Raw genomic sequence first — 105,586 nt, 5'->3', positions numbered from 1 at the left:
AGTTTTTATTAAAAGCCTCAAGATTTATTTCTTGAGGCTTTTTTTGTGGTTATACGTCGCGCTTTAGCTGAACGCTGTAAGCTTTACGCATCTCCAGACTATGTTTTATAAAAAAAGAAGCTTGCTTTCATCCAACAAGAGGCTTCTAATTAGTCAACAAGAAGCTTCTTCTTGATAAAAAGGAAGCTTCCTTTTTACAACTAACTCAGAACTTACAACTCATAACTCGATAACACTCCTTTGTAGATTTTTATTGTCAGTCTTAAATCTTATGTCTTATAACTTATTACTCAAAACTCAGAACTTAAAACCCGCGTTAGGGATAGCAGTGGAAATCCTTTTGTAGAAATTGTATTTCCTGTAATCACTTCTAATCTTCTTTTACAAAAGATTGCAACGGATAGCCCGACCGAGCGATTTGCATTAGCTGTGTTTGTATTATTTTGCTTATTCTATGAATAATATAAATGGAAGGCAAAGAGCGAGGGAACGCCCAAATTTATTATCTTTACTCAAAACCTATATATTATGGAAGAAAATCAGTATGATAATCAATTGTTACCAAAGGAAAGTTGGTTTAAACGTAATTGGAAATGGGTTGTGCCTGTTGGCTGTTTGTCGTTTGTGATTTTATTTTTTGGATTGTTAATTGGTGGTGCTTTTTGGGGTTTTAGTAAGATAACTTCGGATAGTGATGTAACGAAACATGCAATTAATATTATTAATCAAAATGTTGAAGTTCAGCAGAAATTGGGTACGGATGTTAAAACGAACGGAGTTTTTACTGGAAATATTTCTATTACAAATGATATTGGTGAAGCTAACATTTCTGTACCTATAAAAGGAACAAAAGGTTCTGGAACTGCAATTATTGTAGGAGAGAAAGAATTTGATAAATGGAATTATGAAAAGATTGCGGTTCAGGTTGATGAAACTGGAGAAGTGATCGAAATAAATAAAGTAAAAGAATAAGCTAACGAATGAGTTAGCTTTTTTTATTTAGCTATTATTGATAAAGATTTAATTGTTTATTCAAAATAATAATTTTACTTTTGATTAACATTTGGTGCGAACTTAACCGTTCGGTAACAGGGAATCAGGTGAAAATCCTGAACAGACCCGCTGCTGTAAGCTCCATATTTTTTAGATACATTATATCCACTGTTTTTAATGGGAAGGATTTCTAAAAAAGGAGTAAGTCAGAAGACCTACCAAAATGATAAATGTTGAATGCTTTCGGGGACTAAAGCGTGAAGTTCAAATTTTGGATAGGTTCGTCCTTTCAATACTTCTTCATATACTCTCGTTAGCAACAATTGATTATTGCTAAATGAGAAATCTAAAAACTATAATTATTTGTTGCAGCTTGATTTTGCTTTCATGTCGCATAGCCTCTGCGCAAATTATTCATGATAGTATTTTAGAGCTTCAGCAAGTTAATATTTTAAAAAATAATGTAAAAGCCGTTGTTCCTGTTCAGGAATTGAAAGGAGCGGAACTAGAGGCTTTAAATAGCCATTCTGTGGCAGATGCTGTTCGTTTTTTTGCAGGAGTGCAAATTAAAGATTACGGTGGAGTTGGAGGTTTAAAAACTATTGATGTTCGTGGGATGGGATCTCAACATGTTGCAGTTTTTTATGATGGAATTCAACTTGGAAATGCGCAGAATGGAATTGTCGATTTAGGAAAATTTTCTTTAGACGATATGGAAATGATTTCTTTATATAATGGTCAAAAAAGTAATATTTTTCAATCAGCGAAAGATTATGCTTCTGCTTCTGCTATTTATCTTCAAACCAAAAAACCTGTTTTTATTGGTGATAAAAAAACGAATGCTACACTTCGTTATAAGTTAGGCTCGATTCAATTAATCAATCCTTCTATTCGTATTGAACAGAAAATTACGGATAGATTATCAGCTGTTTTGAGTGCAGAATATGTTAAAACGAATGGTATATATAAATTCCGTTATCAACGCAAAAATTTGGATGGAACTACTGCATACGATACACTTTTGAAACGTAGAGATGGACAAGTTGATGCAAAACGTTTGGAATTAGGATTGATCGGAAAAGGAAATCAATCGAATTGGAATGTAAAAGGATATTTGTATGATTCGGATCGTGGAATTCCTGCTGCAATTGTGCGTGGTCGATTTGATGGACGTGGACAAACTTTGGTTGATAGAAATTATTTTGTTCAAGGTAAATATGAGAAACGATTCAGAAATTTTCAATCGAAGATAAACGCAAAGTTTGCTTACGATTTCACCCATTATACAGATACAGTTTCGACAGTAAAAATAGAAAATAAGTACACACAACGCGAGTTTTATGTGTCTTGGGCGAATCTTTATTCGATTACAGATAATTGGGATGTGAATGTTGCAACAGATTATCAGTTTAATAATATGGGAGCAGATTTAAAGAATTTTTCTTTTCCTACTCGTCATACAAATCTTGTTGCGTTCGCGTCTACTTATCGTCTTGGACGTTTGAGTTTACAAGGAAGTTTATTTGGAACTTTTGTAAAAGAATCAGTAGAAATGAACACAAGTGCGCCTGATAAAAATATATGGACGCCAACGATTATCGCCAATTATCAACCATTCAAATCTCACGATTTTAATATCAGAGCGTTTTATAAACGTATTTTTAGAATGCCAACGTTCAACGATTTGTACTACACAGACATTGGTTATGCGAATCTTCGACCAGAATATTCTACACAATATAATGTTGGTTTTACTTATTCTAAATCATCTCAAAATTTCTTCAAAAATATTACGATTCAAGCCGATGCTTTTTACAATGAAGTAACTGATAAAATTGTGGCTGCGCCTTCTGGAAGTTTGTTTCGTTTCACTATGCTCAATTTGGATGAAGTCAGAATAAAAGGGTTGGATGTTAAAATTCGATCAACATTTCAATTAGGAGAAATAGAGGTTTCGCCAATGCTTAACTACGGTTTTTTGCAAGCGTTAGATTATTCGAATCCTAAAAAAAGTTACTACAAAAATCAAATTCCATATACACCAAAACATAGTGGCTCTTTTGTTTTAGCGGCTTCTTATAAAACATGGAATTTTAATTACAGTTTTATTTATGTGGGAGAACGTTACAATGTTCATCAAGATAATATTAAAATAAATCGTCTTAATCCTTGGTTTACAAATGATTTAGGGATACATAAAGAGTTTAGGTTGAATCAAAGTCTATTCAAAGTTTCTTTTGAATTAAATAATATTTTGAATCAACAATATGATGTGGTTTTAAATTATCCAATGCCAGGAAGACAATTCAAGCTAATATTAAGCGCAAACTTATGAGAAATTTCAAACAATTATTCGTCTGTTTTTTAACAGCAATTACTTTTTATGCTTGTCAGCAAGATACTTATTTGATCGAGAAAGAGGAAGAAGGTGTAACCGATCCCGAAAAAACAGATGTCGTTGGTTTTTATTTACTAAACGAAGGAAAAATGGGAAGTAATATGGCTACGGTAGATTATATGGATTTTACAACAGGAACCTATAATAGAAATATATATGCAACCGTAAATCCTACTATGGTAAAGGAATTGGGAGATGTTGGGAATGATATCAAAATTTATGGAAATAAGTTATATGCGGTTATCAACGTATCAAATTTTATCGAAGTAATGGATGTAAGAACAGCCAAACATCTGGGAACAATTCCTTTAGAAAATGGTCGTTACATCACGTTTGCAAATGGGAAAGCGTATGCATCTTCGTATGCTGGTCCTGTTACAATCGATCCGAAAGCGCCTTTGGGAAAAGTGGTCGAAATAGATACGATTAATTTATCGGTTACGCGACAAGTGACCGTAGGTTATCAGCCAGAAGAATTAGAAGTTGTTGGGAATAATTTGTATGTAGCAAACTCAGGAGGATATCGAGTTCCTGAATATGATAAAACGATTTCTGTGATTGATTTATCAACGTTTAAAGAAACTAAAAAAATTGATGTTGAAGTAAACCTTCATCGTTTAAAAAAAGATGCAGATGGCGATTTATATGTGACTTCTCGTGGTGATTATTACAACGTTCCATCAAATTTATATGTGTTGGATAGTAAAACGCATCAAATCAAAAAGAAATTTGATATTCCTGTTTCTAACTTTACAATTGTTGATAACAAACTCTATTATTATTCAAACGAATTTAGTTACACAACTTTCGAATACACAAAAACTTATGGTGTAATTGATACCAAAACAGAACAAGTTATCAACAAAACATTGGTCAATGATCCTGTTATTAATGAAATCGAAACGCCTTACGGAATTGCTGTAAATCCTCAAACCAAAGATCTTTTTCTAACCGATGTCGGAAATTATGTTTCGATGGGTTACATCTATTGTTTTGATAAAAATGGTGCTTTTAAATGGAAAACTGCTGCTGGAAATATTCCTGCTCACTTTGCTTTTGTCTATAAATAAAATTTACATATGAAATATTCTAAAATCTTACTAACCGCACTAAGTTTTGCTTTAATACAAAGCTGTAGTGATGATGAAAACATTATCGAAACTAATCCTGATAATGCTACTTTACAAGTATCTTATGATGCAGCACGTTTAAAAATTGTTTCAATTGAACCAACTGTTTCTGGTTTCGAAAATGCAACATATACATGGAAACTTGGCAATGAAATTATTGGTAATGAGAAAACCTTAGGTTTTGTTTCTGATAAAGTTGGTGCTTACGATTTAACATTAGAAATTACTTCAGGAGTAACTTCTAAAACGATAAAAACAAAGGTTAATGTTACACAAGAATTATCTACTTACAGTAAATATATTTCTCAAGTCTTTGATTATTTGCCAGCAGTTGGACAATTCACAAATGCTTTACCATCTTATGTAACAGGAGAAACTCAAGCTGATATGACAGCCAAAGCTGCTAAGGCTTTAGTAGGAGAAAAATCTACAATGATTACACTTGGAGGTTACGGAGGATATGTGGTATTTGGTTTTGACCATACGATTATGAACCAACCAAACAAACGCGATTTTAAAGTTTTAGGAAATGGTTTTGCTGGATCTTCTGAACCTGGAATTGTGATGGTTGCATATGATAAAAATAAAAACGGAAAACCAGATGACGACGAATGGTACGAAATTGCAGGAAGTGAGTACACGAATCCAAATACAATAAAAAATTATAGTATTTCTTATCAAAAACCAACCGAAGAAGATAAAATACCTAATCCTGAATATGTAAAATGGACAGATAATCAAGGAAATTCAGGTTATAAAACTAAAAATTCTTATCATAAACAATCATATTATCCATTGTGGTTTGGTTCGGATCAGTTAAAATTCTCAGGTACACTTTTGGCAAGCAATTATACAGAGAAAAATGGTATTTGGACTGGTAAACAATTGGCTTATGGTTATGTAGACAATGCACCAAATAACAGCGAAGATTCAAATATTGATATTGATTGGGCTGTTGATAAAAATGGAAATCCTGTTAAATTATTAGGAATCGATTTTATCAAAGTTTACACAGCAACAAATCAAGAAGCGGGTTGGTTAGGCGAAATCTCAACAGAAGTTGCAGGTGCTTATGATTTGCATTTATAATATAACANNTCTTGTAATAATGATGACGACACCTGTTAAATTATTAGGAATCGATTTTATCAAAGTTTACACAGCAACAAATCAAGAAGCAGGTTGGTTAGGTGAAATCTCAACAGAAGTTGCAGGAGCTTACGATTTGCATTTATAATATAACAAAACTAAATAAAATGAATTTTAATTTTACAAAGAAATTATTCTTTAATTTCTTATTTGCTACATCATCAATCTTTTTATTGACTTCTTGTAATAATGATGACGACAATACTGAATTAGTAGATCAACAAAAATATGAAACTTTAGATTTATCAAAGTTTGATTTAACAAAAGGAACTGCTACAGCCGGAGGAAAAATTTGGGAAGGTACTTATACAGAAGACGCTGAATTAACTTCAGGTATTTTCAAGTTTAAACATACAGCTTGGCCAGAGTATTTAACATGGATGGGATTCACGGTTTCTAATAGTAATGACAATTCTGATCAAATAGATAAAGAAGGCGGTTGGTTAGATAATCAATGGGGTACAATGGCAAAAGGTGGTGCAGATGGACAAGGAACACCATTTTTAGTCTCTTTCGCTGATCACAAACCATCTGAGAAAGTTTTGAAATATGGAGAAGAAGTTAAGATTGACAGATTTTCGAGTGTAGTAGAAATTACTGATACAGCTAATAAATACAAAGCAAAAAATGTAAAGTTAGCTATTAGTCCGTGGCCATATTATGGGATTTTGAATGGTGATGCATATGCAAGAAAGTTTGTAAAAGGAGATTATTTCGCGATTCATATTTATGGTGTTTCAGCAAATAAACAATTGACTACAGAAAAACCTGTAACTCATTATTTTGTTGATTTTAGAAATGGAATAAATAATATTTCAACAAATTGGCAAGATGTGGATCTTTCTGCTTTAGGAGAAGTTAAATATTTAATGTTCTTTTTAGAAACTACAGATGTAGGAAATTGGGGAGCAAACACAGCATTATACTTTACAATGGATAAATTAAAAGTAGAAAAAATACAATAATCTAACATTCTAAATATTTTTATCCGAGGCTGTCATTTTTGGATGATGGTTTCGGATTTCTAAAAAAACAATACATGAAGAAATTTTTACTTTCGATTTTTACAATAGCTGCAATTCAAACAAGTTTTGCACAAACAAAAGAATATACAAACGGCGTTTTTATTGTGAATGAAGACTGGTTTGGTAAAGCAAATGGGGCAATTAATTTTATCAATGCAAATGATTCGGTTGATTATAATGTTTATAAAACAGTTAATCCTGGAGAAAAATTAGGTGTAACTTCTCAATATGGAACGATATACGGTGATAATTTTTTCATTGTTTCGAAACAAGAAAATCGTTTAGTTGTAGCTGACTCGAATACATTACAGAAAAAAGCCAGCTTCGAAACAATTGGTGGTGATGGAAGAAGTTTTGTAGGGGTTGATGCTAAAACAGGATATGTAGGAACTTCAAGTGGACTTTATTTGTTTGATATCGAAAATATGAAACTTGGTTCGATAATCGATGGAACTTCTAAAGTTGGTCAAGTAGGAAATATGATTCGTACATCTAAATTTGTTTTTGCTGTTTCAAGTACTGGAGGAATTTTAGTTATCGACCCAAAAACACATCAAATAAAACAAACGATTGCTGGAAGTTTTATTTCTGTAGTTCAATCTAAAGATGGAAATGTGTGGGGGGCTTTATCTAAAAAATTAGTCAAAATAAATCCTACTACTTTAGAAACTTCAGAAATTGCTATTCCTACGAAAACAGTTCCAGCTCCTTTTGCTTGGAATGCTGGTACTTTTTGTTCTTCAACACAAGATAATACTATTTATTTTTTATCAGGAATCAATGTTGTGAAATACGATGTAACAAATAATAAATTTGAAGAAAGTTTTATATAGATTCCTGGTCAAGATACAACACCAAAGGAAACATATTATGGAGCAGGTTTAAGAATTGATCCGTTGACAAACGAACTAGTATTAACTACTATTGGTTCAGGTTGGGGAACTAATTCTCAAATTAATTTTGTGCATAGATTTTTTGATAATGGAACTCTTAAAGAGTCGGTGAAATTAAGTGAGTATTATTGGTTTCCTTCAATGCCTGTTTTTCCAGATAATGCGGCACCAATTATCAATGATTTAGAGACAACTTATCAAATTAACACAGCAACAACAATTGATTTGAAAGATAAAGTTTCGGATGTTGATAATTTATCAGCAGCGATTGTAAAAGATTTAGAAATCATTGAAAATGATGATGTAGCTGAAATTTCGATTAATGATAAGGAAGAATTAGTGATTAATCCACTAAAAAATGGAACAGCTAAAATTAAACTTTCTTTCAATTCGAATGGAAAAGTTGTTTCACAAAACATCACAATTTCATCAGCCGTTTTAGGTACAAATGATTTAGCTAAATCTGTTGTAAATGTTTATCCAAATCCTGTTAATAATGTATTGTTTATTGAAACAAATGAAGCTTCAAAAGCCGAAATTTTCGCTATTACAGGAACTAAAATGACAGAGAAAACACTTCAAAAAGGGAAAAATCAATTAGATGTTTCCTCTTTACCAAAAGGTGTTTACATCATAAAAGTTAACAATTCTACTTTCAAGGTAATCAAAAAGTAGTGTGTTATTTATTTGTGGAAAAAAGGTTGAGCATTGCTCAACCTTTTGTTTTTTTTTTTAAATATTGATTCCGTACGTATTTTTTATTTCAGCCATCACAAAAGAGCTGTGCGTACTCCCGATGCTTTCTAAAGCGCCCAATTTATTGAAAACAAAATCTTGATATTGCTTCATATCCAAAACTTGTACTTTTAAGATAAAATCATATTCGCCCGAAATATTATAACATTCCACCACTTCATCAATCAACAAAATATCTTCCACAAGTTTATTCCCAATCGTGCGATCATGTTGTTTTAGCTTAATGCTGCAAAAAACCATAAAGCCTTTGTTCAGCTTTTCTGCATCCAAAACCGCTCTATAATTTTTGATATAACCTTGTTGTTCCAACCTTTTTATACGTTCAAAAACGGGTGAAGGAGATAAATTAACTAAAGCAGCAATTGCTTTTACTGTCAATTTCGAATCTTTTTGTAGAATTCTTAATAATTCTAAATCGGTTTGATCTAATGTTTCCATCCAAATAATATTCTTTTCAACACGATATTTTATCGTTGTTTAAGTGTTTTGTTTTGTAAAAATATTAATAATAAGTTGTATAATCTTATTTTTTCAAGTTTTACAATCGTTTATTTTGTCTTGTTACATTTGTAAAGAAATAAACAACAAATTATTGGGGAATCGTGTGAGAATCACGAGCTGTCGCGCAACTGTAAGTAATGCAAATTACAAGTCAGATTACCAATAGAAACAAAAGATGATACTTTCGCGATTTGAAGTCAGTCTGTCACAATAGGTTTACTATTTATCAACTCGCGTTTGTGTTTTTGAACATTAAAAAACAATCAAAATGCAAACACAAATTTTAGGTTATCCAAGAATTGGCGCTAACCGTGAACTAAAAAAAGCCTGCGAAAACTATTGGGCAGGTAAAATTGAACTACAAGCTTTATTGCAAACAAGCCGTACAATTACCAAACAAAATTGGGCATTGCAACAAGCTGCCGGAATTGATTTAATTCCGTGTAATGACTTTTCTTTTTATGATCAAGTTTTAGATTCTACGTTATCAGTTGGTGCAATTCCAGCGCGTTTCAATACGGTTGCGTTAAATAAAAAGAACACAGAATTAGACTTGTATTTTGCGATGGCAAGAGGTTATCAAAAAGATAATTTAGATATTACAGCGATGGAAATGACAAAATGGTTTGATACCAACTATCATTATATCGTTCCGGAATTTGTAAAAAATCAAGAATTTAAATATTTCTCAAACTCAATTGTAAACGAATTTATCGCTGCAAAAAAAGAAGGTTTTAATCCAAAAACTGTTTTAATTGGACCGATTACGTATTTATTATTAGGAAAAGAAAAAGAAGAGGGATTTGATCGAATTGATTTAATTCAGAATTTATTGCCAGTTTACTTTGAAATTATTCATGATTTAATCAATCATGGAGCAAATACAATTCAGTTCGACGAACCTTTTTTAGCTTTAGATTTAGACGAAAAATCGAAAACAGCTTATCAAGAAGTTTACAAAAAAATAAGAAAAGAATTTCCTCAACTTACAATTCAGGTCGCAACTTATTTTGATGGATTGAAAGATAATACAGCTTTAGCAATCAATTTACCAATTGATATTTTGCATCTTGATTTGGTTCGTGACGAAAATCAAATCGATGAAATATTGAATCTAATTCCTTCTCAATTAAAACTTTCTTTAGGTTTAGTTGATGGTCGAAATATTTGGAAAAATGATTTTCAAAAATCGCTTTCAACCATAGAAAAAGTTGTGAACAAAATTGGAGAAAAACGTGTTATTATTTCAACATCTTGTTCATTATTACATTCGCCTTGTGATTTAGATTTAGAAACAAACGAAAAAAATCTTCCGACAACAATCAAAGATTGGTTTGCATTTGCGAAGCAAAAATTAGAAGAAGTTGCTTTCTTAAAAAATTATTTTTCAAACCCGAATGACGAAAAATTGATTCAACAATATGAAGCGAATCAATTCTCTATTAATAATAGAAAAAATTCTCAATTAATTCATCAAACTCAAGTTAAAGAACGAGTAAATGCAATAAAAGATGAAGATTATAATCGTACAAATAGTTTTGGACAACGAAAAATTGTGCAACAAAATGTATTGAATCTTCCGCCTTTCCCAACGACAACAATCGGATCTTTTCCACAAACACAAGAGGTGAGAAGTTGGCGTGCGAAGTATAAAAAAGGGGAATTATCTGCCGAAGAATATGATACTTTATTGAAACAAGAAACCAAGCGTACAATAGAATGGCAAGAAGAAATTGGCATTGATGTTTTGGTACATGGTGAATATGAGCGAAACGATATGGTGGAATATTTTGGTGAAAAATTAGCCGGATTTGTTTTCTCTAAAAATGGTTGGGTTCAGAGTTATGGAACGCGTTGTGTAAAACCGCCGATTATTTTTGGTGATGTTTATCGCCCTGTTCCAATGACGGTTTATTGGTCGAAATATGCACAATCTATCACAGAACAAAAAGTAAAAGGAATGTTGACAGGACCGGTTACGATTTTGCAATGGTCTTTTGTTCGCGATGATCAACCAAGATCTACGACGTGTAAACAAATTGCATTGGCGATTCGCGATGAAGTTTCGGATTTAGAAAAAGCTGGAATTAAAATTATTCAGATTGATGAACCTGCAATTCGAGAAGGTTTACCATTGAGAAAAGATGAATGGCAAAATTATTTGAAATGGGCGGTTGATTCGTTCAAATTAGCTTCAAGTAATGTTGATGATTCTACTCAAATTCATACGCATATGTGTTATTCAGAATTCAATGATATTATTCAAAATATTGCTGATTTAGATGCGGATGTTATTACAATTGAATGTTCACGTAGCCAAATGGAATTATTAAATGCTTTTTCAGATTTTAATTATCCAAATGATATCGGCCCTGGAGTTTATGATATTCACTCGCCTCGCGTTCCGTCGAAAGAGGAAATGGTTGATTTGATAGAGAAAGCGACAAAAGTTATTTCGGCAGATCAATTATGGGTGAATCCTGATTGTGGACTAAAAACGCGTCATTGGGAAGAAACCGAAAAAGCTTTGATTGAAATGGTTGCGGCGACAAAAGAATTAAGAAAAATATATACGCCAAAAGCGATTTAAGCTTAACATCCTACTTTTATGACTTAAGTAGTGTACTGTTATTTATTTGTGAAGAAAGGTTGAGTAACGCTCAACCTTTTGTGTTTTAATAATAATTTATCGTTCGTTTTACAACATATTTCAATTCTCCATTAGTTGAAATAGAAGCTTTTATCCAATTATTTTTCGAATCATATTCATACGAAACTTGATAAGAAGTTAAAACTATTTGTCCATTTCGGAAGGATTGTTTTTTAAAGTTGACAATTTCATTTTTCGAATCGAAATCAGCTTGATAGGCTAACGTTTTATTGGCATCAAATGATTGTAATTTAGAAATATTTCCATTCTCAAAAAACATTATTTTGCTCGAATTTCCAGCAATTTCTTCCTGAAAAATAGGCGTTTCTTTATCATAAATATAATACGATTTTCGTCCTTTTTTTCCATCAAAAGAAGTCATTTCATCCAAAACCAATAAACCATTTTTGTTATACGTCAAATTATTTTCACTAATTGTAGAACCTTCCACTTTTGTCGTGATTTTATTTAATTTATTCGAATAATTAAAAATCGTTTCATAATTAGATTTTGACGATTTCCCTTCGATTTTTTCTGTCAAGTTTATCAACTGATTTTTATTGTCATAAACGAAGTTTTTGTCCGAAGCAACTCGTTTTGGATCTTCACCATTGTTAATAACTGTATTCGTTTGTTTATCAATTAAATTTGAGTTATTGTAGTCGTAATTAACATAGTTATAAACAGCTAATTTTCCTTGATAATCCAAATAATTTGTTCGTTTTGTTAACAAACCTTTTGAATTAAATTCTAACGAAATTTGATTGTAAAATTCATTTTCTAAAAAAGGTAAAGTTGTGGTGTTTCCTTTTGCATTTGTTGCGTTTGAAGTCACTTTTTCAACCTTTCCTTTTAGATTAAAGTCAGCTAAAGTTGTTTTAACTTCATAATCATTCGTTGAAATTTTTTGTGCAAAATTAACTTGTGAGACAGCCAAACAAATTGTCGTTAAAATTATTTTTTTCATGTTTTGTTTAAAATTGATAACCGATTTTAAAGTTAAGATTTAAATTGAAATCTGTAGAAGAACCTTCTTTTTTATAATGATTTTCTAAACCGCTCATAAAATAATCAAAAATTCGAGTATCAACACTTTCTAAATTTGTAATATTCGAATATTTTACATTTCTATTTTTTACACCTAAACCAACTTTTGGCATTAGTATAAGACCTTTGTGCAACTGTATAAAAACATTATAATTAAGATTTATTCCATATTTTTCTCGCTTGTAATCGGCAGTATCATAAGAATATAAATAAGAAAAATTTTGATCATCTTTTCGATAAAATTCTCCATTTTCAAGATGATCAGTGTGATGAATATAGAAAAATTCAGAAGAAATAAGATGTTTTACTCGTTTGTTTTCGCTTAGATTGATAAAAAATTCTGGTCGAATCTCAAAAAGTTGATAATCTTCGTTGATTTTATATTTTGGTTTGTGACTAAGAGGAATGCTATGATAACTTCCGTAGCCGATTTCAGAGCCAATCCAATAACGTTCGTTGAGTTTATAAATGTATCCAAACGTCCATCTTGGAGGTGATAATGCTGCTGAAAGAACGCTAAAAGTGATGACATTTTTGCGCTCATCGCTTGATTTTTCTTGTGCTGAAATGAATTGTCCAAAACCAATAACGAACAAAAAAAGTAAAAAATTCTTTTTCATATAAATAGTATTTAAAAGAAAGAGAATCAATTGCTTAAAAGGTTGCGTGAACCAAGATTATTTTGAAGTTAATTATTTCTTCAATTCATACCAAAAGCAATCCAAATCCCACATGTCAAGATGAAAAGTTTCAGTGACTTCAAATCCCATTTTTTCTAACACATTTCGAGAAGCTTTATTATCAACATGCGTTATTGCGTTTAGTTTAATATGTGACATATTTTTTCTGTAAAAGTCCATGCAAGCTTCGGCAGCTTCAGTTGCATAACCTTTTCCCCAAGTTTCTTTTCTGTAACGATATCCGATATCAATAAAATCGAATTTATTATTCATCGATTCGCTTTCTATAATATATTTAAAACCAGTCCAACCAATCATTTTACCTGTTTCTTTTTCAACAACAGCAAGACGACCATGTCCAAGTTCTTCATATTGTTTTTGGATATCTTCAATAATTTCTTTTGTTTCTTCAATGGTTTGAATAGGTTCTGCTTTTAGAAATTCATGAACTTCTGGTTGTGAATCCATTTCAAAAAAATCTTGTAAATCATCAATCGTAATAGGTCTGATGATTAACCGTTCTGTTTCGAGTTTGGTAAATATTTCATTGAGTTATAGTTTTGATTAAAGATAGTATAAAATATAAAATCCTCGCAATTGCGAGGATTTTATCTATATTCTCAATACTAAAATCTAGTATCTAAAATCTTTTTTTATCCAACGATATTAATGATTTTTCCAGGAACAATAATAATGTTTTTCGGAGTACGATCACCCAATTGTTTGATTGTACGTTCGTCGTTCATTACAATTTCTTGAATTTCTTCTTTCGATAACGACAAAGGTAATTCTAACAAAAATTTCATTTTACCATTGAATGAAACTGGATATTCTTTAGCATCTGCAATCAACCATTTTTCTTCGAAAACAGGGAAATCTGCATGTGCAATTGACGTTTCATGTCCTAATTTTGACCACAATTCTTCTGCAATATGCGGTGCATAAGGAGAAATAATAATAGCCAAAGGCTCTAAAATTGCACGTTTAGTTGTTTTTAATTTTCCTAATTCGTTTGCAGCAATCATAAAAGTAGAAACCGATGTATTAAAAGAGAAATTGTTTACATCTTCGTCCACTTTTTTGATGGTTTGATGCAACACTTTCATTTCTTCTTTTGTTGGTTCATCTTCCGAAACAAAAAATGTTTCTTCTGTTCCTGAATGATATAATCTCCAGAATTTTTTCAAGAATGAATAAACTCCAGATAAACCTTGTGTATTCCATGGTTTAGACTGTTCAACAGGACCTAAAAACATTTCGTATAAACGTAAAGAATCTGCTCCATATTGATTACAAATATCATCAGGATTTAAGACATTGTAGTAAGATTTTGACATCTTTTCAACCTCACGTCCTGTGATGTATTTCCCATCTTCTAAGATAAATTCTGCATTAGCAAAATCTTCTCTCCAAGTTTTGAATTTTTCTGTATCTAATTCGTCGCCTCCATCTTTTAACAACTTAACATCAATACGGATTGGTGTTGTTTCATGTTGATCTTTCAAAGATTTAGAAACAAAAGTATTTGTTCCATTAATTCTATATGCATAAGCGGTCATTCCCAAAATCATTCCTTGGTTGATAAGTTTTTTTGCATACTCATCCGTTGGAACTAAACCTTTATCGAATAAGAATTTTTGCCAAAAACGAGAATATAATAAGTGACCAGTAGCATGCTCAGATCCACCCATGTATAAATCTACATTTTGCCAATAATCAACAGCCTCTTTAGATACAAAATCGTTGTCGTTTTTTGCATCCATATAACGTAACCAATACCAAGAAGAACCTGCCCAACCTGGCATTGTATTTAGTTCTATTGGGAAAATAGTTTCGTTATTGATTAAAGTATTATCTACAACTTGATTAGTTGTTGTATCAAAAGCCCATTTTGTTGCACGCCCTAATGGTGGCTCACCTTCAGATGTTGGTAAATATTCGTCCACTTCAGGTAAAATAATTGGTAAAGCTTCTGTAGGAATTGTGTAAGGCATCCCGTCCTTGAAGTAAACAGGAACCGGTTCTCCCCAATATCTTTGACGAGAGAAAACAGCTTCGCGTAAACGGAAGTTTGTTTTTCCTTGTCCAAAACTTTTTTCTTCTAAAGCTTCAATCGCTTTTGCAACCGCTTGTTTATAATCTAATCCGTTTAAGAAATCAGAATCTTGTAATTCGAATCCACCTTTTTCTGTAAAAGCAGCTTCAGAAATATCTTGATTTTTGAAAATATTAATAATTGGTAAATTGAAATGATTTGCAAAAGCAAAATCACGTTCATCACCAGCAGGAACAGCCATTACAGCTCCAGTTCCATAAGAAGCCAATACGTAATCACCAATCCAAATCGGAATTTGTTTTCCTGTAAATGGATGAATGGCGTAAGCCCCGGTAAATTCTCCTGTAATATTTTTAGCATCCGCTAAACGATCACGTTCAGAACGTTTTGAAGTATAATCGACATAAGCATCAACTTTTGCTTTGTTTTCTGCTGTTGTAATTTGAGAAACTAAAGGATGCTCTGGCGCTAATGTTACATAAGAAACACCAAAAACAGTATCAGGACGAGTAGTGAAAACTTCAATTTTTTCATCGTTTCCTACAACATCAAAAAAGATTGATGCACCTTGAGATTTACCAATCCAATTTTTTTGAGATTCTTTGATCGGATCTGGCCAATCTAATTTATCTAAACCAGTTAACAAACGATCAGCGTAAGCCGTGATACGCATCATCCATTGTGTCATTTTTTTGCGCACAACAGGGAATCCTCCACGTTCAGATAATCCGTTAATTACTTCGTCATTCGCTAAAACAGTTCCTAAATCTGGACACCAGTTTACTTCTGCTTCTGCTAAGAAAGTTAAACGATATTTTAATAAAATTGTTTGTTGTTCTTTTTCAGAATAGGCATTCCATTGATCTGCGGTAAAGATTTCGATATCATCATCTGCCACAGCATTTACACTTGCATTACCCTCAGTTTTGAATGTTTCAACTAATTTTGAAATGGATTCAGCTTTATCGGTTGAATTATCATAATATGAATCAAATAATTGATTGAAAATCCATTGTGTCCATTTATAATATTCAGGTTCTGAAGTTCTGATTTCACGATCCCAATCGTATCCCAAACCAATTTTTTTCATTTGGTTCTCGTAACCAGCAATCACATTTCCTTGTTTATCAACACCACCTTCGATATTCGTTGTTGTTGTAATCGCAGGATGTTGACCAGTTTGAATCGCATATTGTTCCGCAGGCAAACCAAAAGAATCGTAACCCATTGGGTGTAAAACGTTGAAACCCTTTAATTTTTTGTATCGAGAATAAATATCAGACGCAATGTATCCAAGTGGATGACCTACGTGTAATCCTGCTCCAGAAGGGTAAGGAAACATGTCTAATACGTAAAATTTAGGTTTTTCTGATTGATTTTCAGCTTTGAACGTCTTGTCTTCAATCCAAAATTTTTGCCATTTTGGTTCGATTTCATTCGGATTATATTGCATTATTGGAAGTTATATTAAAATTAAATTTATGCAAATTTACATTTTTTATGTATCTTTTAGAATAGAATGGCGATATTTGTACATTAACAATCAACAACTAAACCTAATCCATGAAAAAAGAATTGATATTATATTGGTATCCTTATTTTTTTTTACTGTCCTTATTTTTTCTGTTCGTCATATTGTAAATACGACACGTATTTTTGTGGGGTACGAAGATGGTTTTAATCCTATTAATATCAAATGGAATTTTGATAAAAAGGATTCAACACTTCGTGTCAAAGATCCTATTTATGTCAGAAGTGATTATTATTTGATTGATTATAAAGACAAAGCATTCTTAAAAAAAGATACAGTTCTTTATGCTGAACTTTTTGAGGATTCATTGGCTGTAAAAGGAAATGTATTGAATTTGAAACCTCCTTATTTTTTGTGGAAAGAGGCAAAAAACGACACGTTGAAAGTTTTTAAACACAACATTACCTTGAAGTTTACGAAGCGAGAATAGTATTAAGCTTTCTGTAAATAGAACGAAAAAGTAGAGCCTTTTCCTATTTTACTTGTCACATAAATTTTCTGTTTATGAGCTTCTAAAATATGTTTTACAATTGCCAAACCTAATCCAGATCCACCATTGTTACGATTTCGAGATTTATCAATTCGATAAAAACGTTCGAAAATTCGGTCAATGTCTTCTTGTTTTATCCCAACGCCTTGATCTTTTATTGAGATTTGAATTTTATCATCATATTCTTCAAAATCGATGTCAATTTCTGTATTTGGATTAGAATAATTGATGGCGTTTACGATCAAATTGATTAAAACCTGTTGAATTTTCTGAATATCACCTACAACTTTTATTGGTTGATGAATAGGATAATTTAGAGAAATTTTGATGTTATTTTTTTCAGCTTTAATTTCTAATAAATCAATAACGTCTTGTACAAGCGCCGTCAAGTTGAAAACTGAAAATTCGATATTGATTCGTCCACGTTCAAGCTCTGCAATCATGTCCAAATCTTTGACCAAATAAATCAATCGATCAACCGATTTATTGATTCGGTTTAAGTATTTATCGCGAATAGATTCATCTTCAACTCCGCCTTCTATGAGCGTTAACAAATAACCTTGAACCGAAAAAAGAGGCGTTTTTAATTCATGTGAAATATTTCCAAGAAAATCTCTTCTGTAATTTTCTCTCTCATTCAAAACATCAATTTCTTTGGATTGATCTTCTGTAATTGTAGAAATTTTTTGAGAAAGTTCTTCAAAATCCATTGTGCTGGATTGAAATTGTGGAATATTTTTCGAGATTTCAGTAAAATCTTTTCTTCGTTGATTTTTTAAAGAAAACCAATAAAATATTGATAATCCAATCAATAAAAGAAGCATTAAACTAATGAAAAATAGTTTTTCTTGGAGAATAAAATCAATATTTCCAAACCATAAAAAAGAGAACAAAACAAATCCTAAAGCCAAGAATAATGTACTGAGAAAGGCAAATAGAAAGATGTTTTGAACTTTGAAAGTTGAAGCCATTACGAGCTTTTAGTCATTTATTTTGTATCCAATTCCTTTGATTGTAGAGAAACGATCGTTCCCAAATTTTTCGCGTAATTTGCGCATATGTACGTCAATTGTACGTCCGCCAACTACAACTTCATTTCCCCAAACTTTCTCCAAAATTTCTTCACGTTTGAAAACACGTTCTGGATTTGAAGCTAATAAAGCAATCAATTCAAATTCTTTTCGAGGTAACAAAAAGTCTTGTCCTTGGTAATTTACTTTATAGGTTTCGCGGTTAATCTCGAAATTATTCAATTTGATGAATTCGTCTTTTGCCGCTTCGTTAGGTTGTTTTAATTTCAATAAAGCATTTAGTTTACTAATTAAAACTTTTGGTTTGATAGGCTTTAAAATATAATCATTTGCACCAGCATCATAGCCAGCTAATTGAGAAAAATCTTCGGCACGAGCAGAAAGAAAAACGACCAAAGTATCTTGAAAAGAATCTAATTTTCTCAACTCTGCACACATTTCCATTCCGTCCATTTGTGGCATCATTACATCTAATAGAATCAAATCTGGGCGAAAAATTTTGGCGTGTTTCAAACCTTCTAATCCGTTTTGAGCTGTTTCTACTTCAAAACCTTCTTTTTTTAAGTTGTAACCAATGAATTCTAAGATATCTGGTTCGTCGTCAACTAATAAAATTTTAATGTTCTTCATAATTGTTTGTAATAACTAAATAAAATTAGTCGATGTAAAATTAAGCTTAAATTTTAGGAGAAATTAGGTAAAAACATTTCTTAACATTCATTTAAAGTTACGATAATTTCATAACAATTACCTAACAAAACCTTTACAATTTCTAAAAATGTTTTTCATTGGATTGCAGCAACTTTGCCATCAAACAAACACGAATTATACAATCGCAATGAAACGCAATTTAACTTTACTTTTATTATTAGGTTCGGCAGCACTTTTTGCACAGACTAATATTAAATTAGAAGGAACTTTATTTGATCAAAAAACAAACCAACCACTTTCTGAAAAAACTTTTGTGGTTGAAGGATTAAATATTCAAGCAAAAACAGACGATAAAGGTCACTACGAAATTTCTGTTCCAGATGATACGTATCAACTGGATATTAAAGTAGACGGTTATCAATCTGTTTCTCAAAATTTATCAGATTCGAATACATTAAATATGTATTTGAAACCAGAAGATTTAAAAGATACAAAGATTGATTTATCTACAGCTGTTGTAACAGGTAGAAAAGATAAATCTGGAGAAGCTTCTTTACTTAATATTCAGAAAAAATCTGTAAAAATGGTAGAGAATATTGGTGCAGCAGAATTGGATCGTAAAGGTGTAAGTGATGCGGCTTCGGCAGTTGCGAAAATGGCTGGTGTTACAAAACAAGAAGGTACAGGAGATGTTTTTGTACGTGGATTAGGAGACCGTTATAATTATACTTCATTGAATGGTTTACCAGTTCCGTCAGAAAATCCTAGTAACAAGAATATTAAATTGGATTTATTTCCAACAGACGTTATTGATTATATTTCGTTGAGCAAAACATTCAATGTAAGAATGATGGCTGATTTTGGTGGAGCAAATATTGATATTTCATCAAAATTATATGAAGGAAATGGTTTATTAGAAATCGGAACAGGATTAAATTTGAATTCTAACGCGATTACCAATAAAAACTTCAATTTGCAAGATGGACCAAATTGGTTTGGTTTTCAAAAAACGAAAATTCCAGCAAATGCAACAACAGGATATCATTTTACAAATAGTTTCAATCCGCAATCTAAATCTGCTGTAGCGGGAGGTTTCAATATAAAAGGAGGAAAAAGTTACAAGTTTGAAAACGGAGCAAAATTCGGATTCTTTGCAACAGCTGCTTTTGATAACTCAGCTCAAAGTATCGAGAAAGGTTTAGCGGCCTCTGTAAATGCAGAAGGAGCATATTTTAATAACTTTAAAAACTATACTAAAGATAGCTATAATACGAATACTACAGGAATGGTGAATTTGTATTATGATTTTAATCCAAATAATCGATTAAGAGCAAATAGTATTTTTATTAACAATACTTCTCAAAGTTTACAAGAGTATAGAGGTTTTGTTATTGATTTAGTAAATGATGATAATCATGAAGGATTTATACGTAGAGGAACTTACGAAAAAAATCAAGTTTTTGTGAATCAATTATTAGGAGATCATAGATTGGATGATAAATCTGAGTTTCATTGGGGGATTTCTTACAATACTGTGAAACAAGATATGCCAGATCGTTTGCAAAATACGATGCGTTTGGATAAACAAACAGGTCAATATTTTTTAGCAACTCAAGATGCTTCGTTAAGTAACCGTTATTACCAAAATCTTAATGAGAACGAAATTTCGGCAAATTTAGAATATAACCGTGTTTTTGGAGGAGATTTGAAAGATTATAAAGCTAAAGTCTCTGTTGGTTACCAAGGTAGACATAAAGAAAGAGATTTTGAAGCAAATCAATTTAATATGAAGTTTACAAGAAGTGGTATTCAAGCTGATCCAAATAATTTAGACGCAGTATTTAATCAATCAAATTTTGGAGAAGATAAATTGTTTACCATTACTACATTTGATATGGATGGAAATGGAAACTATCGTGCTCAAACTTATAATGGACAAAAAGATATTCAAGTTGGTTTTGTTGAAGTAGAATACAATTTTACAGATCGATTAACAGCTGTTTTAGGGGTTCGTGCAGAATATCTTAAACAAAGTATTGATTGGTACACAGCTTTATCTAAAGGAGAACGCTCATTTGATCAATTCGAATTATTACCAAGTTTGATGTTACGTTATAAATTAACAGATAATCAAAACTTACGCTTCGCTACATCTAAAACATATACACTTCCTCAATTCAAAGAAACTGCTATGTTTGTTTATGAAGATGTAACAGAAACTTTCCGTGGAAATCCAATGTTGTACCCTTCGACAAATTATAATGCAGACATTAAATGGGAATGGTTCCCGAAAAGTGGAGAAGTAATCTCTTTTGGTGGTTTCGGAAAATATATTCAAGATCCAATCAATACAACAACAATTGCTTCATCATCTAATGATATTTCTTATGCAAATACAGGTGATTGGGGATATGCAATTGGTGCAGAACTAGAGGTTAGAAAAGCAATCTTGGATAACAAAACATCGAATCCAGAGCAGTTAACAATTGGTTTTAACGGAGCTTACATGTATTCTAATCAAGAGTTAGATAATGAGAAAGTGTATAACGAAACTTTGTTCAATGGACAACGAATCAATACCAACTTTACGAATAAAGAAGATGCATTTACAGGAGCTTCTAAATTTATTACGAATGCAGATTTATCTTATTCTAAGAAATGGACAAGTGGAGGAAGTGTAATGGCAACTGTGGCTTACAACTATTTCTCTGATCGTATTTATGCGCTTGGAACTGAAACAAGAGGAAATCAAGTAGATAAAGGATTTGGCACATTAGATTTCATTTTACGTTCAAAATTGAATAAAAATATTGGAATCAATTTCTCTGCTAAAAACTTATTAAACCCTACAATAGACCGTGTACAAGAGAATTTGAATGGAGATGTAAAAACATTAAGTTATAAAAAAGGAATGAACTTCGGTTTATCTGTTAACTATCAATTTTAAAAACAAAATAAAACAAACAAAATAAAACATTTAATTATGAAAAAATCAATTTTAAAACTATTTTTAGTAGGTGCATTTTCTACATTAGCATTAACAAGCTGTAGTAATAACGACGATAATGGAGTAGAAGAAACAAATCCTTCTGGCTTTGTTGCGAATCCTGCTGATTTTAAAGGTCAGTTGAAAAGTGGAGATAAAATTACATTAGATGCATCTAAAACATATTATCTAACAGGAGCTTTACAAGTAAATGAAGGAGCAACACTTACAATTCCTGCTGGAACTAAAATTATTGCCAATGGAGGTACTTCATCATACATAGCTGTAGCACAAGGAGGACAAATATTCTCTAACGGAACTTCCTCTAAACCTGTTGTATTTACATCAGAAAAAGGAACTCCAGGATCTTGGGGAGGGATTGTTTTATGTGGTAAAGCACCAATCAACAAAGCAAAATCAGCAACAGCAGAAGTTTCTGAGTTAACATATGGTGGTGATGTAGCAACAGATAATTCTGGTACAATCACATATACTCGTATCGAGTATGCAGGTGCAATTTTTAATAACAAAAAAGAATTTAATGGACTTTCTTTATTTGGTGTTGGTAACGGAACTAAAATAGAATATGTTCAATTATATGCTGGTTCTGATGACGGAATTGAGTTCTTTGGAGGAACTGTTAATACAAAATATATCGTATCAAATGAAAACGAAGATGATCAATTTGACTGGACAGAAGGTTGGGTTGGTACAAACGAATATTGGTACGGAAAAGAAGGTCGTAACAAAGGAAATAGAGGTATAGAGGCTGATAATAATGATAGTAACAATAATTTAACACCATTCTCAAATCCAATTATTAAGAATGTAACTTTAATTGGTTTAGGTAAAGATTATGTAGGAGAAGGTGAAAATCAAGCGATTAAATTACGTCAAGGAACAAAAGGACAATTAGAAAATTTTGTTTTAGCAAACTGGGCAAAAGGTATCGATATTGAGCATGATGTTACTTTAGGTTGGACTTCAAAAGATTTATTAGTTAAAAATGTTCAATTTATTAATGTTAATACAGAATCAAGTGGAAAAACTTCTGCAGGTGCTGCTGTGGATGTAACCAAATTCTATTCAAAAGCTAACAATACTGGAGCTGGAAATGGTGTAGACACACCAACTTGGGCAAAAGGATGGACAGTAGGTCTATAATTAAATCCATATAAAGAAAAAACTTTTCTTATAAAAAAGTTCTTCGTGTTTGTAAATCGCTTTTTTGGGCTCTCCAAAGAAGCGATTTTCTTCTATTATAACTATTTTATTTTAAGTCATTAAAAATAGTTATTTAGAAAAATTCCACGTAAGATAAAGTATTTGTACATTTGTACCATTAAGAATTGAAACAATGGCATTAACAGAAGAACAATTAGATTCGATTGGAGAAAAATTGGTTGAAAAATTCAAGACCGTTTTTGATCCAGAGATTCCAGTAGATATATACGAGTTAGGATTAGTTTATGATGCGCAAGTAAATGCAGATGGTGAAGTAAAAGTTACCATGACTCTTACATCTCCAAACTGTCCAGTTGCAGAAAGTTTACCATTAGAGGTAGAACAACGCGTAGAAGAGATAGAATATGTAACGAAATGTTACGTAGAGATTACGTTCGATCCACCTTGGGATAGAGATATGATGAGCGAAGAAGCAAAATTCGAATTAGGAATGTTATAACTTAACATTCCTAATTTTTTTTGTATCTTAATCCAACAAATTCAAAACACTAAAACTTATGGGATATTTAGGCGTGATCGTTTTTCTTGGAATTATTTTCCTTTTTTTATTCGTCTTTACAGTAAAACAACAAACGGCGGTTGTAATCGAGCGTTTCGGAAAATTTAATAGCATTCGTAATCCAGGATTACAATTCAAAATTCCGATTGTGGATAGAGTTGCAGGAAAAATGTCATTAAAAATTCAGCAATTAGACGTTGTTGTCGAAACTAAAACAAAAGATGATGTATTTGTTCGATTGAAAGTTTCTGTTCAATATCAAGTCATCAAAACTCAAGTTTATGATGCATTTTACAAATTAGATAATCCTTATACACAAATAACTTCTTTCGTTTTTGACGTTGTTCGAGCTGAAGTTCCAAAACTTCGTTTAGATGATGTTTTCGAGAAGAAAGATGATATTGCGGTTGCTGTAAAAAGTGAATTGCAAGAAGCAATGAATTCATATGGTTACGAAATTGTCAAAACATTGGTAACCGATATCGATCCAGATGAGCAAGTAAAGCATGCGATGAATCGTATTAATGCTGCCGAACGAGAAAAATTAGCTGCACAATATGAAGGTGATGCAGCTCGTATTTTGATTGTTGAGAAAGCAAGAGCCGAAGCAGAGTCAAAACGTTTGCAAGGACAAGGTATTGCAGATCAGCGTCGCGAAATTGCAAAAGGTTTATTGGAATCTGTAGATGTTTTGAATGGAGCAGGAATTACGTCGCAAGAAGCTTCTGCGTTAATTGTGGTGACGCAACATTATGATACCTTGCAAGCAATTGGAGAAAAATCTGGAAGCAAATTAGTTTTGTTACCAAATTCACCAACTGCCGCCTCGGAAATGCTGAATACAATGGTTACTTCCTTTACAGCTGCACATGAACTGAATGAGCATCAAATAACAAAAGAAGATAATCCAACTCAACGAAAAAATAAACCAAATACAGGAGATTCGTTTACTTTTCCAGAACATCCTTAGAAGATCATTATATCAAGTATTTTCTTAATATTATATGAAAGTCAAATCCACTAAAAAAAGAAACTTAAATAAGTGTTATTTTTTGTTTTTGGTAACCGTTTTAATGACTTTTTCGTTATATGGACAATCTAATAAAACAATTAATCAGGATTCTATCAATCAATCAAAATTATATGATGAGTTTAGAATTGATTTTGATAAATATGAAAAACAATATGGTCATTATATTCAGACAGATAATGTGAAAATGCATTATTTAGAGTGGGGAAATCCTAAAAATCCTACTCTTATTTGGATTCATGGAACTTATAGTAATAGTTATGAACTTTATGAAATTATTGATAATCTTGTCAAAATGAATTTGCATGTCATTGCAATAGATTATTATGGACATGGTTTTACTGAGATTCCTAAAAAAGATGTAAGTATCTATCATGTTGTTGATGATATAAAATTCTTGATGGATAAAAAGAGTATTAAACAAGCTATTATTGGTGGTTGGTCGAGAGGAGGTACAATAAGTTCTGCATTTTATGATGCATATCCAAAATCTGTACAAGCATTGATTTTAGAAGATGGTGGCTCAGTTGCTTGGGATTTTAATGAAAAAGTGGCTAATATTGTCAAGAGTATTGAAGAGGCAAATCAGTATTATGCAAATAAAAAATCATTGATTTTCGATTCAGAATTTGACGCTTATTGGTACATTTATAATAATTGGGGAGTAAGAGGAAAACAAGATGAAAAACTTAAAAAAGAAATTTTCATTTTGTATGCAAGAATTAAAAAGAATAATCAAAACAAATTTGAAATAAATCCAGGTGCTGAAGAGCTTACAGGAGAAAATTCTGCTGAAGAAAACATTTCAATTATTTATACTCCTTTTACTTCAAAAACAGCTTTTGGAGCTTCAACACATCAATTAAATCCTAAAATTATTTACAGAAATTTAGATAAACCTATGTTAATTTTTGATCCGATAAATGATCAAGATTGGTTTGATTTTAAAGCTGAAAATGAAAAACTAACCAATGAACATAAAGCTTATATTACGCACAAAGTTTATGAAAAAACATGGCATGGAGTAAAAGATGAAAGACCGAAAGACGTTTTAAATGATATAAAGTCTTTTTTACAATCTAATAAAATAATTAAGAAAAACTAAATATCGTAATGGCAATTAACGATTTAAATCATCAATATGTTATTGCAACTGAATTTAAACTAAAATAAAAATAAAAGCCACTTCGATGAAGTGGCTTTCTAATATCTCAATACTTATATCTAAAATCTAAGTCTATCCAACTTGAACGCCGTTTGGCGTTTCTTCTTCAGGATTTACAAATGTTAATTTTCCGTCTACTTTATCAGCGAATAATAACATTCCGTTCGATTCGATTCCACGAATTTTACGAGGCGCTAAATTTGCTAAAACCATTGCTTGTTTACCAATGATTTCTTCTAATGTAAAATGTTCTGCAATACCAGAAACAATTGTACGAACATCCATTCCTGTATCAACTTTTAGTTCGAATAATTTGTCTGCTTTTTCAACTTTTTTCGCTTCTAAAATAGTTCCGATACGGATATCCATTTTTTGGAAATCATCAAAAGAAATCAATTCTTTTTGAGGTTCTGCATTTGGATTTGTCATATTATTTTTGACTTTACTTTCGTTTAATTTATTGATTTGTGCTTCGATTGCTTCGTCCTCAATTTTTGCAAAAATTAATTCAGACTGTCCCAATTGATGTCCAGCTTTTACAAATTCGTCAGTTGATTCTAAATCGTCCCAACTCATTTTTTCTACATTCATCATAGCCAAAATTTTCTCAGAAGCGAATGGAATAAATGGTTCTCCCAATTGTCCTAATGCAGCAGCAATTTGCGTTGCAGTGTACATAATTCCTTTCACAGCTTCAGGATCATCACCTTTTTTCCAAGGTTCTTGCGCTTGTAAAAATTGATTTCCAAGACGAGCCAAATTCATATATTCTGTCAATGCAGCACGGAATTCATATTTCTCTAAATGATCACCAATGCGTTTTGCAAAATATTTGATTTCAGTTAATTCTTCAAATTCAATTGTTTTTGCAGGAACAATTCCTTCGTAATATTTGTGAGAAAGAACCATTACGCGGTTGATAAAGTTTCCTAAAATTCCAACTAATTCAGAATTATTTTTAGTTTGGAAATCTTTCCACGTAAAGTTATTGTCTTTATTTTCAGGCATATTCGCCGTTAACACATAACGTAATGTATCTTGTTGATTTGGAAAATCTTCTAAATATTCGTGTGCCCAAACTGCCCAATTACGAGAAGTTGATATTTTATCATCTTCTAAATTCAAGAATTCGTTTGCAGGAACATTGTCTGGCATAATGTAATCGCCATGCGCTTTCATCATAGTTGGGAAAATGATACAGTGGAAAACGATATTGTCCTTTCCGATGAAATGAACCAATTTTGTTTCTTCATTTTGCCAATAATCTTTCCAATTTTTACCGTTTTTCTCTGCCCATTCTTGCGTGAAAGAAATGTAACCAATCGGTGCATCGAACCAAACATACATTACTTTTCCTTCAGCACCTTCTACTGGAACAGGAATTCCCCAGTTCAAATCGCGTGTCATTGCACGAGGTTTCAAACCATCGTCTAACCAAGATTTTACTTGACCATAAACACTCGATTTCCAATCATTTTTGTGACCTTCTAAAATCCATTTTGATAAGAAATCTTGGTACTGATCTAATGGCAAATACCAGTTTTTAGTTTCTTTTCTGATTGGTGTATTTCCAGATAAAGCAGAACGAGGGTTAATCAATTCTTCTGGACTTAATGTTGATCCACATTTTTCACATTGATCTCCATAAGCATCTGTGTTTCCACATTTCGGACATTCACCACGAATGTATCGATCTGCTAAAAATTCGTGCGCATCTTCGTCATAAATTTGTTCCGTAACATCTTCTGTAAACTTGTTGTTGTTATATAACGTTTTGAAGAAATCTTGTGCAACTTCTCTGTGTTTATCTGATGTTGTACGAGAATAAATATCGAATGTCACACCAAAATTTGTCAATGTATTTTTGATATTTTCGTGGTAACGATCAACAATGTCTTGAGGTGTAACGCCTTCTTTTTTGGCACGAATTGTAATTGGAATACCATGTTCATCAGAACCTCCAATAAATGCTACATCTTTTCCTTTTCTTCGTAAAAAACGTGCATAAATATCAGAAGGAACGTAAACACCTGCCATGTGACCAATATGCAATGGTCCGTTAGCATAAGGTAAAGCCGCTGTAATTGTATATCTTTTTGGTTGACTCATTTGCTTAAAAACTATAAACGACAAAGATACGATTTGTTGTTTGTTTTGTTAAAACCTTTTTCTAATTTTATAAGGTTAATTAATTTATGATGGAATGAATATTAGAAAAGAGGAGAAGAGAGATTATGAACAAGTTTTTAAATTGATTGAAAAGGCATTTGAAAATGAAGAATATAGTGATCATCGTGAACAATTTTTAGTAGAGCGATTACGAGATTCTGATGGTTTTGTACCTGAATTGTCTTTGGTATTTGAAATGAATGAGATGATTGTTGGTTATATTTTATTGACAAAAATTAAAATTAATCATTCGGATTCTTCTTACGATTCTTTAGCACTTGCTCCTGTAGCGGTTTTACCTAATTATCAAGGAAATGGAATTGGTGGTCATTTAATAGCATTTGCTCATAATAAAGCGAAAGAATTAGGTTTTGAATCTGTTATTTTATTAGGTCATCCAACTTATTATCCTAAATTTGGTTACAGAAAAGCATCTGATTTTGATATTCAGTTACCTTTTGATGTTCCAGATGAGAACTGCATGGCAATTGAGTTGATTGAAGAAGCTCTAAAAAATGTGAATGGAATGGTAGAATATCCGAAAGAATTCTATCAATAAAAAATATTTCCTATGGAAGAAAACGCTGTTGTAACGCCAGATGAGGTGGTAACTGATACAATTACGAACTTATTTACGTATGTTAATTATTTTTTAGTTGCAGCGCTTGTTGTGTTGTTAACCTATATGACGATTCGAGACTATAAGAAAAAACAACGCGAAAAGAAATTGGCACAAGAGCGTGAAGCGTACAACAATCAGTTTGATAACGAAGACGAAAAAGAGGAATTATAACTAATAAAAATAGCCACTCAATTTTGAGTGGCTATTTTGTTTATATCAATTTAATTATTGACCTTCTTCATCAGGAATTTCATAGTTTTCGCCTACGCTTTCACTACCACTTCCTTCGATAATTGGACCTGGATCATACATTTCATCATATTGATGGAATCCGTATGTATTCGAACAATCCCAATGTTTTTCAATGTCTTTAGGTTTGTCAAATTTATCTCCAACTGTTACCCCAAATTTACCTCCTTCTTTGTAAACGCCTTGCATATAATAAGCCCAAATTGGCATAGCTGTATTGGCTCCTTGCCCTGTGGCTGTACTCGCAAAGTGAGCAAATCGGTCTTCTGCACCAACCCAAACTCCAGTAACTAAATTTGGTGTTAATCCCATAAACCAACCATCAGAGTTTTCGTTTGTTGTACCTGTTTTACCAGCAATTTCGGCAGTCATTCCGTAGCGATTTCTTAATCTCGCACCAGAACCTCTGTCTATAACACCTTTCATCAAATCAATCATAGTGTACGCTACGTTTTCATTAACAACTTCTCGTGTTTGAGGTGTATAATCTTTGATAACTTTTCCTTGTTTATCTTCTATTCTTAAGATTAATTGGGGTTTAATGTAAATACCACCATTAGCAAAAGCACTCATCGCACCAACCATTTCATATAAAGATAAGTCAGCAGAACCTAATGCAATTGTAGGATCTTTTACGATAGGAGATTCAACTCCAAGGTCCCGAGCCATTTGAATTACAGGTTCTTCACCTGTTTGCATAATCAAACGGGCAGCGACAATATTTGTTGAATAAGCTAATGCAGTTCTTAAATCTTGAGATCCACCATATTTACCGTTAGCATTTCGAGGAGACCATTTTCCTGGTATTCTCTCATTAGAAACGGTATGACAAGGTGTTAATCCTAATTGGTTAATAGCTGTTGCATAAACAAACGGTTTGAACGTAGAACCTACTTGACGACGTGCTTGTTTTACGTGGTCAAATTTGAAATAATTCCAATCGATTCCTCCAACCCAAGCTTTGATTGTTCCATCTTTTGGATCCATTGACATCAAACCAGCTTGTAAAATATGTTTGTGATATTCGATTGAATCCATCAATGTTTTCCCTTTTTTGTACTGAATTCCGTTCCATGTAAAGAACTGAACAGAGTCGCGAGGTGTATTGAAAACAGTTTCAATTTCAGCTTCAGATTTTCCTTCGGCTTTCATCTTTTTGTATAAATCTGTACGAGCCATTGCTTGCTTAAAGATTTGTGTTCTTTTTGCAGCAGAAATATTATAAAATGGTGCTAAACTACGTCCACGTTGCTCTCCAAAGAATTGATCTTGTAAAACTTTTAATTGTTTTTTAACCGCTTCTTCAGCTAAATTTTGCATTCTTGAGTCTAACGTTACATAGATTTTTAAACCATCTTTTTCAAGGTTATAAGATTTTCCTGTTTCTTTCTCATAATCAACCATCCATTGTTGAATTTCCTTTCTCAAAGCAGATTTGAAATATGCTGAATGTGATTCATCATGTTTCATAATATCTTGTTTATCTGTAACCAAAGGCGCATTTTGCGCGGCTTCTCCTTCAGCTTGAGAAATTTTGTTGTATTTCATCATTTGCTTTAAGACAAGATTTCTTTGCTTTTTAGAAACTTCAGGATATTTTACAGGATTATACGCAACAGGATTTTGAAACATCGAAACCAATGTTGCAGCTTCATCTAAATTTAATTCTTTCGTTGTTTTGTTGAAATAAACTTTAGAAGCAGATTCAATTCCTTTTGCATTATAAATAAAGTCGAACTTATTGAAATACATTGCAATAATTTCTTCTTTTGTGTACAATTTTTCTAACTGAACAGAAGTTACCCATTCTTTTAATTTCTGTAAAACACGTTTTACTTTATTAGAAGAAGGATCTTTTGTGTACAATTGTTTTGCTAACTGCTGTGTAATTGTAGAACCACCTCCAGATTCTCCTCCAGAAGTAATTGCACGAGCTGCTGCTTTTATGTCTACACCTGAGTGATCAAAGAAACGAACGTCCTCTTTTGCTAACAATGCGTCAACTAAATGTGGAGGTAAATCTTTGTAATCGACTGGTGTTCTGCGTTCTGCTTCGAAACGATCTAACAAAACACCATCAGAAGAAATAATTTCTGATGAAACATAAATATCAGGATTTTCTAAATCGCGTACATTGGGAATTTCACCTAACCATCCGTTAGATGTAGCCCAAAAGATTCCGAAAATTCCTAATACGGCACAAAAAAACAGTACCCAAATGGTAACGATTATTTTTTTGGCTAATGAAAAGCTATTGAACTTCTTTTTTGCTTTAGAAGTTGTGCTTGTTTTAGAATTTTTATTGTTTTCCATTCTGTATTATTCAGCTTTATCAACAATCAAACTAATGTCTTCGATTCCTTTCAAATTTTTTGTTCGCATACCTTGCCAAACTTTTAGTTGATAGCGACCAGAGTCTTTTATTGGTAAATTTTCGCGATAAACCAACATCATTTCTTTTGTTGTCATTCCTTTACCAATCCAGCTTCCATCGGGATTTGCAATATAATACTGTAAAGTATCAATCATTTCATTTCCTTTAGGATCGATGAATTTCGTGAACAAATATAAGTTACTATATTCATACGACGTATTATTTCTTAACACAAATCCAATGTTAACAGCCGAAGGTTTAGGATCTTTTACATCAAACGTAAAGGTTTGAGGTTGATTATTCTTCCATTCGTCTTTCACATCTTTTGTGTCTTGATAATAATGTTTAGCCTCGCAACTAAACAATAAAAAGACTAAAATAAAAAGCAAACTACTGTTGCGTATCATCTGGTTTTGGCCCACGATTAAATCTTTTTTTATTTCGATTCTTCGATTTATTTGGATTCGGTTGAGAATTATTTGCTTGATTCTCGTCCTTAGTTTTCGGTTTTTGCTCAGCATTTTGATTATTTTGCTGAGGTTGTTTTTTTGGTTGTTGAGTTGACTGATTAGCCTGATTTGTTTGATTATTTTGTTGGCTATTATTGCTCGGATTATTCGGTTTTCGCTTTTGTTGATTGCGATTGCGATTATTTCCTTGCGGCTTTTGCTGATCAGTATTTGGTTGAGCTTGTTGCTCTTTCGCTTGAGTTGGCTGTTGCTTCTCTTTTGGCTGATTTTGTTGTTGCTGATTCTGATTAGGATTCGAATTTTTGTTCGGTCTATTTTGATTATTCTTTTTAGACTGATTTGGATTCTTTCCTTGTTTATTTTCAGGACGATTTGCTTTATCTTTCGTCTCGTTAGGCTGTTTTTGTTTTGCCTTCTGAGGTTTCAGATTATTAGCATTCGCCGCAACTTTTTCGTTTCCAGAATTTTGATTATTCTTAATTCTTTTACGTTTTTTGTTCTGTTTTTCTTTACGTTCAAAACGTTCTAAAGAATCTTCACCAATTACATCTGTAAAATCTGGTTTCGATTCTTCTACATTTTTAGCTAAATCCTCTAAAGGTTCAGTTTTTTGACCTTTTGCAGTGATTGCTAAAAACTCTTGAATATCGTCTACCGAAAATTTGTACCAAACAATTCCGCCTTTGTCATAAGCAAACCACATTTCTTTCTTGAAAACGTCGATTTTAACACAATGTGCCCAACCTTTTTCAGTCTCGAAACGGCTTTCCATTGATGGAAAACTATTTAATGCATCTAAATATGAATCCAATTCAAAATTTAAACAACATTTTAATTTACCACATTGTCCAGCTAACTTTTGCGAGTTAATTGACAATTGTTGATAACGTGCTGCAGCAGTGCTCACAGAGCGGAAATCTGTTAACCAAGTAGAACAACATAATTCGCGTCCACAAGATCCAATTCCACCAACTTTTGCTGCTTCTTGACGATATCCGATTTGTTTCATTTCAATTCTTACGCCAAATTTCCCAGCGTATTCTTTGATTAGTTGTCTGAAATCTACACGTCCTTCTGCTGTATAATAAAATGTAACTTTCGCTCCATCTCCTTGGTACTCAACATCACAAATTTTCATTTCCAAATTAAGGTTTTTCGCCATAATTCGAGAATCAACCATTGTTTGTTTTTCTCTATCACGAAACTCTACCCAAGTTTCTATATCTTTTTGGTTCGCTTTGCGATAAACCTTCTTGACATCTTCCGCAGTCCACGAAAGATTCTTTTTTTTCATCTGGATTCTAACAAGCTCACCCGTAAGTGTAACAACCCCAATATCATGACCAGGTGTTCCTTCAACAGCGATTACATCGCCAATATTTAGAGATATGTTGTTTTCGTTTTTATAATAAAACTTTCGATCGTTTTTGAAACGAACTTCCACAAAATTGAACTTTTCTTGTCCATTTGGAAGTTGCATATTCGATAACCAATCAAAAACTGATAATTTTCCACAACCATCAGTGCCACAAGCACCATTATTGTTACATCCTTTCGGAAGGCCATTAGAAGTTCCACAAGATCCACATCCCATGCTTCTATAATTTTTTTAAATGACAACACAAAGGTATGAAAATATTTTTCTGAATTTGTGAAATCATTTCGGTTATGAAATTGATTTTAAATTGAATCAAAAACTTCTGAAAATGAATAGGTTTGATCTAATCTAACCCCTTTTTCTGTTAATTTTAACGTAGCTAATTCGTTGACATGGTCATGTTCAAAAAACAAAATATATTCATTTTCGACTGCTTTTTGTAAAAACGTTCCTTTTTCTTCAACTGTTATTAAAGGTCGTGTATCAAACCCAATTACATAAATTAATGGAATATGCCCTACAGTTGGGATTAAATCTGCGATATAAACTATTTTTTTGCTTTTATATGTAATGATTGGTAACATTTGCTTTTCGGTATGTCCATCCACAAATAAAATATCAAAACCAAGTGGAGAATTTTCTAAAATTGATCCATTTTGAGGCAAATCAATCAAATTAAGTTGTCCACTTTCTTGTAGAGGTAAAATATTTTCTTTCAGGAAAGACGCTTTTTCACGTGGATTTGGATTTACTGCCCAATCCCAATGATTCGCATTCGACCAAAATTTTGCGTTTTTGAATGAAGCTTCTAAATAATCTTTCTCTTTGTTGTATTGAATTGCGCCACCACAATGATCAAAATGCAAATGCGTCAAGAAAATATCTGTAATATCATCGCGATGAAAACCATGTTTGGCTAAAGAGTTATCTAAAGTAGCATCGCCCCATAAATAATAAAAACCAAAGAATTTTGCATCTTGTTTAGTTCCGATTCCTGTATCAATCAATATTAATCGTTTACCATCTTCGATTAATAGACATCTCATCGCAAGGTCGATTAAATTTCTATCATCAGCAGGATTGGTTTTATTCCAAATCGATTTTGGTACAATTCCGAACATGGCACCGCCATCTAATTTAAAATTTCCTGTTTCTATTGTATATAATTTCATTTTTATGTGGTTTTATTTTGTTGAATTTTCGTTTTACGAAGATAAAAAATAGAATATTATTTAAAATAAATATCTATTATAGAATTGAACGACTTAAATTTGCAAAAATTTTGATACAATGGCAAAAGAAGTTCGTGTAAGATTTGCGCCAAGTCCAACAGGTGCGTTACACATCGGAGGAGTCCGTACTGCGTTATACAATTATCTTTTCGCAAAACATAATAACGGAAAATTCTTATTAAGAATAGAGGATACAGACCAAACACGTTATGTGGAAGGTGCTGAACAATATATTATCGATTCGTTGAAATGGTTAGGCTTAACTCCTGATGAAGGTGTTGGTTTTGGTGGAGATTTAGGTTCTTACCGTCAATCAGAGCGTAAAGAAATCTACAAACAATATGTAGACGAATTATTAGCTTCTGGAAATGCATATTATGCGTTTGATACAGCAGAAGAATTAGATGCTGCGCGTGTAAAAGCAGAAGAAAATAAAGAAACATTTATTTATAACTGGTCGACAAGAGGAAAGTTAAAAAACTCTTTATCGTTGACGGAAGATGAAACAAAAGCTTTAATTGGGAATGGAACTCCTTATGTAATTCGTTTCAAAATTGATGATTCTCGTACAGTTTTATTGGATGATATGATTCGTGGAAAAATAACGATTGATGCATCAACTTTAGATGATAAAGTTTTGTTTAAATCTGATGGAATGCCAACGTATCACTTAGCAAATATTGTGGACGATCATTTGATGGGAATTTCTCACGTAATTCGTGGAGAAGAATGGTTACCATCAATGGCTTTGCACGAATTATTGTATGATGCATTTGGTTGGGAAGCACCTCGTTTCGCACATTTACCATTAATCTTAAAACCAGAAGGAAAAGGAAAATTAAGTAAACGTGATGGAGACAAACACGGATTTCCAGTTTTCCCAATGGAATGGAAAACAGAAGAAGGAATTGCAAAAGGATACAAACAAGAAGGTTATTTCCCAGATGCAGTATTGAATATGTTAGCTTTATTGGGATGGAATTCTGGAACTGATCAAGAGATTTTTACAATGGAAGAATTGATTCAATTATTTTCATTAGAAAAAGTTTCAAAATCGGGTGCACGTTTTTCTCCGGAAAAAGCAACTTGGTTCAATCATCAATATTTACAACAAAAATCTGTTGAAGAATTATTACCATCTTTCGAAGAAGTTTTAAAAGAAAATGGAATCGAAGCGAATCCAGCTTTAGATGCAAAAGTGGTTGAATTGTTAAAAGAAAGAGCAAACTTTGTAAAAGATATTTACGAACAAGGTCAATTCTTTTATATAGCTCCTTCTACTTACGATGAAAAAGCAGCTAAAAAAGCTTGGAAAGATGATTCTAAAGAGATTTTAGGAAAATTTGTTGAAGTTTTAAATTCATCAGAATTTACTTCAGAAGTTTTACACGATGCAATGGCAGAATTTGTTACAACGCAAGAAATTGGATTTGGAAAAATCGGAATGCCTTTACGTCTTAGTTTAGTTGGTGCTTTACAAGGACCAGATGTTCCTGTAATTATGGCAACTTTAGGAAAAGAGGAAACGATTGCACGTATCAACAAAGCGATTGAAGTTTTAGGATAAAATTATTTCTATCATAAATAAAAAAGCCATTTGCAATGCAAATGGCTTTTCTGTTATAAATTGATTTTGACTTCGTCTAATTGATTAAGTTCTTCTTGAGAGAATATTCGATAATTGACTTTAAATGTTTTGCCAAGCGGAACTTCTAACGAAAAACCTCCTGCGCCAATCGCATCAATAACATCTAATTCGAAATGAGCATGTTTCCAATATTCGAACAAATCTTTGTCAATCCAAAATTCAACTCCATCAATTTCTCCAATGCAAACATCTTTGTATCGAAGATAAAATTCTCCTTTTCTGAAACATTGCGGTTGCGTTCCTTCACAGCAACCTCCTGCTTGATAAAGCATTAAATCGCCATGTTTTGCTTTTAATTCATTCAATAAATTAATCGCTTTTTCTGTTGCATCAACACGTTTCATTTTTTGAGATTTTTAATTAATTATTGATTTAGAAGAAACCTAATTTCTTTTTGCTGTAAGAAACTAACATGTTTTTAGTTTGACGATAATGATCTAACATCATTTTGTGGTTTTCACGTCCGATACCAGATTGTTTATAACCTCCGAAAGGCGCTCCAGCAGGATAACTATGATATTGATTAACCCAAACACGACCAGCCTGAATAGCACGTGGAACTTGGTACAATTGATGTGCATCACGCGTCCAAACACCAGCTCCTAAGCCATAAATAGTGTCATTAGCAAGCTCAATAGCTTCTGCTTCATCTTTGAAAGTTGTCACAGCTAACACAGGTCCAAAAATCTCTTCTTGGAAGATACGCATCTTGTTATTTCCTTTAAATAAAGTTGGTTTGATGTAATAACCTGTTTCGCATTCACCTTGTAAATGATTAGCGTCACCACCAGTTAAAACTTCTGCACCTTCTTCTTTTCCTAATTTAATATAACTTAAAATTTTGTCATACTGAATTTGAGAAGCTTGCGCACCAATCATTGTTTCAGGATCAAGAGGATTTCCTGCTTTAATCATATTTACACGTTCTACAACTCGCGCAATAAACTTATCATAAATAGATTCTTGAATCAATAATCGCGAAGGACACGTACAAATTTCACCTTGATTTAAAGCAAATAATACAGCTCCTTCAATCGCTTTGTCTAAGAAATCATCATCATGATCCATTACAGATTCGAAGAATACGTTTGGCGATTTTCCACCTAATTCTAACGTAACTGGAATAATATTTTCTGTTGCATATTGCATCACGAAACGTCCTGTAGCTGTAGATCCTGTAAACGCAGCTTTCGATACTTTAGGATTTGTCACCAATGCGCGACCTAATTCTCCACCAAAACCATTTACAATGTTAACAACTCCTGGAGGTAATAAATCTCCAATTAATTCGAATAAATATAAAATCGAGATAGGAGTAGATTCAGCAGGTTTTAAAACCACACAGTTTCCAGCAGCCAAAGCTGGAGCTAATTTCCAAACCGCCATCAAAATTGGGAAGTTCCAAGGAATAATTTGCGCAACAACACCAATTGGCTCGTGGATAATAATTGAAACTGTATCTTTATCTAATTCGTTGATAGAACCTTCCTCAGCACGAATTACCGAAGCAAAATATCTGAAATGATCGATTGCTAAAGGAATATCAGCATTCAATGTTTCACGAACTGGTTTTCCGTTATCGTAGGTTTCTACAGCCGCAACATTTTGTAGATTTTCTTCGATTCTATCTGCAATTTTATTCAAAATAATGCTTCGTTGTGTTGGCGAAGTTTGACTCCAACTTTTGAAAGCTTCGTGAGCAGCATCTACCGCTTTTGCTAAATCTTCTTCTGAAGAATGCGCAGCTTTTGTAAAAACTTTTCCAGTAAGTGGTGTTACAACATCAAAGTATTTTCCGTTTGTAGGTGGCGTAAATTGACCATTGATGTAATTGTCATAATGATCTTTGAATGTAGGTACATTAACTAAGTTTCCCATTTTATTAAAATTTTTGTGAATTGAATTTTCTCTAATTTATTCAAATTTGTTCAATAATTATGTTTAGAAAAAGTTAATTCTATTTGGTATAAAATTTGTATATTTGGCATCCGTCAATTATTTATTGACAATTTACTTTATGGGGCTGACTGGTTTTGACAGCAGGGCCAATGGGTAAGTAAGCATGCAGTGATAGGTTGTGTACTCACTTTAATCAGGCACTTCAACTTTTTAACTGGCAACGAAGAGTACGCTTTAGCTGCATAATTCTGAATTTTAGTAAGAATACGCCACGTCTATACTAGGTATAGAAGCTGAATGTCCCTCAAAAGCCTTGACTTACGGCGTTTGATACAGGGACACGGGAAAGTAAGAATAGAAACCTTAGTGCATCGGATAGGTTTTGAGATTTTAGATGATAAGCGGATGACAGAGTGTTTATTCTCAGGATTTCGTCGAAAATTAATAATAAACTAAGCATGTAGAAAGCTTATTTGTTGCTTGTTTGGACGCGGGTTCGAATCCCGCCAGCTCCACTAAGACGAATTTTAGAAGTTTTTAAAAATCACAAAAACCCGCTTAAATAGGCGGGTTTTGTTGTTTTTAGACCTCAACTAAAACCAAATAAAACTAACTAAGATTAAAATTTTGGTACACTAAATGGTATACCGTTTTTTTTATCCTTACATTTGCTGTAACCGATATATTAAAAGATGATTAGATTAAATTTTGTTTTAAAAGAAACTAAAGCAGAAAAAGAAACTTTAATTGTTTGTGCCATTAGAATGGATAATAAACGATTTAATTTATCAACAAAGCAAAAAGTAAATCCAAAATACTGGGATAATAACAAACAGCGTGTTAGGTCAACAATAAACGTTTCAAATTATAATGAGATAAACAAAGAATTATCTACAATAAAAGATGCTTTAAATTCGATTTATAATAATTTTATAAATCAATACGACCGTACTCCATTAAAAGACGAATTAAAAAATCATTTTGATTTAGAGTATTTCCAACAAAACCCACAATTTAAAAAGGTTGTTCAAAAAACTATCTTAGATTATTTTGATGATTATATTGAAACTATATCAACATCAGTTGAAAAAAGTACGGTTCAAAAATATATTCAAGCTAAAAACAACTTTCAAGAATTTCAGAAATTAAAAAGACGTGTTTATAATACTGAAATGATTGATTTAAAATTTAGAAATGATTATGTAAACTTTTTAATTAATGTAAAAAATTATGCTCCTACGACTGTATATAGAAAAATGAAGTTTTTAAGAACTGTATTATACTTCATCAAAGAACAAGGAATAACGGTAAATCCTTTTTTAGATAACAGTAAATTTTTAACTAAAGATGTTGAGGTTGATAATATTGCATTGACTGAAAAAGAACTTGCAGAAATAGAAAGTTTGGATTTATCAAATAATAAAAGATTAGAGCAGGTCAGGGATTTATTTTTAATTGCTTGTTATACTGGTCAACGCTTTTCAGATTTGAATAAGATTGATAAAAATAATATCATAGATAACAATTATATTTCAATACGTCAACAAAAAACCAAAGAAGCAATAACCCTTCCTTTGCTTAATTCAGTTAGAAAAGTATTAATAAAATACGATTATAGGCTTCCTAAAATTTCAAATGTAAAGTTTAACGAATATATAAAAGAAGTTGCCGAAAAATGCGACACATTACACAAGGCTTTTAGTTCAGAAAAAACAACACCACGATATAAAATGGTTAGTAGTCATACTGCAAGAAGAACTTTTGTAACACTTAATTATAGTAAAGGGATTGATTTAGATACGTTGAAGATTGGAACAGGACATAAACAAACAAAAACCCTCCATACTTACATATTTATGAATGACACACAAAAAGCGGATTTATTGCGTGATAAGTTAGAGCCTAAAAAAGAACCTCAGCCAAAAGCAAAAGTTATAAATATCAACAAAGCAAGCAACCAATAACCGATACAATAAATGAGCGATTTTAAACCAATAATTATAAAAGATATTCCGTTAAATGACTTTCTTGAAATTTATATTAATAAATGCTTCTATAATAAGTTTCATATAATTGAAAAGAAATTGTTTAGTATTAATTATGATATTAAAAAGTTCTTCAATGAATTATTTAGTCTTTCTTCAACTATGGTTCATAATTATAAAATGAAATATGAATTATTTGAATTTCTTGAAAAGTATTTTAATGAACTAAGTGAAGATAGTATTTCAGAAATCTACTATAAACTTTTATTAATATCTACTTTAAATGATTTTCGAGAAATATTTTATAATACAAATGTTTATAATGATTTAGTTATTAATATTATTGAGATTGAAGATTTATCAAATAAATATCAATCTATATCGTCTGATATGAGATTTTTTTTAAATAAAGAATTTGAAAAAATCAATCAAAATGAAATTAAAAAATATTTTATTGAAGTTGTTTGTTCAATGAAAATACCAGAAAATATTTTAAGACAAATAGTGCTTGATGATGACGAAAGTTATAATACAATAGAAGTAATAAATTCAATAAGTAGAGAAATTAATATATACGGGATTGAATCAATAATTAACTGCTTATATGTTGAAGAAAATCAAGGTCTAGAAGAAAATCAAGATTCAGTTAAAATAATAAAACTTATTAATGATATTATCAATGTAAAGACAGAAGTGTCAAATGTAAAGAACACTATTAATAATCAATCTAAGTTAATTGATGAAACTTTAAATGATTATTCAGATATAAAAGCAAAAGAAAAAATAATTGCATTAAAAGAACTCGGAATTTTAGACTATTTAAAAAAGGAATTTATTATATGTCAAACATCAACAAATAAACTTTCAGAAGTTTTAAGTTTATTGACTGGAGAAAAAGCAAGTACTATACAATCTTATATCAATCCTATGATTAATAAGGGTACAAGTCAAAAAAATAACCCTTATTCTAATCCAAAATTATTAGAAAAAACACAAAATAAACTAAATATTATAGGGTTAAATATTCCTAAAAAAGTTTATTAAATACCATTTAGGTAAACCTAAAATTTACCTAACTTCTATTTGTACCATAATTAAAAATTACAATTATGGTACAAGAAACTATTTTAATTTCATTAGCGTATGACCAATTAGAAACACTAATTGATAATTGCGTTTCTAAAGCAATAAGAAATCATTCTACACAACTTCAAAAAGTAGAAGAAAAGCAACCCGAATACCTTACAAGGAGACAAACAGCAAGTAAACTGCATTTGTCTTTGGGAACATTAGACCAATACGTGAAAAGCGGTTTAATCACTTCATACAAAATAGGTCATAGAGTTTTATTTAAGTCAAATGAAATAAACGATTCATTATTTCAATCAATCCAAAATCAAAAATTCAAAACTAAGTAATCGATTTATTTATCAAAAAAAAGGAGCTTGTAATAATACAAACCCCTTTAACCGATATAAAAAATCAAATGAATGATTTAATATGTTTCAAATATAATGATTATGGTTGACTTATTAAAACTAAGAACCTCGAATCATCAAATCATCAATAGTTTATTATTACACCCCGATTTTATAGAATGCAAGCCAATTAACAACTATTATACATCTCTTAGACAAATAGATGGATTTAAAATAGGTTTACATTTTAGAAAAGCAATTGAAAAAGGCTTTGAGATTGGGTACGGTTATGTAGATGTCTTAGTAAGTCCACATTATCACAAAAATAATTATCAACATAACGGAGATGATTTTACCCCTTTGGAGTGCATTAAATCGATTAATGAAATATTAAACTATTTAGAAATTGAAGAAGATGATAAAAAAGATTTGCAAGTCGTAAATATTGAGTTTGGTCTGAATATTATTCCTAACTCAGATGCTCGATTGATATTTGATGGTTTACTGCTCTACAAGCGTTCAAAATTTAATATTAAATACGATGATATTGAAACGTTTAAAATATCCGAAGCAACTAAATACAAAGAGATTAAGGTATACTTAAAAGGTTTACAGTTCTTGGAATATCCAGCTTACAATATTAATATAAATACTTTGAGATTTGAAGTTAGAAGCAAAAAAAGAGAATTTATAAAAAAATTAGGAATTTACACCGTTTGCGATTTGATGGAAATTAAGACATACAAGAATCTATTTAAAGAAATTCTAACCGAATGGGACTTAGTGTTGCTAGTTAACCAGCAATATGATAAAACTCAAATTAAAGAAAAAGATTTAGCTTTTTTGGACGATTGTAACAGTTTTGAATATTGGATTGATTTAATAGCTTCAAAGCATAGAAATACATTCCTAAAAACTAAAATTAAATACTATAAAATCTTAACAGCAAAAAACAACTTGCACACAGAAATTAAGGCTAAAATAATCGACAAAATCGACATTTTTTTTAGTATGCAAATTGTCCACAGAGAACCCGCATAAAAAGGGAATTTTAAAAAATGTTCCATTGATAAAGGGACAATATGCACCCAAAACCATTAAAAAAAAGAAAAAAAGTAGTGTTAAAAATGAGAAGATAGAAGATAATAAAATGTACCCGAAAATATGTTTTGATGACAGAATAAAAAGCAATTAATCAGGAATCAATTTTAAATAAAATTATAATGAACAATAATCAATCAGAAGAAAGATTTGAATTGATAAAAATCAATCAATCAGAAAACGGGAATAAAACAGTATTAGCAAGTGAGCTTTACAATCTTCTACAACCAAAGACACAATTTAACCACTGGATAAAAAGAATGTTCAAATATGGATTTGTTGAAAATGTAGATTATTCAATAATTACAAATGATGATATTTTGCTGGTCAAAAATGACCAGCAAAAAAGTACGGAATCTTTGCACGTCAAAAAAGACGAGCAAACAAAAGTTAAAAAAAGCTCAAGAGGTGGGCATAACATGAAAGATTATCTTCTAACAATTGAAAGTGCTAAATCTATTGCAATGGTTCAGCGTTCCGAAATAGGTAAACGTATTCGTAATTATTTTATTGAAGTAGAAAAGCATTATCAAGAAATTGCAACGCCTAAGCAAATAGCAGAATTAAATAACCGCCTTGAATCAGTAGAAAAAAAGCAAATTGATTTTATCAATGATTGGTCAGTAGATAGATTTTTAAGAGCGATTGGAGTATTTAAAAAACATACGATAATTGAAAGGCAACAGCTTGGTAAATTATGCACAAAGGAGTATAAAAAAATAACTGGTAAACCGCCGAAGAAAGTTCAGCATCCATCTTATGTAAATGGTCAAAATGTTTACCCTTACGAATTGATTAGTAAAATGTATTCATTAAAATTTTAAACTAATTAAAACTATTTACATGAACCATAGAAAAATGAAACAACAATTGAAAGATTTAAAACTCAAAAACCAAGAAAGAATAAAAAGGAGTTTAGAGTATTCTTCAAAAATACAAGAAAGAATGAGCAAGGTTTTACAAAAAGAGGAAACAAAATTAATACAATGACAAAGCAAGAAATCAAACAACATATTTTAGAATTAAACGAAACAGATAAACTGGACCTATACAATTCAATCGCGTGTCGTTTTGGTTCGACTGATGATATGATTCTAATTCACGATTCAAAGTTTTATGAAACCCAGTTTTTAAATTCGTCAGATGCCGAACAATCAAAAGTAGGCAACACGATTAACGAGTCGGATAAATACGTCAAGATGATTGAATACAAAAAACTTGAAACATCAAACGACATTCTGGAGTTAATGGAGATTGAAATCTTAATCAATTTAATTTTTGATAATCTCGATGAGGTTGTCGAAATGGGTTTAATCGAAAATAAGACGATTTAACGAACTTTAATTATAAAACTATACAAACATACCACATGATAGAAGAAAGTTTAAAAAGTGTCGATACGCGAAGGTTAAAAAGACAATTTGAAGGTAAAGGAGAAGTAAAAGGATTTCGATTTACTCAAATTGCAAGAAATGACTTTGCGGTAATATATGAGAAAGTTTATAAAAACTATATTCAAACAACTTATGAAGTATTTGAGATTAAAGTTAACACACGATTTAACTCAGAATCTTATCCAACGTCAAAGGCGTTCGGTATTTGGGCGTGGGACATTGATACACTTGAAAAAGCAGTATTTAAGTTCCACGAGATAACAAAGAAAGTAAAAGAAAGAACAAGGAAACACCCGAGCAATACGCACGCAAGGGAAAAGTAAAACAATACGCCCGCAGGCGTGTAGGCGTTATATAGGTCGATAAAAAAAATTGATACTTTTTTTGCTAATCAAAAATAATCAGGAAAAAAAACAACTAAGGGAATTAAAAGAATTTAATTTGAAGCATTATATTTGTCGTTCCTAAAATAAAAACAATGATATTACAAAAAATCACTTCAAGATATTGCGGTATGATGGCAAGTTCCGAAAGGATTGCAAAGGTTGTTTTTAACCTTAGGACATCTAACCCGCTTTTTTTAATCCTTAAATAAAAACAATTATGAACACATCATTAATCAAATTACAATCAAACGACATAATCGAAACGTCAAATCAATTAGATGAGGCTTCTTATTTCAATCCAGAAAACAAAGAAAGATTAATTAAGGCATTAGCGAATAATCGAAAATTTGAATTTCTAATGTACAATCTTTGGAAAACAAGAGGAATTATATTTAACATTATGCAGGATAACTACGACAAAAAGACTGGAAAATATATAAATAATGTTGAAAGTAATTTCGGGAATCAATTCCATGCAATCAACAATTTAATCGGTATTTTATTAGAGGGTACTGATTGGAATCAAAGCTTATTTGTAGACAATGAACCAACCGAGAAATTTTAATAGAATTATTAAGATTTATTTAAAAGGCATTCGATTGAGTGCCTTTTTTTTTATTCAGAATTTCTTAAGTCCATAAAAAGGAATAATTTTTTCAGTCCATAAAAAGAAAGATTTTTCTACAGTCATTACACGTGTGCGTGAAGCAATTTTTATGCTTCAATATAATTCAGTTTTTGAGTGAAGAAATATTGAAAATTCACAAAATGGTACACTAAATGGTATACTTTTTAATGGTAATTAATTTAATGAATTGATAATCAATAATAACATAAAGTCCCGCCAGCTCCACAAATCTCCTTTAAAAAGTTTTAAAGGAGGTTTTTTTATTAAGAAAACTAAGGTTCCCAAATAATACGTGTCATCACATCAAGGTTGGTTCCTGTATGTTTGGTGATAGAAACTCCAGTAACCAAACCAATCATTAAATTGTGTTGAATAGCCAATCTAATTTGAGGTCTTAAAGTATAATGAAATCCATCGCGGTCAATATCCATATTATTTTCAAGTCCAATAAAGTTTTTCGAATTTGGTAAAACATACATCATACTTGCATTTATAGTTGCTCCAACATCTACTTTTTGCTCTTTATAATGATGTTCAAAAATAGGACCTGTATAGATTAACGTGTTGAAATTTTTAAAATTCTTTGCTCCAATAAAAACAGGATTCATTTTCATACCCGTAAATACAGAACCTTGATGTCCTAATTCTTTAAAATTATTAAACTCAAATTCATGAACATAAGCTACAGCCAAAGACATTTTTTGTTTTTCATTTACTAAAAAAGTATATTGAGTTGCTAATTTTAAACCTTCAATTTTATTGTTCGGAACATAAATAGAGCCATCGTTATTATCGCTTTTGTGATTAAAAGAAAAAGGTACTTCAACCTCCAATCCCAAACGATCTGCAACAGCCCATTCATACTCAATAAAACCATTATATTCATTATATCCTTTTTTTGAGGTCACTCCAAATCCTACATTTATCTCAGCTTCTCCTTTTCGTGCGCCCAAATCACGCATCAAATCTGTATAGAGAGGTTCTGCATGTTCAACTTTAGGTTTTAATGTTTTTTGTTGAGGTTGAATGGTGATAATTGAATCATTTTTCGTCTGAGCTATCGTAGTAATTGTTAAGAAAGTGCTTGTAATTATTGTTAAGAAAAATTTCATTTGTTTATTATTTTGAGACAAAGGACAAAGAAGATTTAGGAAGAAATTAGGAATTGAAGTTTTACCCCTTTAAAAATCTAACCTATTAAATTTTGAAGTTTTTTGATACTTATCATTTTAAGAATAATAAAAACTATCTTATCTTAGTCGATGAATTAACACCACATTTAAGACAATCAAACAATTATGAGTTCCTACGAATATTATAACTTTCCGATACAGTTGATAAACGGTTTTTTAGATGATTCTAAAAAAGTTTTGATTGATATTTCACATTATTGTATTTATAGAGTTTTTATAGATAATTTCGAGAAATATTCGGGTTCTTTTACAGGTTATCAGAAGGCTTGTGATGATTTTGGAATCGAATTTAAAAATGTTGCAGCAGCTTATCAAAATGGTAAAGATTTGTATGAAGCAACAATAGATAAAAGTCCGATGGTTGGAATGACTTCTGAAATGTATTGGGATTATATGACCAATGAAAAATCTGAATTTGAAAAGGTTTTACTGCTTGGGGATCTTGCTTTTAAAAGCATTTTAGGTGCAAAATCATATATAAAATTGGATAATAAATATTGGTTTAGCCGAATGAATGGTTCTGTAAAATCAATTGCGAAAGAAGAAATTTCTCCAAAACTTCAACGTTATTTGAACGAATATCAAACCAAAAAGATTAAGAATCAATTAATTGCTGGTTGGGGATTAGCTTCATATTCAAGATATAATCGCGGATTTTATGTGAGTTATAAAATGACATTAGATGATTTGGCTTATCATGCAGAAAAGATTAGAAAATCTACACAAGATAAAAAGATCAAAAATGATGTAAAATCAGCTCACGAAAAAGCATTAGAGAGATTGGAGAAGGAAGGTCAATAGTGTATATATTTTATAGAACAAAAAACCTGAAGATTAACTTCAGGTTTTTATTTTATTTACGTTTAAAAAGGTTTTTAAAAAATCCACCTTTATTATGGTTTTCTCCATAACCATAGCCATAACCATAGCCATAACCTTTTGTAAAGTCAACATCATTAATAACCATAGCCATATTCTTAAGTCTATTTTCTCTATATAAATCTCTTGGAATTGCTAGCATACGTTTATCTAAGTAGTTGGCACGAACTACGTACATTGTAATATCTGCATCGTCTGAAATTAATAGTGTATCAGTTACTAAACTTACAGGAGCTGTATCAACTATTACATAATCATAATGTTCCTTTCCATATTTAATAATATCATCAAATCGTCCATTCATTAATAATTCGGATGGATTAGGTGCTATTTGACCTGAATAAATAACATCGAATTTATAATGTGCAGGTTTTTTTATGATAATATCATCAATATTAACATCATTAGAAATTAAATATTCAGTTACACCATATTTATGTATATATTGATCAGAAATACCTAAATAATCTAATACTTTTGGACTTCGAATATCAGCTCCGATTAACAATACTGATTTTCCAGACATTGTTAAAATCTGAGTTAAGTTAGTTGATATAAATGATTTTCCTTCTCCACTAGTTGTAGATGTAATATAAATACATTGAGGATCTGTTGAGTTCTTTAATAAGAAATTTACATTTGTTCTTAAGATTCGGAAAGCTTCAGCAGCACTTGAGTTATCATTATTTTCTAATATAGAAATATTACTTTTCGGTACTTGTCCTGCGATAGGTGCTCCTACGGCATTTTCTACATCTTCTTTTGAATTAACTGTATTATTTAATAATTTGTATATATAAATTATTATAAAAGGTATTATAAGACCTACAATAAGCGCTCCTAAAAATATAATACTTTTTTTAGGGGAAACAGGTTCTTTTATACCATAAGCATAATCAATTACTTTAATATTTTCTGGTGTTGCAGCAGCTTTTATTTCATTTTCTTCTCTTTTCTGAAGTAAGAATAAATATAAAGCCTCTACAATTTGTTGTTGGCGAGATATATCTCTAAAACCACGCTCTTGACTAGGTACTTTTTTAATTTTTCCAGCAATTTGATTTTGCTTTCCTTGTATTGTATTTAAAATAGTTTGTGTGTTATTTCTATATAATTTTAAACTATTCTTCAGGTTTCTTTTTACATCATTTATTTGCTCTTGTAATTTAATAACATTTGGATGTTCATTTGTTACAGATTTTAACATATCTTCTTTAGCTAGGACTAGTTCGTTGTATGAAGATATTTCTGATGAAATAGATTTATCTTCTAAACCAATATTTGAAGGAAGTAAATCTGTACGAGACGTATTAAGAGCTCCATTCATATATTCAACTAATTGTAGTTGTGTAGAAGCATCTAATAATTTCTTTTCATTATCAGCAGCACTCTCTAAAAAAATATTTGCTTCAGAGGTAACATCTGTAATATTATTACTTTGTTTATATTGTTCTAATTGTTTGTCAACACCATCTAAATCGCCACTAACAATAGCTAACCTTGAATCAATAAACTTAGATGTAGCTTCAGTTAATTTATGGTTATCGCCTACAATATCTTTGTTGTAATTAATAATTAAATCATTAATTACTTTTTTAGAAATCTCAGGAACAGGACCTACTAATGAGAAGTTAATAATTTTAGAACTTTTTTCACTGTTAGGATCTATAGCAAGTTTCTTTTGGTAATTATCTACAGTCTTATCAATAGAATTTAAAACAATCAGATATTCATTATCAATTGATTTAGCTAAGTTTTTATTAGGACTGATAACAAAACTTCCAATCTTATCATTTATTTTTTGTCCAAAAGAATATTCCTTTTCTGTAGAAGTTGTTTTGTTTGTTAAAATAAATTTTGTTGTAGATTTTATTTGAACAATAAATTTAGCTTCTAAATCTTCATTGGTTTTATCAGCTTCGTTTAGAAAAATAATTTTAATAGGAGATTTCTCTTGAGTTAATTCAACTTCAGCTACACGACCTTTACTAAAATATTGAATATTTAAATTATTTTCTTCTACAACCTTAGTAATTAGTCGTTTTGATTTTAAAACATCAATTTGATCACCAACTTCAGCATTTGTTGAAGATCCCCCTCCAAGCATAGCTTGATCCATTAAACCAGCTAATTCACCTGTTGCAGATTCTTTCTCATTTAATAATATTTTAGCTGAAACTTGATATTGTTTCTGAGTATATTTAACATATAAAAAGGCTAAGGTTAAAGAAATAATAACTCCAAATACAAACCATTTCCAGTAATAAAGATATTGTTCTAAAATTTGTCTGATATTAATCGTTTCTTCAGACTCATCGAAGTATTGGTCTTCTAGGTTATTTTTATTTGTACTCATTTTTATTTAGAAATAACAGCAATTACAGATATTATAACACCAGCAACAGATATCCATAATGAATAGTTTGGTGTAAATTTAGATGATGAAATTTTAGCATTATTTGGTTCTACATAAATAACATCATTTTGGGCTAAATAATAAACAGGAGAGTTTAGTATTTCTTTGGATGTTAAATCGACGTTATATGTTTGTTTTTGTCCATTTTGTTCACGAATAACCATAATATTATTTCTAACACCATTAATAGTTAAATCACCAGCCATACCTAAAGCATCAAGTATACTTACTCTTTCGCTTGGAATTGTAAAATTACCAGGTTTAGCAACTTCTCCTAAAACGCTAATTCTAAAATTTGTAAAATTAATATTTACCCCAGGATTAACGATATATTTTGAGATTTTTGCTTTTAATTCATTTTCAGCTTCTGTTCTAGTTAATCCACCTACTTTCACATTACCAATTAACGGATAGTTGATATAACCATTTTCATCAACAGTATAAACCTTCGCATAAGGATTATTTTGCACCCCAGAATTTACTTGATAAACACTTTGTTGATTAAAAGGTTCTGTAGCTTTTATATCAGCAGCACTTACACTGATTGCTAGCATATCAGAAGATTGAATTTTAGGAATATATTCTTCGTATTTCGTAGTAGATTGTTGATCTCCTTGAAAGTAGACTAATTCTTTTTTTGATGCACAAGAAGAAATAGTGAGTATAACTATTACAATTAAAAGATTAAAAATTTTATTTTTCATAAATTAAGTTATCAAGTTTTTCAAATTCTGAGTTTTGAGATTTAAATTCTGGTACAATCTCTTTTATTTTAGCCACTAAATGCATGACTTGCTCATGTTTTTCTATGGTTGAAGACATTAAGCATAGTTCTTCAATTAGTTTTTTATTGTCTTGACATTTGTTTGTATTAACTTTTGCTATCATTATTTTTTCATGATGGGTCTTTACTGTATTTTCATCATTAGCCAATAACTCTTCATAGATTTTTTCACCTGGACGCAAACCTACAATTTTTATATCAATTTCTTCAGGATATTTAAAGCCACTTAATCTAATCATCCTTTTAGCAAGATCAATAATTTTCATTGATTCGCCCATGTCGAATACAAAAATCTCACCACCTTTTCCCATAATAGCCGCTTCTAATACTAATTGGCAGGCCTCTGGAATAGTCATGAAAAAACGTGTAATATCGGGATGTGTTACTGTCAAAGGACCTCCGTTTTCTAATTGACGTTTGAATAAAGGTATTACAGAACCATTAGATCCTAAGACATTGCCAAATCGAGTAACAATATAATTTGTTTTAGATTTTTCATTTGTACAATTTACATAAATTTCTGCCACACGTTTGGTTGCTCCCATCACGTTAGTCGGATTAACCGCTTTATCTGTTGAAACCATAACAAATTTTTCGGCACCAAATTCATTCGCTAAATCAGCAATAATTTTTGTTCCATAAATATTTGTATTAATTGCTTCATATGGAAATCTTTCCATTAAAGGAACATGTTTATATGCAGCTGCATGAAAAATAATTTGCGGATGATATTTATCAAAAAGGCTTAACATTCGTTTTCGATCTCTTACACTCGAAACGATATAATCTATTCTATTTTGTTTTTCTTCAGAAATTTCATTTTTTAAAGACTGTTGAACATCATATAGAGCCGATTCTGCCTGATCAATCAAAATTAGTTGAGCAAAATCCATCATAGCAAGTTGCCTTGAAATTTCACTTCCTATAGAACCTGCAGCACCAGTAACAAGTATTACCTTACCTTGTACATTTTCATTAATAATAGGGTTTTTCAACTTAATTGATTCACGACCTAATAAATCTTCAATTTTTAATTGTTTGATTTGAGCAGGCTTGTATGTACCATCAATCCAATTAGAAATAGGTGGAATTATTTTTATGTTTACATTCAAATCTTCTAATGATTTGGATAGATTTAATAATTGATTCGTTTTAATATTTTGAATAGAAATAATAATTTCTGAAATATCATTTCGTTCAATGAATTTATTATCAATATCATTTATAGAATAAATTTTAACACCATCTATAAATGTTCCAATTTTAGAAGGTTTATCATCAATAAAACCTACAACTTTATAATTAAACTGAGTATCATTTTGTAAAATATCTCGAGTAATTAATCCTGAATCTCCTGCACCGTAAATTAATATTTTTTGTTGTTCCTTATTTTTTGAGAAAAAATAATTATAAATCCATTTATAATATAATCTGGCAATAACCATTATTACTGTTGAAATAAATAAATGGACAAAGATAACAGAGTAAGACATTCTGAAAACATATGAAACAGGAGTGTTCTCCGAAAGATTAGATTCAATGAATTGTCTATAGATAAAAGAGATGAAGAAAAGAATCAGAAAAGCCGTAGTATTAGATACAAATACATTTTCAGCATCTTTTAACCCCGTTTTTTTTACAATTCCCTTATATGTTTTGAAGTATAGGAAACATAGAGTATATGCTGCTACAACAAATGGTAATTTAAATAATAATTTTTCTAAACTAAAAGAATTTAGAAAACTATTAAGTATAAAATTGGTTATTACATAGCTAAAGAAAACAATAAGTATGTCTAGCACTAATACTACCCATCTAGGAGCATTAAAGTGTTGGTTAAAAGGATTCAATATTTTAGTAATTTAAGTGGTGGTAAAGATAATAAAAAAATCAGGAATAGAGACTCCAAAAAATGGAAAAATCTATCCCTGATTAATATCTTAAATTAAGAGAGAATTATTTTACTCTGAAAACAACTCTTCTTGCTAATTGATGAGATGAAACTTGAGAGTTTTTGAACTCTTTATCTTCCCCTTCACCAACAGTAGTTAATTGAGAAGCATTAGCTCCTTGACTAACTAAAATAGCTTTAACATTTTCTGCTCTTCTACGAGATAAGTCTTTATTGAAAGCATCTCCTCCTACTGGATCAGCAAAACCTAAAATGTCAATTTGAGCATTTGGTTTAGCTTTTAAGTACTCAGATACAAATTTGATACCTCCAACAGATTGTTGGTATGGTTTGTCAGAGTTGTAATCGAAGTATACGTTGATAATACCTGAATTAATCATTTGCTCTAAGAAATCAGCATCGTTAATGACAGTTGTGTTTCCTCCTGCATTTTGTTTGATATATTCTTCAATATTATCTGGAATTCCGTTTCCGTTGTGGTCGATAGTAACACCTTTTGTGTCAACTACTGCACCTGGAGCTGAATCTGGTTCTTGATCTAAGTAATCAGCAACACCATCACCATCAGTATCTTTTAACATTTGTTCGATGTTAGAAATACGATCTTCTAAGTCAGAACGAGTTGGTTCGTAAACCCAGTCAGCATGTTTTTCGTTTTTACCTAAGTAAAATGTTAAACCTAAAGTAGCATTCCAAATTTCACCTCCAAATCCTGAACCTGATGTGTTAGCTGTGCCATCAAATGTTACATTTTGACGAATATTTCTTACGTAAGATACATCTCCTGTTAAAACAACACGATCAGTTAATCTTAATTGTGGTGTTAAACCAACCATAACATTTACCATGTTATCATTGTCGTCGAAAACTTTACCATCAGCACCTTTTGTCGCATCATTATTCATCCAAGAGTAACCTGCACCACCATGAGCTAATAATCCAATTCTATTTGTCCATGTTTCAAAATTCATGATTCGTCCTAAGTTCGCAACCCCTTGTAAATCTACACGGTAATAATTAGAACGGAAACGAGCTACATCTTCGCCTTCTTTGATACGATCATATCCACCATCTAATTTTAAACCAAATTTTGGATTGAACATATAACGTACACCAAAATCAGCATGGAAAAAACTTGGTGTTTCTGAATAATAACCTGGAGCGAATGCTTTTCTTGCTTTTACCGCACCTCCATTGGCCTCGATAGACCATTTGTTGTAATCGTTGTTAATTGTTTCAGTAGTTTCTTGCGCGTGAGCAAAAATTCCTAATCCAATTACACTTAATAGGTATGAAATCTTTTTCATGAGGATATATTTAATTGCAAATTTATATAAATACTTAAAAACGAATCAATCAAAAACTGTTAAAAAACACTATAACTAACGAAAGTCATGATTATGTCTTTATGATTATTTTAACTTGTTTAAAAAATATTCAATAATTGTGCCGAAATTAATTTTTGATTTTCTTATATCATTTTTAAATCATTTAAATTATTTTTGCATAAATATTTCCCAAAACAAACAATGGAACAATCAGCATTTCTTTTTTCGACCAGAGGATCATTAGAATTAGCACAAAAAATTGCCGATCAATATGGTCAAGAACTTGGTAAATCTAAAATTGTAGAATTTAGCGACGGAGAATTTGTACCCGCTTTTGAACAGCCAATTCGCGGAGCTCGCGTTTTCTTAATTGGTTCTACAATGCAACCAACAGACAATTTAATGGAATTACTTTTAATGTGTGATGCAGCAAAACGCGCATCTGCTAAAAGTATTACAGTTGTTATTCCTTATTTTGGTTTTGCTCGTCAAGATCGTAAGGATGCTCCACGTGTGCCAATTGGAGCAAAATTAGTTGCAAAAATGTTAATGACAGCTGGAGCAACTCGTGTAATGACTATGGATTTACACGCTGATCAAATTCAAGGATTTTTTGAAGTTCCTGTTGATCATTTATTTGCTTCAACAATTTTTGTTGAATACATTAAAGGTTTAGGCTTAGATAATATTTGTATTGCTTCTCCAGACATGGGAGGTGCTAAACGTGCAAATACATATGCTAAATACCTTAATGCAGATATCGTAATTTGTCACAAAGAACGTAAAGTTGCAAACCAAGTTGATAGCATGATGTTAATCGGTGAGGTTGAAGGTAAAAATGTTATTTTAGTGGATGACATGATTGATACAGCGGGTACACTTGCAAAGGCGGCTGAATTGATTATGGAAAAAGGAGCAAAATCTGTTCGTGCGATTGCAACGCATGGAGTTTTATCTGGACCAGCTTATGAGCGTCTTGATAACTCTCTATTAACGGAAATTGCTATAACTGATAGTATTCCATTAAAAAATACTTCCGTATCTAAAATAAAAGTATTATCTTGCGCTCCGCTTTTTGCTGATGTTATGCATCTAGTACATAGCAACAAATCTATTAGTCAACGTTTTGTTATCTAGTGGTTTAACTAAATATTAAATTATTTTTATTATATACATATTATTATGAAGTCAATTACAATTCAAGGTGTAAAAAGAGAAGACTTAGGTAAAGTGGCTACACGTAACCTACGTAATGCTGAACAAGTACCTTGTGTGGTTTACGGTTCTGGAGAGCCTATCCACTTTTCAGCTGATGAAAAAGCATTCAAATCATTAGTTTACACTCCAGATGCTCATACAGCAACTATCGAGTTAGCTGATGGAGCTAAAATTCAAGCAATTTTACAAGACATCCAATTTCACCCAGTAACGGATAAAATCTTACACGTAGATTTTTACCAATTAAACGAGGACAAACCAGTAACTATGGAAGTTCCAGTTCGTTTAGTAGGACGTGCTCGTGGTTTAGTAGCTGGTGGGGTTTTACGTTTCAATATGCGTAAATTAAAAGTTCGTGCTATTCCAGCAAACTTACCAGACGAAATCGAAATCGATATCACTCCAATGAGAATTGGTCACAAAATGTATGTAGAAACATTGAAAAATGATAACTACACATTCGCTCATCCAGATAACGCAGTAGTAGTAGCTATTCGTACTTCTCGTAACGCAGTTAAGGATGCTGATCAAGACGAAGACGAAGATTAAGAAATTTTCTTTTCAGATAATATTAAACCACTCATTTTTGAGTGGTTTTTTTATTTTTAAAAATTTAATAAGATAAATTTGTCCGATTTAAAATTAGTTGTATATTTGCTTCATAATTTATAATGAATAAAAGAAATTAATGTTTTCTAAAGCGTGCGAATATGGAATTAAGGCTTGTGTGTTTATTGCACAAGAATCTGTAGAAGGAAAGAGAGTCAATTTAAAACAAATTGCAAATTCTATTAATTCTCCAGAAGCTTACACAGCCAAAATTCTTCAACAATTAGTTAAAGCAAATGTGATTTCATCTGTCAAAGGAAAAATGGGAGGTTTCCAAATGGATGCAGCGCATTTAGAAGATATCAAATTAGTGAATATCATCAAAGCGATTGACGGAGATGGTCTTTATCATAGTTGCATTTTAGGTTTAGTAGAATGCGATACTAACAAACCTTGTGCTTTACATAGCCGTGTTTTTGCAATTCGTAATGATTTGCGAGGTATGCTAGAAAAGACATCGATGTTTAATTTGATTGATGATCTAGAGAAAGGAATTGCTTTTCTTAAGCATTAAAAAAATTTGATTAAAAATAAGATAAAAATATCCGATTATCCGAATTGAAAAATTATAACAATGAACCTATTAATAGAACTTCCTCAAACAACTGCTTCTCAGATGAGTTATACTGTAACAGTAAATCTAAATGAAGCGTGCGAAAGGCATCATAAAACATTATTTTTTTGTTGGAATATTCGTGCTGGAATAGATAAAGGAGTCGATATTCAACGAATTGTTGATTATGTAAATTGGTATGGGGAAAAAGTATTATTCAAAAAATTTGAGATAGAAGAAAATTACTTGTTTTCGCTTTTAGATGAAGATCATTACTTGGTAAAAAGAGCATTGAAAGAACATAGACGTTTGAGACGCTTGTTCAAAATAGATGCAAAAAATCCGATGAAAAGTTTGATTTATATCGAAGAAGAATTGGATTTGCACATCAGATTTGAGGAGAAACAAATGTTTCCTGAATTTGAGAAAAATGCAACACAAAAAAAGTTAAAAGTAATTAAAGAACAATTTAATTCACTTTTAACTAACACAGATTGGAAAGATCAATTTTGGTTATAGGATCTTTCATAACCATAAATTTTTACTTATAATTTTTTAGATGATTTTTGAAAAAGAAAAGCTCGATTTTGCAGGTCGAGCTTTTTGCTTTTTTATGTGTTAAGGAAATTATTTCTTAATCTTAATTTCAAATATTTTATCCCAGTTTTTACCTGTTAATAACATATTTCCGTTGTCTTTGAAAGCGATTCCGTTCAATTCTTGTGCTTGCGGATTTCCTTGTTTTCCTTTCAATTCAGCGAAGTTAAACTCTACTTTTACAGCGCCAGTTTGCGGATCAATTACCACAATATTACTGTTATCTGCATGTCCAGATTTTAGGTAAACATTTGCATAAATTAAACCATCGTGGTATTCAATTTCATTCAAATAACTATATGGTTGTTGACTGTCAAAAGCTTGAACAGTTCTTAGATAATTAAAGTTTTCATCAAAGAAATGAATACGTTGAGAACCTTCTGTTATGGCCAATTCTTTTCCAATTGTTGTAATTCCCCAACCTTCGATAATTTGAGCTGGCATATCAAATTTTTCAACTTGATTAAAGTTTAAATCATATTTATAAATCACACGATCTTGCCATGTTAATTGATAAATAAAACCATTCAGTTCTGTAATTCCTTCTCCAAAAACATCGTCTTTGATTTGATATAATTTTGTAGGTTCAGTTGCCCCCAATTTATATTCAATCAAACGTGTTTTTCCTCCGCGAAGTCCAGTTCCTTCGAAAATATTTCCGTTTTTGAAATAAAAACCTTGCGTAAAATAATCTGGATTATGTGGATAAGTTCCTACAATTTCATAATTCCATTGCGCAGCCGGCTCATTTGCATAAACCACAAACGTAAAATCGCGCGAATTTGTTTCTTCTTCTCCTTTGAAGAATTTCAAATTAACCGTATGATTTCCTAATCCAATTGTTTTTCCGTCAATCGTAAAATCAGCAGGAACTTCTTGTCCATCTACCGAAACAATAACTTTCGTAATTCCATCTAAATTAGTTAAAGGAATATCGATTTTGTCGCCAATTTTGTATTTGTTTTGTTCAATTTTCGAAACAATTTCAGTGATTGCAGTATTGTTTTTTCCAGTCGAATCTTTACAAGAAAATAACACTGAAGAGAAAACTGTTGCACAAACTGATGCTGCGATTAAATATTTTTTCATTTGATGTGTTTTATGTTTTACGAATTAGGTTGCTAATTCTACTACAAATATATTTTATTTTGTTCGATTCGGATTATTTTTTACAAAGGCATCCCAACTCGAATAAGAATTTGACGTCCCAGTTGTTTTACCCGAATTTAGATAATGACAAACCGCAACGGCAAGACCATCTGTGGCATCCAAACGTTTCGGAATTTCTTTCAAACCAAGTAAATGTTGTAACATGCCCGCAACTTGTTCTTTTGATGCATTTCCGTTTCCAGTAATCGCCATCTTAATTTTTTTTGGCGCATATTCTACCACAGGCATATCGCGATGCAGGCAAGCGGCAATACAAACGCCTTGTGCACGTCCAAGTTTTAACATAGACTGAACATTAACGCCAAAAAACTGCGCTTCAATGGCTAATTCATCAGGATGATATTGATCGATAATGGCTAAAGTTTTTTCGAAAATCTTTTTCAATTTCGTTTGCTGGTTCGGAAGTTTATGCAACAACAATTCGTCTAAAGTAATCAACTTTATTTTGTTATTTTTGACTTCAATCAAACCAAAACCCATCACCATTGTTCCAGGATCAATCCCTAAAATAATCTTTTCCATCGTTGCGAAGGTATTAAGATATTCTGAAAATTAAGCCGAATTTCGACTCGCATTAATATTTCCGAATAACGAACGCATCACAATTTGCTCATAGATTGATTTGAACTCACTTTCATGATGAATTTTGTTCAACGCAAATTGTTGAATCGTTAATAATGGTAACACAATTTTTTCGCGCATTTGTACCGAAGATTTGTTCAATGTTTCGTCTTGCATCAATTCTGTGTAACCCGAAATTTCTAAACATAATGCTTTTGATAATTCAAATTCATCGTGCAAAATATTCCAAAATTCACCATATTCAGGATCATTTTTCATATAAGATGTTAATGGAAAATAAGTTTTTTCCATCGACATCATACTATTCTGGATCAATGTTTTGAAGAAGCTCGAATTCTTGAATAAATCTTTTACATCCTCTAAATGACCTTGTTTTTTCAATTCATTTATAGCTGTTCCAACACCAAAATATCCCGGAACATTTTGTTTTAATTGACTCCAAGAACCCACAAATGGAATAGCACGCAAATCATCGAACTCTAATTTTTTATCACCACCTCGTTTACTCGGACGGCTTCCGATATTCGTTTTTCCATAATAGTTAAGCGTACTCATATTTTCTAAATAAGGTAAAAATGAAGGATGCGCTTTCAAATCTTCGTATTTCTGATAACTAATTGTGGCTAATTTATCAATCAAAATTCGCTCATCTGGCGAAATCTGACTTGTGCTTGTCGAGAAAACATCCGAAATAATACCAGCTGTGTACAATTGTTCAAAATTATATTTTGCCTGCGGCATTGTTCCATAATTCGACGTAATTGTTTGTCCTTGAATTGTAATTTGAATTTCGTGATTCGCAATTGTTTTCCCTTGAGAAGCGTAAAATTCGTGCGTTTTTCCACCACCACGCGCAGGAGGTCCACCACGACCGTCAAAGAAAATAACTTCGATTTGATTTTTATCCGAAACATTCGAAAGGATTTCTTTGGTACGATAAATTTCCCAATTCGCTTTGATGTAACCACCATCTTTTGTTCCGTCCGAAAAACCTAACATAATCGATTGACGTTGTTTTCTACGTTCTAAATGTTGCGCATAAATAGGTAAATTATACAATTTATTCATCGTATTTTCAGCACCATCTAAACCTCTAATCGTCTCGAAAAGTGGCATGATATCAAACTTAATTTCATCGTCTTGATAACCACAAAATTTGAATAAAGCATAAACATTTAAAACATCGAAAATGGTTTCAGAATTTGAAATAATGTATCGGTTAACACCTAATTCACCATTTCGTTGCTGAATTTTTTTTAATTGATAAACATTTTTGATTGTATCAATCACAATATCATCTTCAAAATCTTCTGGTTTAGCTGTAAAAGACGGATTTATTAACAATTCGATTTGTTCTGCTTCGCTTAAATCTTTCAGATTAATTCCAGTATATTTTTCAACAATTCGGTTAATCACTTTTTGATGAACACGCGAATCTTGACGAATATCCAAAGAAGCAAAATGCAATCCGAAAATATCAACACGTGTGATAAAATCATCTAAAATATCTAAGAAAACACCATTGTGTTGTTCAATTAAAATTGTACGAATCGTTTGTAAGCGCGTTTTGATTTCATCAATTGTAATTGTTCCATTTTCATTGAACATATTTTCGTAAATCAAATTACTCAACGCTTTTAAAGGTTCTGTAACATGCTTGAATGTTAATCTACGTTGAACAATTTTAAGATGATTGTAATAATTTTTTAAGATACTTGTACGCAATAAACTTGCAACTTTCCATGTAATTTCTGCTGTTACAAACGGATTTCCATCGCGATCGCCTCCAGGCCAAAAACCTAATTGAATAACAGGAGATTTTAGAGGTTCACTTTCTGTAAAAAACAATTGGTTGATTTCGTTGTATAATCGTCCAATTGTTTGATAATATACATTTCTCAAATAATAAATAATAGAAACAGCTTCATCGTAAGGAGTTGGTTTTTCTTCGTTGATAAAAGGTGTTTTTCCTAATTGTTGCAACAATAAATCAATTTTACTTACCGAATCTTGTTGAATTGCGTCGCGTAAATCTTGAATAATTTGTTGAACATTTGTTGGATAAAACTGCGTTGGATGGGCTGTAAAAACAACTCTTGTTACAAAATCTTCGATTCTGGTTTTTACTTGCTCCATTTTACCTTGCGCTTGTGCAATATGATAAATGCTTTCCAAACTTCCTTTTTCATTTTCGGAATGTAATGACGGAAATGCAGCATCTTCGATACTATCAAACAAAACAACTTGTCGCTCGATGTATTGTATCATTCGAAACATCAAATCGATTTGCTCTTGTTCGGTTTTTAAATCAGTGTATTTCTCAAAAAAATTGTTGATGATTTCATTTGGTGATTTACCTTCGGGTAAACCTTTTTGACTTTCATCATACAAAAACGGAATCAATGATCCGATGTTTTGCATTTTTTCGTAGGGAAGACTCATAAAGAGACTGTTGTAAATTTGAAACTTATTTTCCACAATTTGGTGGAATTTAAGTTCAGATAAATTCGTACTTCGCATTAATAGGTATTTTTTCTCTTAATAGTAAATTTACTTGTTTCGAGGTAATTATCCTATTTATTTTAAACCAAAAAAAGAGAATCATATTGATTCTCTTTTTTATTATGATCGATTATTTAATTCAATTAATGGTTCAATAAAGTCTCTTGTATTTGATAAACGAGGAACTTTATTTTGTCCACCTAATTTACCTCTTGAAGCCATCCATTCGATGAATAATTTTGTGCGTGCTTTGTGTACAATCGGTCGATTAAGTGTCATATTATTGTAACGTTTTGCTTCGTAATCGGAATTAACTTCTTGCAAACCTTTATCTAAACAATCAATAAATTGCTCAAAATTTTCAGGCTCTTTATCAAACTCTATCATCCATTCGTGAGCGCCTTTTTCTTTTCCTTGCATAAAAATTGGACCAGCACTATATTCAGAAACAATTGAATTTGTTTGCATACAAGCACGTTTCAAAGCTTCTTCTGCATTTTCTATCATCAATTCTTCGCCAAATGCATTGATATAATGTTTTGTTCGTCCAGAAACAACAATTCTGTGTGGATTAGTTGAGGTAAATCGAACCGTATCACCAATAATATAACGCCATAAACCACCATTTGTTGTAATTACCATGGCGTAATTTTTACCAACTTCAACTTCTTTAATCGTTAAAAATCGTTGAGCTTCTGAACCAAATTCTTCCATTGGAATAAATTCGTAAAAAATTCCGTTGTCTAATAATAACAACAACTCTTTACTATTTAATTGATCCTGAATTCCAAAAAAACCTTCGGAAGCATTATATAATTCGAAATAATTTAATTTTTTCTGAGTAATTAAATTATAATTTTCTGCATAAGGTTTGAAGCTGATTCCACCATGAAAAAACACTTCGAGATTTGGCCACAATTCGTCCAAATAATTCTTTCCAGTTTCGGCTAATAATTTATTCAAAACGACTAACATCCACGAAGGAACACCAGTTAAAGAACTAACATCTTCATTTTTTGTTGCATTAATAATAGCATTCATCTTTACATTCCAATCAGACATTAGAGAAATCTCACGATTTGGAATGTTTTTCATTTCTGCATAAAAAGGTAAATTATCAATCAGAATAGCTGATAAATCACCAAAACGCGTATCATATTTTTGATAAAGTTCACTACTTCCACCAATTCTTAAGTTTTTGTGCATAAAAATATCCGTTTCGGGATAAGCGTTTAAATACAATGCAAACATTGTTTTTCCTGCTGCGTAATGGCAATCTTCTAAGGATTCATTACTAATCGGAATAAATTTACTTTTGGCATTTGTTGTTCCAGAAGATTTCGCAAACCATTTTATTTTTCCATGCCAAGTAACATCTTTTTCACCTTTTCTTGCTAATTCAATATAAGGTTGAAAATCCTCGTAATGCACTGCAGGGACTTGCTCTTGAAATTTATGTGTCGTTTTGATTTCGTCAAAATGAAATTCTTTTCCGTAAATAGTCGATTTGGCTTTTTTGATATTCTCAAATAACACACGTTGTTGCGTACCAACTGGATTTTTGATACTTTCCTCGATGATATTCATTCGGCTACGCATCATAATTTCCATAATCTTATTGACTATTCCCATCCGCTAAAAGTTTTGTAGATTTACACAAAATTAATTAAACTTTTTTAGCAAGATGCAGTTTGAAGGACAAATTCGTAAAATGACAACTGAAAATGGAACGCCAATCAATTATTATTGGAATTTCAAGAATGATTTTATTGTTATGAATCAATTGTTAGGAAAAAAAATCAAGATTAACTTTGATCATTACGAATGTTTAAACTGTCACGAGGACAAAGAGATTTATCAGATGGGATATTGTAAAAATTGTTTTTTTACAGTTCCAGAAGCTAATCCAAGTATTATCAATCCAGAACTTTCTACAGCACATTTGGGAATTGCGCAACGTGATTTAGAGTTTGAAACGAAATTCGAATTGCAACCGCATATTGTGTATTTGGCAAATTCTTCGGGAATAAAAGTTGGTGTAACACGTTTAACTCAAGTGCCGACTCGTTGGATCGATCAAGGAGCATCAGAAGCTATTATTATTGCACGAACGGATAATCGTTACGAAGCTGGAATGATAGAGGTTTCGTTGAAAAATGTTATTGCAGATAAAACAAATTGGCAAAGAATGTTGAAAAATGATGTGCCAGAAATTAATTTGTTTGAAAAGTATCACGAAATCAGAAATGAAGTGAATCCAGATTTTCAACAATTTTTGGTTGATGAGCCAGAAGTTTGGAAGTTAGACTATCCAGTTTTATCTTATCCAGAAAAAGTAAAATCATTAAACTTGAAAAAAACGCCAGAAATAGAAGGTGTTTTGAAAGGAATAAAAGGTCAATACTTGATTTTTGAAGACAATACCGTTTTCAATGTTCGAGGTCACGAAGGTTTTTATGTGAATTTTAAAGTGTAAAATTTATTTTACAATAAAATATATTCAAAAGTCGATTTTGTAACAGAATCGACTTTTTTTGTTTCTATCTATTTGATTTCAATAAAAATACTTGTTTTTTATCTTATTTATTTTTACATTAGTTATAATCAATTAACACAAAAAATAGGAATTATGAAAGCAAGTGCATTACTTATGGTTGGTGGTATTTTGGCTTTAACAGCATGTAATAAAAAATCAGATTTGCCAGATTATAAGGTGAAAGAAGCAGTTTTAGATGTTTACAAATACAGAGCAGATAAGCCAGATTCACTTTTTTCGAAAGTAGAAGGCGTAAATGTGGATGATTTGAATGCGGTGGTTAAACAATATGGGCCAGTTGATGTCTACAACTTTGAGAAAATGACGCCTCTTGAAGATGGTGACAAAACAGTTTACGAAGCAGTTTATAAAGTATCTTTTAAAGGAGCAGAAGGTACAGAAACTTTTAAAGTACGAAAAATTGATAAACTAGACGGAATTGTTGTTGGCTATGCAAGTGATGTAAAACCTGTTGCTGAACCAAATGATTCATTGGCTGTAAAAAAGGATTCGGTGAAATAAATATAAAAAAAGAATAAATACGTAATGATTTATTGAAAAAGTTTGTATATTCGTTATCAATAATGAAACAAAACGGATTAGATACAATCATTTCAATTACGACGACTTCTAGTGTTCACACTTAGAGGAGTTTTGTTATGTATTTAATTCTAAAAAAATAATGCAAAAGCATCTTCTCAAAAGGAAGATGCTTTTTTTATGATCAAAATTTAAATTATGAAAGTTTTAAAATTCGGAGGAACATCAGTCGGATCGGTAGAAGGTATTCGCGCGGTCGTAGAAATTGTTAAACAGGAAAAGCAACAAAATAACTCGATTATTTTGGTTGTGTCTGCTATTTCTGGTTTGACCAATTTATTAACCAAAATGTCTGAAGAAGCTTCATCAGGAAATTTTGATGAAAATGATTTAAAACTTTTTCAAGACAAACATTTCGAAATTGTAAAAGCTTTAATCGATGTGCCGAATCAAAATCCGATTTTAACAAAATTAAAATTGTTGATGAATGAGTTGGAAGCATTATTAGAAGGGGTGGAAATTCTGAAAGAATTAAGCCCTCAAACAAAAGATTTGATTTTGAGTTTCGGCGAAAGATGTAGTGCTTTATTAATAGCAAAAGTAATGCAAGAGCATGTTGGAAATTCATTGGCGATTAATGCATCAGATTATATTTTGACTGATCATAATTTTGGTCAAGCGAATGTTATCGAGGAAAAATCGTTTCAGAATATTCAACAATTAGCAAAAGATTATTCGGATAAATTATTAGTTGTAACAGGGTTTATTGCTGCTAATGAAGAAGGACGAGTGACAACTTTGGGAAGAGGAGGTTCTGATTACACTGCGGCTTTGATTGGTGCGGCTTTACATGCAGAACAAATTGAAATTTGGACAGATGTAAATGGAATGATGACGGCGGATCCTCGTTTTGTGAACAAAGCTTTTTCGTTAGAAAATTTATCGTATACAGAAGCGATGGAATTGTCGTATTTCGGTGCGAAAGTGATTTATCCGCCAACAATGGCTCCAGCTTTTAAACTTCGAATTCCGATTTTAATTAAAAACACATTTCAACCGGATTTTGAGGGAACAAAAATTCAGTTCGATTCGCAACCAACAGATTATCCAATTAAAGGAATTTCGTCGATCAAAGATATTGCATTAGTCAATATAAAAGGAAGCGGCTTGGTTGGCAAATTGGGCTTTAGTGGAAAACTTTTTTCACTTTTAGCGCAACATCATATCAACATTGTGTTGATTACGCAATCTTCGTCAGAGCATAGTATCACGCTTGCCATTCATCATAATGAAGTCGAAAAAGCAAAGCAATTAATTGAAGAAGAGTTTTGTTTGGAAATTGCAGTAAAATGGTTGGAACCAATTGAAATTGAAGAAAATCTCGGAATTATTGCAATTGTTGGAGAAAACATGAAGAAAATGGTTGGTGTTTCGGGCAAGTTATTTTATGCATTAGGACGAAATGGAATCAATGTCAGAGCGATTGCGCAAGGTTCTTCGGAGTATAATATTTCGGTTGTGATTAACGAAAATGATTTGTCAAAAGCTTTAAATGCGGTACATGATGCGTTTTTTAATCATTTGAAAAAAACAATTCATGTTTTCAATGTTGGAGTAGGAAATATTGGGTCGACATTTTTAAATCAATTAGAAAAACAGAAAGATTTTTTAGCAAAAAATAATGATATCGAAATAAAATTGGTTGGATTATCAAATTCAAAAAAAATGATGTTTGATGAAAACGGAATTAATTTATCGAATTGGAAAAATGAATTAGAAAATTCTTCTTCACCAGCTGATTTGAATGAATTTATCCAAAAAATGAAACAGTATAATTTACCAAATTGTGTTTTTGTTGATAATACTGCGAGTTCTGATTTGCCAAATTATTACAAACAAATTTTCGAAAGCAGTATTTCGGTTGTAACATGTAATAAAATTGCGAATTCGTCTTCTTATCAAGAATATAAGAACTTGAAAGAAACGGCTCGAAAATATGGGATTGATTTCCTTTACGAAACAAATGTTGGAGCAGGTTTGCCAATTATTAGTGTGTTGAAAGATTTGCGAATGAGTGGAGATCAAATCTTAAAAATTGAAGCGATTTTATCAGGGACAATTTCGTATATCTTTAATCATTTTAAAGGTGAAAATACATTTGCCGAAGTTGTAAAAAAAGCGCAAGAATTAGGTTATACAGAGCCAGATCCTCGAGACGATTTGAGTGGAATAGATTTTATGCGAAAAATGTTGATTCTTGCTCGTGACAATGGTTACGAAATTGAAGCGGGAGATGTAAAAATCGATTCTATTTTGCCTAAATCTTGTTTAGAAGCTGCAACTGTAGAAGATTTTTATCAAGAATTAGTCAACGAAAATGATTATTTCGAAAAGATAAAACATCAAGCAGATGAGGAGCAGAAAGTGATTCGTTACATCGGGATTTTAGAAGATGGAAAAATATCAATTTCGTTAGAATTGGTGGATAATCAACATCCGTTTTATGCCTTGTCTGGAAGCGATAATATTATTTCTTTTACAACAGCGCGTTACAAGGAACGTCCTTTGGTTGTGAAAGGACCTGGAGCTGGTGCAGAAGTTACAGCAGCTGGCGTTTTTGCAGATTTAGTTAATATAAGTTCAATACGATAAAAGATGAATCAAATAATCGAAAATAAATATAAGCTTGATCAAGCGAAGTTTTTAGATAAAGTACATGTTTTTGCTCCTGCAACAGTTGCCAATATGATCTGTGGATATGATATTTTGGGCTTTGCGGTGGATTATCCAGGTGATGAGGTAATCATGAAAAAGACAGAAAAGTTAGGAATCGAAATTCTGACAATTACAGGTGACGAGGGTAAATTGCCTTTGGATGCGATGAAAAATACAGTTTCTCATTCGGCATGGAAATTATTTTGTGATTTAGGTCTACAAGATTCTTTTGGATTATCGATAGAATTACACAAAAAAATGCCAATTGGAAGTGGTTTAGGTTCAAGCGCGGCGAGTACAGTTGCTGGACTTTTTGCATTGAATGAATTATTAGGAAAACCACTTTCTAAAAAAGATCTTTTACCTTATTGTATGGAAGGCGAGCGTTTGGCTTGTGGCGCTGCTCATGCGGATAATGTTGCGCCATCGTTGTTTGGTGGAATTACGTTGATTCCTTCTTATGAGCCGATTTTGGTGCGTTCTTTACCTGTTCCTGAAAATTTATATGTCACACTGATTTACTCAAAAGTAGAAGTGCCAACAAAGGATGCGCGCAAATTAATTAAAGATAAAGTGCAATTGAGTAAAGCAATAAAGCAATGGGGAAATATTGCAAGTTTGGTTGCAGCGCTTTATGAGAATGATTACGAAGAGATTGGTCGTTCGATGCAAGATGATATTGTCGAGCCCAATCGTTCTTTATTGATTCCATATTTTAATGAAATGAAAAGTATTTCGCTCGAAAATAATGCATTAACATTCGGGATTTCTGGTTCTGGACCAACAGTTATGGCGTTATCTAAAAGTAAATTGGATGCAGAAAATATCGAACAAAAATTAAATAATTTTTTGACGATAAAAGAAATTGAACATTTATCATTTGTCTCTAAAATTAATCAACAAGGACCTTACATAAAACACTAAAAATGAAATTATATAGTACAAATAATCATAATAACAGAGTCGATTTTAAACAAGCGGTTTTCCAATCTTTGCCAGAAGATAAAGGATTGTATATGCCTTTGTCGTTGGAAAAATTAGATGAAAATTGGTTGAATTCTATTGAAAATTATTCATTTCAAGAGATTGCGAAAAAGGTGACAAATCACTTATTAAAAGATGATTTTTCTGAAGAAACGATTAATAATTTAATTGATGATGTAATTAATTTTCCTGCGCCTTTGGTGTTTTTAGAAGATGATTTAGCTATTTTGGAATTATTTCACGGACCTTCTTTTGCTTTTAAAGATTTTGGAGCAAGATTTATGAGTCGCGTGATGGCACATTATTCAAAAAAAGATAATCAATTGTTAGATGTTTTGGTCGCAACTTCTGGCGATACAGGAGGCGCTGTAGCACTTGGCTTTCTGGGAGTAGAAGGAACGAGAGTAACGATTTTGTATCCAAAAGGAAAAGTGTCGCTGATACAAGAATTGCAATTAACGGCGAATGGAAAAAATATTCGTGCCATAGAAATCGACGGAACTTTTGATGATTGTCAAGCATTGGTCAAGCGAGCTTTTTTAGACAAAGATTTAATGAAAAATCTAAACTTAACCTCAGCAAATTCAATTAATATTGCTCGCTTAATTCCGCAATCTTTCTATTATTTCGAGGCATTTGCCCAAGCAAAAAGAAAAGGTTTTGAGAAAGTTTCTTTTGTTGTTCCGAGTGGAAATTTTGGGAATATTACGGCAGGTATTTTAGCTTCAAAATTAGGATTGGAAGTGGAACAATTTGTTGCGGCTACGAATGCGAATGATACAGTTCCTTCATTTTTAAAAACCGAAAATTATCAACCAAAACCTTCTGTACAAACGTTATCGAATGCAATGGATGTTGGAAATCCGAGTAATTGGGTTCGCGTGATGGAATTTTTTGAGCAAGATGTGGAGCAATTAAAATCAAAAATGGTTTCAAAAGCTTATTCTGATGTAGAAACAATAAATGCAATCGTAGAAATTAATCAAGAATACAATTATATTGCTTGTCCTCATACGTCAATTGCCTGGTTGGCGGCGAAGGAATACCAAGCGAAAAAGCAAGATGAAAAAGAGTTAGTGGTGTTTTTATCGACAGCGCATCCGTGTAAATTTCCTGAAGTTTTTCCGAAAGAAATACAAGATAAAATTGTCTATCCAAAAGAAGTAGAAGAATTGAAATCGAAACAATCGAATAAAGTTGAAATGAGCAATAATTTTGATGAGTTGAAAAATTGGTTGTTGAATAATTAATAAATTAAAAAGCAAAGTTTCTAACTAAATAGAAGCTTTGCTTTTTTTGAATAGTATATTAATGATGGAAAAATTATCCAATCATTAACGAAAAAAGTGTGTTGTCTGTGTTAAGATATTGATATTCGAAATGATGATTTTCTAACCTAAAAATTAAACCATCTAAATCCTCTTTTTTGTCTAGTTCAATGCCAACTACTGCTGGACCTGTTTCTTTGTTATTTTTTTGTGTGTATTGAAAATAGGTAATGTCATCATTTTCACGCAAAACTTCGTTCACTAATTCTTTTAAAGCACCGGCACGTTGAGGAAAATTGATAATGAAATAATGTTTCAAACCTTCATATTGCAAACTTCTTTCTTTTATTTCTTCCATTCGCGTAATGTCGTTGTTGCTTCCGCTAAGCACACAAACCACATTTTTTCCTTTGATTTCTTCCTTGAAAAAATCTAAAGCCGAAACACTCAAAGCGCCTGCTGGTTCTACAACAATTGCGTCTTCATTGTACAAACGCAAAATGCTCGAACAAACCTTTCCTTCTGGAACAGCACAAGTTGTTTCTAAACCTTCTGCACAGATTTTGTATGTTTTTTCACCTGCTTTTTTTACAGCTGCGCCATCTACAAAAGGGTCAATCTTCGCTAATGCAACAGATTGTTTTTGTTTGATAGCTTCTGCCATACTTGCTGCGCCACTCGGTTCTACACCAATAATTTTGGTGTTTGGACTAAGTGTTTTCATTACAGAAATAACGCCAGATGCTAAACCTCCACCACCAATTGGCACGAAAATATAATCGATTGGTTGATTGCATTGATTCAAAATTTCTAATGCAACCGTTCCTTGTCCTGCAATTACTTTTTCATCATCAAAAGGATGAATAAATGTAATATTTCCTTCTTGCGATAATTGATGCGCAAAAGCCGATGCATCATCAAATGTATCACCATGTAAAATGATTTCGATTTGATCTTTACCAAACCATTTTACTTGTTTTATTTTTTGTTGAGGTGTCGTTGTAGGCATCACAATTTTACCTTTGATGTTTAATTGTTGACACGAATACGCCACACCTTGTGCGTGATTTCCTGCACTTGCGCAGATCACACCATTATTTTTTTCTTGTTCTGATAACTGAACGATTTTATTATAAGCACCACGTAATTTGTACGAACGGACGACTTGTAAATCTTCTCGTTTTAGATAGACATTCGCATCAAATTGACGACTTAAATTTTCATTGAAATCGAAAGGAGTGTTTTTGGCAACTCCTTTCAAATTCATTTGTGCTAAGTTTACTTCGTCAAGCGAAACGCCTAAGGTCTCAGTTTTTTCATTTCTAAGTCCATTTGCCATAATTCACTGTTTGTTAGTTCTGTTAACTTTTTTTTGTAATCTTGATGTTTGACTACACCGTTTTTATCGTTTTCATAGCAGTCATTGCTTTACGAAGTTTTTTTCCTACAGTTTCGACAGGATGATTACGTAAAACATCATTTATATGTACCAATGTCGCATTGTCAACAGCATTGTCTTTTCCTTCGTTGTAATTTTTACCGACAACGTCTACGTTTACTTTTGCCATGAAATCTTTTAACAAAGGTTTACAAGCTTGATCGAAAAGATAACAACCGTATTCTGCTGTATCAGAAATCACTCGATTCATTTCGAATAATTTTTTACGCGCAATTGTATTCGCAATCAATGGTGTTTCATGTAAGGATTCGTAATAAGCAGATTCAGGTTTAATACCGGCTTCTACCATTGTTTCGAAAGCTAATTCAACTCCAGCACGAACAAAAGCAACCATTAATGTATAGTTGTCAAAATATTCTTGTTCTGTAATATTTGCATCGCCAGCTGGTGTTTTTTCAAAAGCAGTTTCACCAGTTTCAGCTCTCCATTTTAATAAGTTTTTGTCATCATTCGCCCAATCTTCCATCATTGTTTTACTAAATTCACCCGAAATAATATCGTCTTGATGTTTTTGGAACAATGGACGCATAATTTCTTTTAATTCTTCTGATAATTCAAAAGCTTTTACTTTAGCAGGATTGCTTAATCTATCCATCATACCACTAACTCCACCATGTTTTAAGGCTTCTGTAATTACTTCAACTCCATATTGAACTAATTTTGAAGCGTAACCAGCATCAATTCCGTTTTCAACCATTTTATCGAAAGAAAGAATAGAACCTGTTTGTAAAAGACCACATAAAATGGTTTGTTCTCCCATTAAATCTGATTTTACTTCTGCAACAAATGACGATTTTAAAACGCCTGCTCTGTGACCACCAGTTCCTGCACAATATGCTTTTGCTTGATCAAAACCTTTTCCTTCTGGATCATTTTCTGGGTGAACGGCAATTAATGTTGGAACTCCGAATCCTCTTAAATATTCTGCACGAACTTCCGAACCTGGACATTTTGGAGCAACCATTATCACCGTGATATCTTTACGAATTTGCATACCTTCTTCTACGATATTGAATCCATGAGAATATAAAAGTGTAGCACCTTGTTTAATAAGTGGTTGAACAGTATTGATAACTTGCGTATGTTGTTTATCTGGTGTTAAATTCGCTACTACATCAGCATTTGGGATTAATTCCTCGAAAGTTCCTACTGTAAAATTATGACTTGTTGCATTTTTCCAAGAATCTCTTTGTTGTTCAATCGCTTCTTTGCGTAACGCGTATGAAACATCTAAACCGCTGTCTCGTAGATTTAATCCTTGGTTTAAACCTTGCGCACCACAGCCTACAATCACAATTTTTTTGTCTTTTAATGCGTCTGTACCTTTTGCGAATTCTGAGTTATTTAGAAATTCTGCTTGTCCTAGTTGATATAATTGACCTCTTAATGATAGTGAATTAAAGTAATTAGTCATTTTTGATTTTTTAATAAAATTATTTGTTGAATTATTCGTCTTTACATTGTGAAAACTGAGGTTCCTTCGTTTAGGAATTCATTTTCGATTACTTCTTTTGATGGCTCGTCTTTTTCGAATTGTAATAATTTTTCATGGAAACCAGCACTTGCTTTTATAATGGCTATTCTAGCTCCACGAACAAATTCTATTAAGCCATATTTAGTCAGCTCTTGTGTTAGATTATCAATTTCCTCACGATGACCAGCTGTTTCAAAAACTGTATAATCATTGCGAATCACAACTGTATTCGCGCCATATTGACGTAATAAACGTTCAACGTATGCCTTTTCAGCAATAATGTTAGTGGGTACTTTGTATAAAGCTTGTTCTTGCCAGATTAATTCATCATTATTATTGAAATAAGCTTTAAGAACATCGATTTGTTTTTCAATTTGCATGCAAAGTTTTCGAACGACTTCTTCAGATTCTTCAATTACAATTGTAAATCGGTGTACATTTTCTATTTCTGATGGAGAAGTGCTTAAACTTTCAATATTAATTTTTCGTCGAGTAAAAATTCCTGCAACTCTTCCCAAAATTCCTATGGAATTTTCTGTATATAGCGTAATTGTATATTCTTGTTTTGAGTCCATAATAATTTATTTTAATCTAATTTCAGAAACACTTGTACCTTGTTCTACCATAGGAAATACATTGTTTTCTTTTCCTACCATAACTTCTAAAAGATAAGAGCCATCATGCTCTAACATCTCTTTTAAAGCATTTTTCAAGTCGTTTCTTGCTTCTATTTTTTGACCTTCTATTTGGTAGGCTTTTGCAAGTGCTACAAAATCTGGACTTGTAATATCTACGAAAGAATAGCGTTTGTCGTTGAATAATTCTTGCCATTGACGCACCATTCCAAGGAAGCTATTGTTTAGGATTAATATTTTTACTTTAGCTCCAAATTGCATAATCGTTCCCATTTCTTGTAACGTCATTTGGAAACCACCATCTCCACAAACCATGACAATGTCTTTTTCTGGTGCTCCATACCATGCTCCAATTGCTGCAGGTAAACCAAATCCCATTGTTCCTAATCCTCCTGATGTAACCAAAAGCTTAGAATCTTTGAATTTCGCGTAACGACAAGCCGACATCTGATGTTGTCCTACGTCTGTCACAATAACGGCTTCTCCTTTAGTTAATTCATTTAAGGTATTGATAACCTCAGCCATAGATATCACATCAGTTGTTGGATGGAATTCTTTATTAATAACTTCTGTACGTTCTTCTTTTTCGAGATCTCTAAATTCTTTTAACCATTGAGAATGATCATTAGGATGAATCAAATTTGTTAATAACAGAAGTGTTTTTTTACAATCTCCCCAAACAGGGACAGCAACTTTTACATTTTTACCAATCTCTGCTGGGTCAATATCAAGATGAATCACTTTGGCTTGTTTTGCATATTTGTCTAAGCGTCCAGTTACGCGATCATCAAACCTCATTCCTATGGCAATTAATACATCGCAATCATTTGTTTTAACATTAGGTGCATAATTACCATGCATACCTAATAAACCTACATATTGTGGATGATCAGTATCTAAAGAACTTAATCCCATCAAAGTTGTTGCTACAGGAATTCCAGATTTTTCTAAGAAATCGTTTAATTCTTGTTCAGCTTTTCCAAGTAATATTCCTTGACCAATAATCGCAAATGGTTTTTTTGCTTGATTAATAAGTTTAGCAGCAGCTTTTATATATTCAGTTCTTATCTCTGGTTCTGGTCTATAACTGCGAACATGCGTGCATTTCTCATACTTTTTCTTTTCGATAAGTTGTATTTGAGCATTTTTTGTAATGTCAATTAAGACAGGTCCTGGTCTTCCAGAGCGAGCAATATGAAATGCTTTTGCTAGAACATCATTTATTTCTTCTGCATCAGTAATTTGATAATTCCATTTCGTGATAGGATTAGTAATATTGATAACGTCAGTTTCTTGAAAAGCATCCGTTCCTAAAAGAGAAGCGAAAACTTGCCCTGTGATACATACAATAGGATTGCTATCAATCATGGCATCTGCAATTCCAGTGACTAAATTCGTTGCGCCTGGACCACTCGTGGCAAAAGCTACACCTACTTTTCCTGAAGTTCTTGCATAACCTTGCGCAGCGTGAATGCCTCCTTGTTCATGACGAACTAAAATGTGTTCTAATTTATCTTTGTAATCATACAAAGCATCATATATAGGCATAATTGCGCCACCAGGATAGCCAAAGACTGTTGTAACTCCTTCGGACAATAAAGCGTTAATAATCGCTTGTGAACCTGAAATTTGAGTTGGTTTATTGGTCAGTAAGACATCCTTCTGAAGCGTTTCCGACTTGCTTTGCGTATTTGTATAAGACTCCATTTTTTACTTTTAATGCGGGTTGTTTCCAGTTATTTTTTCGATTTTCTAATGTTTTTTCATCAATCAAAAGGTTTAATTCATTTTTGTTGATGTCAATTTCGATGAGATCATTATTCTCGACTAATGCGATTGGACCTCCTTCAAAAGCTTCTGGTGTTATGTGACCGACGACAAATCCGTGCGTTCCGCCACTAAATCGTCCGTCTGTAATCAAAGCGACTTTATCTCCTAATCCAGCTCCAATAATGGCAGATGTTGGTTTCAACATTTCTGGCATTCCAGGACCACCTTTCGGACCTTCGTTTCGGATGACGATAACGCTTCCAGCTTTGATTTGTAAATCTTCGATTGCTTTTAAAACTTCAACTTCGCTATTAAAAACTTGTGCTTTTCCTTTAAAATATAAACCTTCTTTTCCAGATATTTTAGATACCGATCCGCCAGGAGCAAGGTTTCCGTAAAGCATTTGTAAGTGTCCAGTTTCTTTTATGGGATTAGATAATGGACGAATAATATTTTGTTTAGAGAAATCTAAATCAGGAACCGATGCTAAATTTTCGGCTAATGTTTTTCCAGTAACCGTTAAACAACTTCCATCGATTAAATCTTCTTGTAACATATACTTTAAAACAGCAGGAACTCCACCAACTTTACTCAAATGTTCCATCAAGTATTTTCCACTAGGTTTTAAGTCTGCTATTACTGATGTTTTATCGTTAATTGCTTGTATATCGTCTAATGATAATTTGATATTCATAGTCGCTGCAATTGCTAATAAGTGCAAAACAGCATTTGTGCTTCCGCCTAAAACAACAATTGTTTTGATTGCATTTTCTAAAGAATTCTTCGTGATGATATCACTTGGTTTAATATCTTTTTCTAATAAAATTCTTAGATAATGTGCCGCAGTTGTACATTCGTTTTTCTTTTCTTGACTAAGAGCAGGGTAAGACGAAGAATAAGGTAAACTCATTCCCATTGCTTCAATCGCCGCTGCCATTGTGTTTGCTGTATACATTCCGCCACAAGCACCTGGACCAGGACAAGCATTCTGAATGATTCCACAAAAATCTTTGTCATCAAGATTTCCGTTTAATTTTTTTCCTAATGCTTCGAAAGCAGAAACAATGTTTAATTCCTCTTCTTTGTAATGTCCCGGAGCAATTGTTCCACCATAAATCATGATCGAAGGACGGTTTAAACGTCCCATTGCCATAATCGATCCTGGCATGTTTTTATCACAACCAGGAATAGTAATTACGCCATCGTAAAAGTGTCCTGCACAAACAGTTTCGATAGAATCTGCAATGATTTCTCTACTTACTAAAGAGTAGCGCATTCCTGAAGTTCCGTTGGTAATTCCATCGCTAATTCCGATAGTGTTGAACTTCAATCCGATTAGGTTTTCGGCTTTCATTCCATCTTGTACCAACTGTGCAAATTGATTTAGGTGCATATTGCAAGTATTTCCATCGTACCCCATGCTTGCAATTCCGATTAATGGTTTTTTAAGGTCTTCGTTTGTTAAGCCAATCCCATGTAACATCGCTTGTGACGCGGGTAAAGTGTCATCTTGCGTAACGGTTCGACTATGTTTGTTTAGTGCTTTGTTGTTGTTTTTCATCACTATTTATTTGACATTGTTTGTATTAAAAACATAAAAAAAAGCCACCCTGAATAAAGGTGGCTCATAAAAAATCGTTCAAAAAATTTGTCATAAAACCACCTTTCCTAATCGTAAGACCAAGACTAAAATAATAATGATAATAATGACGAAATTGTTTTGCATAATATTGTTTAATTAATTTTTCTCCATAAAAAAAGCCACCTCGTTAAGAAGTGGCTTTAATTGTTATTTTGTACGTACACAACTAATTACCACTCCCTGGGATAAGAATGACTAAAATAATCAAGTTGATAATGTTGTGAACTAATTTCATTTTCTTTTTTTGATAAGCCAAAGCTAGGATTAATTTTTTTAACTTAGCTCAACTTTTTTTATAAATTTTCCGAAAAATTTTCATTAATTGAAAATTCGCATTTTAACATTGCTTTTTTTAAAGATTGTTTAAAAATAAGTTTATAAAATTTTATATTTGCAAAACTTTGGAACAGAAAACTATTCACAACGTTTTTAGCTTATACGATTCTTCAGATTTCGTACAGAAGCTTATTGTCAATTTTAAAAATAATCCACAGCATAAAGTCAATATCAAAGGTTTTTTAGGTTCAGGATTGAGCATTATAACTGGTCATTTATATGATCGTGTTGCGCGTCCTACGATTCTAATTTTTGATGATAAAGAAGAAGCGGCTTATGTGTTAAATGATTTGGAAACTTTGTTTGATAAAGAACAAATTCTATTTTTTCCGTCTTCTTATAAGCGTCCTTACGAAATTGAGGAAGTAAATAATGCAAATGTTGTTATTAGAACAGAGGTTTTAAATGTATTATCGCATTCGAAACGCCCAAAAATTGTGGTGACATATGCGGAAGCCTTGTCTGAAAAAGTAGTGACAAAAAAAGCGCTTTCTACGAATACACTTAAAGTGAAGGTTGGAAATGATTTAGGAATTGATTTCTTAACGGAGGTTTTATCTTCTTATAATTTTCATCGTGTTGATTTTGTTTCTGAACCGGGAGAATTCTCGATTCGTGGTGGAATTATAGATGTTTTTTCGTTTTCGAATGAGCATCCTTATCGAATTTCGTTGTTTGGTGATGAGGTGGAAACCATCAGAACGTTTGATATCGAGAATCAATTGTCCATTGCAACGACAAAAGAAATTACGATTATTCCAAATCTTGAGAGTAAATCGATTAACGAAAAACGAGAAAGTTTCTTAGAATATATTTCGAAAGATAGTTTAGTTATCGCGAAAAATATTTCTGTTTTAGCGAAACAAATCACCAAGAATTTTGAACAAGCGGAAGTTGCTTTTTCAGAATTGAAAGGAGAAATTAAACAAGCAGAACCGAATCATTTATTTTTGAATGAGAATGCATTTCTTCAACAAATTTCATCTTATGGAGTTATTGAATGTTCCATGAAATCTTATTTTGAAACAGTTGAAGAAATAGAATCACCATTCAAACCTCAACCAAGTTTTAATAAGCAATTCGAGTTATTAATTGATGATTTGAATGAGCATAAAGCCGAAGGTTTCAAAAATGCACTGATTTGTTCCAATGAAAATCAAATCAAACGTTTCGAAGAAATTTTTGATGATATCGGAAAAGAAGTTTCATATATTCCCGTTTTGGGATCTATTTATCAAGGTTTTATTGACGAAGAAATCAAATTAACGTGTTATACAGATCACCAGATTTTTGGTCGATATCATAAATTCAATCTTCGAAATTCATTTTCCAAAAAAGAAGCGATTACGCTAAAGGAAATCAATTCGTTGCAAGTTGGAGATTTTGTGACGCATATAGATTATGGGATCGGAAAATTTGCAGGTTTGGTACGATTGAATAATAATGGCGTAACGCAAGAATCAATCAAATTGATTTATCAAAATAATGATATTCTGTATGTTAATATTCATTCGTTGCATAAAATTGCAAAGTTTAGAGGAAAAGATGGCGCTGAGCCAAAAATTTCAAAACTTGGATCTCCAGCTTGGAAAAATTTAAAGAATAAAACCAAAGCTAAAGTAAAAGAAATTGCTTTCGATTTGATTAAATTATATGCGAAACGCCGTGCCAGAAAAGGTTTTGCGTATTCGCCTGATACGTATTTGCAAAATGAGTTGGAAGCATCTTTTATTTATGAAGATACGCCCGATCAGTACAAAGCGACGCAAGATGTAAAAACGGATATGGAATCTGAACGCCCAATGGATCGTTTGGTTTGTGGAGATGTTGGTTTCGGGAAAACAGAGGTTGCGATTCGTGCGGCGATGAAAGCAGCTGTTGATGGAAAACAAGTTGCTGTTTTAGTGCCAACAACGATTTTAGCTTTTCAACATTTCAAGACATTTTCAGAGCGTTTACGAGATTTGCCTGTGAAAGTTGCTTATCTCAATCGATTTGTAACAGGAGCAAAGAAAAAAGCTGTTTTAGATGGTTTAAAATCTGGTCAAGTTGATATTGTGATAGGAACGCATCAATTGGTTAATCCAAAAATTGAATACAAAGATTTGGGATTATTAATTGTGGATGAGGAACACAAATTTGGTGTTGGTGTAAAAGATAAATTGAAAACACTTCGCGAAAATATTGATACATTAACCTTGACTGCGACGCCAATTCCGCGTACACTTCAATTCTCGTTGATGGCTGCGCGTGATTTATCGGTTATCAAAACTCCTCCACCAAATAGACAACCTGTCGATACGCAATTGGTTGGTTTTAATGAAGAGATTTTCCGTGATGCGATTATGTATGAAATGCAACGTGGTGGACAAGTTTATATCATTCACAATCGTGTGCAATCGTTAAAAGATATTGCTGGAATGGTACAACGATTAGTTCCTGATGCGAGTGTGGCGATTGGTCATGGACAAATGGATGGGAAAGAATTAGAAGCCGTTTTACTCGATTTTATTGATGGTCGATATGATGTTTTTGTGTCAACAACTATTATCGAATCTGGTTTAGATGTTCCGAATGCGAATACGATTTTAATTAATGATGCGCAGAATTTCGGTTTGGCAGATTTGCATCAAATGCGTGGACGTGTTGGTCGTAGTAACCGCAAAGCGTTTTGTTATTTGGTTGCGCCACCACTTTCGGTTTTAACGGACGAAGCGCGTAAACGTTTGCAAGCAATTGAGCAGTTTTCTGATTTAGGATCAGGATTCAATATTGCGATGAAAGATTTAGAAATTCGTGGAGCTGGAAATCTTTTAGGTGCTGAACAAACAGGATTTATGATGGATATTGGATTCGAAACGTATCAAAAAATCTTGAATGAAGCGATAGAAGAATTGAAAGAAACGGATTTCAAAGATTTGTTCGAAGATCAAAAATCGGAAGAAGTAAAATCGTATGTGTCGGATGTGCAAATTGATTCGGATTTACAAATTATGTTCCCAGACGAATACATTGAAAGTTCGGAAGAGCGTTTATTGCTGTACAAAGAATTAGCTGATGTCGAAACTGAAACATATTTACAAACGTTTAAAAATAATTTGATTGACCGCTTTGGAAAATTACCAATTGAAGCCGAAAATTTATTGGAATCAATTCAACTGAAATGGATCAGTAAAAAATTAGGTTTCGAACGTTTGGTGATGAAAAATGGTGTTTTATTGGCTTATTTTATTAATAAACCACAAAGCGAATTTTATCAGTCAGATGAATTTAGATTAATTTTAAATTACGTTCAAAATAACCCTAAAAACATCAGTTTTAAGGAAAAATCACCCAAAAAAGGAGAAGAGTACCCAACATTGTTAGTACGATTTGAACATATTAAAACTGTGAATGAAGCACTACAAGGTCTACAAAATTTATTAATTCATTAACTTTTTTAAGTTTTAATTAGTAATCTAATAAAATACATAGGGAGAATTGACCAAGTTGTTAGTTCTCCTTTTTTTATTCAATTATCAAACTTCCGATATAAATAAATAATATATAATTTATCATATAAAGAACTACAACTTACTGAAAACTAATTCACATAAATAATATGATATTTTATTATTATTTTTATCGATAAAATATTAGTTGGAAAAATAGTAAAGTAGTTATGGAAACAGCATCAAGTTATATTCCTATTCTCATTCTTTTTGTGATTGCTTTTGCGTTTGTAGCGGGTACTATCGTTGCGACGCATTTTCTTGGGCCATCGAGAAAGACAGACGAAAAATTAGAGAATTTCGAGTCTGGGATTGAGAAAGTTGGAAATGCAAGACAGCCATTTGCAATTAAATACTTCTTAGTAGCCATTTTATTCGTGTTATTCGACGTAGAGGTAATCTTCTTTTACCCATATGCAGCGAATTTTAAAGAGTTAGGTTGGGAAGGTTTTGCAGCAGTTGTAACATTCGTTGGATTATTCTTTGTGATGTACTTGTATGTACGCAAAAAAGGAGCTCTTAATTGGGAAAAATAGAGCGATTAAAATTCTAAAATAATAGTATAATGATTCATAATAAAAGACCAGTAACACACAATACCAATGTGAAGATTGTAGAGTCTCCAGGAGGTTTTGAAGGTGAAGGTTTTATGGCGATGCAACTATCAAAAGTAGTTGGATTAGCGCGTAAAAACTCTATTTGGCCTTTACCATTTGCGACAAGTTGTTGCGGAATCGAGTTTATGGCGACTATGGGTTCGACATACGATTTGGCACGTTTTGGATCTGAGCGTTTGGCTTTTACGCCTCGTCAGTGCGATTTGTTGATGGTAATGGGTACAATTTCTAAAAAAATGGCACCAGTTCTGAAGCAAGTTTACATCCAAATGGCAGAACCTCGTTGGGTGATTGCTGTTGGCGCTTGTGCAAGTTCGGGAGGAATTTTTGATACATATTCGGTCTTACAAGGAATTGATGAAGTAATTCCAGTAGACGTATATGTGCCAGGTTGTCCGCCTCGTCCAGAAGCAATTATCGATGGTGTAATGCGTATTCAGGAGTTGGTAGAGAGCGAAAGTGTTCGTCGCAGAAGTAGCGAAGAATATCAACAACTTTTAGCAAGTTATGGAATTAAATAAGTTGAAATAATGGACAATTCATTTATAAAAGACCGTTTGGTTCAGAAGTTTCAAGAAAATATATACGGATACGAAGAGCATTTCGGTGTATTGACTTTATACGCTAACAAAGATTTCAATCTAAAGATTTTACAATATTTATATGATGATGAGCAATTATCTTTCAAATTTTTGAAGGATTTAACTGCTATTCATTATCCTAATAATGTTGGAGAAGAATTGGTTGTAACCTATTTAGTTTATAATCTATATGAAGGAGTTGAGGTTCGATTAAAATTTGCTTTACCAATCGAAAAACCTTCGATTTTTACCGCAACTAAATTATTCGAAACAGCTAACTGGTTAGAGCGCGAGGCGTATGATTTCTATGGAGTTGATTTTGTAGGACATCCAAATTTAATTCGTGTCATGAATGTTCCAGAAATGGATTATCATCCGTTACGCAAAGAGTTCCCATTAGAGGATCAAACACGTAAAGACAAAGACGACGATATGTTTGGTCGTGGTGGAGATTTTAATTACGGAGGTTTTAATGTAAAAGCAAATTAACCATGGGAAAAGAGAAAACTAAAAAATTAAAGCATCTTGATCTTCCAGATGGTTCGTTAGAAAAAAGCACAATTACCTTAAACTTAGGACCTACGCATCCTGCAACACATGGGGTATTTCAAAATATTTTAGAGATTGATGGTGAAATCATCAAATCTGCGGTTCCTACAGTTGGGTATATTCACCGTGCTTTTGAGAAAATTGCTGAACGCAAACCTTTGTACCAAATTACACCTTTAACAGACCGATTGAACTATTGTTCGGCGCCGTTAAATAACTTAGGTTGGCACATGACAGTTGAGAAATTCGTTGGAATTGAAGTTCCAAAACGTGTTTCTTATTTGCGTGTTATCATTATGGAATTGGCTCGTATGGCAGATCATATTGTATGTAACTCGATTATGGGTGTTGATACAGGAGCATTTACAGGATTCCTTTATATGATGAAATACCGCGAGTTGATTTATGAGATTTACGAAGAAATTTGTGGTTCTCGTTTAACAACAAATATTGGTCGTATCGGTGGTTTCGAACGTGATTTTTCTGAAGTTGCTTGGACAAAAATCCATCGTTTCGTGAGAGAGTTTCCAGATGTCTTAACAGAGTTTGAAAACTTATTTTTACGTAACCGTATTTTTATGGATCGTACGCAAGGAGTAGGAGGAATTTCGGCTGAACGTGCATTAAATTATGGTTTCACAGGACCAAATTTACGTGCGGCTGGTGTAGATTATGATGTTCGTGTAGCGAAACCATATTCTCGTTACGAAGAATTCGAATTCGATATTCCAGTTGGTACAACGGGAGATTGTTACGATAGATTCTTAGTTCGTGGTCAAGAAATGTGGCAAAGTTTAAGTATCATTAAACAAGCAATTGCAAAAATTGATGCATTAGAAGGAGAAGAAGCAACGCAATATCATGCTGATGCTCCAGACTTTTATTTACCACTAAAGAAAGATGTTTACACAAAAATGGAAGCGTTAATCTATCACTTCAAAATTATTATGGGAGAGGTAGATATGCCAAAAGGAGAAATTTATAATTCAATCGAAGCTGCAAATGGTGAGTTGGGTTATTATTTCGTTTCTGATGGTGGACGTTCGCCATACCGTTTACATTTCCGTAGACCTTGTTTCATTTATTATCAAGCTTATCCAGAATTGATTGAAGGATCAATGATTTCAGATGCCATTATCACAATGAGTAGTTTGAATTTGATTGCTGGAGAATTAGATGCTTAATAAAAATTATTAAAAATGGCAATTCAATTTTCAGAAGAAACACAACAAAAAGTAGATAAAATCATTGCACGTTATCCATCGGATAAAAAACAAAGTGCATTGATTCCTTTACTTCATGTCGCACAAGCTGAGTTTGGTGGTTGGTTAGACACTCCTCATTTAGATTATGTTGCAGAAGTATTAGAAATTTTACCAGTAGAAGTTTACGAAGTAGCTTCATTTTATTCGATGTTTAACTTAAATCCTGTAGGGAAATTTGTGTTAGAAGTTTGTCAAACAGGACCTTGTATGTTAAGAGGTTCAGACAAAATTATTGAACACATCAAAACAAAATTAAATATTGAAGCTGGTGGAACTTCGGCAGATGGTTTATTTACATTAAAACCAGCCGAATGTTTAGGAGCATGTGGTTACGCGCCAATGCTACAGTTAGGAAAAACGTATCGTGAGAATTTAACGATCGAGAAAGTAGACGAATTAATCGAGGAATTGAAAAAATTAGCATAATGGGACAAAAATTACTGTTAAAAAATATTGATGTTCCAGGAATTCGTCAGTATCAAGCTTACCGCGAAAACGGTGGTTATGCAAATGCTGAAAAAGCATTTAAAATGACAACTGATGAAATCTTAGAAGAAGTAAAAACTTCTGGTTTAAGAGGTCGTGGTGGTGCAGGTTTCCCAACTGGAATGAAATGGAGCTTTTTGGCAAAGCCAGAAGGTGTTCCAAGACACTTAGTGGTAAATGCAGACGAATCTGAACCAGGAACGTTCAAAGACCGTTTCTTGATGGAATATATTCCTCATTTATTAATTGAAGGAGTTCTGATTTCATCATTCTGTTTAGGTTCTAATACATCATTTATTTATATCCGTGGAGAATATGCGTGGGTTGCAGAAATTTTAGAAGAAGCAATCGACGAAGCAAAAGCTGCTGGTTGGTTAGGTAAAAACATTCAAGGAACAGGTTTCGATTGCGAAATTTATGTTCAACGTGGAGGTGGAGCTTATATCTGTGGTGAGGAAACGGCATTGTTAGAATCGTTAGAGGGTAAACGTGGAAATCCACGTCTTAAACCACCTTTCCCAGCTGTTAAAGGTTTATGGGGAAGACCAACGGTTGTAAATAATGTAGAAACAATTGCTGCAATTGTTCCAATTATTGAAATTGGAGGAGAAGCGTATTCTAAAATTGGAGTTGGACGTTCTACAGGAACAAAATTAATTTCAGCTTGTGGTAATATTAATAAACCAGGCGTTTATGAAATTGATATGACAATTACGGTTGAAGAATTTATTTATTCAGACGAATATTGTGGAGGTATTCCAAACGGAAAACGTCTTAAAGCATGTATTCCTGGAGGAAGTTCTGTGCCAATTGTTCCAGCAAACTTATTGTTAAAAACTGCCGAAGGTAAACCTCGTTACATGAATTACGAAAGTTTATCAGAAGGAGGTTTCCAAACAGGAACAATGATGGGTTCTGGAGGATTTATTGTTTTAGATGAAGATCAAGATGTTGTTTACCATACGTATACATTAGCTCGTTTTTATCGTCACGAATCATGTGGACAATGTTCACCTTGTCGCGAAGGAACAGGTTGGATGGAAAAAATCTTGAAACGAATCGATGAAGGAAAAGGAAAAATGTCTGACATCGAATTGTTATGGGATGTTCAACGTAAAATCGAAGGAAATACAATTTGTCCATTAGGAGATGCAGCGGCTTGGCCAGTAGCAGCGGCAATTCGTCACTTCCGTGATGAGTTTGAATGGCATATTAATAATCCGGAAGAATGTTTGACGCGTAATTTTGGTTTAGCACATTATGCTGATCCAATCGAAATTAAAGAAACCGCAAATTAATACGAAGATGGCAGAAGAAACACCATTATTTAAAGTTACTATCGATAACGAAACGATTGAAGTACCTGCGGGAACAACGATCCTTCAAGCCGCTCGTATGATTGGTAAAGAAGTAGCACCTCCAGCGATGTGTTACTACGGTAAATTAGAAAATACAGGAGGAAACTGTAGAACATGTTTGGTAGAAGTATCAAAAGGTAGTGAAGCAGATCCTCGCCCAATGCCAAAATTGGTTCCGTCTTGTCGTACAACAGTTATGGATGGAATGGTTGTAGGCAATAAAACGTCTGAGCGTACAGTTGAGGCACGTAAAGGTATTGTTGAATTATTATTAATCAACCATCCTTTAGATTGTCCAGTATGTGATCAGGCAGGAGAATGTAAATTACAAGATTTAAGTTACGAACACGGAGCAGAAGCGACGCGTTACGAATTTGATCGTCGTACATTCCCTAAAGAAGATTTAGGTCCAAATATTCAGTTGAACATGAACCGATGCATTTTGTGTTATCGTTGTGTAAAAACTGCGGATCAAATCACAGGTTGTCGTGAGCATGGCGTAATGAATCGTGGAGATCACGCTGAAATTTCAACGCATATCAACAAAAGTTTAGATAACGAATTCATCGGAAATATTATTGATGTTTGTCCAGTAGGAGCATTAACAGATAAAACGTTCCGCTTCAAAAATCGTGTTTGGTTCTTGAAACCAGTTGATGCGCATCGCGATTGTCCGACTTGTTCTGGTAAAGCACAAGTGTGGTTCCGTGGGAATGAAGTTTTCCGTGTAACAGCTCGCAAAGATGAATTTAACGAAGTAAAAGATTGGATTTGTAACACATGTCGTTTCGATAAAAAAGATATCAACGATTGGACGTTAGAAAAACCATCAGAAATTTCTAAAGATTCTGTTGTTCGTCAAGGTCATTACTTTGAGAATAAAGTGGAGCCAAAAGAAACACTTCCGAAAGTAATCAAACGCGATCCAAAGATTTTATTAGATATTCACTCGGTTTCAGAAGTAAATGAACCAAATCGTGATTTATCTAAAATTGATGGACCAGCAACAAGTAAAGATTTTAAAGATTAATCATTCGTAAATAAAATTAACAAAAATGACAGAAGAATTTATTGCTGATGCATTAGAAAAGTTAGCTTTAGTAGGCGTAATGATTGGTTTTGCATTAGTTGTTGCCATGTACTCTACTTGGGCTGAGCGTAAAGTTGCAGCATTCTTACAAGATCGTATCGGACCAAACCGTGCAGGTATTTTTGGTTTATTACAACCACTTGCCGATGGTTTAAAATTATTCTCAAAAGAGGAAATTACACCAAAAGATTCGAATAAATTTTTATTCATCTTAGGTCCATCTTTGGCAATGATTGTAGCTTGTATGACAGGTGCAGTTATTCCATGGTCGACAGCTTTCGAGATTGGAGATCGTGTAGTTGTTCCTCAAATTGCAGATGTTAACATCGGGTTTTTATACATTTTAGGTGTGTTAAGTTTAGGTGTTTATGGAATTATGATTGGTGCTTGGGCATCGAACAACAAATACTCTTTAATGGGAGGTTTGCGTGCAGCTTCGCAGATTATTTCGTACGAATTACCAATGGGAATTGTGTTAATCACAATTTTGATGATGACAGGTTCTCTAAAATTGAGTGATATTGTACATTATCAACAAGAACATGCATGGTTTATCTTATTACAACCATTAGGATTTATCATTTTCTTGGTGTGTTCGTTTGCAGAAACTAACCGTACTCCGTTCGATTTACCAGAAGCAGAAAATGAATTAATTGGAGGTTATCACTCAGAATATTCTTCGATGAAGATGGGATTCTTCTTATTTGCAGAATACATCAACATGTTTATCAGTTCTGTGGTAATTTCTACCATCTATTTTGGTGGATACGATATCCCATTTGTAGACGATGCAACATTAGTAAACTCTATCGGAGTGAATGGAACGGCAATTCTTAATTTCCTTTCATTATTCGGTAAAGCTTGTTTCTTCATCTTCTTCTATATGTGGGTGCGTTGGACAATTCCTCGTTTCAGATATGACCAATTAATGGATTTAGGTTGGAAAAAATTATTGCCTTTAGCATTAATCAATATGTTAATTACAGGCTTAGTGATTTTATTATTAAACAAGTAGAATCATCAAAATCATTAAAAGTATGAAACCAATTACAAATAGAGTAAAACAAGTAGAACGTAAACCCCTTACTTTTTGGGAAAGTATCTATTTGATTTCTATCGCAAAAGGGTTGATGATTACATTGAAGCACTTCTTTTCGAAGAAAGCAACAATTAGTTATCCAGAAAAACAAAGACCGTTTAGTCCTGTATTTAGAGGATTACACGTTTTGAATAGAGACGAAGAAGATCGCGAAAATTGTACGGCTTGTGGACTTTGTGCTTTGGCTTGTCCAGCAGAAGCGATTACAATGGAAGCGGCAGAAAGACTTCCTGGTGAAGAAAACCTTTACCGTGAAGAAAAGTATGCAGCGAAATATGAAATTAACATGTTACGTTGTATTTTCTGTGGATTCTGTGAAGAAGCTTGTCCAAAAGATGCTGTTTATTTATCGCAAACAGTTCCACCAGCAAGTTTCAAACGTCAAAACTTTATCTATTCGAAAGAAGATTTATTAATCCCGAAAAAAGCTACAAATTAATGGAATTACCTATCATTTTATTCTATGTTTTGTCGAGCTTAACGGTGTTAAGTGCGCTACTAATGGTGTTCAGTAAAAATCCTGTACATTCCATTTTATATTTAATCGTAACATTCTTCTGCATCAGCGGACATTATGTATTGCTAAACGCACAGTTTTTGGCAATTGTAAATGTCATTGTCTATGCCGGAGCAATTATGGTATTGTTCTTATTCGTGGTGATGTTGATGAACTTGAATAGTGAAAAGAAATCATTTGGTCGACCAGCAAAAATAGTAGCAGCGAGTTTAATCTCTTTGTTATTTGTTGCCTTGACAATTGGTATTTTCTCACAAAATCAAGCTTCTGCAAACACAGCTGTAGAAATGGGAACAGGTGATTTAGGATTGATTCACAACTTAGGATCATTGTTATATTCAGAATATGTTTTACCATTCGAGTTGAGCAGTATTTTGTTTATTTCTGCAATGATTGGAGCGGTGATGTTATCGAAAAAGGACGAAGAATTATTGGATTAAATATAAAAAGTAAAAGATGTTACCAATCAGTTATTATATTACTTTATCATTAATCCTATTCGGAATAGGAATGGCAGGTGTTATGCTACGTCGTAACGCAATTGTCATTTTTATGTGTATAGAATTGATGTTAAATTCTGTGAATTTGTTGTTAGTAGCGTTCTCAAAAATGCACTATCACGCAAATTCAGTATTAGAAAAAGGAACAGATGCACAACTTTTAGTATTCTTTATTATGGTTGTAGCCGCAGCTGAGGTTGCTGTAGGATTATCAGTAATAATTTTATTGTTCCGAAAAGTATACTCGGTAGATATTAATGTGTTAAATCGTTTAAAAGGTTAAGAATGGAGCAGTATATATGGTTAATTCCTTTGATTCCATTCATAGGATTTTTGATTAACGGTTTAGGACGAAATGTACTTTCAAAAAGCTTAGTTACTTTCATCGGAAGTGGAGCAGTTTTGGCAAGTTTCATTTTATCAATCATGGTTTTTATGTCAGTTCCATCAGGAGCAGATGCACAACCATTAATTTTTAAGGCATTTGATATTATCAATATTCCAACTTTACAAGTTCCGTTTGCATTTCAAATTGATGCATTAACGAGTTTGTTTTTGTTAATTATTACAGGAGTTGGATTTTTAATTCACGTGTACAGCTCGGCTTACATGAGCGAAGACAAAGGATTTGCAAAATTCTTTTCTTACCTAAATTTATTCATCTTCTTCATGTTGATTCTTGTAATGGGAAACAACTTTGTGATGATGTTTATTGGATGGGAAGGGGTTGGACTTTGTTCATTCTTATTAATTGGTTTTTGGTTTACAAATCCAGAATATATCAAAGCAGCAAAGAAAGCTTTCATCATGAACCGTATCGGAGATGTTGGATTCTTATTGGCGATGTTTTGGATTTTCAAAGAATTTGGAACGTTAGAATATGTAAAAGTATTCAGCCAATTAGCAATTGATCCATCTGCATTTACAGGTTTTGTATTGACAGGAATTACATTATTGTTATTTTTAGCAGCAACAGGTAAATCGGCTCAATTACCATTATTCACATGGTTACCAGACGCGATGGCAGGACCAACGCCAGTTTCAGCACTTATTCACGCTGCAACAATGGTAACAGCAGGTATCTTTATGATTACACGTTGTAACGAATTATTTTCGGCAGCACCAATCACATTACAAGTTATTCAGTACGTAGGAATTGCAACAGCTTTTGTTACTGCAACGATTGCAATGCGTCAAAACGATATCAAAAAAGTATTGGCTTATTCTACAGTTTCTCAATTAGGATTAATGTTCGCAGCAATTGGATCTGGAGCGTATATCGCAGCAGTTTTCCACGTAATGACGCATGCATTTTTCAAAGCATTATTATTCTTAGGGGCAGGTTCTGTAATTCACGGAATGCACCACGAGCAAGATATGCGCAAAATGGGAGGTTTGAGCAAATACATGAAAATTACACATATCACTTTCTTGATTGGATGTTTGGCAATCGCTGGTATTCCAGGTTTATCAGGTTTCTTCTCGAAAGACGAAATGTTATTAGGAATGTTTGTTTCTAATCCAGTTGTTTACGGAATCGGATTTATCGTTTCTGTGATGACAGCATTCTATATGTTCCGTTTATATGCAATGACTTTCTTAGGAGATTTAAGAGATAAAGAAGCTCATCCGCATGAAAGTCCAGCTGCAATGACAATTCCATTAATCATCTTAGCAGTTCTTTCTGTTTTTGCAGGTTATATCGGAATTCCAGCGTTGTTTATGCAAGACGGACATAAACTTCAAACTTTCTTAAGTGGAGTTGTATCAATCGGAGAAGCTCATCATGTTTCTCATGCAACAGAATGGATGATGATGGGAGCTTTATTACTTTGTGTACTTGGTGCAATTTATTATGCAATCAAGAAATACACAAACCATGTAGATGGTGAAGCAACAGGAATTGCAAAATTCTTTGAAGACAAATGGTACATCGACGAGTTATATGACAATGCAATTGTAAAACCATTGTTCGAGTTGGGTGATGTCTTGAAAAAATATGTAGAAAAAGCAGGAATTGCAGCTTTTGTTTTAGGAGTTGGAACTGTTTCTGGTCGCGCATCAAAAAATGTACGTCAGCTACAAAACGGAAATGTAGGATTCTATATTATGCTAATGGTTGTAGGAATCGTGGCAGGTATCGCAATCTTTTTTATGGGGTATTTAATTTCAAAATAGGTTAGTAATGCTTTTATCTTTATTTATCATTTTACCATTAATAGTAGGAGTTTTTATGCTATTAATGCAAGGTCAAAAACCACAAAGATGGTTAGGAGCATTCTTTGGTGGAGCGTTGTTGGCGTTGTACTTGTTTATCACTTGCAAAGGTGGAAACAACGAGTTAACGTTTCAAACACAATGGTTCAATTTCAACAGCGTTAAAACTTATTTCGCGTTAAATGCTCAAGGTTTGGGAGGATTAATGATTCTATTAACTAACCTTACTTACTTAGCTCTTTTTGTTTATTTATCAACAACAAAACAAAAATATAGCAATACATTCTATGGATTATTGTTAATCACTTTAGCAGGATTAAACGGAGTTTTCTTAGCAGAAGATTTAATTTTATTCTATTTCTTCTGGGAAGTTGTCTTAATTCCGGTTTATTTCTTAATCGGATTATTTGGAATTGGAAAAGACAAAATTCGCGCAAATATGACATTCTTCTTATACACGATTTTAGGATCGATGTTTATGTTAGGAGGAATTATTTACATCGGATTTTTCTTACAACCAGCATCATTTTTATTAACAGATGTTGTACAAGTTACAGGACCGCATTATTCAACAAACACAGCGTTGGCATTGTTATTCTTAATCGCTTTTGTGATTAAAATTCCAATCTTTCCATTTCATACATGGCAACCAACAATCTATAAAACATCACCAACTCCATTAACAGTTGTACTTTCAGCTTTGATGGCGAAAATGGGATTATTTGCAGTGGTTACTTGGTATTTGGGAATGTTTCCAACGATTTCAGAATTGTTCAAATACATTACTTATTTAGCAATTTTCGGATTAGTTTATGCCTCGTTAATAGCTTTGAGTGCAAAAAATGTGAAGAAAATTATTGCATATAGCTCGATTGCTCACTTAGCTTTAATTTTTGTGTCATTATTTTCTGAATTAGCAAATGGTGTAGCAGGAGCTTATTTCCAAATGTTTTCACATGGTTTAGTTGTTTTAGGATTATGGTTATGTGTAGATATTATGGAAAGAAAATATGATTTGACAGACATCAAATCGATTGGTGGTTTAGCAAAAGTTGATCCAACATTATCTATCTTATTCATGATATTCGGTTTAGCAAACGTAGCATTACCATTGACAAGCTCATTCATCGGAGAGTTTATGATGCTTTCTGCATTATTTACACACAATCCAGTTTTATGTGTAGTAGCTTGTTTAGGTGTTATTTTATCTGCCGTTTATACGTTGAGATTATCAAGCGCATTATTGTTTGGAGAAGTGAAAAACATCAAACAAAAAGATGCTCAAAAAGGAGGTTTTGGACCAATTGCAGTTATTTCTGTAATCGCAATCATCGTGATTATTTTAGGAGTTTATCCAACACCAATTTTTAATTTATTAGCACATTAATCATTTTTGAATAAATAGATATGAATACGATTATTTTATCAGCACTTTCAGGTATTATTTTGATGTTTAGTGGATTCTACATCAAAAATAATCGTGCCTTAAATATACTTTCTGTTGTTCTGTTTTTCGGAATGATTGTAGGAGGAATTTTCGAATTGAAAGGTTGCTCAATGTTCGCAGGAAAATTCGATAATATGATTGGACAATCGCTTTACGGCGTTTCGTTCTTTATCGCATTGGCAGGATTGGCAATTTTTTACTTATTGTTGAACAAAGATTTGTTTGGAAAAGTAGGAAAACACGTGGCAGAATATTATGCCTTAATTTTCTTCTCTTTTACAGGAATCGCAGTTTTAGCACAATTCCACAACTTAGTAATTATGTTCTTAGGAATCGAATTAATGTCAATTCCAATGTACATTATTGCAGGAACAAACAAAGAAAGTCTTAGAAGTACAGAAGCTTCTGTAAAATATTTCTTGATGGGAGCTTTCTCAACAGGAATTTTGATGTTAGGTGTAACATTTTTGTACGGCGCAACAGGAACTTTTATGGTTGATCAATTGGTAAACTATAACAAAGATTTCGAAACAATTTATTACGCAGGATGGTGTTTAATCATCTTCGCATTTTGTTTCAAAGTTTCTGCAGCACCGTTCCACGCATGGACACCAGACGTTTACGACGGAACACCAACTGTGTTTACATCGTTTATGTCGACAATCATCAAAGGAGGATCATTTTTAGGATTTATTTTAGTCCTAAAATCATTCCCAACAAATGTAGAATATGCCGAATATTACCGTTTATTATTCGCGTCAATTATCATTTTGACGTTATTTATCGGAAACTTCGGAGCAGTTTCTCAAAAATCTGTCAAACGTTTGATGGCTTATTCATCAATCGCGCAAGCAGGTTTCATGTTATTTGTTTTGTTCAATATCAATTCAGCTTCTAAAGAGGCTTTGATGTTCTATACGATTGCTTATTCAGTTGCGAACTTCATTATTTTCTATGCGATTGATCAATTCAAAAATCCAAAATTTGAGAGTTTCATTGGTTTAGGAAAAGCAAATCCAGTTTTAGCAGCAGCGATGACAATTTCATTAATTTCATTAGCAGGTATTCCATTAACAGGAGGTTTCTTTGCGAAATTTATGGCGTTGAGTATTGGAGGAACAAACGATAAAAACCTATTTTTGATTGTAATTGCATTGGTTATGGCAGTTTTGAGTATGTATTATTACTTCAAAATCATCAACTACATGTATTTCAAAAAAGGGAAAAACAAATTAAAAACACAAGACGGGTTAACAAATTTCCTTTTAATTATCGGAATGGTAATCTTAATTGTGATGGGAATTTTTCCAGGAATATTATCGTCATTTTTACAAACGCCAATGTGGTAATTGGAGAATGATTATTATATAGTTTTTTATTATTTATTATTTAAAAGCTCGTGTCAAGTACTTGACACGAGCTTTTTTTTATATGGGATTATTTTGCAAAGAGTGTAAACCCTAACTTATCAACAACACATTATTGATAAATAAAGTTAAAACCCATAAAATCATTTCGATAATCAATTTATCTTTAGAGTAAATCTTACGATTCTTCAGATGAAAAGTCAAGCGTTTAACTCAGTCAATTAGTTTCAACAATTAGCAGAAGAAATCAATAAAATGCAACAAGCATTTGCAGAAGGAAACATTAGTTCTTTAGATTTGTACCTAATGGAAGAGGAGGATGTATTGCAATACCTAAAAATTTGCAAAAGTACATTATACAATTACAGAAAGAAAAACCTTTTAAAAGCCTACAATTATTTTGGTCGAAACGTCTACTTAAGACACGAAGTTTACCAAGCAATAATCAATCAATTACTCAAATAAATCAAGAGGCTTTTAAGCCTCTTTTTATTTATAATAAATTTAATAATACTCAATAAGATCATCATTAAAGATAACAATTAACAACCAATTCTTTTTTTGAATCCTTTTTTAGACAAAAAAAGAGACAGAAGATTTAACCAAAAAGAAAAACTTCCCCGTTTGAAAGAGGTCAGGAGAGTGTAAATCAAATGTAAAACAAAACCACTACAACCACACAAACACCGAACAAACACCGAAGCGCTGCGGTACTTATCAACAGAACAACCACAGCACAACCACAGAAATATACAGACGAATACAAATAAGTACATTTCATTCCAAAGCATTGCAAATCATTCCAAATGTTTCCATTTGTATGCAATAATTGAATTAATACGGATATCCATTACGAACTTCACCATAGAAATTAAAAATCAAGTAAAACATTTAAAACCAAAAAGTATGGGTAAAGTTATTGACAGTATCATTTCAGGTACATCCGGTCGTACAGGTCGAATAGTAGTCGCAAATGTCAACGGTTACGAAATATCACGCATTCGTCCTAAAAAATTATCAAAAGCACCAACTCCAAAACAAGCATTAATCAAAGAACGTTTCAACAAATCAGTCTTATTTCTTGCGAGTTACAAAGAATATGCAAAAGCATTTTTCGGAACAAAAGTAGGATTACGTTCCACATACAATTCTGCAATGAGCAATGTCATGAATGCATTAGTCTGTGATATGGATAATTTACAAATACTACCTAATTATCATCAAATTCAATTTTCAAAAGGAAAAGGAATAGATCTACAACCCTTAGCCATCAGTTCTCCAACTCCGTTAACAATTCAGATCGATTGGGAAAACAACTCCATGGGCTCTAATGGCGAAACAGATTACATGGTGGCATTACTTGCAGAAGACAACGACCTTAATGTAGGAACCCAGTTTTTTCAAACCAATGCAATCCGTGTAGACTTAACATATCAACTAAGTTTATTACCAAGATATCAAGGTAAAGAATTACATATATGGATTGCCTTTGTCAATCCAGAAAACCTATTTGCATCTAATTCTGTTTACGTAGGAAAAATCATAGTAAACTAACATTGACTATGATTCAGAAAAGAGAGAAAAAACCGTTTATATCATAACAAATCACATAAGTTGATGTCCAAGATACAAACGGTTTTTCTTTTTTTATCAAAAGAAAAAACTTCACCAAAGACACAAAAAAAAATCCCTCTCGAGAGGGCATAGAAGAGTGTAAACCCTAACTTATCAAGCTAAATTCATTTCAGCTTCACATTATTTTCTAATCAAATTCCAAATCAAAAAATTGGCATTAAATCGATGACGTTAAGAAAATGATTGAAGAGCAGCGTTAAAAAGATTTTAGCTCGTAGAGTTTTTAAAATCTTTAGCGAAGCGAAAACCATTTTTAGTCCAATCGATTTACAGCCAAGTCTTTTTTGGTTACTTTTTTTGACTGTTCCCCGAAGGGCATATGAATACCAATTAATTAAAATAGATATTCAATGAATAAAAAAAGTAACAGAAGGTTGTTAACTAAATAAAAACAACCAACCCCCAACCTTCACCTTAATCTCAATCTTTTTTGTATTTTTGAAGTTAAAGTTTAATGATTAGTTAGAAATGAGAAAATTCACTTTACTAATCTGCTTATGTTTGGTTCAATTAGCTTTTGCACAACGTAAAGGATATTGGCAACAAAAGGTAGATTATAAAATAGATGTTGATATGAAAGAAAAATCATATCAATACGATGGAAAAATGCAATTGAAATACACCAACAATTCAGGTCAAAGCCTGAATAAAGTTTATTTTCATTTATATTTTAATGCTTTTCAACCAGGAAGTATGATGGATAATCGTTTACAAAACATTTCAGATCCTGATAAAAGAATGGCAACAAATATCGGAACAAAAGAAAATCCTAAATATGTTAGCCGTATTTCTGAATTAAAACCAGATCAAATTGGTTATCAAAAAGTAACATCTCTTAAACAAGATGGTAAAGCCGTTTCATATAAAGTAGACGGAACAATCTTAGAAGTTACATTAGCAAAACCAATTGCAGAAGGACAAACTTCTACTTTCGATATGGTTTGGAATGCACAAGTTCCCGAACAAATTCGTCGTTCTGGACGTAATTCGAAAGATGGTGTAGAATTTTCTATGGCACAATGGTATCCTAAAATGGCAGAATTCGATCCAGAAGGATGGCATTTAGATGAATACATTGGTCGCGAATTTTTTGCGCCTTTTGGTAATTTTGATGTCACAATTAACATCGATAAAGATTATGTAATCGGAGCTTCAGGAGAATTACAAGACCCTAATAGTGTAAAAGGTTATGTAAAAAATCCAACAATCAAAACAAAGAATGGAAAAGTAGCTTGGAATTTCAAAGCTGAAAATATTCACGATTTTGTTTGGGCTGCAGACAAAGAATTTATTGTAGAACATGCAAAATCAAAGCATGGTGTTGAGGTATATTTAGTTTACCAAGACAATGATAAATCTTCTGCATGGAAACAAGCAATGCCTTACGCATTAGGTTTCTTCGATTATAATTCTGAACACTTTGGCGAATATCCTTGGAAAACATATTCAATCATTCAAGGTGGTGACGGTGGTATGGAATATGGTACTGCAACTTTAATTGCTGGAGGAAGTAATTTAAATAGCTTAATCGGAACTATTTTCCACGAAGCAGCTCACTCTTGGTACCAACAATTATTTGGTATCAATGAAACATACAACGAATGGTTCGACGAAGGTTTTACATCATATGTAGAGCAAATGGCGCACCTTAATGTTGTAGATAAATTAAAAGTAATGCCTTCTAATCCAAATCCAGATGCCTACAAAGGATATATTAATTTAGCACTTTCTGGTAAAGAAGAACCTGCAAGTTTATTAGCAGACTATTATAATACAAACTATGCATACTCTTTAGAAGCATATTACAAAGGTCAAGTTTTAGCAATTCAATTAGGATATATTATTGGAAATGATAATTTAAACAAAACATTCCTAGAATTCTATAAACAATGGAAATTCAAACATCCATCAGGGAATGATTTCAAACGTGTAGCAGAAGAAGTTTCTGGAATTAATCTTAAATGGTACTTCAATTTATTCTTGAACACAACACGCAAAATTGATTACGCTGTAGAAGCTGTAAACGGAAACACAATCACAATTGCAAACAAATCAGATTTTGCAATGCCTATCGATTTGTTGGTAGAATATACAGATGGCTCAAAAGAATTATTCTACATTCCTTTACGTGAAATGCGTGGAGAAAAACCAGCAGAAAACTTAGTAGAATACCAAGGTGCAAAAAGAATTATTTTAGAAGATTGGTTCTGGACAAAACCTACCTATGATGTTAAAGTTTCGAAAGAAGTTAAACAAGTTACCATCGATCCAACAAAACGTTTGGCAGATGTAAACGATAAAAATAACGTATTTACAAAATAATGTTATTAGCAGTAAATATTGGAAATACTAATCTTCGTTTCGCAGTTTTCAAAAGTGAAACGGAGATTATTACATGGACAATCAATTCAAAACCTTACCGTACCGAATACGAGTTTTTTGCAAAATTCTCGAACATGTACGAGCCTTTCGGAATTTCGAAAAATGATATTACAGATATTGTGATAGGTTCGGTTGTACCACCACTTACAGCAAGCGTTAAGATTGCATTACAAAAGATTCACAAGTTCAAACCAATGGTTGTAGATCGTAATACGCCATCAGCAATCAAGCATAAGTCAAACCAAATGGGAACAGATTTATATGCGAATGCCGTAGCTGCACATTATCAAAATTATCAAGGCAAAAAAATTGTCATTGATTTTGGAACTGCACTAACTTTCTTAGGCATAGACGAATCAGCAAATGTCGGTGGAGTAGTAATTGCTCCCGGAATTATTACTGCCTTAAATTCTTTAGTAGGAGAAACAGCTCAATTACCAACAGTCGAACTAAAAGCACCAAAAACTGTTTTAGGATCAGATACAGAATCTTGCATGCAATCAGGAATGGTTTATGGGTTTTTAAGTATGGTCGAAGGAATGATCGATCGTATCAATGCCGAAGAAGGAGAACAATCTTATGTAATTTCAACAGGAGGAGTTGGCGGTGTTTACAAATCATTGACAGATAAAATTGATATCGATGATCGTCTACACACAATAAAAGGTCTTAAAATATTATACGAATTGAATAAAGATTCATTTCAGAAATAAATCTATTTTTAGATAAAAACAATTAAAAAGCTCGCTCATTGCGAGCTTTTTTCATTTTATATCAAATCATTTCAAAAAAATGTCTAATTTTCTGTAACCTTTTTACAAACCTTGAGTCTATTAAGTAAGAAAGCAATTAACACACGTGAAATTATTTGTACTAAATCGAAAAAGTAAAGAAGAAATTTTAGTCGATCGACTAAAAAAGAACGATGCTTTGGCGCAAAAAGAACTCTACGAACAAAACTCCAAAAAGATGCTGAGCGTTTGTAGAAGTTACATCGAAGACATGCATTATGCAGAAGATTGTATGATTAACGGTTTTTGTAAAGTCTTTAATCATATCGAGAAATTTCAAAATAAAGGAAGTTTCGAAGGTTGGATGCGTCGAATTATGGTCAACGAATGTTTAACTTTTTTACGTGCAAATAAAACATTGATTTATGTTGATGATGTAAGAGTTTCTAATTATGATGAAGCAGATGAAGAAGTAGAAGAAACATGGTTAAATTTTAATGTGCAAGACGTGTTAGATCAACTTTCAGAACCTTATAGACTGGTGTTTAATCTTCATATTCTCGAAGATTATTCGCATCAAGAAATTGCAGAAATGCTCAATATTTCGGTATCGACCAGCAAAACGCAATTGTTTCGAGCAAAGGCAAAACTGAAAGAAATTGTTCTAAGTAAAAAGAAAATGACAAATGAAAAACAACGATAAAATATCAAACTATATAAAAAACGATTTAGAAAATCGTGAGCTAAAACCTTCGCACGATGCGTGGGACAGAATTCAGGCTCGTATGGATGTCGCTCCATCACCACAAAAATCAAACTACAAATGGTGGTTATCTGCTGCGGTTGTGGCGTTATTTACAGTTACTACGTCTGTTTATTTATTTACGAATCAATCTAAAAATGATGAACCAAAAGAATTGGTAAATCATCAGGAACAAAATAATCCGCAACAAATTCAATCAGATTCTAATACAGTTCATTCTTCAGAATCGATTTTAGCGAATAATGAAAAGATTGATTCTTCTAAAAAAGAAGTTGAAATTCAGCCTCAAGAAGAGAAGAAACCAATTCAACATGGTAAAGTTCAAGTGGCGATAAACGAAGAATCTCAACAAGTTGAAATGGCTTTTCCAACGAAGAAAGAAGCTATTGCAGAGAAGAAAGAAGAGTTAAAATCAGAAGCTCAACCAAAGAAAAATATTGCAGCTAACACAACATTAGATTCTGTAAAAGTGAACAAAAAGAAGAAGAATTTTGTAGATCCAAATATGTTGTTGTATTCGATCGAAAATAAAGAAAATCTAAAGGAGTCAAACCAATCGCGCGTGGTTTCTATCGGCTTCAAATAAAACATTAATATCCATAAATTAGCAAGATTATGATAAAAAAACTTATCGTAGCAGGATTATTATGCTTATCAGCTACATCACTATATGCTCAAAAATTTACATTTGATTTGAATGATAAAAATGACGAAAAAATCAGTCCAATTGTAAAAGATCGCATTAGCGAATTTACGTTAGTGATTCGTCAAATTGTGCAGGAAGAAAAATCTGCAATGGAAAAGAAAATTGCGGCAGTTGACAAAGAATTAGCAGAAGGAAAACTGAATGCTTCTGAGGCTACAGCGAAGAAAGAAGCGATTGCAAATGTGTATTCGGGAACGATAAATGATCGTATTCAGGAAGTGAATTTTAACTTAGATGATATCATCAAACAACAAGTTGCATTTTCGATTATGAATGGCGAAGATCCAATTACGCCAAAAACGAAACAAGATGTGACGAAACGTTACCGAATTGCGAATCAAATTAACGGTTATGCTTCTTTTGGATACATGGCGTTTACAGGAAAAAAAGACGAAGAATTGAACAAACACGAGAAGTTTTCGAGCAATTTAACAGTAGGTTTAATGTATGAAAGACAATTATCCTTAACGAGTCCAGTTAACTTTTTAGCAGGAGCATTATTCTCTTGGAGAACTTACAGAATTGACGATGATATGCGTTTTAATCGTGATGAAAATGGAGATGTTGGTTTAATAAAACATGACAAATCGTTAGACAAATCGAAGTTGCGCTCGGCTTATTTTATGGTTCCAGTTGGATTTAAATACAATTTTTCGAAAGTCAAAAATATTACCGAAGATTTTGCATATCGTCCGCAAGGAAAACACTATATCGCAGCATATATGTATGGAGGAACGTTGTTATCATCGAATAATATTTACAAAGGAGATGGTGTTCGCAGCAAAAATCGTGGAAATTATAATGTGAATAATTTTATCTACGGAGCCGAAGTAACAATTGGTTTAGGATTGATTGATGTCTTTGTGAGAAAGGATTTTAATAATTATTTTAAAGATAATACATTCGATAATCGTAAAATGATTCAGTTTGGCATAAATCTTGGATTATAACAATTATCTCAATCATAGTTTTAGTATTGAAATTTTATAACATAACATTTTTTTTAATATAATGAACCTCAGATTTATCTGAGGTTTTTTATTTGTAGAAAAATTTTCTAAACCTGTTCAAAAAAATTGTAAATTAGTACAAATCCAATGAGAGATGGTAAAATCTAAACTTAGTTGGCAAACACTTCTTCTCGTCATCATTTTTCTATTATTAATGATGGTTAACTTCACGTTTGTCAAAGCTTTTTGGTTTGGAGGAAATTTTTGGATAGACGAACCTTTTTTACGCATTGGCGTTTTCATGATTTCTTTACTTGCATCGATGTCTATTTTATACGATTTAACGTTTAATTTGACCTTATTTACGTTAAAAGAAGAAACGTTCGAAATCAGAACAATTTTCAAAAAAGATGAAATTCCATATCGAGCAATTTATTATTTGTACGAAGAAGAAGACATTTTTCGCTTGAATCGCAATCAAATTCTAACTATTCAAACCAAAAAATCAAAGTTCAGATTACGAAGTTTTTTTGATTCAAATTATGATCAAGTAAAAACTAAACTAACCGAAAAAGCAGAACAATACGTTAATTTATTAGCTTAATGATATTAAAAAAACGTCGCTCATAGACGACGTTTTAATTATTACTATTATTTTTTAAGTAAATCAAAATGTTTTGAATCAGCACTAAAATTGCAAGCGACGTAAAAAACATAAAGCCAACATAAATGGCAACTTGTTTGTCTTGACCAATTTTTATGAAGATAAAATAAGCCAAAAGCGTTCCCATGATTTGCATCAAAACGGCGCGCCAAGCAATTTTTTTTACAACAGTAGCATCTTTGGTTCTAAATCCAGCAATTCCTTGATAAATTGTCGGAAATATCAACATAATAAATGCGATTATTTTTAGAGGTGTTTCCATTTATACTTTTATTTCTTTCTGCATTTGTTCTACAACTTCGTAAGTCGCAGGACAAATCAATGTGTTTTTTATCGTTAAATGATTTATTTGATAAAACTTTTTGCGATCTGTATGTGGATATTCACGGCAAGCTTTCGGGCGATCTTCGTAAACCAAACAATAATTTTCACTATCCAAAAACGGACAAGGAACTTGCTGCAAAACGTAGTCGTTATCTTCATCAATTCGTAAATATTTATCAATAAATTGACTTGGTTTGATTCGAAAAACATGCGCTAAACGCTCAATATCTTTTTGTGTAAAAAGTGGACCAGTTGTTTTGCAACAATTCGCGCAAGAAAGACAATCAATACGATTGAAAACATCTTCGTGAATTTCTTCCATTTTCTGATCCAAGTTTTTAGGCGGTTTCTTCTTCAACTTCTCCAAAAACTTTTTGTGTTCGCGTTGTTTTTCTTTTGCTTTCGCAAAATATTCTTCTAAGAAATGATCTCCCATTTTTCTATCTCTCCTTCTTTTACTTCAAAAATCTCCGCGCAATCAACCATTTTAAGGTTTTCAAATTGTTTGAATCGCTCAGGATCTCTTTGTTCTAACTTCTTTAATAAATGGTTGAATTCATATTGCATTTGACCTGTTGTAACCTCAATTTTAAACTTTGTAAAATCAAAATCAATTTTATTTCGGTCAAAATTATATCCTCGTCTTGTGGCTTCGTCCCAAACTTCTGCTAAATATTGATTAATCGCTTCAAGCGGTTTTTCAATTGCCTTGAAACGAGTTAATTGCGGATGATTTTTATAACCTTTTGTATTGCCTTCCAAAACATTTTTTGCCAAAAGCGTTTCGCGCCAAAGTGCTACAATTCCTTTTGCATCGAGATATTTCGGATGAACAGACCAAATTCGCATGAATAAAATATTTAATCTAATTTAGATAACACTTTATAAACTCCATGATGCTCAATATCTCTAACTTTTGCAACGTAAGAAATATTATCATTTTCGAAATTCGTTAATTCTAAAATCATTTTTTCTCCTATTGGAAAAGGAAAATTTTTATCTGTAACTTCAATAATTTCTAAAGTAATAACACACGGATTTACTTTATTGTAATCAATCTTAGATTTAATATATTCAGATTTATTTTCTGATGTAAATTCTGTGTGATATTTCTTATCAAATACTATTTTAGAATATTGATTATCTGAAATTTTATCAATTACAATTATATTCTTAAAATTATCACAAGTTTTTGCTATTTGTGCTTGACAATAATTTATCATTACAAATACTATTATGAATAAGTTTGATTTTAAAAAGTTCATTTTTATTTCTCTTTTTTGATCTCTTCTACATTTTTTACACCACGTAATCTGCAAAACTCTTCGATAACATTGTGATGAGAAACCGTTTTATCTTTAAAATAATTGACAAAATATTTCTTTTCTTCTTCAGTTGCTTCTAACTGATTCAAGATATTCATTAAGTGCATTTTCATGTGACCTTTCTGAATTCCAGTTGTAACCAAAGAACGTAATGCACCAAAGTTTTGCGCTAAACCAGCAACAGCAACAAATCCCATCAATTCTTTAGCATTCGGTTTCCCAAGAATTCCCATTGCTAATTTTACTAACGGATGCAAAGCTGTCAATCCACCAATTGTACCAAGCGCAGTTGGTAAATCAATCCAAAAACGGAAAATTCCATCTTTCACTTCGCAATGCGTTAATGAAGAATACTGTCCATCTTTCGCCGCATATGTATGCGCACAAGCTTCTACAGCACGGAAATCGTTACCTGTTGCAATCACAACTGCATCAATTCCGTTCATAATTCCTTTGTTGTGTGTTGTTGCACGATATGGTTCTATTTCTGCAATGCGAACAGCGCGCGAAAACTTTTCTACAAACTCTTCTGACGTTACATTTCCTTCTGCTAATTGCTCAACAGGACAAGAAACCTCTGCACGAACAATACAATCTGGTGTATAATTCGATAAAATACACATCACGATTTGAACAGAATCTTTTTCATCATCTGTAAAAGTAGAATCAGCTTCTATCTCGTTGCGTAATGTTTTGGCAAATTGCTCTAAACAAGAATTGATAAAGTTTGCACCCATCGAATCCATTGTTTCGAAAGACGCTTTTATTTGATAATAGTTTTCTAAATCAGCAGTTTTATCAATTAATTCCAAAGCTAAAATACCACCACCACGCGCACGCATGTTTTTTGTGATATCATTTGTCGTTTCGATTAATTGATTTTTAATCGTTGTTTCAAATGCATTTTGCAACTTTTCTTTGTCACCTTCGTACATAAAATGAACGTGACCCAATTTTGTTGTGGATAAAATTGTTGTTTTGAAACCACCACGTGTTTGCCAAAATTTCGCCGCTTTAGAAGCCGCAGCAACAACAGACGACTCTTCAACAGCCATTGGAATGGCATATAATTCGTCGTTGATTAAAAAGTTTGGTGCTAAACCAAACGGCATATAGAAATTAGAAACTGTATTTTCTGAAAACTCGTCGTGCAGTTTTTGTAAATCTGCATCATCATTCCAATATTGTTTCATGATTTGAATTGCTTTTTCATCGCCATTCAAATATTCATTGACAACCCATTCAATTTTTCCTTCTTTCGATAATTTCGAAAAACCTTCTACTGCTTGATGCTTCATATTGGATATTTTTTTTATAAGACAAAAGTACAAACGTTTTGAATGTTATAAGATATTTCTTCTGTTTTTTGATTAATTTTTAACGATTTAGTAGAGTAGAGGATTTGGTTAAACACAATAAATATAGAATTAGTTATTGTACTATAACTTTTTGAAGAAAATATCCACTTCAAAATTGATATTCTAAAATATAAAAAACACCTTTTACTTAACATAAAAGGTGTTATAGATATTTCAACTCTAATGTAAAAAACTTCATTTTTAAATATTTCTTAAATTAAGTATTTAAAATTTTTTGTTTTTTAAAAAAAATATTAATTTAGAAATATTAACAACAATATTTAAACTAAAAAAAATGGAAAAATCTTATTAGCAAGTGCTTTTGCACTTATCGGAACTTTTGCTATGGCAAACGAAACAGAAACAAAAATTACAAATGAAGTTAAAGAATTATCATCAGTTATAAATTATAATACTTCTGAAGATGTTAATAATTGTGAAATAACAATTCGTGATGGTAATGGTAAATTACTTGCTTATACAATAGTTTATGCTACTTCAGAGTTAAATTGTAATTATCAAGCTGATAAGTATTTAGAGCAATATATTGCAGATCATTCATAATTGAATTAACTAATATCAACTACATTAATATAGCCTGATTATAATTAATCAGGCTATTATAAAATAAATAATAAATGAAATTAAAGCCACTATTATTAATAGTTTTATTTTGTATTGCTAATTCTATTTATGCGCAAATCTATAAGCTTGATTATCAGTTCAATAATCATGTTTCAATATTGAATAGAACAAATACATATAACACAACATTAGTATATGACGTTCCTAATAAGGTAAGTTTATATACGGTAATAAAACTAAAAGAAAAAGCAAAGAGTGAAAAAAACAGCACTTCATTAGTTATAGATGAAAAGGTGATTGATAATGAATTAATTTATAGTAATTTCAAAAAATTAGAAATGGTCATTCAAGAACAGATTGATATTGAAATGATGAATTTTACAGAAAAAATACCAACTATCAAATGGGAATTATCAAATGAAACAAAAGTAGAAAATGATTATAATCTTAAAAAAGCGACTGCTACTTTCAGAGGGCGAAACTATACAGCTTGGTACACATTAGATATTCCTGTAAATGTTGGACCATGGAAATTGCATGGACTTCCTGGCGCAATAGTAAGTGTTAATGAAGACAGCGGGAGATATTCTTGGCAATTAAAGGACGTGAAAAAGATAGAAGTAAGTACAATAAAAAATCCTTTAGAAAATAAAACGTATGCTGTAAAAAGCATCAAAGAATATCCACAATTAAAATTTGAAACGCCAGAAAGAGTTAAAGAAAAATTAAGAAAAATAGACAGTAATTTTATATTCCCAAAAGGAGAAAGAATAGATATAGAATTATTATTTGAATGGGAAAATAATTTATGATTCAATTAACTATCCAAAGCCACAGAAATTAGAAAAAAATAAGAATCTATATGAAAAATATACTTTCATTTGTAATGTTATTGTGTTTTGTAAATACATTTTGTCAAGAAAAAATACAAATAGAATACGAATTTCGAAATGAATTTGATATTGAAAATGCAAAAGATGCTGTTGTCAAAGAACGATTAAAAAACAGTAACGAAAATAGATTGTATTTTGAGTTTTTAAGTTCTGATAAAGAATCGCTTTTCCAAAGAATAGATAGAATTGATAACTCTCAGGGTAGATCAGGAGTCTCAATTTCCTTTATAAGTGGACCAGGAGGAATTTATTATAAAAATTTAGTTGACAAATCAACTCTTTCTGAAGTGAACTATAACGGAAAAAAAATGTTAATAACCGATTCTATAACAACCAAAAATTGGATATTAGCAAAAGATAAAGATAAAATTTTAGGGTTCGATGTTAAAAAAGCAACTTTACAAGTTTCTGAAAATTCATTTGTTGAAGCTTGGTATGCGTCAACAATTAAAATAAAAAATGGACCTTCTAATTATGAAGGATTACCAGGAATTATTCTAAAATTAATTTTGACGAATAAAGAAGAAAATTCCGTAAACAAACAAATTTATTTAGCAACAAAAGTTGAAGTGAGTGATAAATTAAAAATAAATAAACCAACAAAAGGTAAATCGATAACTCAAGTAGAATTTGATGAAATGATGAAAGAGGAGGAGAGAAAATTTAATGAATTATTTAAACAATAATTAAAAAACATATAAAAAGACACTGTCCAAAATTTTGTG

Annotated in this window: 95 protein-coding genes, 1 other RNA gene, 1 pseudogene and 2 riboswitches; of the genes and pseudogenes, 64 read left to right on the top strand and 33 right to left on the bottom strand. The window is 32.1% G+C overall.

The genetic code is table 11. The features are described from left to right. Positions 1-528 precede the first annotated feature (528 nt). The 8 genes and pseudogenes from B4L98_RS07940 (at position 529) to B4L98_RS07905 (ending at position 8,263) form a co-directional block, all read left to right on the top strand. Positions 529-972: a cytochrome c oxidase assembly factor Coa1 family protein gene (locus B4L98_RS07940; RefSeq protein ID WP_291046770.1), complete on the top strand. Its 444-nt coding sequence runs from the start codon at positions 529-531 to the stop codon at positions 970-972. Positions 973-1,047: 75 nt separating this feature from the next. After that, positions 1,048-1,231, top strand: a riboswitch (cobalamin riboswitch). Between the two features lie 99 nt (positions 1,232-1,330). After that, positions 1,331-3,328: a TonB-dependent receptor gene (locus B4L98_RS07935; protein WP_291046769.1), complete on the top strand. Its 1,998-nt coding sequence runs from the start codon at positions 1,331-1,333 to the stop codon at positions 3,326-3,328. Further along, complete coding sequence (locus B4L98_RS07930) at positions 3,325-4,461, top strand: YncE family protein (protein ID WP_221856352.1); 1,137 nt, start codon at positions 3,325-3,327, stop codon at positions 4,459-4,461. Before B4L98_RS07935 ends, B4L98_RS07930 begins: the two co-directional genes overlap by 4 nt. 9 nt (positions 4,462-4,470) lie before the next feature. Continuing rightward, on the top strand, positions 4,471-5,610 hold the full coding sequence (locus B4L98_RS07925; protein WP_219035417.1) for a PKD-like domain-containing protein: 1,140 nt from the start codon (positions 4,471-4,473) through the stop codon (positions 5,608-5,610). Positions 5,611-5,629: 19 nt separating this feature from the next. Then, the gene (locus tag B4L98_RS07920) at positions 5,630-5,758 is read left to right on the top strand and encodes a hypothetical protein (protein WP_291077943.1); all 129 of its coding nucleotides are present in this window, start codon (positions 5,630-5,632) and stop codon (positions 5,756-5,758) included. Positions 5,759-5,777: 19 nt separating this feature from the next. After that, a complete protein-coding gene (locus B4L98_RS07915; RefSeq protein WP_219034856.1) occupies positions 5,778-6,635 on the top strand; it encodes a DUF4465 domain-containing protein in 858 nt (285 codons plus the stop codon). 74 nt (positions 6,636-6,709) lie between these two features. Continuing rightward, a pseudogene (locus B4L98_RS07910) lies at positions 6,710-7,732 on the top strand (DUF5074 domain-containing protein); the annotation flags it as partial. Further along, positions 7,730-8,263, top strand: a complete 534-nt coding sequence (locus B4L98_RS07905) for a T9SS type A sorting domain-containing protein (protein ID WP_349676193.1) — start codon at positions 7,730-7,732, stop codon at positions 8,261-8,263. The pseudogene B4L98_RS07910 and the gene B4L98_RS07905, both read left to right, overlap by 3 nt. A 57-nt stretch (positions 8,264-8,320) precedes the next feature. Here the strand turns inward: B4L98_RS07905 and B4L98_RS07900 are convergent, their stop codons facing one another. Continuing rightward, positions 8,321-8,782 carry an Lrp/AsnC family transcriptional regulator gene (locus B4L98_RS07900; RefSeq protein WP_038336827.1) on the bottom strand — a complete coding sequence of 154 codons (462 nt, stop codon included), beginning with the start codon at positions 8,780-8,782 and terminating at the stop codon, positions 8,321-8,323. 109 nt (positions 8,783-8,891) lie between these two features. Beyond that, positions 8,892-9,027: riboswitch (cobalamin riboswitch) on the top strand. Between the two features lie 86 nt (positions 9,028-9,113). Here B4L98_RS07900 and metE point away from each other — a divergent pair. Continuing rightward, positions 9,114-11,435, top strand: coding sequence for a 5-methyltetrahydropteroyltriglutamate--homocysteine S-methyltransferase (metE, locus tag B4L98_RS07895; protein ID WP_125348863.1), 2,322 nt, complete (start codon positions 9,114-9,116; stop codon positions 11,433-11,435). Between the two features lie 85 nt (positions 11,436-11,520). Here metE and B4L98_RS07890 read toward each other — a convergent pair whose 3' ends face one another. The 4 genes from B4L98_RS07890 to leuS all read right to left on the bottom strand — a co-directional run bounded on the left by B4L98_RS07890 (position 11,521) and on the right by leuS (position 16,731). Beyond that, on the bottom strand, positions 11,521-12,462 hold the full coding sequence (locus B4L98_RS07890) for a hypothetical protein (protein ID WP_291059178.1): 942 nt from the start codon (positions 12,460-12,462) through the stop codon (positions 11,521-11,523). Between the two features lie 7 nt (positions 12,463-12,469). After that, a complete protein-coding gene (locus B4L98_RS07885) occupies positions 12,470-13,162 on the bottom strand; it encodes a hypothetical protein (RefSeq protein ID WP_286495041.1) in 693 nt (230 codons plus the stop codon). A gap of 72 nt (positions 13,163-13,234) precedes the next feature. Beyond that, a complete protein-coding gene (locus B4L98_RS07880; RefSeq protein WP_291059194.1) occupies positions 13,235-13,732 on the bottom strand; it encodes a GNAT family N-acetyltransferase in 498 nt (165 codons plus the stop codon). A 143-nt stretch (positions 13,733-13,875) separates the two neighbouring features. Next, positions 13,876-16,731, bottom strand: a complete 2,856-nt coding sequence (gene leuS, locus B4L98_RS07875) for a leucine--tRNA ligase (protein WP_291046754.1) — start codon at positions 16,729-16,731, stop codon at positions 13,876-13,878. Positions 16,732-16,759: 28 nt separating this feature from the next. Here leuS and B4L98_RS07870 point away from each other — a divergent pair, with 28 nt between their 5' ends. Then, on the top strand, positions 16,760-17,239 hold the full coding sequence (locus tag B4L98_RS07870) for a hypothetical protein (protein ID WP_291072369.1): 480 nt from the start codon (positions 16,760-16,762) through the stop codon (positions 17,237-17,239). Positions 17,240-17,241: 2 nt separating this feature from the next. On the opposite strand, the gene B4L98_RS07865 is transcribed toward B4L98_RS07870, so the two are convergent. Next, on the bottom strand, positions 17,242-18,270 hold the full coding sequence (locus tag B4L98_RS07865; RefSeq protein ID WP_038336818.1) for a sensor histidine kinase: 1,029 nt from the start codon (positions 18,268-18,270) through the stop codon (positions 17,242-17,244). 9 nt (positions 18,271-18,279) lie between these two features. Then, positions 18,280-18,960 (bottom strand): response regulator transcription factor, encoded by a 681-nt coding sequence (locus B4L98_RS07860; RefSeq protein ID WP_125348867.1) that lies wholly within the window; start codon positions 18,958-18,960, stop codon positions 18,280-18,282. A gap of 148 nt (positions 18,961-19,108) precedes the next feature. Here B4L98_RS07860 and B4L98_RS07855 point away from each other — a divergent pair, with 148 nt between their 5' ends. From B4L98_RS07855 to B4L98_RS07835, 5 genes are all read left to right on the top strand, one after another. Beyond that, positions 19,109-21,928 (top strand): TonB-dependent receptor domain-containing protein, encoded by a 2,820-nt coding sequence (locus B4L98_RS07855; RefSeq protein WP_291067853.1) that lies wholly within the window; start codon positions 19,109-19,111, stop codon positions 21,926-21,928. A gap of 36 nt (positions 21,929-21,964) precedes the next feature. Then, a complete protein-coding gene (locus B4L98_RS07850) occupies positions 21,965-23,131 on the top strand; it encodes a hypothetical protein (RefSeq protein ID WP_180905500.1) in 1,167 nt (388 codons plus the stop codon). Positions 23,132-23,324: 193 nt separating this feature from the next. After that, positions 23,325-23,651, top strand: coding sequence for an iron-sulfur cluster assembly protein (locus B4L98_RS07845; protein WP_291046743.1), 327 nt, complete (start codon positions 23,325-23,327; stop codon positions 23,649-23,651). A 58-nt stretch (positions 23,652-23,709) separates the two neighbouring features. Continuing rightward, a complete protein-coding gene (locus B4L98_RS07840; RefSeq protein WP_291046741.1) occupies positions 23,710-24,681 on the top strand; it encodes an SPFH domain-containing protein in 972 nt (323 codons plus the stop codon). A gap of 103 nt (positions 24,682-24,784) precedes the next feature. Continuing rightward, positions 24,785-25,846 (top strand): alpha/beta fold hydrolase, encoded by a 1,062-nt coding sequence (locus B4L98_RS07835; protein ID WP_286495033.1) that lies wholly within the window; start codon positions 24,785-24,787, stop codon positions 25,844-25,846. A 132-nt stretch (positions 25,847-25,978) separates the two neighbouring features. Here B4L98_RS07835 and metG read toward each other — a convergent pair whose 3' ends face one another. Further along, the gene (gene metG, locus B4L98_RS07830) at positions 25,979-28,015 is read right to left on the bottom strand and encodes a methionine--tRNA ligase (RefSeq protein WP_291077942.1); all 2,037 of its coding nucleotides are present in this window, start codon (positions 28,013-28,015) and stop codon (positions 25,979-25,981) included. Positions 28,016-28,109: 94 nt separating this feature from the next. Here metG and B4L98_RS07825 point away from each other — a divergent pair, with 94 nt between their 5' ends. Both B4L98_RS07825 and B4L98_RS07820 read left to right on the top strand, forming a co-directional pair. Next, positions 28,110-28,634: a GNAT family N-acetyltransferase gene (locus tag B4L98_RS07825; protein WP_291046737.1), complete on the top strand. Its 525-nt coding sequence runs from the start codon at positions 28,110-28,112 to the stop codon at positions 28,632-28,634. Between the two features lie 12 nt (positions 28,635-28,646). Next, entirely contained in the window at positions 28,647-28,868 is a 222-nt protein-coding gene (locus B4L98_RS07820; protein ID WP_291046735.1) for a hypothetical protein, read from the top strand. A gap of 54 nt (positions 28,869-28,922) precedes the next feature. Here B4L98_RS07820 and B4L98_RS07815 read toward each other — a convergent pair whose 3' ends face one another. From B4L98_RS07815 to B4L98_RS07800, 4 genes are all read right to left on the bottom strand, one after another. Beyond that, positions 28,923-31,259: a transglycosylase domain-containing protein gene (locus B4L98_RS07815; protein WP_291046733.1), complete on the bottom strand. Its 2,337-nt coding sequence runs from the start codon at positions 31,257-31,259 to the stop codon at positions 28,923-28,925. 6 nt (positions 31,260-31,265) lie between these two features. Then, positions 31,266-31,727, bottom strand: coding sequence for a gliding motility lipoprotein GldH (locus B4L98_RS07810; protein ID WP_221854739.1), 462 nt, complete (start codon positions 31,725-31,727; stop codon positions 31,266-31,268). Next, positions 31,711-33,384 carry a PSP1 domain-containing protein gene (locus B4L98_RS07805; RefSeq protein ID WP_221854738.1) on the bottom strand — a complete coding sequence of 558 codons (1,674 nt, stop codon included), beginning with the start codon at positions 33,382-33,384 and terminating at the stop codon, positions 31,711-31,713. Before B4L98_RS07805 ends, B4L98_RS07810 begins: the two co-directional genes overlap by 17 nt. 86 nt (positions 33,385-33,470) lie before the next feature. Then, the gene (locus B4L98_RS07800) at positions 33,471-34,340 is read right to left on the bottom strand and encodes an MBL fold metallo-hydrolase (protein WP_219034838.1); all 870 of its coding nucleotides are present in this window, start codon (positions 34,338-34,340) and stop codon (positions 33,471-33,473) included. 118 nt (positions 34,341-34,458) lie between these two features. On the opposite strand from B4L98_RS07800, the gene gltX reads away from it, so the two are divergent. Continuing rightward, the gene (gene gltX, locus B4L98_RS07795; protein WP_221854737.1) at positions 34,459-35,967 is read left to right on the top strand and encodes a glutamate--tRNA ligase; all 1,509 of its coding nucleotides are present in this window, start codon (positions 34,459-34,461) and stop codon (positions 35,965-35,967) included. A gap of 53 nt (positions 35,968-36,020) precedes the next feature. Here the strand turns inward: gltX and B4L98_RS07790 are convergent, their stop codons facing one another. After that, complete coding sequence (locus B4L98_RS07790) at positions 36,021-36,392, bottom strand: DUF779 domain-containing protein (RefSeq protein WP_180905490.1); 372 nt, start codon at positions 36,390-36,392, stop codon at positions 36,021-36,023. A gap of 28 nt (positions 36,393-36,420) precedes the next feature. Then, complete coding sequence (locus tag B4L98_RS07785; RefSeq protein ID WP_221854736.1) at positions 36,421-37,926, bottom strand: aldehyde dehydrogenase family protein; 1,506 nt, start codon at positions 37,924-37,926, stop codon at positions 36,421-36,423. A gap of 141 nt (positions 37,927-38,067) precedes the next feature. Between B4L98_RS07785 and ssrA the strand changes: the two genes are divergently transcribed. The 10 genes from ssrA (at position 38,068) to B4L98_RS07735 (ending at position 44,796) form a co-directional block, all read left to right on the top strand. Beyond that, positions 38,068-38,465: a transfer-messenger RNA gene (ssrA, locus tag B4L98_RS07780) on the top strand. A gap of 174 nt (positions 38,466-38,639) precedes the next feature. Then, positions 38,640-39,911, top strand: a complete 1,272-nt coding sequence (locus B4L98_RS07775; protein ID WP_291077941.1) for a site-specific integrase — start codon at positions 38,640-38,642, stop codon at positions 39,909-39,911. 12 nt (positions 39,912-39,923) lie between these two features. Beyond that, the gene (locus tag B4L98_RS07770; protein WP_291077940.1) at positions 39,924-40,976 is read left to right on the top strand and encodes a hypothetical protein; all 1,053 of its coding nucleotides are present in this window, start codon (positions 39,924-39,926) and stop codon (positions 40,974-40,976) included. A gap of 65 nt (positions 40,977-41,041) precedes the next feature. Further along, positions 41,042-41,350 (top strand): helix-turn-helix domain-containing protein, encoded by a 309-nt coding sequence (locus B4L98_RS07765; protein WP_291077939.1) that lies wholly within the window; start codon positions 41,042-41,044, stop codon positions 41,348-41,350. Positions 41,351-41,452: 102 nt separating this feature from the next. Beyond that, a complete protein-coding gene (locus B4L98_RS07760; protein ID WP_291077938.1) occupies positions 41,453-42,391 on the top strand; it encodes a hypothetical protein in 939 nt (312 codons plus the stop codon). A gap of 182 nt (positions 42,392-42,573) precedes the next feature. Beyond that, the gene (locus B4L98_RS07755; RefSeq protein ID WP_291077937.1) at positions 42,574-43,275 is read left to right on the top strand and encodes an antA/AntB antirepressor family protein; all 702 of its coding nucleotides are present in this window, start codon (positions 42,574-42,576) and stop codon (positions 43,273-43,275) included. Between the two features lie 34 nt (positions 43,276-43,309). After that, on the top strand, positions 43,310-43,441 hold the full coding sequence (locus B4L98_RS07750; protein WP_291077936.1) for a hypothetical protein: 132 nt from the start codon (positions 43,310-43,312) through the stop codon (positions 43,439-43,441). Beyond that, positions 43,438-43,785, top strand: a complete 348-nt coding sequence (locus B4L98_RS07745) for a hypothetical protein (RefSeq protein ID WP_291077935.1) — start codon at positions 43,438-43,440, stop codon at positions 43,783-43,785. The genes B4L98_RS07750 and B4L98_RS07745 overlap by 4 nt, the downstream gene beginning before the upstream one ends. Before the next feature lie 35 nt (positions 43,786-43,820). After that, positions 43,821-44,168, top strand: a complete 348-nt coding sequence (locus B4L98_RS07740) for a hypothetical protein (RefSeq protein ID WP_291077934.1) — start codon at positions 43,821-43,823, stop codon at positions 44,166-44,168. A gap of 280 nt (positions 44,169-44,448) precedes the next feature. After that, positions 44,449-44,796, top strand: a complete 348-nt coding sequence (locus B4L98_RS07735) for a hypothetical protein (protein WP_291077933.1) — start codon at positions 44,449-44,451, stop codon at positions 44,794-44,796. Between the two features lie 335 nt (positions 44,797-45,131). Here the strand turns inward: B4L98_RS07735 and B4L98_RS07730 are convergent, their stop codons facing one another. Next, positions 45,132-45,971 (bottom strand): HAEPLYID family protein, encoded by an 840-nt coding sequence (locus B4L98_RS07730; protein WP_038336266.1) that lies wholly within the window; start codon positions 45,969-45,971, stop codon positions 45,132-45,134. A gap of 186 nt (positions 45,972-46,157) precedes the next feature. Between B4L98_RS07730 and B4L98_RS07725 the strand changes: the two genes are divergently transcribed. Continuing rightward, positions 46,158-46,853, top strand: a complete 696-nt coding sequence (locus B4L98_RS07725) for a hypothetical protein (RefSeq protein ID WP_219034502.1) — start codon at positions 46,158-46,160, stop codon at positions 46,851-46,853. Positions 46,854-46,905: 52 nt separating this feature from the next. On the opposite strand, the gene B4L98_RS07720 is transcribed toward B4L98_RS07725, so the two are convergent. The 4 genes from B4L98_RS07720 to B4L98_RS07705 form a co-directional block, all read right to left on the bottom strand. Continuing rightward, the gene (locus tag B4L98_RS07720; RefSeq protein ID WP_286494994.1) at positions 46,906-49,287 is read right to left on the bottom strand and encodes a GumC family protein; all 2,382 of its coding nucleotides are present in this window, start codon (positions 49,285-49,287) and stop codon (positions 46,906-46,908) included. 2 nt (positions 49,288-49,289) lie between these two features. Further along, positions 49,290-50,051 (bottom strand): polysaccharide biosynthesis/export family protein, encoded by a 762-nt coding sequence (locus tag B4L98_RS07715; protein WP_125348880.1) that lies wholly within the window; start codon positions 50,049-50,051, stop codon positions 49,290-49,292. After that, positions 50,041-51,981, bottom strand: coding sequence for a polysaccharide biosynthesis protein (locus tag B4L98_RS07710; protein WP_286494991.1), 1,941 nt, complete (start codon positions 51,979-51,981; stop codon positions 50,041-50,043). Before B4L98_RS07710 ends, B4L98_RS07715 begins: the two co-directional genes overlap by 11 nt. Before the next feature lie 106 nt (positions 51,982-52,087). Further along, a complete protein-coding gene (locus B4L98_RS07705; RefSeq protein WP_286494989.1) occupies positions 52,088-53,350 on the bottom strand; it encodes an OmpA family protein in 1,263 nt (420 codons plus the stop codon). Positions 53,351-53,572: 222 nt separating this feature from the next. On the opposite strand from B4L98_RS07705, the gene B4L98_RS07700 reads away from it, so the two are divergent. The 4 genes from B4L98_RS07700 to B4L98_RS07685 all read left to right on the top strand — a co-directional run bounded on the left by B4L98_RS07700 (position 53,573) and on the right by B4L98_RS07685 (position 56,270). Further along, a complete protein-coding gene (locus tag B4L98_RS07700) occupies positions 53,573-54,508 on the top strand; it encodes a ribose-phosphate pyrophosphokinase (RefSeq protein ID WP_038336277.1) in 936 nt (311 codons plus the stop codon). A 45-nt stretch (positions 54,509-54,553) separates the two neighbouring features. Beyond that, complete coding sequence (locus B4L98_RS07695; RefSeq protein WP_038336278.1) at positions 54,554-55,138, top strand: 50S ribosomal protein L25/general stress protein Ctc; 585 nt, start codon at positions 54,554-54,556, stop codon at positions 55,136-55,138. Positions 55,139-55,277: 139 nt separating this feature from the next. Next, on the top strand, positions 55,278-55,712 hold the full coding sequence (locus B4L98_RS07690) for an RrF2 family transcriptional regulator (protein WP_286494986.1): 435 nt from the start codon (positions 55,278-55,280) through the stop codon (positions 55,710-55,712). Between the two features lie 60 nt (positions 55,713-55,772). Further along, the gene (locus B4L98_RS07685) at positions 55,773-56,270 is read left to right on the top strand and encodes a hemerythrin domain-containing protein (protein WP_221854727.1); all 498 of its coding nucleotides are present in this window, start codon (positions 55,773-55,775) and stop codon (positions 56,268-56,270) included. A gap of 108 nt (positions 56,271-56,378) precedes the next feature. On the opposite strand, the gene B4L98_RS07680 is transcribed toward B4L98_RS07685, so the two are convergent. The 4 genes from B4L98_RS07680 to B4L98_RS07665 form a co-directional block, all read right to left on the bottom strand. Then, complete coding sequence (locus tag B4L98_RS07680; RefSeq protein ID WP_286494984.1) at positions 56,379-57,437, bottom strand: glutaminyl-peptide cyclotransferase; 1,059 nt, start codon at positions 57,435-57,437, stop codon at positions 56,379-56,381. Between the two features lie 54 nt (positions 57,438-57,491). Next, on the bottom strand, positions 57,492-58,040 hold the full coding sequence (gene ruvC, locus B4L98_RS07675; protein ID WP_125348885.1) for a crossover junction endodeoxyribonuclease RuvC: 549 nt from the start codon (positions 58,038-58,040) through the stop codon (positions 57,492-57,494). 30 nt (positions 58,041-58,070) lie between these two features. Then, the gene (locus tag B4L98_RS07670) at positions 58,071-60,542 is read right to left on the bottom strand and encodes a phosphoenolpyruvate carboxylase (protein ID WP_291077932.1); all 2,472 of its coding nucleotides are present in this window, start codon (positions 60,540-60,542) and stop codon (positions 58,071-58,073) included. A gap of 180 nt (positions 60,543-60,722) precedes the next feature. Beyond that, complete coding sequence (locus B4L98_RS07665; RefSeq protein WP_286494981.1) at positions 60,723-62,234, bottom strand: GH3 auxin-responsive promoter family protein; 1,512 nt, start codon at positions 62,232-62,234, stop codon at positions 60,723-60,725. Between the two features lie 52 nt (positions 62,235-62,286). Between B4L98_RS07665 and B4L98_RS07660 the strand changes: the two genes are divergently transcribed. From B4L98_RS07660 to thrC, 5 genes are all read left to right on the top strand, one after another. Beyond that, a complete protein-coding gene (locus tag B4L98_RS07660) occupies positions 62,287-63,078 on the top strand; it encodes a DUF2797 domain-containing protein (RefSeq protein ID WP_221854722.1) in 792 nt (263 codons plus the stop codon). A gap of 153 nt (positions 63,079-63,231) precedes the next feature. Further along, positions 63,232-63,660 carry a hypothetical protein gene (locus tag B4L98_RS07655; protein ID WP_147280028.1) on the top strand — a complete coding sequence of 143 codons (429 nt, stop codon included), beginning with the start codon at positions 63,232-63,234 and terminating at the stop codon, positions 63,658-63,660. A 216-nt stretch (positions 63,661-63,876) separates the two neighbouring features. After that, positions 63,877-66,330, top strand: coding sequence for a bifunctional aspartate kinase/homoserine dehydrogenase I (thrA, locus tag B4L98_RS07650; protein ID WP_291077931.1), 2,454 nt, complete (start codon positions 63,877-63,879; stop codon positions 66,328-66,330). Positions 66,331-66,333: 3 nt separating this feature from the next. After that, on the top strand, positions 66,334-67,317 hold the full coding sequence (locus B4L98_RS07645; RefSeq protein ID WP_291077930.1) for a homoserine kinase: 984 nt from the start codon (positions 66,334-66,336) through the stop codon (positions 67,315-67,317). Positions 67,318-67,319: 2 nt separating this feature from the next. Further along, positions 67,320-68,627, top strand: coding sequence for a threonine synthase (thrC, locus tag B4L98_RS07640; RefSeq protein WP_125348892.1), 1,308 nt, complete (start codon positions 67,320-67,322; stop codon positions 68,625-68,627). Between the two features lie 73 nt (positions 68,628-68,700). Here the strand turns inward: thrC and ilvA are convergent, their stop codons facing one another. From ilvA to ilvD, 5 genes are read right to left on the bottom strand one after another with little or no spacing between them, the layout of a single operon-like run. Then, positions 68,701-69,984: a threonine ammonia-lyase IlvA gene (gene ilvA, locus B4L98_RS07635; RefSeq protein ID WP_291077929.1), complete on the bottom strand. Its 1,284-nt coding sequence runs from the start codon at positions 69,982-69,984 to the stop codon at positions 68,701-68,703. A gap of 52 nt (positions 69,985-70,036) precedes the next feature. Then, positions 70,037-71,518, bottom strand: coding sequence for a ketol-acid reductoisomerase (gene ilvC / locus B4L98_RS07630; protein WP_291077928.1), 1,482 nt, complete (start codon positions 71,516-71,518; stop codon positions 70,037-70,039). A gap of 41 nt (positions 71,519-71,559) precedes the next feature. Further along, entirely contained in the window at positions 71,560-72,153 is a 594-nt protein-coding gene (ilvN, locus tag B4L98_RS07625) for an acetolactate synthase small subunit (RefSeq protein ID WP_180905464.1), read from the bottom strand. 6 nt (positions 72,154-72,159) lie between these two features. Next, entirely contained in the window at positions 72,160-73,920 is a 1,761-nt protein-coding gene (gene ilvB, locus B4L98_RS07620; protein WP_219034513.1) for a biosynthetic-type acetolactate synthase large subunit, read from the bottom strand. Continuing rightward, positions 73,853-75,544 (bottom strand): dihydroxy-acid dehydratase, encoded by a 1,692-nt coding sequence (gene ilvD, locus B4L98_RS07615; protein ID WP_291077927.1) that lies wholly within the window; start codon positions 75,542-75,544, stop codon positions 73,853-73,855. Before ilvD ends, ilvB begins: the two co-directional genes overlap by 68 nt. Positions 75,545-76,026: 482 nt before the next feature. Here ilvD and mfd point away from each other — a divergent pair, with 482 nt between their 5' ends. The 23 genes from mfd (at position 76,027) to B4L98_RS07500 (ending at position 100,316) form a co-directional block, all read left to right on the top strand. Then, on the top strand, positions 76,027-79,395 hold the full coding sequence (gene mfd, locus B4L98_RS07610) for a transcription-repair coupling factor (RefSeq protein ID WP_286494974.1): 3,369 nt from the start codon (positions 76,027-76,029) through the stop codon (positions 79,393-79,395). 227 nt (positions 79,396-79,622) lie between these two features. Further along, positions 79,623-79,988, top strand: a complete 366-nt coding sequence (locus B4L98_RS07605; protein ID WP_115002285.1) for an NADH-quinone oxidoreductase subunit A — start codon at positions 79,623-79,625, stop codon at positions 79,986-79,988. Positions 79,989-80,017: 29 nt separating this feature from the next. Next, positions 80,018-80,590 (top strand): NADH-quinone oxidoreductase subunit B, encoded by a 573-nt coding sequence (locus B4L98_RS07600; protein WP_038333376.1) that lies wholly within the window; start codon positions 80,018-80,020, stop codon positions 80,588-80,590. A gap of 9 nt (positions 80,591-80,599) precedes the next feature. Further along, entirely contained in the window at positions 80,600-81,139 is a 540-nt protein-coding gene (locus B4L98_RS07595) for an NADH-quinone oxidoreductase subunit C (protein ID WP_038333373.1), read from the top strand. Positions 81,140-81,141: 2 nt separating this feature from the next. Further along, the gene (locus tag B4L98_RS07590) at positions 81,142-82,383 is read left to right on the top strand and encodes an NADH-quinone oxidoreductase subunit D (RefSeq protein WP_038333370.1); all 1,242 of its coding nucleotides are present in this window, start codon (positions 81,142-81,144) and stop codon (positions 82,381-82,383) included. Positions 82,384-82,398: 15 nt separating this feature from the next. Then, positions 82,399-82,890, top strand: a complete 492-nt coding sequence (gene nuoE, locus B4L98_RS07585) for a complex I 24 kDa subunit family protein (RefSeq protein WP_115002287.1) — start codon at positions 82,399-82,401, stop codon at positions 82,888-82,890. Beyond that, complete coding sequence (gene nuoF / locus B4L98_RS07580; RefSeq protein WP_221854711.1) at positions 82,890-84,248, top strand: NADH-quinone oxidoreductase subunit NuoF; 1,359 nt, start codon at positions 82,890-82,892, stop codon at positions 84,246-84,248. The genes nuoE and nuoF overlap by 1 nt, the downstream gene beginning before the upstream one ends. Before the next feature lie 7 nt (positions 84,249-84,255). Further along, entirely contained in the window at positions 84,256-85,338 is a 1,083-nt protein-coding gene (locus B4L98_RS07575) for a 2Fe-2S iron-sulfur cluster-binding protein (RefSeq protein ID WP_038333449.1), read from the top strand. 25 nt (positions 85,339-85,363) lie between these two features. Continuing rightward, positions 85,364-86,413, top strand: coding sequence for an NADH-quinone oxidoreductase subunit NuoH (gene nuoH / locus B4L98_RS07570; RefSeq protein WP_019974862.1), 1,050 nt, complete (start codon positions 85,364-85,366; stop codon positions 86,411-86,413). A gap of 22 nt (positions 86,414-86,435) precedes the next feature. Further along, the gene (gene nuoI / locus B4L98_RS07565) at positions 86,436-86,936 is read left to right on the top strand and encodes an NADH-quinone oxidoreductase subunit NuoI (protein WP_038333352.1); all 501 of its coding nucleotides are present in this window, start codon (positions 86,436-86,438) and stop codon (positions 86,934-86,936) included. Further along, the gene (locus B4L98_RS07560; protein ID WP_125348899.1) at positions 86,936-87,454 is read left to right on the top strand and encodes an NADH-quinone oxidoreductase subunit J; all 519 of its coding nucleotides are present in this window, start codon (positions 86,936-86,938) and stop codon (positions 87,452-87,454) included. Before nuoI ends, B4L98_RS07560 begins: the two co-directional genes overlap by 1 nt. Positions 87,455-87,470: 16 nt before the next feature. After that, positions 87,471-87,797: an NADH-quinone oxidoreductase subunit NuoK gene (nuoK, locus tag B4L98_RS07555; protein ID WP_125348900.1), complete on the top strand. Its 327-nt coding sequence runs from the start codon at positions 87,471-87,473 to the stop codon at positions 87,795-87,797. A 2-nt stretch (positions 87,798-87,799) separates the two neighbouring features. Then, complete coding sequence (gene nuoL / locus B4L98_RS07550) at positions 87,800-89,692, top strand: NADH-quinone oxidoreductase subunit L (protein WP_125348901.1); 1,893 nt, start codon at positions 87,800-87,802, stop codon at positions 89,690-89,692. Positions 89,693-89,699: 7 nt separating this feature from the next. Then, positions 89,700-91,118 carry a complex I subunit 4 family protein gene (locus B4L98_RS07545; protein WP_291077926.1) on the top strand — a complete coding sequence of 473 codons (1,419 nt, stop codon included), beginning with the start codon at positions 89,700-89,702 and terminating at the stop codon, positions 91,116-91,118. 20 nt (positions 91,119-91,138) lie between these two features. Beyond that, on the top strand, positions 91,139-92,527 hold the full coding sequence (locus B4L98_RS07540) for an NADH-quinone oxidoreductase subunit N (protein ID WP_286494973.1): 1,389 nt from the start codon (positions 91,139-91,141) through the stop codon (positions 92,525-92,527). Positions 92,528-92,800: 273 nt separating this feature from the next. Beyond that, positions 92,801-93,010, top strand: a complete 210-nt coding sequence (locus B4L98_RS07535; protein ID WP_219034519.1) for a helix-turn-helix domain-containing protein — start codon at positions 92,801-92,803, stop codon at positions 93,008-93,010. A gap of 441 nt (positions 93,011-93,451) precedes the next feature. After that, positions 93,452-94,099 (top strand): DUF6266 family protein, encoded by a 648-nt coding sequence (locus B4L98_RS07530; RefSeq protein ID WP_219034520.1) that lies wholly within the window; start codon positions 93,452-93,454, stop codon positions 94,097-94,099. Positions 94,100-94,648: 549 nt separating this feature from the next. Further along, positions 94,649-96,502 (top strand): M1 family metallopeptidase, encoded by a 1,854-nt coding sequence (locus tag B4L98_RS07525; protein ID WP_219034521.1) that lies wholly within the window; start codon positions 94,649-94,651, stop codon positions 96,500-96,502. Beyond that, a complete protein-coding gene (locus B4L98_RS07520; protein WP_257468124.1) occupies positions 96,502-97,275 on the top strand; it encodes a type III pantothenate kinase in 774 nt (257 codons plus the stop codon). Before B4L98_RS07525 ends, B4L98_RS07520 begins: the two co-directional genes overlap by 1 nt. A 145-nt stretch (positions 97,276-97,420) precedes the next feature. Continuing rightward, positions 97,421-97,996 carry an RNA polymerase sigma factor gene (locus B4L98_RS07515; RefSeq protein ID WP_219034522.1) on the top strand — a complete coding sequence of 192 codons (576 nt, stop codon included), beginning with the start codon at positions 97,421-97,423 and terminating at the stop codon, positions 97,994-97,996. After that, positions 97,980-98,642: a hypothetical protein gene (locus B4L98_RS07510; RefSeq protein WP_219034523.1), complete on the top strand. Its 663-nt coding sequence runs from the start codon at positions 97,980-97,982 to the stop codon at positions 98,640-98,642. Before B4L98_RS07515 ends, B4L98_RS07510 begins: the two co-directional genes overlap by 17 nt. A 29-nt stretch (positions 98,643-98,671) precedes the next feature. After that, a complete protein-coding gene (locus B4L98_RS07505; RefSeq protein WP_286494968.1) occupies positions 98,672-99,712 on the top strand; it encodes a PorT family protein in 1,041 nt (346 codons plus the stop codon). A gap of 154 nt (positions 99,713-99,866) precedes the next feature. Next, entirely contained in the window at positions 99,867-100,316 is a 450-nt protein-coding gene (locus tag B4L98_RS07500) for a hypothetical protein (protein ID WP_147280029.1), read from the top strand. A 34-nt stretch (positions 100,317-100,350) separates the two neighbouring features. On the opposite strand, the gene B4L98_RS07495 is transcribed toward B4L98_RS07500, so the two are convergent. From B4L98_RS07495 to B4L98_RS07475, 5 genes are read right to left on the bottom strand one after another with little or no spacing between them, the layout of a single operon-like run. Beyond that, entirely contained in the window at positions 100,351-100,638 is a 288-nt protein-coding gene (locus B4L98_RS07495; protein WP_125348911.1) for a hypothetical protein, read from the bottom strand. Then, a complete protein-coding gene (locus B4L98_RS07490) occupies positions 100,639-101,136 on the bottom strand; it encodes a YkgJ family cysteine cluster protein (protein WP_171623750.1) in 498 nt (165 codons plus the stop codon). Beyond that, complete coding sequence (locus B4L98_RS07485; protein ID WP_291077925.1) at positions 101,118-101,549, bottom strand: pyrimidine dimer DNA glycosylase/endonuclease V; 432 nt, start codon at positions 101,547-101,549, stop codon at positions 101,118-101,120. Before B4L98_RS07485 ends, B4L98_RS07490 begins: the two co-directional genes overlap by 19 nt. Before the next feature lie 11 nt (positions 101,550-101,560). Further along, the gene (locus B4L98_RS07480; protein WP_291077924.1) at positions 101,561-101,923 is read right to left on the bottom strand and encodes a hypothetical protein; all 363 of its coding nucleotides are present in this window, start codon (positions 101,921-101,923) and stop codon (positions 101,561-101,563) included. A gap of 44 nt (positions 101,924-101,967) precedes the next feature. Further along, the gene (locus B4L98_RS07475) at positions 101,968-103,341 is read right to left on the bottom strand and encodes a hydroxymethylglutaryl-CoA reductase, degradative (protein ID WP_280049876.1); all 1,374 of its coding nucleotides are present in this window, start codon (positions 103,339-103,341) and stop codon (positions 101,968-101,970) included. A gap of 387 nt (positions 103,342-103,728) precedes the next feature. On the opposite strand from B4L98_RS07475, the gene B4L98_RS07470 reads away from it, so the two are divergent. The 3 genes from B4L98_RS07470 (at position 103,729) to B4L98_RS07460 (ending at position 105,547) form a co-directional block, all read left to right on the top strand. Continuing rightward, positions 103,729-103,947: a hypothetical protein gene (locus B4L98_RS07470; RefSeq protein ID WP_115002328.1), complete on the top strand. Its 219-nt coding sequence runs from the start codon at positions 103,729-103,731 to the stop codon at positions 103,945-103,947. 74 nt (positions 103,948-104,021) lie between these two features. Continuing rightward, on the top strand, positions 104,022-104,780 hold the full coding sequence (locus tag B4L98_RS07465) for a GLPGLI family protein (RefSeq protein ID WP_115002330.1): 759 nt from the start codon (positions 104,022-104,024) through the stop codon (positions 104,778-104,780). A gap of 50 nt (positions 104,781-104,830) precedes the next feature. After that, positions 104,831-105,547: a GLPGLI family protein gene (locus B4L98_RS07460; protein WP_115002331.1), complete on the top strand. Its 717-nt coding sequence runs from the start codon at positions 104,831-104,833 to the stop codon at positions 105,545-105,547. Positions 105,548-105,586 lie beyond the last annotated feature (39 nt).

Origin of the sequence: Empedobacter sp. UBA5528 (assembly GCF_002426075.1) — a bacterium.
Lineage (GTDB): Bacteria > Bacteroidota > Bacteroidia > Flavobacteriales > Weeksellaceae > Empedobacter > Empedobacter falsenii_B.
Note: the sequence above shows the minus strand (reverse complement) of the source record. Positions and strands in the feature narration are given on the sequence as shown.

What these genes read in the sequence shown, in the direction of transcription:
- B4L98_RS07940 (WP_291046770.1), top strand. Translation starts at nt 529, where the DNA reads ATGGAAGAAAATCAGTATGATAATCAATTGTTACCAAAGGAAAGTTGG.
- B4L98_RS07935 (WP_291046769.1), top strand. Translation starts at nt 1,331, where the DNA reads ATGAGAAATCTAAAAACTATAATTATTTGTTGCAGCTTGATTTTGCTT.
- B4L98_RS07930 (WP_221856352.1), top strand. Translation starts at nt 3,325, where the DNA reads ATGAGAAATTTCAAACAATTATTCGTCTGTTTTTTAACAGCAATTACT.
- B4L98_RS07925 (WP_219035417.1), top strand. Translation starts at nt 4,471, where the DNA reads ATGAAATATTCTAAAATCTTACTAACCGCACTAAGTTTTGCTTTAATA.
- B4L98_RS07920 (WP_291077943.1), top strand. Translation starts at nt 5,630, where the DNA reads ATGATGACGACACCTGTTAAATTATTAGGAATCGATTTTATCAAAGTT.
- B4L98_RS07915 (WP_219034856.1), top strand. Translation starts at nt 5,778, where the DNA reads ATGAATTTTAATTTTACAAAGAAATTATTCTTTAATTTCTTATTTGCT.
- B4L98_RS07905 (WP_349676193.1), top strand. Translation starts at nt 7,730, where the DNA reads ATGCCTGTTTTTCCAGATAATGCGGCACCAATTATCAATGATTTAGAG.
- B4L98_RS07900 (WP_038336827.1), bottom strand. Translation starts at nt 8,782, where the DNA reads ATGGAAACATTAGATCAAACCGATTTAGAATTATTAAGAATTCTACAA.
- metE (WP_125348863.1), top strand. Translation starts at nt 9,114, where the DNA reads ATGCAAACACAAATTTTAGGTTATCCAAGAATTGGCGCTAACCGTGAA.
- B4L98_RS07890 (WP_291059178.1), bottom strand. Translation starts at nt 12,462, where the DNA reads ATGAAAAAAATAATTTTAACGACAATTTGTTTGGCTGTCTCACAAGTT.
- B4L98_RS07885 (WP_286495041.1), bottom strand. Translation starts at nt 13,162, where the DNA reads ATGAAAAAGAATTTTTTACTTTTTTTGTTCGTTATTGGTTTTGGACAA.
- leuS (WP_291046754.1), bottom strand. Translation starts at nt 16,731, where the DNA reads ATGCAATATAATCCGAATGAAATCGAACCAAAATGGCAAAAATTTTGG.
- B4L98_RS07870 (WP_291072369.1), top strand. Translation starts at nt 16,760, where the DNA reads ATGCAAATTTACATTTTTTATGTATCTTTTAGAATAGAATGGCGATAT.
- B4L98_RS07865 (WP_038336818.1), bottom strand. Translation starts at nt 18,270, where the DNA reads ATGGCTTCAACTTTCAAAGTTCAAAACATCTTTCTATTTGCCTTTCTC.
- B4L98_RS07860 (WP_125348867.1), bottom strand. Translation starts at nt 18,960, where the DNA reads ATGAAGAACATTAAAATTTTATTAGTTGACGACGAACCAGATATCTTA.
- B4L98_RS07855 (WP_291067853.1), top strand. Translation starts at nt 19,109, where the DNA reads ATGTTTTTCATTGGATTGCAGCAACTTTGCCATCAAACAAACACGAAT.
- B4L98_RS07850 (WP_180905500.1), top strand. Translation starts at nt 21,965, where the DNA reads ATGAAAAAATCAATTTTAAAACTATTTTTAGTAGGTGCATTTTCTACA.
- B4L98_RS07845 (WP_291046743.1), top strand. Translation starts at nt 23,325, where the DNA reads ATGGCATTAACAGAAGAACAATTAGATTCGATTGGAGAAAAATTGGTT.
- B4L98_RS07840 (WP_291046741.1), top strand. Translation starts at nt 23,710, where the DNA reads ATGGGATATTTAGGCGTGATCGTTTTTCTTGGAATTATTTTCCTTTTT.
- B4L98_RS07835 (WP_286495033.1), top strand. Translation starts at nt 24,785, where the DNA reads ATGACTTTTTCGTTATATGGACAATCTAATAAAACAATTAATCAGGAT.
- metG (WP_291077942.1), bottom strand. Translation starts at nt 28,015, where the DNA reads ATGAGTCAACCAAAAAGATATACAATTACAGCGGCTTTACCTTATGCT.
- B4L98_RS07825 (WP_291046737.1), top strand. Translation starts at nt 28,110, where the DNA reads ATGAATATTAGAAAAGAGGAGAAGAGAGATTATGAACAAGTTTTTAAA.
- B4L98_RS07820 (WP_291046735.1), top strand. Translation starts at nt 28,647, where the DNA reads ATGGAAGAAAACGCTGTTGTAACGCCAGATGAGGTGGTAACTGATACA.
- B4L98_RS07815 (WP_291046733.1), bottom strand. Translation starts at nt 31,259, where the DNA reads ATGGAAAACAATAAAAATTCTAAAACAAGCACAACTTCTAAAGCAAAA.
- B4L98_RS07810 (WP_221854739.1), bottom strand. Translation starts at nt 31,727, where the DNA reads ATGATACGCAACAGTAGTTTGCTTTTTATTTTAGTCTTTTTATTGTTT.
- B4L98_RS07805 (WP_221854738.1), bottom strand. Translation starts at nt 33,384, where the DNA reads ATGGGATGTGGATCTTGTGGAACTTCTAATGGCCTTCCGAAAGGATGT.
- B4L98_RS07800 (WP_219034838.1), bottom strand. Translation starts at nt 34,340, where the DNA reads ATGAAATTATATACAATAGAAACAGGAAATTTTAAATTAGATGGCGGT.
- gltX (WP_221854737.1), top strand. Translation starts at nt 34,459, where the DNA reads ATGGCAAAAGAAGTTCGTGTAAGATTTGCGCCAAGTCCAACAGGTGCG.
- B4L98_RS07790 (WP_180905490.1), bottom strand. Translation starts at nt 36,392, where the DNA reads ATGAAACGTGTTGATGCAACAGAAAAAGCGATTAATTTATTGAATGAA.
- B4L98_RS07785 (WP_221854736.1), bottom strand. Translation starts at nt 37,926, where the DNA reads ATGGGAAACTTAGTTAATGTACCTACATTCAAAGATCATTATGACAAT.
- B4L98_RS07775 (WP_291077941.1), top strand. Translation starts at nt 38,640, where the DNA reads ATGATTAGATTAAATTTTGTTTTAAAAGAAACTAAAGCAGAAAAAGAA.
- B4L98_RS07770 (WP_291077940.1), top strand. Translation starts at nt 39,924, where the DNA reads ATGAGCGATTTTAAACCAATAATTATAAAAGATATTCCGTTAAATGAC.
- B4L98_RS07765 (WP_291077939.1), top strand. Translation starts at nt 41,042, where the DNA reads ATGGTACAAGAAACTATTTTAATTTCATTAGCGTATGACCAATTAGAA.
- B4L98_RS07760 (WP_291077938.1), top strand. Translation starts at nt 41,453, where the DNA reads ATGGTTGACTTATTAAAACTAAGAACCTCGAATCATCAAATCATCAAT.
- B4L98_RS07755 (WP_291077937.1), top strand. Translation starts at nt 42,574, where the DNA reads ATGAACAATAATCAATCAGAAGAAAGATTTGAATTGATAAAAATCAAT.
- B4L98_RS07750 (WP_291077936.1), top strand. Translation starts at nt 43,310, where the DNA reads ATGAAACAACAATTGAAAGATTTAAAACTCAAAAACCAAGAAAGAATA.
- B4L98_RS07745 (WP_291077935.1), top strand. Translation starts at nt 43,438, where the DNA reads ATGACAAAGCAAGAAATCAAACAACATATTTTAGAATTAAACGAAACA.
- B4L98_RS07740 (WP_291077934.1), top strand. Translation starts at nt 43,821, where the DNA reads ATGATAGAAGAAAGTTTAAAAAGTGTCGATACGCGAAGGTTAAAAAGA.
- B4L98_RS07735 (WP_291077933.1), top strand. Translation starts at nt 44,449, where the DNA reads ATGAACACATCATTAATCAAATTACAATCAAACGACATAATCGAAACG.
- B4L98_RS07730 (WP_038336266.1), bottom strand. Translation starts at nt 45,971, where the DNA reads ATGAAATTTTTCTTAACAATAATTACAAGCACTTTCTTAACAATTACT.
- B4L98_RS07725 (WP_219034502.1), top strand. Translation starts at nt 46,158, where the DNA reads ATGAGTTCCTACGAATATTATAACTTTCCGATACAGTTGATAAACGGT.
- B4L98_RS07720 (WP_286494994.1), bottom strand. Translation starts at nt 49,287, where the DNA reads ATGAGTACAAATAAAAATAACCTAGAAGACCAATACTTCGATGAGTCT.
- B4L98_RS07715 (WP_125348880.1), bottom strand. Translation starts at nt 50,051, where the DNA reads ATGAAAAATAAAATTTTTAATCTTTTAATTGTAATAGTTATACTCACT.
- B4L98_RS07705 (WP_286494989.1), bottom strand. Translation starts at nt 53,350, where the DNA reads ATGAAAAAGATTTCATACCTATTAAGTGTAATTGGATTAGGAATTTTT.
- B4L98_RS07700 (WP_038336277.1), top strand. Translation starts at nt 53,573, where the DNA reads ATGGAACAATCAGCATTTCTTTTTTCGACCAGAGGATCATTAGAATTA.
- B4L98_RS07695 (WP_038336278.1), top strand. Translation starts at nt 54,554, where the DNA reads ATGAAGTCAATTACAATTCAAGGTGTAAAAAGAGAAGACTTAGGTAAA.
- B4L98_RS07690 (WP_286494986.1), top strand. Translation starts at nt 55,278, where the DNA reads ATGTTTTCTAAAGCGTGCGAATATGGAATTAAGGCTTGTGTGTTTATT.
- B4L98_RS07685 (WP_221854727.1), top strand. Translation starts at nt 55,773, where the DNA reads ATGAACCTATTAATAGAACTTCCTCAAACAACTGCTTCTCAGATGAGT.
- B4L98_RS07680 (WP_286494984.1), bottom strand. Translation starts at nt 57,437, where the DNA reads ATGAAAAAATATTTAATCGCAGCATCAGTTTGTGCAACAGTTTTCTCT.
- ruvC (WP_125348885.1), bottom strand. Translation starts at nt 58,040, where the DNA reads ATGGAAAAGATTATTTTAGGGATTGATCCTGGAACAATGGTGATGGGT.
- B4L98_RS07670 (WP_291077932.1), bottom strand. Translation starts at nt 60,542, where the DNA reads ATGAGTCTTCCCTACGAAAAAATGCAAAACATCGGATCATTGATTCCG.
- B4L98_RS07665 (WP_286494981.1), bottom strand. Translation starts at nt 62,234, where the DNA reads ATGGGAATAGTCAATAAGATTATGGAAATTATGATGCGTAGCCGAATG.
- B4L98_RS07660 (WP_221854722.1), top strand. Translation starts at nt 62,287, where the DNA reads ATGCAGTTTGAAGGACAAATTCGTAAAATGACAACTGAAAATGGAACG.
- B4L98_RS07655 (WP_147280028.1), top strand. Translation starts at nt 63,232, where the DNA reads ATGAAAGCAAGTGCATTACTTATGGTTGGTGGTATTTTGGCTTTAACA.
- thrA (WP_291077931.1), top strand. Translation starts at nt 63,877, where the DNA reads ATGAAAGTTTTAAAATTCGGAGGAACATCAGTCGGATCGGTAGAAGGT.
- B4L98_RS07645 (WP_291077930.1), top strand. Translation starts at nt 66,334, where the DNA reads ATGAATCAAATAATCGAAAATAAATATAAGCTTGATCAAGCGAAGTTT.
- thrC (WP_125348892.1), top strand. Translation starts at nt 67,320, where the DNA reads ATGAAATTATATAGTACAAATAATCATAATAACAGAGTCGATTTTAAA.
- ilvA (WP_291077929.1), bottom strand. Translation starts at nt 69,984, where the DNA reads ATGGCAAATGGACTTAGAAATGAAAAAACTGAGACCTTAGGCGTTTCG.
- ilvC (WP_291077928.1), bottom strand. Translation starts at nt 71,518, where the DNA reads ATGACTAATTACTTTAATTCACTATCATTAAGAGGTCAATTATATCAA.
- ilvN (WP_180905464.1), bottom strand. Translation starts at nt 72,153, where the DNA reads ATGGACTCAAAACAAGAATATACAATTACGCTATATACAGAAAATTCC.
- ilvB (WP_219034513.1), bottom strand. Translation starts at nt 73,920, where the DNA reads ATGGAGTCTTATACAAATACGCAAAGCAAGTCGGAAACGCTTCAGAAG.
- ilvD (WP_291077927.1), bottom strand. Translation starts at nt 75,544, where the DNA reads ATGAAAAACAACAACAAAGCACTAAACAAACATAGTCGAACCGTTACG.
- B4L98_RS07605 (WP_115002285.1), top strand. Translation starts at nt 79,623, where the DNA reads ATGGAAACAGCATCAAGTTATATTCCTATTCTCATTCTTTTTGTGATT.
- B4L98_RS07600 (WP_038333376.1), top strand. Translation starts at nt 80,018, where the DNA reads ATGATTCATAATAAAAGACCAGTAACACACAATACCAATGTGAAGATT.
- B4L98_RS07595 (WP_038333373.1), top strand. Translation starts at nt 80,600, where the DNA reads ATGGACAATTCATTTATAAAAGACCGTTTGGTTCAGAAGTTTCAAGAA.
- B4L98_RS07590 (WP_038333370.1), top strand. Translation starts at nt 81,142, where the DNA reads ATGGGAAAAGAGAAAACTAAAAAATTAAAGCATCTTGATCTTCCAGAT.
- nuoE (WP_115002287.1), top strand. Translation starts at nt 82,399, where the DNA reads ATGGCAATTCAATTTTCAGAAGAAACACAACAAAAAGTAGATAAAATC.
- nuoF (WP_221854711.1), top strand. Translation starts at nt 82,890, where the DNA reads ATGGGACAAAAATTACTGTTAAAAAATATTGATGTTCCAGGAATTCGT.
- B4L98_RS07575 (WP_038333449.1), top strand. Translation starts at nt 84,256, where the DNA reads ATGGCAGAAGAAACACCATTATTTAAAGTTACTATCGATAACGAAACG.
- nuoH (WP_019974862.1), top strand. Translation starts at nt 85,364, where the DNA reads ATGACAGAAGAATTTATTGCTGATGCATTAGAAAAGTTAGCTTTAGTA.
- nuoI (WP_038333352.1), top strand. Translation starts at nt 86,436, where the DNA reads ATGAAACCAATTACAAATAGAGTAAAACAAGTAGAACGTAAACCCCTT.
- B4L98_RS07560 (WP_125348899.1), top strand. Translation starts at nt 86,936, where the DNA reads ATGGAATTACCTATCATTTTATTCTATGTTTTGTCGAGCTTAACGGTG.
- nuoK (WP_125348900.1), top strand. Translation starts at nt 87,471, where the DNA reads ATGTTACCAATCAGTTATTATATTACTTTATCATTAATCCTATTCGGA.
- nuoL (WP_125348901.1), top strand. Translation starts at nt 87,800, where the DNA reads ATGGAGCAGTATATATGGTTAATTCCTTTGATTCCATTCATAGGATTT.
- B4L98_RS07545 (WP_291077926.1), top strand. Translation starts at nt 89,700, where the DNA reads ATGCTTTTATCTTTATTTATCATTTTACCATTAATAGTAGGAGTTTTT.
- B4L98_RS07540 (WP_286494973.1), top strand. Translation starts at nt 91,139, where the DNA reads ATGAATACGATTATTTTATCAGCACTTTCAGGTATTATTTTGATGTTT.
- B4L98_RS07535 (WP_219034519.1), top strand. Translation starts at nt 92,801, where the DNA reads ATGCAACAAGCATTTGCAGAAGGAAACATTAGTTCTTTAGATTTGTAC.
- B4L98_RS07530 (WP_219034520.1), top strand. Translation starts at nt 93,452, where the DNA reads ATGGGTAAAGTTATTGACAGTATCATTTCAGGTACATCCGGTCGTACA.
- B4L98_RS07525 (WP_219034521.1), top strand. Translation starts at nt 94,649, where the DNA reads ATGAGAAAATTCACTTTACTAATCTGCTTATGTTTGGTTCAATTAGCT.
- B4L98_RS07520 (WP_257468124.1), top strand. Translation starts at nt 96,502, where the DNA reads ATGTTATTAGCAGTAAATATTGGAAATACTAATCTTCGTTTCGCAGTT.
- B4L98_RS07510 (WP_219034523.1), top strand. Translation starts at nt 97,980, where the DNA reads ATGAAAAACAACGATAAAATATCAAACTATATAAAAAACGATTTAGAA.
- B4L98_RS07505 (WP_286494968.1), top strand. Translation starts at nt 98,672, where the DNA reads ATGATAAAAAAACTTATCGTAGCAGGATTATTATGCTTATCAGCTACA.
- B4L98_RS07500 (WP_147280029.1), top strand. Translation starts at nt 99,867, where the DNA reads ATGGTAAAATCTAAACTTAGTTGGCAAACACTTCTTCTCGTCATCATT.
- B4L98_RS07495 (WP_125348911.1), bottom strand. Translation starts at nt 100,638, where the DNA reads ATGGAAACACCTCTAAAAATAATCGCATTTATTATGTTGATATTTCCG.
- B4L98_RS07490 (WP_171623750.1), bottom strand. Translation starts at nt 101,136, where the DNA reads ATGGGAGATCATTTCTTAGAAGAATATTTTGCGAAAGCAAAAGAAAAA.
- B4L98_RS07485 (WP_291077925.1), bottom strand. Translation starts at nt 101,549, where the DNA reads ATGCGAATTTGGTCTGTTCATCCGAAATATCTCGATGCAAAAGGAATT.
- B4L98_RS07480 (WP_291077924.1), bottom strand. Translation starts at nt 101,923, where the DNA reads ATGATAAATTATTGTCAAGCACAAATAGCAAAAACTTGTGATAATTTT.
- B4L98_RS07470 (WP_115002328.1), top strand. Translation starts at nt 103,729, where the DNA reads ATGGCAAACGAAACAGAAACAAAAATTACAAATGAAGTTAAAGAATTA.
- B4L98_RS07465 (WP_115002330.1), top strand. Translation starts at nt 104,022, where the DNA reads ATGAAATTAAAGCCACTATTATTAATAGTTTTATTTTGTATTGCTAAT.
- B4L98_RS07460 (WP_115002331.1), top strand. Translation starts at nt 104,831, where the DNA reads ATGAAAAATATACTTTCATTTGTAATGTTATTGTGTTTTGTAAATACA.